Source organism: Escherichia sp. Lx600-2 (assembly GCF_036662595.1).
Lineage (GTDB): Bacteria > Pseudomonadota > Gammaproteobacteria > Enterobacterales > Enterobacteriaceae > Escherichia > Escherichia coli.
Genome location: NZ_JAYQWM010000009.1, coordinates 1 through 104,568, shown reverse-complemented (window position 1 = coordinate 104,568; position 104,568 = coordinate 1). Strand labels below are relative to the sequence as shown.

Here is a 104,568-nt window from a genome sequence, read left to right as displayed (position 1 = left end):
GTCTTATCTGGCCTACTTTAATGTAATCTGTTGAAATAATGGGAATCGTAGGACGGATAAGGCGTTTACGCCGCATCCGGCAATCGGTGCAAATGCCAGATAAGACACTAACGCGTCTTATCTGGCCTACAGATGATTAGTCTTTATCTGCCGGACTTAAGGTCACAGAAGAGAGATAATTCAGCAGGGCGATATCGTTCTCGACACCCAGCTTCATCATCGCAGATTTCTTCTGGCTACTGATGGTTTTAATACTGCGGTTCAGCTTTTTAGCGATCTCGGTCACCAGGAAGCCTTCCGCAAACAGGCGCAGAACTTCACTCTCTTTTGGCGAGAGACGCTTGTCACCGTAACCACCAGCACTGATTTTTTCCAACAGGCGAGAAACGCTTTCCGGGGTAAATTTCTTCCCTTTCTGCAGCGCGGCGAGAGCTTTCGGCAGATCGGTCGGTGCACCTTGTTTTAGCACGATCCCTTCGATATCCAGATCCAATACCGCACTAAGAATCGCCGGGTTGTTGTTCATAGTCAGAACAATGATCGACAGGCTTGGGAAATGGCGCTTGATGTACTTAATTAAGGTAATGCCATCGCCGTACTTATCGCCAGGCATGGAGAGATCGGTAATCAACACATGCGCATCCAGTTTCGGCAGGTTGTTGATCAGTGCTGTAGAGTCTTCAAATTCGCCGACAACATTCACCCACTCAATTTGCTCAAGTGATTTGCGAATACCGAACAAGACTATCGGATGGTCATCGGCAATAATTACGTTCATATTGTTCATGTAATAGGCTACCTTGCTACAGCAAGCTCTTGACATAACTGTCAATGTCGCTGATGTATTTTTCTATTCCTGGAACATCCTTCTCACGAATCAGATGTTCCAGCGTTTCACATAACTGCTTGCCGGGTACCAGATTTAGCATGGCAAATACGCCTTTAAGACGATGAGCCGTTTGGGCTAACGCAGCAAAGTCACTGGTTGCTGCTTCAGTATACAGCCTCTTAACATCATCCGGTACTGTGTCTACAAAGAGCGCATAATAGCCGCTGGCATGGAGTTGCGCATTTTCATCTCCGCCCAGAGGCGATTCTGTCACCTCTTCCTGCGCCAGTTGCACTTCAATTAATTGTAAGACCGCTTCCTGCATAGCGTTGCTCATATTGAAGTTGACGCACAATTGACCAGGCCCAATTTCCCGTACGCCAGACTCATCATCGCTTAAAAGCAAGCCAGAGGCAGTAAGATTAGACGGATTATCCGTTAAAAAGATATCATAATCTTGACTAATTAATCTTTCATCGGGTGTGATACAGGTTGCACCCCAATTTTCTAACTGGCGAGTGACAATATTCCGAATTTCTGCCGAAGTAACATCCACCATTACGCAGACATCATCCAGTAAACGCTCTTCTTCCTCTTCAACTTCCGGGTCAGCTGCGAGCATTTTGATATGCACAGAGTAGCGTGTACCAAGCCCATCCCGCGTTTTGATGTTTAAATGACCGCCCAGTTTACGTGCCAGTTGATCGCTCAGCCAGAATGCCAGCGGGTCCGCCTTGCCATAGCGATCGTTTTGGGTCTGGTTGATAAACGGGAAGTGCAAATTATCCATTTCATGAATGCTTACGCCTTCTCCGGTGTCCAGAATGCGGAACGTCAGGCGGTCTTCGGAGGACTCATCCTGATCAACCTCAAGGGTGATTTTTCCCAATTGCGTTGAGGTCACGGCATATTGCATCAGTAGCAGCAAAATACGTCGTAAGGCATCGCGATCGCCGCGGCGCATATCGTGTGCTTTCAGATGATTGTTAATCAGCAGTTGCAGACCTTTACGCTTGATGGCAGGCAACACTGAAGGCACAACTTCATCAATTAAATCCTGCACGGAGAACAGCACCGTCTCACTTTTCCAGCTATCGTCCGCAAGCATGTTCGCTAACTGTATTTCATCGACCAGCCGCACCAGCACATCTGCCTGATTCGCCAGTTGTTTGCTTTCCGGGGCGTTGAGTTTAGCCGCGCTCTCCGCCAGGGACTGTGCAGGTTCTTTCAGCGCATCGCCAATGTTTTTCATAAAGGTCATCCGCCCCTGCTGGTTTTTCTCATACAGACGCTGCGCCTGCTTGAGTTTCTTGTTTACCAGCACTTCGCGATCCTGATCGCGAATAATGAAAATTTGTGTGCGCGGCGCGACCTGGCTGCGGAACATGCGGATCTCATACAGCTCGTTATTGATCGTCGCCTGAATAATCCCCTGATGCTGTTCCGCCATGGTGGTGATGTTTTGCAGATTCAAATGCGGCAGCAAATGATCGGCAATTTTGTTACTTATGACAGTGCGGTTCGATTCCTGATCGTGAACCAGCAGGCCGAGCGGCAGCAGTGAGACTATCTCTTCATTGATTGCCCGTAAAATGCGCAATTCGTTATTGACCGCCGTGTTGGGTAGACTTTCTGTACTGCGACTGGAGAAATGGCGGAATGTGGTATAGCCAAATAACGCCAGCGCCAGCAAACCGATGTTCAGCAGCAGTGGCAGCAGAATGTTTTGCAACGTATCCAGCAATAAGGTGCCATAAGGAACCTGCCAGACCAGTCGCATATCGGTAGAGTTGAGTGCCGAGGAGATTTCAATCTTCGTACTGTTAAAGTGGATACTGACGCTATCCGTCCCTTCTTTCTCATTATCATTGTCTCCCGTTGCCGTCGCGTCTGGCTCAAGGCGGAAACTGTCCAGCGGCATACCCGGTGGGATCAAATCATTAATCGGCAGATCAAAAGCCACAACCGTTGCCAGATGTCCCGGCTGGTTGAACGTGGTACGCAAGGTAAAGTAATGACCGTTCTGCCAGGCCAGGCGGCGCATGTTAGAAAAACTTTCGCGTTCATCGAGGGCGTTGGCCTGTTGCAACATCTCTGCACGACGTGAATCAACAATGTCACTGACGGTCGATTCTTTAAATCCGGAGGTGAGATCTTTGAGGGGCAGGGTTGAGATCAGCACCAGACTGTTATCCTGACCATTCAGGTAATACATCGACCACGGTACATTTTCTGCGCCCCACAATGTGTCCAGATAGGTGGACATCCGTTGAGTCATCTCAAGCGTTGAGTTGTCGTGAGAGCCAAAGATTAACGCTTCCGTTTTGCGGCGCGGTTTTTCCAGATAGTAGACATCCTGTTTCAGGCGCGTCTCTTGTAAACCTTCGCCGGAGGAGGGGGAGGTCGTCGCGGCAATGTTGTCGTAGATCTGCCAGGTCACGTAACGCCAGGTATCGACGCGCTTTTGGATTGCGTGGGTAATGTCGACAATCTGGTAACTTTTATCTTTCAGCCAGGCGTTAACGGCGCTTTGTACCATTACCCCCATCGTCACCAGTAACACAATGATCAACAGTAAAAAGAAGCGGGTAATGCTCCCCGGTAGGAGTGAAAAGCGGGTCGTGGCCGTTGTCTCTTTCTGACGCATTCGTGTTTATGACCTGTTAAAACTTCGCGAAGTGATAGGGCAGTATAAAGGGTACAGTGTGAAATTCCAGACTCTTACCTGATTGATGATTCTCTATTCTCCCGTGATATTTATCATCCTGCATTGGGGGAAATAGATGTACAAGCGCCATTTTGCTGTACAAATAACCTACAAAAAGCCCAACGAAAATAATTGCAAATAAACAAAGATTGCTGGAAATTATGCTGATGTTAATTATTTGTGAAATAGTTAACAAGCGTTATAGTTTTTCTGTGGTAGCACAGAATAATGAAAAGTGTGTAAAGAAGGGTAAAAAAAACCGGATGCGAGGCATCCGGTTGAAATAGGGGTAAACAGACATTCAGAAATGAATGACGGTAATAAATAAAGTTAATGATGATAGCGGGAGTTATTCTAGTTGCGAGTGAAGGTTTTGTTTTGACATTCAGTGCTGTCAAATACTTAAGAATAAGTTATTGATTTTAACCTTGAATTATTATTGCTTGATGTTAGGTGCTTATTTCGCCATTCCGTAATAATCTTAAAAAGTTCCCTTGCATTTACATTTTGAAACATCTATAGCGATAAATGAAACATCTTAAAAGTTTTAGTATCATATTCGTGTTGGATTATTCTGCATTTTTGGGGAGAATGGACTTGCCGACTGATTAATGAGGGTTAATCAGTATGCAGTGGCATAAAAAAGCAAATAAAGGCATATAACAGAGGGTTAATAACATGAAAGTTAAAGTACTGTCCCTCCTGGTCCCAGCTCTGCTGGTAGCAGGCGCAGCAAACGCTGCTGAAGTTTACAACAAAGACGGCAACAAATTAGATCTGTACGGTAAAGTAGACGGCCTGCACTATTTCTCTGACGACAAGTCTGTAGATGGCGACCAGACCTACATGCGTCTTGGCTTCAAAGGTGAAACTCAGGTTACTGACCAGCTGACCGGTTACGGCCAGTGGGAATATCAGATCCAGGGCAACGCTCCGGAAAGCGAAAACAACTCCTGGACCCGTGTGGCATTTGCTGGTCTTAAATTCCAGGACATCGGTTCTATCGACTATGGTCGTAACTACGGCGTAGTTTACGACGTAACTTCCTGGACCGACGTACTGCCAGAATTCGGTGGCGACACTTACGGTTCTGACAACTTCATGCAACAGCGTGGTAACGGCTTCGCGACCTACCGTAACACTGACTTCTTCGGTCTGGTTGATGGCCTGAACTTTGCTGTTCAGTACCAGGGCCAGAATGGCAGCGTAAGCGGTGAAAATGATCCGGATTTCACTGGTCATGGCATCACCAACAATGGTCGTAAAGCTCTGCGTCAGAACGGCGACGGCGTTGGCGGATCTATCACTTATGATTACGAAGGCTTTGGTATCGGTGGTGCGATCTCCAGCTCCAAACGTACCTGGGATCAGAACAACACTGGTCTGATCGGTACTGGCGACCGTGCTGAAACCTACACTGGTGGTCTGAAATACGACGCTAACAACATCTATCTGGCTGCTCAGTACACCCAGACCTACAACGCAACTCGCGTAGGTTCCCTGGGTTGGGCGAACAAAGCACAGAACTTCGAAGCTGTTGCTCAGTACCAGTTCGACTTCGGTCTGCGTCCGTCCCTGGCTTACCTGCAGTCTAAAGGTAAAAACCTGGGTGTCATCAATGGTCGTAACTACGACGACGAAGATATCCTGAAATATGTTGATGTTGGCGCGACCTACTACTTCAACAAAAACATGTCCACCTATGTTGACTACAAAATCAACCTGCTGGACGACAACCAGTTCACTCGTGACGCTGGCATCAACACTGATAACATCGTAGCTCTGGGTCTGGTTTACCAGTTCTAATCTCGATTGATATCGAACAAAGGGCCTGCGGGCCCTTTTTTCATTGTTTTCAGCGTACAAACTCAGTTTTTTGGTGTACTCTTGCGACCGTTCGCATGAGGATAATCACGTATGGAAATAAGCTTTACCCGTGTGGCACTGCTGGCTGCCGCGCTCTTCTTTGTTGGTTGCGATCAAAAACCACAACCCGCCAAAACCCACGCTACTGAAGTTACCGTTCTTGAAGGCAAAACTATGGGTACCTTCTGGCGTGCCAGCATCCCGGGCATTGACGCCAAACGCAGCGCCGAACTTAAAGAAAAGATTCAGACCCAGCTGGACGCCGACGATCAGCTGCTTTCGACCTATAAAAAAGATTCCGCGCTGATGCGCTTTAACGACTCGCAAAGTTTGTCGCCGTGGCCGGTAAGTGAAGCGATGGCCGATATCGTCACCACCTCGCTGCGCATTGGCGCAAGGACCGATGGTGCGATGGATATAACCGTCGGGCCGCTGGTGAATCTGTGGGGCTTTGGCCCGGAACAACAGCCGGTTCAAATTCCGAGCCAGGAACAGATCGATGCGATGAAAGCCAAAACTGGCTTACAGCACCTGACGGTCATTAATCAGTCGCATCAGCAATATCTGCAAAAAGACCTGCCGGATTTATATGTCGATCTCTCTACCGTCGGCGAAGGTTATGCGGCGGATCACCTGGCACGCTTGATGGAGCAGGAAGGGATTTCCCGCTATCTGGTGTCGGTGGGCGGCGCGCTGAACAGCCGTGGTATGAACGGTGAAGGCCTGCCGTGGCGGGTAGCGATTCAAAAACCAACCGATAAAGAAAACGCGGTTCAGGCTGTGGTGGATATCAACGGTCATGGGATTAGCACCTCTGGCAGCTACCGTAACTATTACGAACTGGACGGCAAACGTCTTTCCCATGTTATCGATCCGCAAACCGGGCGTCCCATCGAACACAATCTGGTATCCGTGACGGTGATTGCTCCGACGGCGCTGGAAGCCGATGCCTGGGATACTGGCTTAATGGTGCTCGGGCCGGAGAAAGCCAAAGAGGTTGTTCGCCGGGAAGGGCTGGCGGTCTACATGATCACCAAAGAAGGTGATAGCTTTAAAACCTGGATGTCGCCGCAGTTTAAAAGCTTCCTTATCAGCGAAAAAAATTAAAGCGCAAGATTGTTGGTTTTTGTGCCATGGTGACCGGGCAGACTAAAGGCTATCCTTAACCAGGGAGCTGATTATGAAAAACGCCACATGCTTAACTGACGATCAACGTTGGCAATCTGTCTTAGCCCGCGACCCGAATGCCGACGGCGAATTCGTTTTCGCCGTGCGCACCACAGGCATCTTTTGCCGTCCGTCTTGCCGCGCCAGACATGCTTTGCGGGAAAACGTCTCCTTCTACGCAAATGCCAGCGAGGCACTCGCCGCCGGATTTCGCCCCTGCAAACGTTGTCAGCCAGACAAAGCCAATCCCCGGCAACATCGGTTGGATAAAATCACCCACGCGTGTCGACTGCTGGAACAGGAAACGCCTGTAACGCTGGAAGTCTTAGCCGACCAGGTGGCGATGAGTCCGTTCCATCTGCATCGGTTGTTTAAAGCGACTACCGGAATGACGCCTAAAGCCTGGCAACAGGCCTGGCGCGTTCGCCGTTTGCGCGAATCGCTGGCGAAAGGGGAGAGCGTGACGACGTCTATTCTTAACGCCGGATTCCCCGACAGCAGCAGTTACTACCGCAAAGCTGACGAAACGCTGGGCATGACGGCTAAACAATTCCGTCACGGTGGCGAAAATCTGGCGGTGCGTTACGCGCTGGCTGATTGTGCGCTGGGTCGTTGCCTGGTGGCAGAAAGCGAGCGGGGGATTTGCGCGATATTGCTGGGCGATGATGACGCGACATTAATCAGCGAGTTGCAGCAGATGTTTCCCGCTGCCGACAACGCGCCTGCCGATCTGACGTTTCAGCAACATGTGCGTGAAGTGATCGCCAGCCTCAATCAACGCGATACGCCGCTGACGTTACCGCTGGATATTCGCGGCACTGCTTTTCAGCAACAAGTCTGGCAGGCACTGCGCACGATACCTTGCGGTGAAACCGTCAGTTATCAGCAACTGGCTAACGCCATCGGCAAACCGAAAGCGGTACGGGCCGTTGCAAGTGCCTGTGCCGCCAACAAGCTGGCTATCGTTATACCCTGTCATCGGGTAGTACGCGGTGATGGATCGCTTTCAGGTTACCGCTGGGGCGCGTCGCGCAAAGCGCAACTGCTGCGCCGCGAAGCTGAAAATGAGGAGAGGTAATGTTGGATCTGTTTGCCGATGCTGAACCGTAGCAAGAGCCACTGGCGGCTGGTGCGGTAATTTTACGGCGTTTTGCTTTTAACGCTGCGGAGCAACTGATCCGCGATATTAATGACGTTGCCAGCCAGTCGCCGTTTCGCCAGATGGTCACCCCCGGGGGATATACCATGTCGGTGGCGATGACCAACTGTGGGCATCTGGGCTGGACGACCCATCGGCAAGGTTATCTCTATTCGCCCATTGATCCGCAAACAAATAAACCGTGGCCCGCCATGCCGCAGAGTTTTCATAATTTATGTCAACGTGCGGCTACGGCGGCGGGCTATCCAGATTTCCAGCCAGATGCTTGTCTTATCAACCGCTACGCTCCTGGCGCGAAACTGTCGCTGCATCAGGATAAAGACGAACCGGATCTGCGCGCGCCAATTGTTTCTGTTTCTCTGGGCTTACCCGCGATTTTTCAATTTGGTGGCCTGAAACGTAATGATCCGCTCAAACGTTTGTTGTTGGAACATGGCGATGTGGTGGTATGGGGCGGTGAATCGCGGCTGTTTTATCACGGTATTCAACCGTTGAAAGCGGGGTTTCATCCACTCACCACCGACTGCCGCTACAACCTGACATTCCGTCAGGCAGGTAAAAAAGAATAAAAATAAGAATTATTATTGCTGTGCGCGCGAAGATGTTTAAACTGCGGGCTGTAATTCATTGTCCGGGTTTTCTGCATGGAACTTCTTGTACTTGTCTGGCGGCAGTATCGCTGGCCATTTATCAGTGTGATGGCGCTAAGCCTCGCCAGTGCGGCTTTAGGCATTGGCTTAATTGCTTTTATCAATCAGCGCCTTATCGAAACGGCGGATACCAGTCTGCTGGTGTTGCCGGAGTTTCTGGGATTATTGCTGCTGTTGATGGCAGTCACTCTCGGATCGCAACTGGCGCTCACCACTTTGGGGCATCACTTCGTTTACCGACTGCGTAGTGAATTTATCAAGCGGATTCTGGATACTCACGTCGAGCGCATTGAACAACTCGGTAGCGCCTCGTTGCTGGCGGGATTAACCAGCGATGTGCGTAATATCACCATTGCTTTTGTGCGTCTGCCGGAACTGGTGCAGGGGATCATTCTCACTATCGGTTCTGCGGCGTATCTGTGGATGCTGTCGGGCAAAATGTTGCTGGTAACGGCTATCTGGATGGCGATCACCATCTGGGGCGGTTTTGTGCTGGTGGCGCGGGTGTACAAACATATGGCGACCCTGCGTGAAACCGAAGACAAGCTGTACACGGATTTTCAAACTGTACTTGAAGGGCGCAAAGAGCTGACTCTGAACCGGGAACGCGCCGAGTATGTGTTTAACAACCTCTACATTCCTGATGCGCAAGAGTATCGCCATCATATTATTCGCGCAGACACCTTCCATCTTAGTGCCGTGAACTGGTCAAACATCATGATGCTGGGCGCAATCGGCCTGGTGTTCTGGATGGCGAACAGCCTCGGTTGGGCTGATACCAACGTTGCCGCGACCTATTCGTTGACGCTTTTATTCCTGCGTACGCCGCTGCTTTCGGCGGTTGGCGCATTGCCGACGCTGCTGACGGCGCAGGTGGCGTTTAACAAGCTGAACAAATTCGCGCTCGCGCCTTTCAAAGCAGAGTTTCCGCGCCCGCAGGCGTTTCCCAACTGGCAAACGCTGGAGCTGCGTAACGTGACGTTTGCTTATCAGGATAACGCGTTTTCCGTTGGTCCGATTAATCTCACCATCAAACGTGGCGAGCTGCTGTTTCTGATTGGCGGCAACGGTAGCGGAAAATCGACGCTGGCGATGTTGTTGACGGGCTTGTATCAGCCACAAAGCGGCGAAATCTTGCTGGATGGCAAACCTGTCAGCGGCGAACAACCGGAAGATTATCGCAAACTGTTTTCGGCAGTGTTTACCGATGTCTGGCTGTTTGATCAACTGCTGGGGCCGGAGGGTAAACCCGCTAACCCGCAACTGGTTGAGAAGTGGCTGGCGCAGCTGAAAATGGCTCATAAGCTTGAGTTAAGCAACGGGCGTATTGTTAACCTGAAGTTATCAAAAGGGCAGAAAAAACGCGTGGCGCTGTTGCTGGCGCTGGCAGAAGAACGCGATATTATCCTGCTGGATGAATGGGCGGCGGATCAGGATCCACACTTCCGTCGTGAGTTTTATCAGGTGTTGCTGCCGCTGATGCAGGAGATGGGTAAAACTATTTTCGCCATCAGTCATGATGATCATTACTTTATCCACGCCGACCGCCTGCTGGAGATGCGCAACGGGCAACTTAGCGAGCTGACGGGCGAAGAGCGCGATGCCGCTTCGCGTGATGCCGTTGCCCGGACGGCATAATATTACGACGCTGACCTGGCGGACTGCTGCCGCCAGGTCAATATGCTAAAAATCCCTTCATTTCTAATAACCCTATAATTAATCAACGAAATTATAATGTTTCTAAAATTAGAATATAATTTATAAACATTATTTAAATGTTGTTACTTAAGTGTTACCGTTGATGCCGCGCAAATCTCACCTGCAATAAAGCGACTAAAAGTAAGGCATTAACAAGATGAAAAAAGTGACTGCCATGCTCTTCTCGATGGCCGTGGGGCTTAATGCCGTTTCGATGGCGGCAAAAGCGAAAGCGTCCGAGGAGCAGGAAACTGATGTACTGTTGATTGGCGGCGGCATTATGAGCGCCACGTTGGGGACCTATTTACGCGAGCTGGAGCCTGAATGGTCGATGACCATGGTGGAGCGCCTGGAGGGTGTCGCGCAGGAGAGTTCGAACGGCTGGAATAACGCCGGAACCGGGCATTCTGCACTGATGGAACTGAACTACACCCCGCAAAACGCCGATGGCAGCATCAGTATTGAAAAAGCAGTCGCCATTAACGAAGCATTTCAGATTTCCCGCCAGTTCTGGGCGCACCAGGTCGAGCGCGGCGTGCTGCGTACTCCGCGTTCATTTATCAATACCGTTCCGCATATGAGCTTTGTCTGGGGCGAGGATAACGTCAATTTCCTGCGCGCCCGTTACGCCGCGTTGCAACAAAGCTCGCTGTTTCGCGGTATGCGTTACTCTGAAGATCACGCGCAGATCAAAGAGTGGGCACCGTTAGTGATGGAAGGGCGCGATCCGCAACAGAAAGTGGCAGCCACGCGTACGGAAATTGGTACCGATGTGAACTACGGCGAGATCACCCGCCAGTTAATTGCTTCCTTGCAGAAGAAATCTAACTTCTCGCTGCAACTCAGCAGCGAAGTCCGCGCCCTAAAGCGTAATGACGATAACACCTGGACCGTTACCGTTGCCGATCTAAAAAATGGCACTGCACAGAACATTCGTGCCAAATTTGTCTTTATCGGCGCGGGCGGTGCGGCGCTGAAGCTGTTACAGGAATCGGGGATTCCGGAAGCGAAAGACTACGCCGGTTTCCCGGTGGGCGGACAGTTCCTTGTTTCGGAAAACCCAGACGTGGTTAATCACCATCTGGCGAAGGTTTACGGTAAAGCATCCGTTGGCGCACCACCGATGTCGGTTCCGCATATCGATACCCGCGTTCTGGACGGTAAACGCGTAGTGCTGTTTGGGCCATTTGCCACCTTCTCAACCAAATTCCTCAAAAACGGTTCATTGTGGGATCTGATGAGTTCCACCACCACCTCTAACGTGATGCCGATGATGCACGTCGGGCTGGATAATTTCGATCTGGTGAAATATCTGGTGAGTCAGGTGATGTTGAGTGAAGAGGATCGTTTTGAAGCATTGAAAGAGTACTATCCGCAAGCGAAAAAAGAGGACTGGCGTTTGTGGCAAGCGGGGCAGCGTGTGCAGATTATCAAGCGTGATGCCGATAAAGGTGGTGTACTGCGTCTGGGTACTGAAGTGGTCAGTGACCAGCAAGGAACCATTGCCGCGCTCCTGGGGGCATCGCCAGGGGCGTCAACCGCCGCGCCGATTATGTTGAATCTGCTGGAAAAAGTATTTGGCGATCGTGTTTCCAGCCCGCAATGGCAGGCTACGTTGAAAGCGATCGTTCCGTCTTATGGACGCAAGCTGAACGGTGATGTAGCCGCAACAGAACGCGAGTTGCAGTACACCAGCGAAGTGCTGGGGCTGAAATACGACAAACCGCAAGCAGCAGATAGTACGCCGAAACCGCAGCTGAAACCGCAACCCGTTCAAAAAGAAGTGGCGGATATTGCGTTGTAATGATGTGCCACATCCGGCATGGTATGCCGGATGTGGCGTATGCTGATAAGACGCGCCAGCGTCGCATCAGGCAACCGGCTCGGGCGTTGGATGTCGGATGCGGCGTAACCGCCTTATCCAACCTATGGGGTGCCGCACTTCACAGCGGTGTAGGCCTGATAAGACGCGTCAGCGTCGCATCAGGCAACCGGCTCGGACGTTGGATGTCGGATGCGGCGTAACCGCCTTATCCGACCTACGGGGTGGAGCACTTCACAGCGGTGTAGGCCTGATAACACGCGTCAGCGTCGCATCAGGCAACCGGCTCGGGCGTTAGATGTCGGATGCGGCGTGACCGCTTTATCCAACCTACGGGGTGCCGCACTTCACGGCAGTTTAGCGAACTACCGCGTTGTCAATTTTCTCTTCCGCCTTCCAGACGCGGTACTTCACATCTACATTGTCTGGCGTATACACCACGATCGGCAGCTTGCTGTTGTAACGCAGCATTCCAGCATCGCCCAGATACGCGGTGACAAATTTCTTCTCTTTCTTGCCATCCGGGCAGGCTATCATCGTGGAAACCGGCGAGCTAACTTTATCAAAGACATAATAATCATAGCCCCAGCCTTCCAGCGTTTTGCTTTCCAGCTTCCCGCCGAGACGATGAAAATTGCAATCGACTTCCAGCGTCTGACCGATTAACAGTTCTACTTTCAGGGTAGATTCATCTTCTTGCGGGGTTAACTGAATCACCTGACGCTTCATGCCTTTTTCAGCTTGTGGATAAGGCGCGATTTTTTCCAGTGGCTGGACGCTCTCTGCCGCCCAGGCGGAAGTGGTGGCGAAAGCGGCAAACAATACTGCAGGTAGAATGGTCTTCATTTTTTGCTTTCCTTCTTCATTTATAGGTTTGCACCGATGATGTCGCTGAAGGTTAACATATTCATCAGATTTATTAATTTGCTTTATGAATAACTTAAAGAATATTCAGACAATTTTACCTGCTCTTTTAGTGTTAAATTCTGATGAGAGAACAAACCAGCAGAAATATCTCTGGTGAATTAATCGCTATATAAATATATTTATAACCATTTGAAATGTGAGCAAAAGCCCGTTTTTGCCACGCTTCCCGCCACTCTTTTGATCCTGCTACAGGTTTTACCTCGATCGGGGTATGCATCTTTGACACATCCTTTAATATCTTAGCGGCTATAAAAATGGCTTATTAATTATGCGGTTTATTTGGTCGCTCTCAATTTTCAGAGCGCGTTAATGATGGAAGGTCAATGTGAAGATTGATGCATCCCGTCGGGGCATACTCACTGGTCGCTGGCGCAAAGCCAGTAACGGTATCCGTCCGCCCTGGTCCGGTGATGAATCTCATTTTCTGACCCATTGCACCCGCTGCGACGCCTGTATTAATGCTTGTGAAAACAACATCCTGCAACGCGGCGCGGGCGGCTATCCGAGCGTTAATTTCAAAAATAACGAGTGCAGCTTCTGTTACGCCTGCGCGCAGGCTTGCCCCGAATCGCTATTTTCTCCGCGCCACACCAGGGCCTGGGATTTGCAGTTCACCATTGGGGACGCGTGCCTGGCGTATCAGTCAGTTGAATGCCGCCGCTGTCAGGATAGCTGTGAGCCAATGGCAATTATCTTTCGCCCGACGCTCTCCGGGATCTACCAGCCGCAACTTAATAGCCAACTTTGCAACGGATGTGGAGCATGTGCAGCCAGCTGTCCGGTATCAGCCATAACTGCGGAGTATCTCCATGCACACTAACTGGCAAGTTTGCAGCCTGGTCGTGCAGGCCAAAAGCGAACGAATTTCAGACATCAGCACCCAACTGAACGCCTTTCCCGGCTGTGAAGTTGCTGTCAGCGACGCGCCGAGCGGTCAGTTGATTGTGGTGGTGGAAGCAGAAGACAGCGAAACGCTGATCCAAACCATTGAGTCAGTACGCAACGTAGAGGGCGTGCTGGCGGTGTCGCTGGTTTATCACCAGCAGGAAGAGCAAGGTGAGGAAACACCATGAAACTCAGTCGTCGTAGCTTTATGAAAGCTAACGCCGTTGCGGCCGCTGCGGCGGCTGCCGGTCTCAGCGTGCCGGGCGTTGCCCACGCCGTTGTTGGTCAGCAGGAAGCCATTAAATGGGATAAAGCGCCGTGCCGTTTCTGCGGTACTGGTTGCGGCGTTCTGGTCGGAACGCAGCAGGGGCGTGTGGTGGCCTGTCAGGGCGACCCGGACGCACCGGTTAACCGTGGCCTGAACTGCATTAAGGGCTATTTCCTGCCCAAGATCATGTACGGTAAAGACCGTTTGACGCAGCCGCTGCTGCGTATGAAAAACGGTAAATATGACAAAGAAGGCGAATTTACCCCAATCACCTGGGATCAGGCCTTCGATGTGATGGAAGAGAAATTCAAAACCGCCCTGAAAGAAAAAGGGCCGGAATCGATCGGTATGTTCGGTTCTGGTCAGTGGACTATCTGGGAAGGTTATGCCGCGTCCAAGCTGTTCAAAGCGGGCTTCCGTTCGAACAACATCGACCCGAACGCGCGTCACTGTATGGCATCGGCAGTAGTTGGCTTTATGCGTACCTTTGGTATGGATGAGCCGATGGGCTGCTATGACGACATCGAGCAGGCTGACGCGTTTGTGCTGTGGGGCGCAAACATGGCGGAGATGCACCCGATCCTCTGGTCACGCATCACTAACCGTCGTCTCTCTAACCAGGACGTCACCGTGGCGGTGCTTTCAACCTACCAGCATCGTAGCTTCGAGCTGGCGGATAACGGCATCATCTTTACGCCGCAATCTGACCTGGTGATCCTGAACTACATCGCCAACTATATCATTCAAAACAATGCGATAAATCAGGACTTCTTCAGCAAGCACGTTAACCTGCGCAAAGGGGCGACGGACATCGGCTACGGTTTACGTCCGACCCATCCGCTGGAAAAAGCAGCGAAGAATCCGGGTTCTGACGCCTCCGAACCGATGAGCTTCGAAGATTACAAAGCCTTCGTTGCTGAGTATACGCTGGAAAAAACCGCTGAAATGACCGGCGTGCCGAAAGACCAGTTAGAACAACTGGCGCAGCTGTATGCCGATCCGAACAAGAAAGTCATCTCCTACTGGACGATGGGCTTCAACCAGCATACTCGTGGCGTGTGGGCCAACAACCTGGTCTACAACCTGCACCTGCTGACCGGCAAAATTTCCCAGCCGGGTTGCGGTCCGTTCTCCCTGACCGGGCAGCCTTCCGCGTGTGGTACTGCGCGTGAAGTGGGCACCTTTGCCCACCGTCTGCCTGCGGACATGGTGGTAACTAACGAGAAACATCGTGATATCTGCGAGAAGAAGTGGAATATCCCGAGCGGCACCATTCCGGCGAAAATCGGTCTGCATGCGGTAGCACAAGACCGTGCGCTGAAAGACGGCAAGCTGAATGTTTACTGGACCATGTGTACCAACAACATGCAGGCCGGGCCGAACATTAATGAAGAGCGTATGCCGGGCTGGCGCGATCCGCGCAACTTCATCATCGTCTCCGATCCGTATCCGACAGTCAGTGCGCTGGCCGCCGACTTGATCCTGCCGACCGCAATGTGGGTAGAGAAAGAGGGCGCTTACGGTAACGCCGAACGCCGTACTCAGTTCTGGCGTCAGCAGGTACAGGCGCCAGGCGAAGCGAAATCGGATCTCTGGCAGTTAGTCCAGTTCTCCCGCCGCTTCAAAACTGAAGAAGTATGGCCGGAAGAGCTGCTGGCGAAGAAACCGGAACTGCGTGGCAAAACGCTGTACGAAGTTCTGTATGCCACCCCCGAAGTGAGCAAATTCCCGGTATCCGAACTGGCGGAAGATCAGCTGAACGATGAATCCCGCGAGCTGGGCTTCTATCTGCAAAAAGGGCTGTTCGAAGAGTACGCATGGTTTGGTCGCGGTCACGGTCACGATCTCGCGCCGTTCGATGACTACCACAAAGCGCGCGGTCTGCGCTGGCCGGTGGTGAACGGTAAAGAAACTCAGTGGCGTTACAGCGAAGGTAACGACCCGTACGTGAAAGCGGGCGAAGGCTACAAGTTCTACGGTAAACCGGATGGCAAAGCGGTGATCTTCGCACTGCCGTTCGAACCAGCGGCGGAAGCACCGGATGAAGAGTACGACCTGTGGCTCTCTACCGGACGCGTCCTGGAGCACTGGCACACCGGCAGTATGACTCGCCGTGTGCCGGAACTGCACCGCGCCTTCCCGGAAGCGGTCCTGTTTATTCACCCGCTGGATGCGAAAGCGCGCGATCTGCGTCGTGGCGACAAAGTGAAAGTGGTTTCTCGCCGTGGCGAAGTGATCTCGATTGTCGAAACGCGCGGTCGTAACCGTCCGCCGCAGGGCCTGGTGTACATGCCGTTCTTCGACGCCGCACAGCTGGTTAACAAACTGACGCTGGATGCGACCGATCCGCTCTCGAAAGAGACGGACTTCAAGAAGTGCGCGGTCAAACTGGAGAAGGTGTAAGCCATTATGTCCCGGTCAGCGAAACCTCAAAATGGTCGCCGCCGCTTTCTGCGCGATGTCGTTCGCACAGCAGGCGGGCTGGCTGCCGTGGGTGTGGCGCTGGGGTTACAACAGCAAACCGCACGCGCATCTGGCGTGCGGTTGCGCCCGCCCGGAGCCATAAACGAGAACGCCTTTGCCAGTGCCTGTGTGCGTTGCGGTCAGTGTGTTCAGGCTTGCCCTTACGACACCTTAAAACTGGCGACGCTGGCTTCTGGCCTGTCGGCGGGCACGCCATATTTTGTCGCACGGGATATTCCTTGCGAAATGTGTGAGGACATTCCGTGCGCCAAAGTGTGCCCGAGCGGTGCGCTGGATCGTGAGATCGAATCGATCGACGAAGCGCGGATGGGGCTGGCGGTACTGGTGGACCAGGAAAACTGTCTCAACTTTCAGGGGCTGCGCTGCGATGTTTGTTATCGCGAATGCCCGAAAATTGATGAGGCCATCACCCTGGAGCTGGAGCGCAATACGCGTACCGGTAAGCACGCCCGCTTTCTGCCGACGGTTCACAGCGACGCCTGTACCGGCTGCGGTAAGTGCGAAAAAGTGTGCGTGCTGGAACAACCGGCAATCAAGGTGTTACCGCTGTCACTGGCGAAAGGGGAGTTAGGTCACCATTACCGCTTCGGCTGGCTGGAGGGGAACAATGGCAAATCGTAAACGTGACGCCGGGCGCGAGGCGCTGGAGAAAAAAGGCTGGTGGCGCAGTCACCGTTGGCTGGTGTTACGTCGCCTTTGTCAGTTCTTCGTGCTGGGGATGTTTTTGAGCGGTCCGTGGTTTGGTGTGTGGATCTTGCACGGCAACTACAGCAGTAGCCTGTTATTCGACACCGTTCCGCTGACCGATCCGCTGATGACGCTGCAAAGTCTTGCCAGTGGTCATCTGCCTGCCACGGTGGCGTTGACCGGTGCGGTGATTATCACCGTGCTCTACGCCCTGGCAGGAAAGCGATTATTTTGCAGCTGGGTCTGCCCGCTGAACCCGATTACCGACTTAGCGAACTGGTTACGCAGGCGCTTTGACCTCAATCAGTCTGCGACGATCCCTCGCCACATTCGCTACGTGCTGTTGGTGGTCATTCTGGTGGGATCAGCCTTAACTGGCACGCTCATCTGGGAATGGATCAACCCCGTTTCCCTGATGGGGCGTAGCCTGGTAATGGGCTTCGGCAGCGGCGCGCTGCTTATTCTCGCGCTGTTTTTATTTGATCTACTGGTCGTTGAACACGGCTGGTGCGGGCACATTTGTCCGGTTGGCGCGCTGTATGGCGTGCTGGGTAGCAAAGGTGTGATTACCGTTGCGGCCAGCGATCGGCAGAAATGTAACCGCTGTATGGATTGTTTTCATGTTTGCCCGGAACCGCATGTGCTACGTGCCCCGGTGCTGGATGAACAAAGCCCGGTGCAGGTCACCAGCCGCGATTGCATGACGTGCGGTCGCTGCGTGGATGTCTGTTCTGAGGATGTATTTACAATAACTACACGATGGAGTTCGGGAGCGAAATCATGAAAAGCCATGACCTGAAGAAAGCGCTGTGTCAATGGACGGCGATGCTGGCCCTGGTGGTAAGCGGCGCGGTTTGGGCGGCTAATGGCGTCGATTTTAGCCAGTCGCCGGAAGTATCCGGGACGCAGGAAGGGGCCATTCGGATGCCAAAAGAGCAGGATCGGATGCCGCTGAACTATGTGAATCAGCCGCCAATGATCCCGCATAGCGTTGAAGGTTATCAGGTAACGACCAATACCAACCGCTGCTTGCAGTGCCACGGTGTCGAAAGCTATCGCACCACTGGCGCGCCGCGTATCAGTCCTACTCACTTTATGGACAGCGACGGCAAAGTGGGCGCGGAAGTGGCTCCGCGTCGTTATTTCTGTCTGCAATGTCACGTACCGCAGGCCGATACCGCGCCAATCGTGGGGAATACCTTTACCCCATCAAAAGGTTACGGGAAATAAGAGGTTATTATGGGAAATTCTGACCGTAAGCCTGGTCTGATTAAGCGCCTGTGGAAATGGTGGCGTACCCCCAGCCGTCTGGCGCTGGGGACGCTGCTGTTGATCGGTTTTGTCGGCGGCATCGTCTTCTGGGGCGGCTTTAACACCGGGATGGAAAAAGCCAATACCGAAGAGTTCTGCATTAGCTGCCACGAAATGCGTAACACGGTGTATCAGGAATACATGGATTCCGTGCACTACAACAACCGTAGCGGCGTCCGTGCGACCTGTCCGGATTGTCACGTTCCGCACGAGTTTGTGCCGAAGATGATACGCAAGCTCAAAGCAAGTAAAGAGCTGTATGGTAAAATTTTTGGCGTTATTGACACGCCGCAGAAATTTGAAGCTCATCGTCTGACGATGGCACAGAATGAGTGGCGGCGCATGAAGGACAATAACTCGCAGGAGTGCCGTAACTGTCACAACTTCGAGTATATGGATACAACCGCCCAGAAATCGGTTGCCGCGAAGATGCATGACCAGGCGGTGAAAGATGGGCAAACCTGTATTGATTGCCATAAAGGGATAGCGCACAAGCTCCCCGATATGCGTGAAGTCGAGCCAGGTTTTTAACAGGGTTATTGCGTGGGTATGCTTGAAGTCAGAGAGTTACTTTGTGAGCGGGATGAACGAACCTTATTTAGTGGCTTGTCATTTACGCTGAACGCAGGAGAGTGGGTACAAATCACCGGTAGCAACGGCGCGGGGAAGACAACGCTTCTCCGTTTGCTGACGGGGTTGTCTCGCCCTGACGCAGGCGAGGTTCTCTGGCAAGGGCAGCCCTTGCATCAGGTACGCGACAGCTACCATCAAAACCTGTTATGGATAGGCCATCAGCCGGGGATCAAAACCCGGCTGACGGCGTTAGAAAATCTGCACTTTTATCATCGCGATGGCGATACCGCACAATGTCTGGAAGCCCTGGCGCAGGCCGGGCTTGCCGGATTCGAAGATATTCCGGTAAATCAACTTTCTGCCGGGCAACAACGCCGCGTCGCTTTAGCGCGTCTGTGGCTGACCCGTGCCACGTTATGGATCCTCGACGAGCCTTTTACCGCGATTGACGTTAACGGCGTCGATCGTCTGACCCAGCGTATGGCGCAGCATACAGAGCAGGGGGGGATTGTGATTCTCACTACCCACCAGCCGCTCAACGTTGCTGAAAGTAAAATTCGCCGCATTTCACTGACGCAAACGAGGGCCGTATGATGTTCTGGCGCATTTTCCGTCTTGAGCTGCGCGTAGCGTTTTGCCATAGCGCTGAAATCGCCAACCCGCTGTGGTTCTTCCTGATTGTAATTACCCTTTTTCCGCTCAGTATCGGTCCGGAGCCGCAACTGCTGGCGCGTATTGCACCGGGCATTATCTGGGTTGCTGCGCTGCTTTCATCCTTGCTGGCGCTGGAACGACTGTTCCGTGACGATTTGCAGGACGGCAGTCTTGAACAATTGATGTTGTTGCCGTTACCCTTGCCCGCCGTTGTGCTGGCGAAGGTGATGGCGCACTGGATGGTAACCGGTCTGCCGTTACTCATCCTTTCGCCCCTGGTAGCAATGCTACTGGGAATGGATGTTTATGGCTGGCAAGTGATGGCGTTAACGCTACTGCTGGGAACGCCTACGCTTGGCTTTCTTGGTGCGCCGGGCGTGGCGCTGACAGTGGGACTTAAGCGCGGTGGTGTGCTGCTCAGCATACTGGTGTTACCGCTGACTATCCCATTACTCATCTTTGCCACCGCCGCGATGGACGCGGCTTCTATGCATTTGCCCGTTGACGGGTATCTGGCAATTTTAGGCGCGTTGCTGGCAGGCACCGCGACATTAAGTCCTTTTGCGACGGCGGCAGCGTTACGAATCAGCATTCAATAACGCTGGATTACTGATTTTTGTTCGAGTCTGGTATCGAAACTATGTGGAAAACACTGCATCAACTGGCGATCCCACCACGGCTGTATCAAATCTGTGGCTGGTTTATACCGTGGCTGGCAATTGCCAGTGTGGTCGTGCTTACCGTCGGCTGGATCTGGGGATTCGGCTTTGCTCCGGCTGATTATCAGCAGGGAAATAGCTACCGCATTATCTACCTGCATGTGCCTGCGGCGATCTGGTCGATGGGCATTTATGCATCAATGGCGGTGGCGGCGTTTATTGGCCTTGTCTGGCAGATGAAAATGGCCAACCTGGCGGTGGCGGCGATGGCCCCCATTGGTGCCGTGTTTACCTTTATTGCCCTGGTTACCGGCTCTGCATGGGGAAAACCGATGTGGGGCACCTGGTGGGTATGGGATGCACGTCTGACTTCTGAACTGGTGCTGCTGTTTTTGTATGTGGGTGTGATTGCCCTGTGGCACGCCTTCGACGACCGCCGTCTGGCGGGCCGTGCGGCAGGTATCCTGGTGCTGATTGGCGTGGTGAATCTGCCGATTATTCATTACTCCGTGGAGTGGTGGAACACCCTGCATCAGGGATCAACGCGGATGCAGCAAAGTATCGATCCGGCGATGCGTTCGCCGCTGCGCTGGTCGATTTTTGGCTTCCTGCTCCTGTCTGCCACGCTGACGCTGATGCGGATGCGTAATTTGATTTTGCTGATGGAAAAACGCCGTCCGTGGGTGAGTGAACTGATACTGAAAAGAGGCCGTAAATGACCCCTGCATTTGCTTCCTGGAATGAATTTTTCGCAATGGGCGGTTACGCCTTTTTTGTCTGGCTGGCGGTGGTGATGACCGTTATTCCGCTGGTGGTTTTGGTCGTGCACTCGGTGATGCAGCATCGCGCAATTCTGCGTAGCGTGGCGCAACAGCGGGCGCGAGAGGCGCGTTTACGTGCTGCACAACAGCAGGAGGCTGCATGAATATTCGCCGTAAAAACCGCTTGTGGATTGCCTGTGCCGTGTTGGCAGGGCTGGCGCTGACTATCGGTCTGGTGCTATATGCGCTGCGCTCGAATATCGATCTCTTTTATACGCCGGGGGAAATTCTCTACGGCAAGCGTGAAACTCAGCAGATGCCGGAAGTCGGTCAGCGTCTGCGCGTTGGCGGGATGGTGATGCCGGGTAGCGTGCAGCGCGATCCCAATTCGCTGAAAGTAACGTTCACCATTTACGACGCTGAAGGCTCAGTGGATGTCTCTTACGAAGGCATTTTGCCGGATCTGTTCCGTGAAGGGCAGGGCGTTGTGGTGCAAGGCGAGCTGGAAAAAGGCAATCATATCCTCGCGAAAGAAGTGCTGGCGAAACACGATGAAAACTATACGCCGCCAGAAGTTGAGAAAGCGATGGAAGCTAACCACCGTCGCCCGGCGAGTGTTTATAAGGACCCAGCATCATGATGCCGGAAATTGGTAACGGGCTGCTGTGCCTGGCGTTAGGGATTGCGCTGCTGCTGTCCGTGTATCCGCTATGGGGCGTGGCGCGCGGAGATGCGCGCATGATGGCGTCTTCCCGCTTGTTTGCCTGGCTGCTGTTTATGTCTGTGGCTGGCGCATTTCTGGTGCTGGTCAATGCTTTCGTGGTCAACGACTTTACCGTCACCTATGTTGCCAGCAACTCCAATACCCAGCTTCCGGTGTGGTATCGCGTGGCGGCTACCTGGGGCGCGCATGAAGGCTCGCTACTGCTGTGGGTGCTGCTGATGAGCGGCTGGACCTTTGCGGTGGCGATTTTTAGTCAGCGTATTCCGCTGGATATTGTGGCCCGCGTACTGGCGATAATGGGGATGGTCAGCGTCGGCTTTTTGCTGTTCATTCTCTTTACCTCTAACCCATTCTCACGCACGCTGCCGAACTTCCCGATTGAAGGGCGCGATCTTAACCCGCTGTTACAGGATCCGGGGCTGATCTTCCATCCGCCTCTGCTTTATATGGGGTACGTGGGTTTCTCGGTGGCGTTTGCTTTTGCCATTGCTTCTTTGCTGAGCGGGCGTTTGGACAGCACTTATGCGCGTTTTACTCGCCCGTGGACGCTGGCGGCGTGGATTTTCCTGACGCTCGGCATTGTGCTCGGTTCCGCATGGGCCTATTACGAACTCGGCTGGGGTGGCTGGTGGTTCTGGGATCCGGTAGAAAACGCCTCGTTTATGCCGTGGCTGGTGGGGACTGCGCTGATGCACTCACTTGCGGTCACTGAACAACGCGCCAGCTTCAAAGCGTGGACATTACTGCTGGCAATCAGTGCCTTCTCGTTGTGTCTGTTGGGGACTTTCCTCGTGCGTTCCGGCGTGCTGGTATCGGTACACGCGTTTGCGTCTGATCCGGCGCGCGGTATGTTTATCCTCGCCTTTATGGTGCTGGTGATTGGCGGTTCGCTGCTGCTGTTTGCCGCGCGTGGACACAAAGTTCGCTCACGCGTAAACAATGCGCTGTGGTCGCGGGAATCTTTGCTGTTAGCGAACAACGTTTTGCTGGTCGCCGCGATGCTGGTGGTGTTGCTGGGGACGCTGCTGCCGCTGGTGCACAAGCAACTGGGACTGGGCAGTATTTCGATTGGCGAACCGTTCTTCAACACCATGTTTACCTGGCTGATGGTGCCGTTTGCGCTACTGCTTGGTGTCGGTCCTCTGGTGCGCTGGGGGCGCGATCGCCCACGTAAGATCCGCAATTTATTGATTTTCGCCTTTATCTCTACGCTGGTGCTGTCTCTGCTGTTGCCGTGGCTGTTCGAAAGCAAAGTGGTGGCGATGACGGTGCTCGGCCTGGCAATGGCCTGCTGGATTGCGGTGCTGGCAATTGCGGAAGCTGTGCTGCGTATTTCACGCGGCACGAAAACCACCTTCAGTTATTGGGGGATGGTGGCGGCTCACCTGGGGCTGGCAGTGACAATTGTTGGCATTGCCTTTAGCCAGAACTATAGCGTTGAGCGTGATGTGCGCATGAAGTCCGGCGATAGCGTCGATATTCATGAATATCGCTTCACCTTCCGTGATGTCAAAGAGGTGACTGGCCCGAACTGGCGTGGCGGTGTGGCGACTATCGGCGTAACGCGAGAGGGTAAACCGGAAACGGTGCTGTATGCGGAAAAACGTTATTACAACACTGCCGGGTCGATGATGACCGAAGCGGCGATTGACGGTGGCATCACGCGTGACCTGTACGCCGCGCTCGGTGAAGAGCTGGAAAACGGCGCGTGGGCTGTGCGTCTTTACTACAAACCGTTTGTTCGCTGGATTTGGGCGGGCGGGCTGATGATGGCGTTGGGCGGACTGCTGTGTCTGTTTGATCCTCGCTATCGTAAGCGCGTGAGTCCGCAAAAAACTGCGCCGGAGGCTGTATGAAGCGCAAAGTATTGTTAATTCCGTTGATTATCTTCCTGGCGATTGCCGCGGCGCTGCTGTGGCAGCTGGCGCGTAATGCCGAAGGGGATGATCCGACCAATCTGGAATCGGCGCTCATTGGCAAGCCAGTGCCGAAGTTTCGTCTCGAATCACTGGACAATCCGGGGCAGTTTTATCAGGCGGATGTGCTGACTCAGGGCAAACCAGTGCTGCTTAACGTCTGGGCGACCTGGTGTCCGACCTGCCGTGCGGAACATCAATATCTGAATCAGCTTTCTGCGCAGGGCATCCGCGTGGTCGGCATGAACTATAAAGACGATCGCCAGAAGGCAATCAGCTGGCTGAAAGAGCTGGGCAATCCTTACGCGCTAAGCCTGTTTGATGGCGACGGCATGTTAGGGCTGGATCTCGGTGTCTATGGCGCGCCAGAAACGTTTCTTATTGACGGCAACGGTATCATTCGCTATCGCCATGCGGGCGATCTGAATCCTCGCGTCTGGGAAGAAGAGATCAAGCCGCTGTGGGAGAAATACAGTAAGGAGGCCGCACAATGAGGTTTTTATTGGGCGTGCTGATGCTGATGATCTCCGGCTCAGCGCTGGCGACCATCGATGTGTTGCAGTTTAAAGATGAAGCACAGGAACAACAGTTCCGTCAGCTCACTGAAGAACTGCGTTGCCCGAAATGCCAGAACAACAGCATTGCCGATTCCAACTCGATGATTGCCACCGACCTGCGCCAGAAAGTGTATGAACTGATGCAGGAAGGCAAAAGTAAGAAAGAGATTGTCGATTATATGGTGGCGCGTTACGGCAACTTCGTCACTTACGATCCGCCGTTAACGCCGCTGACCGTGCTGCTGTGGGTGCTTCCGGTAGTGGCTATTGGTATTGGCGGTTGGGTCATATACGCCCGTTCGCGGCGTCGGGTACGCGTGGTACCGGAAGCGTTTCCTGAACAAAGCGTGCCGGAAGGTAAGCGTGCCGGATATGTTGTTTATCTGCCGGGTATTGTGGTGGCGTTAATTGTGGCTGGCGTCAGCTACTACCAGACTGGCAATTATCAGCAGGTGAAAATCTGGCAGCAGGCCACGGCACAGGCTCCGGCGTTGCTGGACAGGGCGCTGGATCCGAAAGCCGATCCGCTCAACGAAGAAGAGATGTCGCGCCTTGCGCTGGGGATGCGTACTCAACTGCAAAAAAATCCGGGAGATATAGAAGGTTGGATTATGTTGGGTCGCGTTGGCATGGCGCTGGGTAACGCCAGTATCGCCACCGATGCATACGCTACTGCGTATCGCCTCGATCCGAAAAACAGCGATGCCGCACTGGGTTATGCTGAAGCGTTGACACGTTCATCTGATCCCAACGACAACCGCCTCGGCGGCGAACTGCTGCGCCAGTTGGTGAGAACGGACCATAGCAATATTCGTGTGTTAAGCATGTATGCGTTTAATGCCTTTGAGCAGCAGCGATTTGGCGAAGCCGTTGCCGCGTGGGAGATGATGTTGAAACTCTTACCTGCCAACGATACTCGCCGTGCGGTGATTGAACGTAGTATCGCGCAGGCGATGCAACATTTGTCGCCGCAGGAGAGTAAATAAAAAGAGGCCCGATGGTCATGCCATCGGGCTATTTTTATTGTGCCCCGCGTTGTTGCAGGAACAGAATGGTGGCTGCCACGCGTGAGCGGACATTGAGTTTGCGCAGCAGATTGCGAATATGTACTTTTACTGTCTGCTCTGAAATATTCAACACCGAGGCAATCTGTTTATTTGACAGCCCCTGTGCCAGCTCGTGCAGAACATCCAGCTCGCGCTCCGTCAGCACGCTGAAGGGATCTTCTTCCGCGCCAAACATTTCACGTTCATGTAAGTACTGATTGACGCGTTCGCTAAAGACTTTGCTGCCTTTCGCTCCGGCACGAATCGCTTCCAGCAACACTTCCGGGTCGCTGTCTTTCAACAGATAACCGTCTGCGCCTGCGTCTATCAGCGCAAAGACATCGCTGGAGGCATCTGATACGGTCAGGATAATAATTTGCGCGGTAACGCCATCCCTGCGCAAGGCATTGAGGGTATCCAGGCCACTCATACCTTTCATATTGAGATCCAGCAAGATCACGTCGATATCCAGTCTATTCGCCAGATCGATAGCACTCGCGCCGTCGCCCGCTTCGGCGACCACTTCAAAGCCAGGATCAAGCTCCAGTAACTGACGAACACCGCGTCGCATAAGTGGATGATCATCCACAATCATCACCTGAAAAGGCGTTGCTTCAGGCATAGTAGTCTCCTGAGGTTTTATTAGAATCATTATGTTTGAGCGTAGCGTTGGTAACGCTACCAGGCGCGTGAATGTTACCCCATTTTATGTATGGACATGTAGCGAAAACTACAACCTTGTCGTTCGCTTTGGCATCATTTTCATTATAAAGACGGAATTTTGCATCAGCTTCTCATCAAGAAAAACAACTAAAAAATCAATCACAATACTTGTGCATTTCTTTAAACAGTTTTTAAAAACTGACTCCGGGTATGGAGCTATGGGTATTTTCTCTACCCAATGCTTTTAACAGCAATTAATTTCATAGGATGAAAGCTCAATGCATCAATCTGGTTCTGTTTCTCTTTGTCGTTCCGCAATATCTGTTCTGGTGGCTACAGCGTTATATTCACCCATAGCATTGGCATCAACAGTTGAGTATGGTGAGACAGTTGATGGTGTTGTCCTGGAAAAAGATATCCAGCTGGTTTATGGGACCGCCAATAATACGAAAATCAATTCTGGCGGAGAACAGCATATTAAAGAATTTGGTATAAGTAGTAATACTGAAATTAACGGCGGGTATCAGTACATTGAAATGAATGGCACCGCAGAATACTCAGTATTAAATGATGGTTATCAAATTGTTCAAATGGGTGGCGCGGCAAACCAGACTACGCTCAATAATGGTGTGCTACAGGTTTATGGCGCGGCGAATGATCCCACGATTAAAGGCGGGCGCTTAATTGTTGAAAAAGATGGGATTGCCGTCTTTGCCGCTATCGAAAAGGGAGGATTACTGGAGGTTAAAGACGGGGGATTAGCATTTGCGGTAGATCAGAAAGCAGGCGGTGCTATTAAAGCAAGCACGCGGGTCATGGAGGTATTCGGAACAAACCGTCTCGGTCAGTTCGAAATCAAGAATGGTATTGCTAACAATATGCTGTTGGAAAACGGCGGAAGTTTGCGAGTTGAAGAAAATGACTTCGCTTATAATACTACTGTAGATAGTGGCGGCTTACTGGAGGTTATGGATGGCGGGACTGCAACTGGCGTTGATAAAAAAGCAGGCGGAAAATTAATTGTCTCAACGAATGCGCTGGAAGTGAGTGGTACAAACAGTAAAGGCCAATTTAGTATAAAAGATGGTGTGTCAAAAAATTATGAACTGGATGATGGTTCCGGGCTTATTGTTATGGAGGACACGCAGGCCATTGACACTATCCTCGATGAGCATGCCACTATGCAATCGCTGGGAAAGGATACTGGGACGAGAGTGCAGGCAAATGCGGTATATGATCTCGGTCGATCAGATCAGAATGGAAGTATAACGTATTCCTCTAAAGCCATCTCTGAAAATATGGTTATCAACAATGGCCGCGCTAATGTCTGGGCTGGCACAATGGTTAACGTGTCAGTCAGAGGGAATGATGGCATTCTTGAGGTCATGAAGCCGCAAATAAATTATGCACCCGCAATGTTGGTGGGTAAGGTAGTGGTTTCTGAGGGCGCTTCTTTTAGAACGCATGGTGCCGTGGATACCAGCAAAGCGGACGTTTCGCTCGAAAATAGCGTATGGACCATCATTGCCGATATCACTACGACGAACCAAAACACCCTCCTCAACTTAGCCAACCTTGCGATGTCTGACGCAAATGTGATTATGATGGATGAGCCAGTGACTCGTTCATCAGTGACGGCAAGTGCGGAAAATTTCATTACGTTGACCACCAATACCCTGTCGGGAAACGGCAATTTTTATATGCGTACCGATATGGCTAATCATCAGAGCGATCAGCTCAACGTCACCGGTCAGGCAACAGGTGATTTCAAAATATTCGTGACGGACACCGGTGCCAGCCCGGCAGCAGGAGATAGCCTTACACTGGTAACAACGGGCGGCGGTGATGCTGCATTTACGTTGGGCAATGCCGGAGGCGTTGTTGATATCGGTACGTATGAATATACCTTGCTGGATAATGGCAACCATAGCTGGAGTTTGGCAGAGAATCGCGCGCAAATTACCCCTTCAACCACTGATGTGCTGAATATGGCGGCCGCACAACCGCTGGTATTTGATGCAGAACTGGACACCGTGCGTGAGCGTCTTGGTAGCGTAAAAGGCGTTAGTTACGATACGGCGATGTGGAGTTCGGCAATTAACACTCGCAACAACGTGACCACTGATGCGGGAGCTGGTTTTGAGCAAACATTGACGGGCCTGACGCTCGGTATCGATAGCCGTTTCTCCCGTGAAGAAAGCAGTACAATTCGCGGCTTGTTCTTTGGTTACTCTCATTCTGATATTGGTTTTGATCGCGGCGGAAAAGGTAATATCGATAGCTATACCCTGGGGGCTTATGCCGGTTGGGAGCATCAGAACGGTGCCTATGTTGATGGGGTGGTGAAAGTTGACCGTTTTGCCAACACCATCCATGGCAAGATGAGTAATGGGGCAACAGCGTTTGGCGATTACAATAGTAACGGCGCGGGTGCTCATGTCGAGAGCGGGTTCCGTTGGGTTGACGGATTGTGGAGTGTTAGACCCTATCTGGCCTTTACCGGCTTTACCACAGATGGTCAGGACTACACGTTATCAAACGGCATGCGCGCGGACGTGGGAAATACCCGGATATTACGCGCTGAAGCGGGAACGGCGGTAAGCTATCACATGGACCTGCAAAACGGTACGACGCTGGAACCCTGGCTGAAAGCCGCCGTGCGTCAGGAATACGCCGATTCTAACCAGGTGAAAGTTAATGACGATGGCAAATTTAATAATGATGTGGCTGGAACCCGTGGCGTTTATCAGGCTGGGATAAGGTCATCGTTTACCCCGACGTTAAGCGGTCATTTGTCAGTCAGCTATGGCAATGGCGCAGGGGTAGAATCGCCGTGGAATACCCAGGCGGGTGTGGTCTGGACGTTCTGATAACAGACAATAAACAGGCCGTGATGTGTCACGGTCTGTTTATCGAATTAAATGCAGATATAAAAAAACCAACCTTTACGGTTGGTTTTTTTTGGGATTTTTGGTCGGCACGAGAGGATTTGAACCTCCGACCCCCGACACCCCATGACGGTGCGCTACCAGGCTGCGCTACGTGCCGACTCGTGGCTGTTAATACTACCGTTTTCCACACCGATTGCAAGTAAGATATTTCGCTAACTGATTTATAATTAATCAGTTAGCGATAAAACGCTTCTCGTCTGTCAGCACTTGCAATAACAAACTTAACTGTGGTTTTTCATCTTTCACTCTTTCACCACGTAAGTTGTAAGTGCGGTATTTACCGTTATTGTTCAGCACCAGCGTCTTTTTCGGGGTGGTAATTGCCAGCGTATCGTTATCCGCTGCGGTAACCCAGTAATGACGGCGTTGAGGGTTGAACAAATCCTGACCTTGCGAATATTCGCTGGCAGGTGTGCTGACATGTAGCAGGCGTTGCATCAGCGTCGTCATCAGATCGGTATGATCAGTCAGCGCATTAATACGCTGCGCCGGCGTGCCTGGCCAGTGAATCACTAATGGCACCTGCAGATGACCGTGGGACCAGTCAAAGGTTTCTTCCTCTTCGCTCAGTGGAATACCCCGACCGGCAGTGATAATCACCACCGTATTGTCCAGTTTGCCAGAATCACGCAGTGTATTGAGCACGCGGTTGATCTGGTCATCGACATTGCCTGCCGCCCGGCTATATTTCCGTGCAAATGCCTGCTGATTGCTGTCGTCAATGTTAGTACCATTGAAAGAGACCCACGAGAACCAGCGGTTATCTTCTTGTGCGTAGCGTCCCAGCCAGTTGATCCACTGCGTGGCGGTCTGCTCGTCGGATTGGGTGCGTACGCTCGGCATCGAGAAATCTGACAACAATGCCTGGCGATACAGCGGGCTGGTAAAGCCATCTGATGAGAATAACCCCAGCTGATAGCCTTGCTGATTAAGCGCAGTAATTAATGCCGCAGGCGTACGGGTCGACAGAATGCCGTCCATATAGCTTGGCGAGATGCCATAGAACAGGCCAAAGATGCCGTTGTCTGTAGTGTTGCCGGAGCTCATATGGCGCGTGAACGAAATATTTTGCTCAGCAAAACCTGCCAGCGCAGGCATCTGCTTCTCGAAGCGTGAGTAGTTCAGGCCATCGACAGTAATCAACAGCACATTCTGCCCGGTGCCCATATCGCGATAGCGCAGTTCGCTTAACGGATACTGAACGGAAACGGCGTCTGGATTACCTTGCTCAATAAGACGGCGTTGATACTCCTGCGCATCAAGCAGGCCATGCTTCTCAAGAAAACGTCGCGCCGTCATCGGGTACGAAAGCGGCAGGTTAGCGCGCTGCATGGTGATAGGGCGATAGAAGTTGGCATCGGCCCAGATATACACCACATGCGAGGCGATAAAGGCGATAAATAAGAATGCGGCCAGCGGGCGCGCGAAGCGTCGACGACGCGTCAGGCTGCGCAGCTTTTGCCAGCTCCACGTCGCAAACACCAGTTCAAGCAATAAAATAACCGGCACGCTGATGAACATCAGCTGCCAGTCGCGCGCCATCTCATTTTCGTCTGGGTTGATAACCAGTTGCCAGACGATGGGATTAAGATGGAGATGGAAACGAGTAAAGACTTCGCTATCGATCAGTAATAGCGTCATTCCCGCCGTTGCCAGAATGACGGACAAAAACCTCATCAGCCTCTGGGAGCCGACGATAAAGGTCAGCGGGAAGAGGATCAGCAAGTAGGCGGCGAACACCAGGAAGCTGAAATGGCCGATAATGCTTACGTAGGAATAAATGCGACCAGCAAGCGTGGTCGGCCAGTCGGCGATAAACAGGTAACGGCTGCCAATGACGAGCGAAAGCAGAATATTGAACAGTGCAAACCAGTGCCCCCAACTGACCATCTGGGAGACTTTTTCACGGTAGCGCTGACGATGAGTTACCATAACCTGTTATCTGTTTCCCTTAGTGCGCTTTGTCTTCGTTGATAGAGGACTGTAAGGCGCGGGCAAAAGAGTTGGCAATTGCCTGGCGTTGGGCCGGGGCAATGCTGGTATTGATAAGGTTAGTGACCATGTTGCCTAACACCATCAGGGAAAGGTCGGTCGGAGCCTTATGTTTTTCCAGTACGTTGAGCAGCTCTGCGAGCAATTGTTCAACCTGTTCATCACTGTAGCGGGAAATTTGTGGCATAAATCGAAATCAGTTAGTTGATGAAAGGGCAACATATTACCGTAGCAACGGTTTTTTTTCTGCTTTTTTATGCGTTAAATCATTCTCGTTACGCCGCCTTCTGTAAAATGACCGCCATCTTTTATTGCGTCGCTTAACCGGCGGTGGTTGAATACCGCCCGGTCTTAAAGGAGAGTTTATCATGAGTCTGGATATCAACCAGATTGCTCTGCACCAGCTTATCAAGCGTGATGAGCAGAACCTTGAGCTGGTGTTGCGCGATTCATTGCTGGAACCGACAGAAACCGTCGTTGAGATGGTGGCAGAACTGCATCGGGTCTATAGCGCCAAAAATAAAGCTTACGGCTTGTTTAGCGAAGAGAGTGAACTGGCGCAGACGCTGCGCTTACAGCGTCAGGGCGAAGAGGACTTTCTGGCATTTAGCCGCGCGGCAACCGGTCGCCTGCGTGACGAATTAGCGAAATATCCTTTTGCTGACGGTGGATTCGTGCTGTTTTGCCACTACCGTTATCTGGCGGTGGAGTATCTGCTGGTGGCAGTTCTGAGCAACCTGAGCAGTATGCGCGTTAACGAAAATCTCGACATCAACCCAACCCATTATCTTGATATCAATCATGCGGATATTGTTGCGCGTATCGATTTAACCGAATGGGAAACCAATCCAGAGTCCACCCGCTATCTCACTTTCCTGAAAGGGAGAGTAGGGCGCAAAGTGGCGGATTTCTTTATGGATTTCCTCGGGGCCAGCGAAGGTTTAAACGCGAAAGCGCAAAACCGTGGGCTGTTGCAAGCGGTTGATGATTTCACTGCCGAAGCACAACTGGATAAAGCAGAGCGACAGAACGTGCGCCAGCAGGTTTATAGCTACTGTAATGAGCAGCTGCAGGCAGGCGAAGAGATCGAACTGGAGTCGCTGTCGAAAGAGCTGGCAGGCGTCAGCGAAGTGAGCTTCACGGAGTTTGCGGCTGAAAAAGGCTACGAACTGGAAGAGAGCTTCCCGGCAGACCGTAGCACACTGCGTCAGTTGACGAAGTTTGCCGGTAGCGGCGGTGGCTTGACTATTAACTTTGATGCGATGCTGTTAGGTGAACGCATCTTCTGGGATCCAGCAACCGATACCTTGACCATTAAAGGCACGCCGCCGAATTTGCGCGACCAATTGCAGCGCCGGACGTCTGGCGGCAATTAATCGGCTTTGTGTTCTGAATGCCAGATGCGGCGTGAACGCCTTATCTGGCCTGCAAAAAATAGCAATACCGTAATCAGGCATAATCTGCAGATACAAAAAACCCCGCCGGAGCGGAGTTTTTTACAACTTATTCAGCAATTAAGCGCGAACGAAGTCGATGTGCTGCAGCTTCGGTTTGTACGGGTGACGCTGTACGTCCTGAGCTTTAACTTTGATTTCTTTACCGTCAACAACGATGGTCAGAACTTCGCTGTAGAATTCAGCTTTAGCTTGCATGTTCATGACTTTGTCGTGATCCAGCTCGATAGCCAGCGGTGCTTCTTTGCCACCGTAGATGATTGCCGGGAACTTGTTAGCGGCACGCAGGCGGCGGCTCGCACCCTTACCCTGCTCTTTACGTACTTCTGCGTTGATAGTAAACATTTCTTTCTCTCTTAAATTAATCCTGCTACAGGCGACCCAGCAACAGGTAAGTGATCTGCTTTGCGTATGCAAAAGCGGGCGAGATTCTATACTCAATCGCCTTATACATCAATCAAAACTACCATTAACCGCGTAATTCGTGCGCCCGACGAAAACGACCTTCGTAATCGAACACTTTTTCACGCACTTGCCAGTACTGACCTTTCATGCGGGCAACGACAAAATCCGGGTGTCGCAATAAGGCTTGCTGGGCGAGGATATCGGCGGCGGTGATCCAGCGCAGAGGGATGCCCGGTGTGCGCGTATGCGGGCGGATAAAAAGCTGCTCGAAGGCGGTACGCTGGGCGGGCGTTTGCAGACGGAAACGCTCACTCACATCCGCGCCGTCTTCATCGTAATAGGTGATTTTCAACCATTCGCCTTTCTCGTCGTGCCCATGCTGTAAAGACATGCCGCTACAGCGTAATACCAGCGCGTCTTTCAGTCGTAGCGCCGCTTTTAACATATCATCCGGATCAACCAGTACGGTGTCACATTCGCGGCAGCGGCGGGCGGCAATATCGTTTTCCGCGTTACATTGCGGGCAATTTTTAAAACGGAAACGGAAGTCACACTGTTCGCGATGACCGTCGTCATCTTCAAACCATCCCTGGCAGCGACGACCAAAGTGTTCAATCAATGTCCCGTCGGCGGTCGTTTTCCCCCAAAAGGTGTTGGCAAAACCACAGGCAGGGCAGAAAACCTGTACCGGGACGTTGTCACTTTTGCCTTTAGGTGTACCAACTTCCGGCGCGTAGAGATCGTGAGGATTACCCGCATAATCAAGGATTAAACAATCAGTCTTGCCCGGAGCGAGACGCAGACCGCGCCCGACAATTTGTTGGTAAAGACTCACTGATTCGGTAGGGCGCAGAATGGCGATAAGATCGACGTGCGGGGCGTCAAATCCGGTGGTCAGTACTGCGACGTTGACCAGATAGCGAAAACGCTGGGCTTTAAAATCTTCAATTAACACATCGCGCTCAGCGCCGGGGGTGTCGCCAGTAATCAGTGCAGCATCTTCGGCGGGTAGTAATCCCACAATCTCTTTTGCGTGTTCAACGGTGGCGGCGAAAATCATCACCCCTTTGCGTGTTGCAGCAAACTCCATAATCTGGCTGATGATGTGCGGGGTAATACGTTGTTGTTTTTTCAGCTCACGGTTGAGATCGGCTTCGCTGAACAGCCCGTTACTCTGTGCCTGCAAGCGGCTGAAATCGTATTGCACTACTGGCATATCCAGTCGTTCTGGCGGCGTCAGATAGCCGTGTTTAATCATATAACGCAGCGGCAGCTCATAAATGCAGTCACGGAAAAGGGCTTTCTCATCGCCGCGTACCATGCCGTGATAATGGAACTGGTAGATCCAGCCTTTGCCCAATCGAAAAGGCGTGGCGGTCAGCCCCAGCAGGCGTAAGTGGGGATTCACTTTTGTCAGGTGAGTAAGGATTTGCTGATACTGGCTCTCTTCATCGTCACCAATACGGTGGCATTCATCGACAATCAACAGCGAAAATTCACCCTGAAAGGCATCAAGATTACGGGCGACTGATTGCACGCTGCCAAATACCACTTTACCGTGGCTCTCTTTGCGCTTTAGCCCGGCGGCAAAAATATCGGCTTCCAGCCCCAGCGCCTGATACTTTGCATGGTTTTGCGCCACCAGTTCTTTAACGTGTGCCAGCACCAGCACGCGACCACGAGCCAGCCGCGCAAGTTCCGCTATCACCAGGCTTTTACCTGCACCGGTGGGCAGCACGATAACGGCAGGGGTTTTATGACGACGAAAATGGTTGAGCGTGGCATCCACGGCTTCTTGCTGATATGGGCGAAGTGTAAAAATCATGGTCTCGCGTAGGTAGATTATTCTGCTAATAGTATGCCACGGATCTTTTTCCCTTGAGGGAAGTTATTAGACCGCTATACTGGGCAGACAACAGTTCAGATTTTCGGGTCAATGCCCGACCTCCGTTTTTACAGGCAAAATCACACACATGCGACTTGATAAATTTATCGCACAGCAACTCGGCGTTAGCCGTGCTATTGCCGGGCGTGAAATCCGCGGCAATCGTGTCACCGTCGATGGCGAAATCGTCCGTAATGCAGCGTTCAAACTGCTTCCTGAACATGATGTCGCTTACGATGGCAACCCGCTGGCGCAGCAACACGGTCCACGTTACTTCATGCTCAATAAGCCTCAGGGCTATGTTTGCTCCACGGACGACCCTGATCACCCAACGGTGCTCTATTTTCTTGATGAACCAGTGGCGTGGAAACTGCACGCCGCAGGGCGGCTGGATATCGATACCACCGGTCTGGTGCTAATGACTGATGATGGTCAGTGGTCGCACCGCATTACTTCTCCGCGCCATCATTGCGAGAAGACCTATCTGGTGACGCTGGAATCACCCGTAGCTGACGATACGGCAGAGCAATTTGCTAAAGGCGTGCAGCTGCATAACGAAAAAGATCTCACTAAGCCGGCGGTGCTGGAAGTGATTACCCCAACGCAGGTTCGTCTGACCATCAGCGAAGGGCGTTATCATCAGGTGAAACGCATGTTCGCCGCCGTGGGTAACCATGTGGTTGAGCTGCATCGTGAACGTATTGGCGGCATTACGCTGGATGCTGATTTAGCCCCCGGTGAATATCGTCCGTTAACTGAAGAAGAAATTGCCAGCGTCGTCTAACTTTTCAATGACTTTCAGGAGCCCGTTGTGACCACCCGACAGCATTCGTCGTTTGCTATTGTTTTTATCCTTGGCCTGCTGGCCATGTTGATGCCGCTGTCGATTGATATGTATCTGCCCGCGCTACCGGTAATTTCAGCGCAGTTTGGCGTACCGGCGGGCAGTACGCAGATGACCCTCAGTACTTATATTCTGGGCTTTGCGTTGGGGCAGTTAATCTACGGGCCGATGGCAGACAGCTTCGGGCGTAAGCCGGTGGTTCTTGGCGGTACGCTGGTGTTTGCCGCCGCCGCGGTGGCGTGTGCGTTGGCACAAACCATCGATCAGCTGATTGTGATGCGTTTCTTCCACGGGCTGGCGGCGGCTGCGGCCAGCGTGGTTATCAACGCTTTGATGCGTGATATCTACCCGAAAGAAGAGTTCTCGCGGATGATGTCGTTTGTCATGCTGGTGACAACCATTGCACCGCTGATGGCACCGATAGTTGGCGGCTGGGTGCTGGTGTGGCTGAGCTGGCATTACATCTTCTGGATCCTCGCCGTGGCGGCGATTCTGGCTTCGGCAATGATCTTCTTTCTGATCAAAGAAACCTTACCACCGGAGCGTCGCCAGCCTTTTCACATTCGTACCACTATTGGTAACTTTGCGGCGCTGTTCCGTCATAAGCGTGTCCTGAGTTATATGCTGGCCAGTGGTTTCAGCTTTGCCGGGATGTTCTCGTTCTTAAGCGCCGGACCGTTTGTCTACATTGAAATTAACCACGTCGCGCCGGAAAACTTTGGTTATTACTTTGCACTAAACATTGTTTTCCTGTTCGTGATGACCATCTTTAACAGCCGCTTCGTTCGCCGCATTGGCGCGTTAAATATGTTCCGCTCGGGGTTGTGGATACAGTTTATTATGGCAGCGTGGATGGTCATCAGTGCGCTACTGGGGCTGGGATTCTGGTCGCTGGTGGTTGGCGTTGCGGCGTTTGTGGGCTGCGTGTCGATGGTGTCATCCAATGCGATGGCGGTCATTCTTGATGAGTTTCCCCATATGGCGGGAACGGCATCTTCGCTGGCAGGAACCTTCCGTTTTGGCATAGGGGCAATTGTTGGCGCATTGCTTTCTCTTGCGACCTTTAACTCTGCATGGCCGATGATTTGGTCAATTGCATTCTGCGCAACCAGCTCCATTCTCTTCTGTCTGTACGCCAGTCGGCCGAAAAAACGGTGATCTATTGCACAACGAGGAAGCTAAAAAGGCTTCCTTTGTTGATGCATGTCAACCACAAATCTATCATTCCCCCGATATATGTTTATTTTATGTAAAATCAATTTATGTAAAAAGTCACATCATTGTAGTTAAAAAGGTTGAGTTAGATCGCAGAAACGGGTACATATAGCCCCGCAAACGTGACCACGCCCGCAGATATTACTTAAATCAGAGCCATAGAGGCCACGCAGGCGAGGCATCAATCTTTACGATCTGTATAAAGACGGATTGTTGATGATATGTTAAAATTGATGTAAATAAATTGTGAAGTAAATGTGCTTCCGGGGAAAATAAGTGACTTCATTACAACTCTCAATCGTCCATCGACTGCCGCAGAACTATCGCTGGTCTGCTGGTTTCGCAGGTTCGAAGGTTGAACCGATTCCGCAAAATGGACCGTGCGGTGACAACAGCCTGGTGGCGCTTAAATTGCTTAGCCCGGATGGTGATAATGCATGGTCGGTGATGTATAAACTAAGCCAGGAGTTAAGCGACATCGAAGTTCCATGTTCGGTGCTGGAGTGTGAAGGTGAGCCGTGCCTGTTTGTAAATCGCCAGGACGAGTTTGCTGCAACATGCCGATTGAAAAATTTTGGTGTGGCAATTGCCGAACCCTTTTCAAACTACAATCCTTTTTAAGCGTCAGCTCAACGCCAGTAGCTGACGCGTATACTCCTGCTGCGGTGTGGCAAACACGCGCGCGCACGGTCCTTGTTCCACTACTTCCCCTTGTCGCAGTACGATAACCTGATGACATAACGCGCGGACAACGTGCAAATCATGGCTGATAAACAAATAGGCCAGTTGATGCTTTTGTTGCAATGATTTCAATAGCGTCAATATTTGCGCCTGTACCGTTTTGTCGAGTGATGATGTCGGTTCATCAAGTATGATCAGCGAGGGCTTAAGAATTAATGCCCTGGCAATCGCAATACGTTGTCGCTGACCACCAGAGAACTCCGCCGGATAACGGTGGCGTGTTTCAGGATCTAATCCCACTTCATGCATCACGGCTATCACTTGTTGTTCGCGTTGTGCGGCAGAAAGCGTCGGCTGGTGAACCCGTAAGCCTTCCTCAATAATCTGCAAAACGTTGAGTCGTGGGTTGAGCGAGGAGTTTGGATCCTGAAATACCACCTGAATGCGATGACGAATAGGTAACAGCTGGCGGCGATTTAAATTTTGCAGTGGCTGACCGTCAAAGATGATGCTGCCCTGAGAATTAATCAGTCGCAGCAGCGCCAGTCCCGTCGTGCTTTTCCCGGAACCGGACTCGCCCACTAAACCCAGTGTTTCACCCGCTCGTAGCGTAAAACTGATGTTTTTCACCACCACATTATGATCCACAATGCGCTTCAAAATCCCTTTGCGAATGGGGAAGGCAACCTGAAGCTGTTCAACATCCAGCAACGTTGAGGCAGGTTCTGGCAATGGCACCGGGTCGCCTGACGGTTCACTGTTGAGTAGCTTTTGTGTGTAAGGATGAGTGGGTGAGGCAAATAGCGTAGCGGCGTTATTTTGCTCGACACAGCGACCGTTTTGCATTACCGCCACGCGGTGGGCCAGTTTTCTGACAATGCTGAGGTTATGAGTAATAAACAGCATGCTCATATTCAGCTCGCCTTGCAGTTCGCGCAACAGCTGTAAAATCTGCGCCTGGACAGAGACGTCCAGTGCGGTGGTCGGTTCATCGGCAATTAATAATTCCGGTCGCGTTAACAGTGCCATCGCAATCATCACCCGCTGGCGTTCGCCGCCGGAGAGCTGATGCGGATAATCTGTCAGCCGTTTTGCCGCCTGGCGGATACCGACGCGATCAAGGCAGTTAAGAATTTCGCCACGAGCCGCTTCCCGACGCATCCCGCGGTGGAGTGAAAGCACTTCATAAAGCTGTTTTTCCAGGGTATGCAATGGATTTAACGACACCATCGGCTCCTGAAAAATCATGGCGATCTTATTACCGCGTACACCGCGCAACGTTTGATCGCTGGCATGAAGCAGCGATTCGCCATGAAAACGAATATCGCCGGAGAGATATTCAACCGGCGGGGATGGGAGCAGGCGTAAAATTGACAGCGCGGTAACGCTTTTGCCTGAACCTGACTCACCCACCAGCGCCAGCGTTTCGCCAGCCTCAATCTGTAGTGAAACATCATTGACTACTGTACGTACGGTTTGCTGATGGCGAAAACCCACCGACAAATCTTCAATCGCTAACAGAGTTTGCGTCATGCTACACCGCCTTATTAGGATCAAATGCGTCGCGGACGGCTTCACCAATAAAGATCAGCAAAGACAATAATATCGCCACCGACAAGAAGGCGGTGATCCCAAGCCACGGAGCCTGAAGGTTATTTTTCCCTTGTAACAGCAGTTCACCGAGTGACGGTGAACCGAGCGGCAGACCAAAGCCGAGGAAATCGAGTGAGGTCAGGGTGGTGATCGAACTACATAAAATAAACGGTAAAAAGGTGAGGGTCGCGACCATGGCATTAGGCAACATATGACGCAGGATGATACTGCGATCGCTGACGCCAAGCGCCTGCGCCGCACGAATGTAGTCGAAATTACGGGTACGTAAAAACTCCGCCCGCACCACGCCGACCAGACTCATCCAGCCAAACAAGACAGTAATTGCCAGCAGCCACCAGAAGTTAGGCTGTACGACGCTGGAAAGTAAAATAATCAAAAACAGCGTCGGCATCCCCGACCATACTTCAATAAAGCGTTGTCCCCAGAGGTCGACTTTACCGCCGTAATAGCCTTGTAGCGCCCCCGCCAGCACGCCCATCACGCTGGAACAGAGAGTCAGCATCAGGCCAAACAGAACCGAGATCCGCGTGCCATAGAGAATACGTGCCAGCACATCGCCGCCGTTGGCATCCGTTCCCAGCCAGTTTTGCCGGGAGGGTGGAGAAGGGAAGGGCTTATCGGTAGCAAAGTTGATACTGGTAGCACCAAAGCGAATCGGTGCCCACAGTACCCAGCCGTTATTTTCCAGCCGTTGTTTCAGCCACGGGTCCTGATAATCAGCCTGACTTGCCAGAGGGCCGCCAAAATCGCTTTCACTGTAATTTTTCAACAACGGGAAATACCAACTGCCGTCATAACGCACCAGCAACGGTTTATCGTTGGCGATAAGTTCAGAACACAAACTCAAACCAAACAAAACGAGGAAAATCCATAACGACCAGTAGCCGCGACGGTTATGGCGAAAACGCGCCCAACGGGCCTGATTGACGGGGCTGAGTCGCGACATTAACGTCCCTCAAAATCTATACGCGGATCGACCAGCGTATAGCTGATATCACTGACAATATTCAGCAGCAGGCCAATCAGGGTGAAAATATACAAGGTACCAAACATTACAGGATAATCGCGCGAGACGGTCGCTTCGTAGCCCAGTAAGCCAAGGCCATTGAGTGAAAACATCACTTCAATCAGCAGCGAGCCGGTGAAGAACATGCTGATAAACGTCGCCGGAAAACCGGCAATCACCAGCAGCATGGCGTTGCGGAACACATGTTTCCAGAGAATATTTTTTTCACTTACCCCTTTCGCACGCGCGGTCACCACGTATTGCTTGCGCACTTCATCAAGGAATGAGTTTTTGGTCAGCATGGTCAGCGCCGCAAAGCCACCAATCACTGTCGCCAGCACCGGCAGCGTGATATGCCACAGATAATCGGTGATTTTCTGATACCACGGCAGCGAATCAAAGTTAGCGGAAACCAGGCCGCGTAGAGGGAACAGGTCGAAATAACTGCCGCCCGCGAAGAAGACAATCAGCAGGATGGCAAACAAAAAGGCCGGAATAGCGTAGCCGATGATGATAAATGCGCTACTCCAGACGTCAAAGCGGCTCCCATTATAAACAGCTTTGCGAATGCCTAACGGAATCGACACCAGATAGATAATCAGCGTGCTCCACAATCCGAGGGTGATGGAAACCGGCAGACTGTCTTTAATCAGCGTCAGCACCGAGGCGCTGCGAAACAGGCTATCGCCAAAATCAAAGCGGATGTAGTCCCAGAGCATTTTGAAGTAACGTTCGTGGATCGGCTTATCGAAACCGTAGCGATGAGTGATCTCGGCGATCACTTCTGGATCTAATCCGCGTCCGCCACGGTAATTACTGTCGCTGATATTACCGACGCCCGTTTGCGCATGGCTGGCGCGAACGCCTTCACCGCCTGCGCCGGGTAATACTCCGGCATTACCAAACTCAATGGCGGCGATGGCCTGGTCGACCGGACCGCCAGGCGCAATTTGCACGATGAAAAAGTTGATAGTGATAATCGCCCATAACGTTGGGATCACCAGCAACAGACGGCGAATCAGATAAGCGCCCATCTACTCTCCCTGTTGTCTGGCTGACGGCAGTTTGGCCGCTTTATTAACGTCATACCACCAGGTATCGATACCCAGGCTGTAAACAGGGCGTACAGCGGGTTGGGAGAATTTATCCCACCAGGCGAGACGGTCTTCCGCCATGTACCACATTGGCAGCATGTAATAATTCCACGTTAATACGCGATCCAGTGCTCGCCCCAACGGCAGTAATTTTTCTTTATTTCCCTGCGCGGCAATAATTTGGTTGATCAGCGAGTCGATAACCGGGCTTTGCACGCCGGGGGCATTATAAGTGGAATTGATATATTCCGATGACCAGGAAATCTGTAAATCGGAACTGGGCCACGGCATCGCCCGCCATAGGCGCGGCATCATGTCATAGTCGCGACTGCGCATGCGGTTGGTGATTTGCGAGTTATCCACCTTGCGAATGTCCATGTTGATACCCAGCCGTTGCAGGCTGTGCTGGAACGGCAATACCCACTGACTATTGCTGCTTGCGGGAAGCAATAATTCAAAGCTGAGCGGCTGACCCGTTGTGGCATTAACGCGTTGCTGACCCTTCAGCACCCAGCCCGCTTCGTTGAGAAGTTTGTCGGCTTTTAACAGGTTGTCACGATCGTAGCCATCGCCTTTGGATACCGGCGGCTGGTAGATTTGTGTGAAGACTTCTGGCGGTAGATCTTTTTTCATTGGTGCCAGAAGCACCAGCTCCGCGGCGTCGGGGTAATTTCTGGCCGCGTATTCGGTATTCTGAAAATAACTGTTCGTGCGACTCCAGGCATTGTAAAACAACGCCTTGTTCATCCATTCAAAGTCAAAGGCGAGGGTGATTGCTTCCCGGACCCGGCGATCGCTGAATACCGGACGTTGGATATTAAACGCCAGCCAGCGCGTATCCTGGGCTGATTCGTTCTTTTGCTCATCTTTGATGATGTATTTTTTATCGAAATTTTTACCGGTATAACGCGTGGCCCAGTTTTTAGCGTCGTTTTCCATACGCAAATCAAAGGCACCTGCTTTAAACGCTTCAAAGGCGACATTATCATCGAGGTAATAATCGTAGCGAATGGTGTCGAAATTCCAGCGTCCACGGTTTACCGGTAAGTTTGCTGCCCAGTAATCTTTCACGCGGGAATAGACAATATTTTGCCCCATTTTCCAGGACGTAATTCGGTACGGACCACTGGCAAGCGGAGGCGTGGCGAGCGGATCGCTAAGTTTGTGATCCTTCCAGTACTTTTCTGGAAATACCGGCAGCGAAAACAGACTCAACATATCTTCTTTGCCGGGTTTAGCTAACTCAATGCGCACGGTTAACGGCGCAATGGCTTTGACGGTGGTGCCTTTGTAGACCAGACGAAATTGCGGCACGCCTTCGGTCATAAATTTTTGAAAAGTAAACTCTACATCGCGGGCAGTAATGGGCGAACCATCATGAAAACGGGCGCGCGGATTAATAGCGACCTCCACCCAGGAATAATCGTCAGCATAGCGTGCGCTTTCAGCAATCAGCGGGTAATAACTGCCTGGTTCGTCATCGGAAGTCGTAAATAGCGTGTCGTACAGCTGCTCGGTGCGTGCGCCCGGGTTGCCGCGCAGTGCATAGCGGTTGAAATTATCGAAGGTGCCGAGGGCTGACAACGTTATCTGCCCACCTTTTGGCGCGGCGGGGTTCACATAATCAAAATGGTTGAAATTAAACGCGTACCGGGGTTCGCCCAGCACGGCAAAGGCATAGCTTTCCTTGATAGCCTGCGCCTGCGCACCAAAGGTGAACAGAGCGATAAACAGCAGCAGTATGCGCACAATCATCTGCAACGGATTTCCTTTTACTCATCATTAGCCGCAATCCGGCATGCTTTCACTATGAATAATAAGGGACGTAAGCACACCTTACCACTGCGGCGTATACGGTTTCTTCAGCCAGCGGACAAAATCGTCCAGCGGTAACGGGCGACTAATCCAATAGCCTTGCATGAAATTAACGCCGCGTTCGCTTAGCCATCGCGCCTGTTCCGGCGTTTCGACCCCTTCAGCAACCGTCAGCATATTGAGGCGTTTCGCCAGCGTCAGCACCGCGTCAAGTACGGGTGAAGTGATCGTTTCCGTACCGATGGCGTTGATAAATCCACGGTCAATTTTCAGATAATCGAGCGTAAAACGCTCAAGATAGATAAGCGCGCTGTGCCCGGTGCCGAAGTCATCAATAGCAATTTCTACGCCGACCGAGTGCAGCCAGGCGAAGAGTTGTGTGGCTTCTTGCTCTTTCAGCATATCGCGCTCGGTAATTTCCAGCACAATCTGGAAATGGTGTGCGGGTAGGGAAGTGAGCAGTTTCTGGATATCTGCTTTAAAGCTTTCGCTGTGCAGATGGTCCGGCGCAATGTTAATGCCAAATTTGACGCCTACCGGCAGCACTTTTTCTAATTCTGCGGCATCGCGGGCAATTAACTCAAACAGGTGCTGAGTCAGCGGCACAATCATCTTTTGCGATTCGGCAAAGTTAATGAAGGCATCCGGGGGAATTTCTCCCGCGACAGGATGCCGCCAGCGTAGCAGTACTTCCAGGCCCGTTACTCGCAAAGCTTGTGTATCCACCACCGGTTGATACGCCACGTAAAATTGTTCGCGCTTGATGGCGGTCATGATTTCTCTGCCGGGGCGCATACGTACGCTCATCAGGTAATAGCAGAGCAGGCCAACGACAGTTCCACTCATGCCGCCCAGTAAAAATGCGTACCACACATCGTTCCATGTCCAGTCATCTGCATAAAGCCGAACGGTCAGAGGAATGCCCGCAATTTTAGTTTCACGGACTGGCATGTCGGTTAACTCATTAACGTTCATCAAACGTGAAGAAAAGGTAGATAGCGCAGTATTACCAATAATGAGGGCGACGCCATCGTAATCTTCCTGCCTTGAACTATAAAAGAGAGAAGGCGTCAGGTTGAGATTCAGAGCGGCAAAGACGCCGCTATTTTTCAGCAAAGGGTTGCGATACCAGATGACGATTGCGGGTTTGTTCGGCACCATCGGCGTGCCGGGTAAGATCGCCATATCGACATTTTTATTAATGTCGAGCGCCGGAATCAATTCATTGAGTGGAATGTCCATCTCACCGGTCGCAGATGAACAGAATGTTTTTTTATCTTTCACCAGCACAAACGTACGGACATTCATGCTAAACGCCGCGCGGGCGGTCAGTTCGGGGTTAGCCTGCTGGCAGGTATCTAAGGTCAGCGGCTGGAGCCGGTCAGTAGTGGATTTCAGGTCGGCAAAATAGGTATCGAGATACTTTTGTACGTCGGTAATCAGTGTGTCGTATTTGACTTCGTGCTTATGCCAGGCCACTAAAAACTGAAGGCAACTCACCAGTATCGCAATCATTACGCCTGCAACAATGCAGGTAAGCAGGAGCTTACGTCCAGAATTGGGAGCGCGTATGAACATGATTCCGTTAATTTCCTGAAATTACGACAACATTTAAAAGATAACAATGACCGGACTATAGCCTGGATCAAGACGCGGAAACATCATTTTCTCTGATGAATGAAAACAAAAAAGCACTGCCTAAGCAGTGCTTTCAGTTAACTCGTCAGGATAGCCAAGGGATTGCATCCAAACGGTTTATTAGCTGCGGCTGAGAACCCGGCGTGCTTCGTTGTAACGCTTCTTCCAGTACGGTTCATTCATGCTAGAAATAATAACACCACTGCTGGTGGAAGCATGGACAAACTGATTGTTGCCGATATAAATACCGACATGGCGTCCCGTTGAACCGGCACGGAACAGAACTAAATCACCCGTACGCAAATTACTGCGGGAAACAGATTTACCCATTTCCTGCTGTTCGTAAGTCGAACGCGGAAGTTCTAAGCCAAATTGCTCACGGAATGTACGCTGTACGAAACCAGAACAATCGATACCTTTTTTAGTGCTGCCGCCCAGACGATAACGTACGCCTTTCCAGTCAGCATACTGATCCATAATTCGCGATTTTACGTCGACATTACGAACCAGGTTTTCAAATTCATCCTGAGAAGCTTGCAGTGATGATGTTTCACTACCCACTGCACGTGTCTCAGGATGCATATTCTTTGCGGTGTTATTTGCACTACATGCAGAAAGCAGAACCGCTACTGCAATCGCGGGGATCCCGCGCAAGATATATCTCAAAATCGGTTGAGATTTGACCATGTTGTTTGTTTTCCCTTGAAGTCCTTAACGACAAATATCGTTATAAAAAAATGCCAAGCGACACGAGACTAATTACCTGGGCATGTTGAAACAATTCCTTAAGGCCAAATCTGTGGACTAACGCACAAAATTATATGCTGTGAGGATAATCTACCGCCGAGGCAAAACGAGTTCGAGATTACCCGATTGGTGCGGTCTTGGCGAGCGGTTTTACATGATTTTTTATAAGAAAAAGTGATACAGAAAGTTAATAAGCGGGATTGGTCAATTAAAGTACGATTGAGTGAAACGCATGCAATCCATTCATTTACTTAGAGAATGATTTTTGCATTCGATAGATGAAAGCACGGTGCGCATCATCAGGATTATCCTCACTATAAAAATAAACCTGATGATGTTAATTACTGTGAGTTATTTGTTTTGGAAATGTTTGTTTTTTCCCGGTAGTGATTTGTCAAAAAAGGTGATTAATCGATCACTTAATGGCGTCAGCAACACCCAGGGCAAACCGATCAATATCACGGTCATCGAACCGACAATGATGTCAGTAAACCAGTGTGCGCCAATCATTACTCTGGGAAACGCAAAAACCACAAAAATAATAAGGGCGATAAGACCTGCAACTTTGCCGAAATAACGCCACATGAATGCCGAAAAAATAAGCAGCATCATGCCGTGATCGCCGGGAAAGCTATCTCGTGAGGCATCTTTCGTGGGAACAGAGAGCAGTTCGCTGACGCGGTTAATATCGGTAAAAGTCAATGTTGGGCTGGCCCGTTTTACAGGAATTAATGCCTGACCCAGCTGGTTTAATACCACTGCAGTTAATAGCATGACCAGACCAATAATCACGATACGTCGTCTGCCTGGGGCGTTTTCTTTCAGCCAGAAACTCAGCATCAACATTCCCATCGCCAGCAGTGAACAACCGTCGAAAGCGCGATTGTTGGTCAATGCAACCAGCCACAAAAAGGCCTTACTTTCGACCAGTTTCTGATTAAAGAAATAAAAAATATCCGCATCAATCGGCAACCAGAATCCATGATTAACGGGAATATACCAGGAAAGAAACAGCGCGAGGCCGACAATATTCAACAACACTATTTGCGGCAAATTTTTAATCATATTTTCTCTAATTATCTTACTGAAAAACGCAGGCAACCTTACGCGGTAGTCGCTAAACGAAGCTTCAACAGCGCGCTCTGCAAGGCATTCCAGTCAGCTTCGCTGCTGGAAATCAGCTCAATACGGCTGTCCGGTGGCGCAACGTTTTGCGTTTCAATGTGCAGATCATCGCCCTGACGGTTGATTCGCACCAGCCCTTCGGGAATACGCAGCACGCCTTTGACGCGTTCCACCGGTGCAAGTCGCGCCCATTCCAGAATGCCAATGGTGTCGAATACCGTATCAGCGTCGAATATCCAGCCGCAGGCCTGATATCCTTGTCCGCTGTTCAGACTGCGACGCCAGCGTTGATGCTCTGGCAGGCTTAACGCTGCTAACCCTTTTTTCACGCCATGCTGATGAGAATGCGCGGCGCTGGCGGGCAACTCGGCTAAATTGCGACGCGGCAAATCCAGAAGATGACCGTCAACTTTCCCATGCTCACTGTGAATTAATTGCCGATCGCCACCATTTTGCTGCCACCAGCGCAGTAGCGCTTGCTCACTTTCAGGCGTCGCACGGTCGGATTTATTGGCGACAATGATGTCTGCGGCAGCCAGCTGGTCACGGAAGTTTTCATTGCTGGCGCTTTTTTCGTCCAGCAGCAGGCGTGGATCGAGAATGCACAACGTGGCGCGCAGATCTATCCACGGTTCATAGACTGGTGCGGTTAACAGATCGAGGATCTGTTTCGGATGGCCCAGCCCGGTCGGCTCTATCAACAAGCGGTCTGGTTTTCCCTGACGCAGTAAGGTATTCAACCCTACCTGCATGGGTAAACCATTAACGCAGCACATGCAGCCGCCGGGGATCTCTTTCAGCAATGCGCCGCTATCGGCGAGCAAAGCACCATCAATTCCGACTTCCCCAAATTCATTAACCAGTACCGCCCATTTTTCGTTGGGATCTTTATGGGCTAACAGATGAAGAATCGACGTAGTTTTCCCGCTGCCGAGAAAACCGGTGATGAGGTTGGTCCTGGTCACAACGGCTCCGCAATACTCTGATAAGTTAACTGAGCGTTAATCCTGGCTAAAAACGGCAGAAAAGAGAAGGGGAGAGCGGACGAAGGCGAGCTTCATCCGCTTTAACCGCAGAAATCGTTAAATTTTGAGGGTGTTTAATAGCGCCTGATGCGCGCCGAATTGTGCGATTTGTTGCCAGGCTTGTTCGATGGCCTGCACAAAATGCGGGTTATCTGGCAGATCATCACCGAAAACTTCACGCAGGGAAAGCAGGGCGGTGACGCGTTGCTCACTGCTGCTGCCCGCAACAAGATCGCGAATTTTATCGCTAAGCGGATCGCGAACATCAATGGCATTTCCGGCATCATCAACGCCGCTGACGTAACGCATCCAGCCTGCAACGCCTAATGCCAGCAACGACCAGTCCGTTTCGCGCCCCAGATGTATGCGAATACCTGCCAGCATGCGTTGCGGTAATTTCTGGCTGCCATCCATCGCGATTTGCCAGGTCTTATGTTTCAGCGCCGGATTAGCAAAACGTGCAATTAACTTATCCGCATATTGTGTTAAATCGACATCTTTAATCCGCAGTGTCGGCGCTTGCTCATCCAGCATTAATGTTCTGGCGGCATGGCGAAATGCGCGATCCTGCATGCAATCACTGATATGGGCGAATCCTGAGAGGTAACCCAGATAAGCGAGAAAAGAGTGGCTGCCATTAAGCATCCGCAGTTTCATCTCTTCCCATGGCAGGACATCATTCACCATTTGTACACCTGCGACTTCCCAGGCAGGACGCCCAGCGACGAAGTTATCTTCCACCACCCACTGGATAAACGGTTCGCAGCTAATCGCGCAGGGATCATTCACCCCCAGATGCTGGCTGATTTCCGCCAGTGATTCGTTGGTTGCTGCCGGAACAATGCGGTCGACCATAGTTCCCGGAAAACTGACGTGCTCTTTTATCCACCCGGCGAGTTCTGGCGAACGTTTTTCTGCCATTCCCAGCACCGCGTTTTTCACCACATGGCCATTGTCGGGAATATTGTCACAGGAGAGCACGGTAAACGGTGTAAGGCCGCGCTCACGGCGGCGTTTCAGTGCTTCGACGAGAATACCCGGTGCGGAGTGAGGTTCTTCAGGGGTTTGTAGATCGTGAATAATCCGCGGATTGCTGGTGTCGAGTGCACCGGTGGCCGGGTCAATACAATAGCCTTTTTCGGTAATCGTCAGGGAAACAATTGCCACCTGTGGCTCGCAAAACTTCTCAATAATTGCCGCTAAGGAATCCAGTTTTGCATTCAGGCATTCGTGAACGGCACCGACAATTATCGCCTGATTGCCGTCCGTCCCTTTCTCCAGCACGGTATATAAATGGTTCTGTGCGCGGAGCTGGCTCATCAGTTGATCACCGCTGAACAAGCTGATTTCACAGATCCCCCAGTCGCCGCCCTGGGCATTCAGCACACGATCGGTCAGTAACGCCTGATGAGCGCGGTGAAAGGCTCCAAAGCCAAAATGAACGATACGTGATTGCAACTGCTGGCGATCGTAGCGTGGAGCGTGTACATGATGCGGGAGCGTAACGGAGGCAATTGTATTCATAGGAGTCACGTCTTAGTAACGATTAATTAACAACGACAGTGTAAAGTTATATGACAGCAATTGAAATTGGTCTGGATTGTTAATGCGATGAAGTGTGAGGGCGATCAATCAACGAGTGAATATTGCGGGCGTAAGGTGTTCAGGAAGCGCAAAATAGAAGATTGGTATAATAAATTAAAAAAGGGACAGCCTGAGCTATCCCTTTTCTGCCTGCGGCTGAAGTTAGTCAGCACGCCCCATATAACGGCGTTCTTCGATATGGATACGAATTTTTTCGCCCGGGCTTAAGTATTCTGGTACCTGAATCACCAGACCAGTGCTCAATGTCGCCGGTTTGTTACGGGCGCTGGCAGATGCCCCTTTGATGCCTGGTGCGGTTTCAACGATTTCCAGATCAACGGTCTGCGGCAGCTCAAGCGCCAGCAGTTGACCGTCCCAGGTCAGCACCTGCATGTCCGGCATGCCGCCTTCTGGCATAAACAGCAACTCTTCTTCAATCTGATCTTTGGTGAAGGTATACGGGGTATAGTCTTCTTTATCCATAAAGACATATTCGTTACCATCGACATAGGAGAAGTCAACGTAACGGCGGGTCAGCGTCACGGTGTCAACGATATCATCACCTTTGAAACGCTCTTCTACTTTCAGCCCGGTACGGACATCAGAAAAACGCATTTTGTACAGCGTAGCGGCACCGCGGGCAGTGGGCGACTGAATATCAATGTCCTTAACCAGCAGCAGTTTGCCGTTGTAATTCAGTACCATACCTTTTTTAATTTCGTTCGCTCTTGGCATCGAAAAATTCCTGTAGTCGAAAATGTCAAAAATATCGCGACAAAGTACTCGCGACGGGCCTTTCGGGCAAGTGGTATTCGCACTTTTGCTGGTGCAAAAAAGGTGGTACTGTGCGCGCTCATCAATCCGGTGGTTAACCTTAAGAGAACAACGTATGGAATGCCGTCCGGGTTGCGGGGCGTGTTGCACTGCCCCTTCAATTTCCAGCCCTATTCCCGGTATGCCAGATGGCAAGCCCGCCAATACGCCCTGCATTCAGCTTGATGAACAGCAACGCTGTAAAATTTTCACCTCGCCACTGCGGCCGAAAGTCTGTGCAGGCTTACAAGCCAGCGCTGAAATGTGCGGTAACTCGCGTCAGCAGGCAATGACCTGGCTTATCGATCTGGAAATGCTGACCGCGCCTTAAACATCTTTAATCCGCAGTAAGCAAAACAGAGTGGCGATAATCATCACCATCGCAAACCAGAACACAGCGTGATAATTCCAGATCTCGGCGACGATGCCCGCCACAGATCCTGCGATGATCCAGCCCACGCGCGACGTGTTGGTATAGAGCGTGGTGGCTGAACCTGCCTGACCGGGCATCAAATCCTGAAAATAGAGCATCCCGATACCGCCCAGAATGCCAATAAAAATAGCATTTAGCAGCTGCAAGCCCAACAGAATGACAGGAGAATGCGCCATCAGCATTCCTGCGTAAAAACAGACGCCACCCACGGCAGCAACGCGCATTAAGAAACTCTTACCCAGACGTTTGGCAAAATATCCGGCAATCAACATGGTCGGGATTTCCAGCCCGGCGGCGGTCCCCATCATCACACCGGCCAGTTTCTCGGGAAGATGCAGTTCGTTGATTATAAATAGCGGCATGTTGATGATGTACAGACTGTTCGAGCCCCACATCAATGTACAAATGACAAACAGCAGCAGCGTATCGCGACGGTTACGGCGCGGCGCTTCAACCGTGCCGGTCGCCAGCGGAAGCTCTTTTTGCATCGACGGTAAAAACAGCCACACCATCACGCCGCAAACAATAAACGCTACCGCTGCGCTCAGATACATTACCGTAAAGCTGAAACCCATCGCTAAGGCATAAGCCAGCGGTGGGCCAATGACCCATGCCAGTGAAACCTGAGCGCGTAAAAAAGAGCTGAACATCACCGCCTCACGTCCGGTTTTGTCGGCATGTTCACGGGCAAGGGCAAACATTTGCGGGTTAGCGGTCGAGCCAAAGCTGCTAAGAAAGACGCCAACGAATAGCAAAACAAAGTAGTTGCGATTCCAGGCAAAAAGGGTGCAGGCCAGCACGCCTAACAGGCAGCAAAAGACAATCAGCGATTTGCGATCGCCGCGCTTATCAGAGCGCCCGGCGAGAAACTGACTCACCAGAATCCCAATGACAGCGCTGCCGGTAAAGAAGAATCCCACCATCGCCGGACGGGCATGTACTTCATCGGTAAGAAAAATACTGAGTGTCGGGGTTTGCAGAGCGCCCGCAATACCGGTGAGAAAGGCAACGATTAAAAACGCCGTCGAGGTCAGGTCAAACGATTTCGCGCTGGAGACTGCGGGGGAGTTATGCATGCTGGTCGATCACTGGAAGAGGAAGACGCGGAGTTTACGCTGCTTGTCAGAAAATAAACAGACAGCGAAATCAAAAGCGCCACGAATAATCAAAATGCCATTTCACTGTTGCTGATTGGCTGCTGACGCTGCTGAAATGAAATTGCTGATAACGGATTTTCCCATCAGCAATTAGGAAAAATGACAAAAAATTGTGCAGCACATCAAACTTTTGCTCATAACTTTACGGCTTTCCTTGCGTGCTGAAACAGAAGTATTATGCTTTCTTGAAACGTTTCAGCGCGATCTTGTCTTTAACCCTAAGCCAGGTTGGCGCTTTTTTTCTCATAGAAGCTGAATCGTTTCAATTCAGCAAGAGAGGAGAACTATGTTCCAGTTATCCGTACAGGACATCCATCCGGGCGAAAAGGCCGGAGACAAAGAAGAGGCGATTCGCCAGGTCGCTGCGGCGCTGGTGCAGGCCGGTAATGTAGCAGAAGGCTACGTCAATGGCATGCTGGCGCGCGAACAGCAAACCTCAACGTTCCTCGGCAATGGTATTGCTATTCCACACGGCACTACCGACACCCGCGATCAGGTGCTGAAAACCGGCGTTCAGGTATTTCAGTTCCCGGAAGGCGTCACTTGGGGTGACGGTCAGGTAGCGTACGTAGCGATCGGTATTGCTGCCAGCTCGGATGAGCATCTGGGCCTGCTACGCCAGCTGACCCACGTACTGAGCGATGATTCCGTTGCTGAACAACTGAAGTCAGCAACAACAGCAGAAGAACTTCGCGCATTGCTGATGGGCGAAAAGCAGAGTGAGCAGTTGAAGCTCGACAACGAAATGCTGACGCTGGATATCGTCGCCAGCGATCTGCTGACTCTTCAGGCGCTGAACGCTGCGCGTCTGAAAGAGGCGGGGGCAGTTGACGCCTCTTTCGTCACCAAAGCCATCAATGAACAACCGCTGAATCTCGGACAGGGTATCTGGCTGAGCGATAGCGCCGAAGGCAATCTGCGTAGCGCGATTGCGGTAAGCCGTGCGGCAAATGCTTTTGATGTGGACGGCGAAACGGCAGCCATGCTGGTGAGTGTGGCGATGAATGACGATCAGCCCATTGCGGTTCTTAAGCGTCTCGCTGATTTGTTGCTCGACAATAAAGCTGACCGCTTGCTGAAAGCGGATGCGGCAACGTTGCTGGCGCTGCTGACCAGCGATGATGCGCCGACCGACGACGTGTTAAGCGCGGAGTTTGTGGTGCGCAATGAACACGGCCTGCATGCTCGTCCAGGTACCATGCTGGTCAACACCATTAAACAATTTAACAGTGATATTACCGTGACAAACCTTGATGGCACCGGCAAACCGGCAAACGGACGTAGTCTGATGAAAGTTGTGGCACTTGGCGTTAAGAAAGGTCATCGCCTACGCTTTACCGCCCAGGGTGCAGATGCTGAACAGGCGCTGAAAGCAATCGGCGACGCTATCGCTGCTGGTCTTGGGGAGGGCGCATAATGAGCAGACGTGTTGCTACTATCACCCTTAATCCGGCTTATGACCTTGTTGGTTTCTGCCCGGAAATTGAACGCGGCGAAGTGAACCTGGTGAAAACCACCGGTCTGCATGCGGCGGGTAAAGGCATCAACGTGGCCAAAGTATTGAAAGACCTGGGAATTGATGTCACCGTTGGCGGCTTCCTCGGTAAAGACAATCAGGATGGTTTTCAGCAACTGTTCAGCGAGCTGGGCATTGCCAACCGTTTCCAGGTTGTACAGGGGCGCACCCGAATTAACGTTAAGCTGACGGAAAAAGACGGCGAAGTGACCGACTTCAACTTCTCGGGTTTTGAAGTCACTCCCGCCGACTGGGAACGCTTTGTGACTGATTCTCTGAGCTGGCTCGGTCAGTTCGATATGGTCTGTGTCAGCGGAAGCTTACCGTCAGGCGTCAGCCCGGAAGCGTTCACCGACTGGATGACTCGCCTGCGTAGTCAGTGCCCTTGCATTATCTTTGATAGTAGCCGTGAAGCGTTAGTAGCAGGTTTGAAAGCGGCACCGTGGCTGGTGAAACCTAACCGCCGCGAGCTGGAAATCTGGGCAGGCCGTAAACTGCCTGAAATGAAAGATGTGATTGAAGCTGCGCATGCGCTGCGTGAACAAGGTATTGCGCATGTCGTTATTTCACTGGGTGCCGAAGGCGCGCTTTGGGTTAATGCCTCCGGCGAATGGATCGCCAAACCACCGTCAGTCGATGTCGTAAGCACCGTTGGCGCAGGGGATTCTATGGTTGGTGGCCTGATTTATGGCTTGCTAATGCGTGAATCCAGTGAACACACACTGCGTCTGGCGACTGCTGTTGCAGCCCTGGCGGTAAGTCAAAGCAATGTGGGTATTACCGATCGTCCGCAGTTGGCCGCAATGATGGCGCGCGTCGACTTACAACCTTTTAACTGACAGCAGGAGAGGCATAATGAAAACGCTGCTGATTATTGACGCTAATCTCGGTCAGGCACGCGCCTATATGGCGAAGACCCTGCTGGGCGCGGCGGCGCGAAAAGCAAAACTGGAAATCATCGACAATCCGAACGACGCAGAAATGGCGATTGTTCTCGGTGATTCCATCCCGAATGACAGCGCGCTGAACGGTAAAAATGTCTGGCTGGGCGATATTTCCCGGGCAGTTGCGCACCCTGAGCTGTTCCTGAGTGAAGCCAAAGGCCATGCGAAACCTTACACTGCGCCGGTCGCTGCGACAGCACCGGTTGCCGCCAGCGGTCCGAAACGCGTAGTTGCGGTGACTGCTTGCCCGACTGGCGTAGCACACACCTTTATGGCGGCTGAAGCCATTGAAACCGAAGCGAAAAAACGTGGCTGGTGGGTGAAAGTTGAAACCCGTGGTTCTGTTGGTGCGGGTAATGCAATCACCCCCGAAGAAGTAGCCGCAGCGGATCTGGTGATTGTGGCGGCAGATATCGAAGTGGATCTGGCGAAATTTGCTGGTAAACCGATGTATCGTACCTCTACCGGTCTGGCGCTGAAGAAAACCGCGCAGGAACTGGATAAAGCGGTTGCTGAAGCAACGCCGTATGAACCGGCGGGCAAAGCTCAAACGGCGACCTCTGAAGGTAAGAAAGAGAGTGCAGGCGCATACCGTCACTTGCTGACGGGCGTCTCTTACATGCTGCCGATGGTCGTTGCAGGTGGTCTGTGTATCGCGCTTTCTTTTGCTTTTGGTATCGAAGCGTTTAAAGAGCCGGGTACGTTGGCAGCGGCGCTGATGCAGATTGGTGGTGGTTCAGCCTTTGCGCTGATGGTGCCGGTACTGGCAGGTTACATTGCCTTCTCCATTGCCGATCGTCCGGGTCTCACGCCGGGTCTGATTGGCGGTATGCTGGCGGTCAGCACCGGTTCTGGCTTCATTGGCGGTATTATTGCGGGCTTCCTGGCTGGTTACATTGCGAAGTTAATCAGTACGCAACTGAAACTGCCACAGAGTATGGAGGCGCTGAAACCGATCCTGATCATTCCGCTAATTTCCAGTCTGGTGGTCGGTCTGGCGATGATCTACCTGATCGGTAAACCGGTTGCTGGCATTCTCGAAGGGTTGACTCACTGGCTGCAGACCATGGGGACTGCGAATGCGGTTCTGCTGGGGGCGATCCTCGGTGGCATGATGTGTACTGACATGGGCGGTCCGGTAAATAAAGCAGCGTACGCATTCGGTGTGGGTCTGCTGAGTACTCAAACCTATGGCCCGATGGCGGCGATTATGGCGGCAGGTATGGTGCCACCGCTGGCAATGGGTCTGGCAACAATGGTGGCGCGTCGCAAATTTGACAAAGCGCAGCAGGAAGGTGGCAAAGCCGCTCTGGTTCTTGGTCTGTGCTTTATTTCGGAAGGTGCAATTCCGTTTGCTGCTCGTGATCCGATGCGTGTGCTGCCGTGTTGTATCGTTGGTGGGGCGCTGACTGGCGCAATCTCAATGGCGATTGGTGCGAAACTGATGGCACCGCACGGTGGTCTGTTTGTTCTGCTGATCCCTGGCGCTATTACGCCGGTACTGGGTTACCTGGTAGCAATTATTGCCGGTACGCTGGTGGCGGGTTTGGCCTATGCCTTCCTGAAACGTCCGGAAGTGGACGCAGTAGCGAAAGCAGCGTAATAAAAGGTGTGTTACAGGGCAGAAATTTCCTGCCCTGTATCATTGGATGAGCGCAAAGGGAATGACCGGTTTGTGAATGTAATTTTATGAATTTAAATGGTTTTATCTTTCAGTAGAAACCTGAAACGTTCATCAAACACTAAGGTTATTTCCTCAAGGGCAGATTATTTTCTGCCCTTTTTTATTGTTCCTGTTCTGTGCATCCCGTCACAAATTCCTCGCTTTTGTAATTCAGGCATTTAATCGCATTTTGTGAGCCTGCTCAAATCTGCCCGCTTTGCCTCTCTGGCGGCAATTTACTTTACGTAAAACATGCATACTATGAGCACATGTTTAAATATGAACACATGTTTAAACCGTCTTTGCAGTATCTATATTCTTGTGGATTGACAGGGTTGGTAATTTTTTACCAGAGGACGTGCTATGCGCGAAAAGGATTATGTCGTAATTATAGGTTCGGCGAATATTGATGTCGCCGGATATTCACATGAATCATTAAATTATGCGGATTCAAATCCAGATAAAATAAAATTTACGCCTGGTGGAGTAGGGCGAAATATTGCACAAAACCTGGCGTTGCTGGGTAACAAAGCCTGGCTACTGAGCGCAGTAGGTAGTGATTTTTATGGTCAATCGCTGCTAACGCAAACCAATCAATCTGGCGTTTATGTCGATAAATGCCTGATTGTGCCGGGAGAAAATACGTCGAGTTATTTATCATTACTCGATAATACCGGTGAAATGCTGGTTGCTATAAATGACATGAATATTAGCAACGCTATTACAGCTGAATATCTCGCACAGCACCGTGAATTTATTCAGAGGGCAAAGGTCATTGTCGCGGACTGTAATATCAGTGAAGAGGCACTGGCATGGATTCTGGATAATGCTGCCAACGTACCCGTATTTGTCGATCCGGTTTCAGCGTGGAAATGTGTCAAAGTGCGCGACCGTCTAAATCAGATCCACACTCTGAAGCCAAACCGCCTTGAAGCGGAAACACTGAGTGGGATTGCGCTGTCAGGGCGTGAAGATGTGGCAAAAGTTGCTGCCTGGTTCCATCAACATGGCCTGAACCGACTGGTATTGAGCATGGGCGGCGATGGCGTTTATTACAGTGAAATCAGCGGTGAAAGTGGCTGGTCTGCCTCGATCAAAACCAATGTTATTAATGTTACCGGAGCGGGCGATGCCATGATGGCGGGACTTGCTTCGTGTTGGGTAGACGGAATGCCGTTTGCCGAATCTGTTCGTTTCGCACAGGGATGTTCGTCAATGGCGCTCTCCTGTGAATACACCAATAACCCCGATTTATCGATTGCCAACGTTATATCGTTAGTGGAGAACGCAGAATGTCTGAATTAAAAATTTCCCCTGAATTATTACAAATTTCCCCGGAAGTGCAGGACGCTTTAAAAAACAAAAAACCGGTTGTGGCGCTGGAATCGACCATTATTTCTCACGGGATGCCGTTCCCACAAAATGCCCAGACCGCAATTGAAGTAGAAGAAACTATTCGTAAACAGGGCGCAGTACCTGCCACTATCGCCATTATTGGCGGCGTGATGAAAGTGGGTTTAAGCAAAGAAGAAATTGAATTACTGGGTCGTGAAGGGCATAACGTGACCAAAGTTAGTCGTCGCGATTTACCTTTTGTTGTTGCCGCCGGAAAAAATGGCGCAACCACTGTGGCTTCAACGATGATTATTGCGGCGCTTGCCGGAATTAAAGTATTTGCCACCGGGGGAATTGGTGGTGTGCATCGCGGGGCGGAACATACCTTCGATATTTCTGCCGATTTGCAAGAACTGGCAAATACTAATGTCACCGTTGTTTGTGCCGGGGCGAAATCTATTCTCGATTTAGGATTAACCACTGAGTATTTAGAAACCTTCGGTGTGCCGTTAATTGGCTATCAGACTAAAGCGCTGCCTGCGTTTTTCTGCCGCACCAGCCCGTTTGACGTCAGCATTCGTCTCGACAGCGCCAGCGAAATTGCCCGTGCAATGGCGGTGAAATGGCAAAGCGGGCTGAACGGTGGCCTCGTGGTAGCGAACCCGATCCCGGAACAGTTTGCGATGCCGGAACACACTATCAATGCGGCGATCGATCAGGCGGTAGCTGAAGCTGAAGCGCAGGGTGTTATTGGTAAAGAAAGTACGCCATTCCTGCTGGCGCGCGTTGCTGAACTGACCGGCGGTGACAGCCTGAAATCCAACATCCAACTGGTGTTCAACAACGCCATTCTGGCGAGTGAAATTGCCAAAGAATACCAGCGTCTCGCGGGTTAATTTCTGACGGGCAGAAAGCCGTCGCCCGTACTCATCAAACATACCAAAACCTGGCGCTGACGCCGGGTTTACTGGCATGAAGGGAAAATCATTATGGACATAATGAGAAGTGTTGTGGGGATGGTGGTGTTACTGGCAATAGCATTTCTGTTGTCAGTGAATAAAAAGAGCATCAGTTTGCGTACGGTTGGAGCCGCACTACTGCTGCAAATTGCTATTGGTGGCATCATGCTCTATTTTCCGCCGGGAAAGTGGGCTGTAGAACAGGCGGCATTAGGCGTTCATAAAGTGATGTCTTACAGTGATGCCGGTAGCGCCTTCATTTTTGGTTCGCTGGTCGGGCCGAAAATGGATGTCCTCTTTGACGGTGCGGGTTTTATCTTCGCCTTTCGCGTACTCCCGGCGATTATCTTCGTCACTGCGCTCATTAGTCTGCTGTACTACATTGGCGTGATGGGGCTGCTGATTCGCATCCTTGGTAGCATTTTCCAGAAAGCCCTCAACATCAGCAAAATCGAATCTTTTGTTGCGGTTACCACTATTTTCCTCGGGCAAAATGAGATCCCGGCGATCGTTAAACCGTTTATCGATCGCATGAATCGCAACGAGTTGTTTACCGCAATTTGTAGCGGGATGGCGTCCATTGCGGGTTCGATGATGATTGGTTATGCCGGAATGGGCGTACCAATTGACTACCTGTTAGCGGCATCGCTGATGGCGATCCCTGGCGGGATTTTGTTTGCACGTATTCTTAGCCCGGCAACCGAGCCTTCGCAGGTCACATTTGAAAATCTGTCGTTCAGCGAAACGCCGCCAAAAAGCTTTATCGAAGCGGCGGCGAGCGGTGCGATGACCGGGCTGAAAATCGCCGCTGGTGTGGCGACGGTGGTAATGGCATTTGTGGCAATTATTGCGCTGATCAATGGCATTATCGGCGGAATTGGCGGCTGGTTTGGCTTCGCCAATGCTTCTCTGGAAAGTATTTTTGGCTATGTGCTGGCACCGCTGGCGTGGATCATGGGTGTGGACTGGAGTGATGCCAACCTTGCGGGTAGCCTGATTGGGCAGAAACTGGCGATTAACGAATTCGTCGCTTACCTGAGTTTCTCCCCATACCTGCAAACGGGCGGCACGCTGGAAGTGAAAACCATTGCGATTATCTCCTTTGCGCTTTGTGGTTTTGCTAACTTTGGTTCTATCGGTGTTGTCGTTGGGGCATTTTCGGCTATTTCGCCAAAACGTGCTCCGGAAATCGCCCAGCTTGGTTTACGGGCGCTGGCAGCAGCAACGCTTTCCAACCTGATGAGCGCGACCATTGCCGGGTTCTTTATTGGTTTAGCTTGAGTTTCATTGCCGGATGTACTCGCTTATTAAGCGTTGCATCCGGCAATCGCGCTATTGCAAATAATTTTTACTGCATCATCCCGGAGAATTTATTCTCCGGGTCCATCTCCAGCGCCAGTCCTGACAACTGCTTTCTGTTTTTAATGAGATACCCTTTCTTGCTTTTAATTAATAAACCGTCGTGAATGAATTGCGCGAGAACATATAAAAGATGTCGATAAGAAACGCCTAAATACTCTGCTGCCTGGGTATGTTTTTCGTGATAAAGATCACCTTCCTGCGAGAGTAATATAAAAGCTGCCAGGCGGTTCACTAACGGAAATGATTGATTCTGAGTTAAAGAAACAATATTGCGATAATTTTTATGGCTTAAAGAAACGCAGAGCTTTCGTAAAAATAGGGTATCGTTTAATAACAGCGGACGGTAATGTTTCATAGGGAGCGCAAGGTACCAACACTCTTCAATCGCCTGTACTGCACGTGGTTCATGGTCTTTATCGATTAACTCAATCTCGCCAATAAAACAGGGGGCGGCAAAGAAATCGATCAGCGACACGCGACCATTAGCTAGCGTGGCGTAAAGCCTGGCGCGGCCTCGCGTCAGGTAAAACAGCCAGGACGGCTGTTGCCCTTCCTGCACAATGTAGTCACGCGCTAAAAAATGAAACAGCCGCGTATCGGCTGAAACATCCGTTAAAAAGCAATCCTTAAACGCGGATTCACTCATCAATTGCAGCTTAAGATCATTATTGTGGATTTCTTTCACGATGTTTATCCGCTATGAGATTTCTCATATTTAGCATACGTACGCTGTTGTTAAGATTCAATCATCGGCCCGATCGAAATTTCTTTGCTGTAGAAAAAATAACGCAACTGGAAACAGAGGAAATAAACAATGGAAAAGAGAAAAATTATTCTGGATTGTGATCCGGGTCATGATGATGCTATTGCTATAATGATGGCGGCGAAACATCCGGCGATTGATTTATTAGGTATCACCATTGTTGCGGGTAATCAGACGCTTGATAAAACATTAATTAATGGCCTGAATGTTTGCCAGAAACTGGAGATTAATGTTCCGGTTTATGCGGGGATGCCGCAACCCATTATGCGTCAACAAATCGTTGCCGATAATATTCACGGTGAAACCGGACTGGATGGCCCGGTATTCGAGCCGCTGACCCGCCAGGCAGAAAGTACCCACGCGGTGAAATACATCATTGATACCCTGATGGCAAGCGATGGCGATATCACTCTGGTGCCGGTTGGTCCGTTGTCAAATATCGCGGTGGCAATGCGTATGCAACCCGCAATCCTGCCGAAAATCCGTGAAATTGTGCTAATGGGCGGCGCTTACGGTACTGGCAACTTCACCCCATCTGCCGAGTTCAACATCTTTGCTGACCCGGAAGCGGCGCGTGTGGTGTTCACCTCCGGCGTTCCATTAGTAATGATGGGCCTCGATCTCACCAACCAGACCGTTTGCACCCCGGATGTGATTGCTCGGATGGAAAGGGCAGGCGGCCCTGCCGGAGAACTGTTCAGCGACATCATGAACTTCACTCTCAAAACCCAGTTCGAAAACTACGGGCTGGCTGGCGGCCCGGTGCACGACGCCACCTGCATCGGTTATCTGATTAACCCTGATGGCATTAAAACCCAGGAGATGTACGTCGAAGTGGACGTCAACAGTGGCCCTTGCTATGGGCGTACCATCTGCGACGAGCTGGGCGTTCTTGGCAAGCCCGCTAATACCAAAGTCGGCATCACTATTGATACCGACTGGTTCTGGGGCTTAGTCGAAGAGTGCGTGCGCGGCTACATCAAAACCCATTAAGTGTTGATAACAAGCCGGGTCAGTATCGCAAGATGCAGGCCCGGCTATTTCTGAGGGGCAGAAAGCCGTCGCCCAATATGACATGAAGAGATAATAACTATGGATGTCATGAGAAGTGTTCTGGGAATGGTGGTATTGCTGACGATTGCGTTTTTACTGTCAGTAAACAAGAAGAAGATCAGCCTGCGTACCGTTGGCGCGGCGTTAGTGTTACAGGTTGTGATTGGCGGGATTATGCTTTGGTTACCGCCAGGGCGTTGGGTCGCTGAAAAAGTCGCTTTTGGCGTGCATAAAGTGATGGCGTACAGCGATGCAGGTAGCGCATTTATCTTCGGTTCGCTGGTCGGGCCGAAAATGGACACGCTGTTTGATGGCGCAGGATTTATCTTTGGTTTCAGGGTGTTACCGGCAATTATCTTCGTCACCGCGCTGGTGAGTATTCTCTATTACATCGGTGTGATGGGGATCTTAATTCGCATTCTCGGCGGTATCTTCCAGAAAGCGTTAAATATCAGCAAGATCGAGTCATTCGTCGCGGTCACTACCATTTTCCTCGGGCAAAACGAAATTCCGGCAATCGTCAAACCCTTTATCGATCGGCTGAATCGCAATGAGTTATTTACAGCGATTTGTAGTGGCATGGCCTCAATTGCTGGTTCGACGATGATTGGTTACGCCGCACTGGGCGTGCCTGTGGAATATTTGCTGGCGGCATCGTTAATGGCGATCCCCGGCGGGATCTTGTTTGCCCGCATGCTAAGCCCGGCTACGGAATCTTCGCAGGTTTCTTTTAATAACCTCTCTTTCACCGAAACACCGCCAAAAAGCATTATTGAAGCCGCCGCGACAGGGGCGATGACCGGGCTGAAAATCGCTGCGGGTGTGGCAACAGTGGTGATGGCATTTGTTGCCATCATTGCGTTAATTAACGGTATTATCGGCGGCGTTGGCGGCTGGTTTGGTTTTGAACATGCCTCGCTGGAGTCCATTTTAGGTTACCTGCTGGCCCCACTGGCGTGGGTAATGGGTGTTGACTGGACTGATGCGAATCTTGCCGGGAGTTTGATTGGACAGAAACTGGCAATAAATGAATTTGTCGCTTATCTCAATTTCTCACCCTATCTGCAAACAGCTGGCACTCTCGATGCAAAAACCGTGGCGATTATTTCCTTCGCGTTGTGCGGTTTCGCTAACTTTGGTTCTATCGGGGTGGTGGTGGGGGCGTTTTCTGCGGTTGCGCCACACCGTGCGCCGGAAATCGCCCAGCTTGGTTTACGCGCGCTGGCGGCGGCGACACTTTCTAATCTGATGAGTGCCACCATTGCCGGGTTCTTTATTGGTTTAGCGTAGTGTGCGATTTATGAGCCGGATAAGATGCGGTCAAGCGTCGAATCCGGCAACATTGTTACACCATTGACACTAATGAAAGCGCGTTATCGGCAGACAGGGTAGGGTTGTTTAAGCTGCCGCTGGCGCGCGAAATTGCCGCGCAGGCCATCGCAAAACGGGCGCTATCAAGGAAACTGCTTCCTTCCAGAAAGCTATACACCAGGCCCGCCATAAAACCATCGTCAGCACCAAAACTGTCTACTGTCGTATGCGCTGGTGCGGTCAGCAAAAATTGTTCTCCATCCTTTTCGCTGCAATAAACTGACTCATCGGGCAAATAAACAAACAGTTGCTGAACACCTTGCTGATGCAACGCATTCACTGCAGCATTACGGTCAGCATCGCTGGTGATCGCCTGTCCCCATAAAATTTCCAGCTCCGGTAAAGTGGGTTTCAGGGTGTGAATATGCGCCAGCCAGTGTTTGATTTTGCCCGCTTTGAATTCTGAAACGGTATCGACAAACACCGGGATCTCACCAGCGAGGGTAAAGACCCATTCCAGCGCCTCGGCTGTCAGGTTGCAATCAGCCAGTACCACGCCCGCATGACGAAGTAAATCGCGCGACCCGTTCAGTAGTTGCGGTGTCAACTGTTCCAGCAGATGGGTATCGTTAATCGCCAGCACGGTTTCATCGTCTCGATTGGCAATTGCCAGATACGTCGATGTGCTTTGACCATGTAAACGAACGCAGCCGGAGACATTCACGCCGGCGCGGCGCGTTTCTTCCAGGAGCATTTCGCCATAAAAGTCATCGCCAATCACTGAAAGCAAATGGACGTCACGGCCTAACAGCGCCAGATTGTGGGCGATGTTGCGTCCCACGCCGCCCGCTGAGCAATGAATTGTACCGGGATGAGAAGCCGATTGCGGGTAACGGATATCCGCCATCCCGCGAATATCCATATTGATTGTCCCCACCACTACGCAGTATTCCTGCTCGGTGAGAATGTAACCTTTGCCTTTAATCCGGCCTTTGCGCATTAAATCCATAATATGCGCCGCAACGCGCGAACGGCTGATTTGCAGCATGTCCGCAATTTCGTTCTGCTGAATCAGCGGGTTACGCCGTAAAATTGCAAGGATCTCCTTTTCCCGGTTATTCATCTTCAGGCTACCGCTTTTTCAGTTTGTTGCGCTTTCAGCCAGGCGATCTCTTCTGCCCAGATATCCGGGTTGATGGTTTCAAGGATCAGCGGAATGCCGTCGAAACGGTCGTCCTGCATGATCCAGCGGAACGCATCATGACCGATATTGCCTTCACCGAGGCTATGATGGCGGTCAACGCGGCTGCCAAAGGTGCTTTTCGCATCGTTAAGGTGCATCCCGCGCAGATATTTAAAGCCGACAGTACGGGCAAAATCCGCGAATGTTTTCTCGCATTCGGCTGGAGTACGCAAATCATACCCGGCAGCGAAAGCATGGCAGGTATCAATGCAGACGCCGACGCGGGATTTATCTTCCACGCCGTCGATAATCGCCGCGAGATGTTCGAATTTAAACCCTAAGTTACTGCCCTGACCGGCGGTGTTTTCTATCACCGCTGTCACACCTTGAGTTTTATCCAGCGCAATGTTGATGGATTCGGCAATACGCGCAAGGCAATCCTCTTCTGAAATCTGCATCAGATGGCTGCCAGGGTGGAAGTTGAGCAAAGAAAGCCCCAACTGTTCGCAACGCTGCATTTCATCTATAAAGGCATCGCGCGATTTTTCCAGAGCTTCAGTGACCGGATGTCCGAGGTTAATCAGATAACTGTCGTGGGGAAGAATTTGCGCCGATGTGTAGTGATATTTTTCACAGGCGGCTTTGAATTCATCGATGGTTTGCGTCGTGAGCGGTGCGGCACGCCACTGACGTTGGTTTTTGGTGAACAAGGCAAACGCGGTTGCGTCGATTTCGGCGGCGCGAATTGCGGCATTTGCCAGACCGCCAGCAGCACTAACGTGCGCTCCAATGTATTTCATGCGAGGACTCCTGTTAAACCCGCTGGAGGAAAACGGTAATGATAGCGGGTTAACAGGAGCAAGATGTAGTGGTTTATGCGATGACGCTTTGAATCACATAGTTAATCGCACCACCACCAACAATCAGCCAGGCAAACAGTACCAGTGCCATCAGCAGAGGTTTCGCCCCAGCTTTTTTCAGCGCGCTGACGTGAGTGGTCAGACCCAGCGCCGCCATCGCCATTGCCAGCAGGAAGGTATCCAGCGTTACCAGCATGTTCACCACGCTCTGCGGTAACAGGTGGAACGAGTTAAAGATGGCAACTACGATGAACAAGATAGCAAACCACGGAATAGTGATTTTGCTTTTCTCGCCGCTGTTCGCCCCAGACAGCTGTTTAACACGCGCCGCCAGCAGGATGAGGAACGGAGCCAGCATCATCACGCGCAGCATTTTGGAAATAACTGCTGCGTTTTCCGCATCCGGGCTGATGGCATGACCTGCCGCCACCACCTGCGCCACTTCGTGCACAGTAGAACCAATGTAGATACCGAAAGTTTCCGGACTAAACCATTGAGACATCAGCGGATATATCGCCGGGTAGAGGAAAATCGCGACGGTCCCGAAGATAACAACGGTTGCAACAGCCACGGTTACTTTACTGGCTTCCGCTTTCACTACCGGCTCAGTCGCCAGTACCGCGGCAGCACCACAGATACTGCTACCGGCACCGATCAACCAGCTGGTGTGCTTATCCAGACCAAACACTTTCTGCCCCAGGAAGCAAGCCAGCAGGAAGGTACTGGACAGCGTCAACACGTCAATGATGATCCCACTGATACCGACATCGGCAATTTGCGAGAACGTCAGACGGAAGCCATAAAGAATGATACCCAGACGTAATAAATATTGCTTGGCAAACAGCACACCACCGTCACAGCTTTTCCAGATGTGCGGATAGATGGTGTTGCCTAAAACCATCCCCAACAAGATTGCGAGGGTGAGGGCACTAAACCCGGCACCCGCAACCGCGGGAATGGAACCACCCCACAGGGCGACCCCGGTGATAACTGCACTCAGGGCTAACCCCGGAATAAAATGCCACAGTGTACGATGTTGTTTCTGTAAGGTGATATTCGTCATAACCCTCTCCTTTAACCGGGCATAAGGTTACGACTAACTGGTTTAAAAATAAAATTGATTATATATTTATAATTAATCTTTATAAGTGGTAAGCGACTATGCACATCACCCTCCGGCAGTTGGAAGTTTTTGCAGAAGTATTGAAAAGTGGATCAACCACCCAGGCGTCGGTGATGCTGGCGTTGTCGCAATCAGCAGTGAGCGCAGCCTTGACCGACCTGGAAGGGCAGCTTGGCGTGCAACTGTTTGATCGCGTGGGGAAAAGACTGGTTGTTAATGAACACGGGCGGCTGCTCTATCCGCGTGCGTTGGCATTGCTTGAACAGGCGGTTGAAATCGAACAACTGTTTCGCGAAGACAACGGCGCGATTCGTATCTATGCCAGTAGTACCATCGGTAACTACATTCTGCCTGCAGTTATCGCCCGTTATCGCCATGATTATCCACAGTTGCCGATTGAACTTAGCGTTGGGAACAGCCAGGACGTGATGCAAGCGGTGCTGGATTTCCGCGTTGATATTGGCTTTATTGAAGGACCGTGCCACAGCACTGAAATCATTTCTGAACCGTGGCTGGAAGACGAGCTGGTGGTTTTCGCCGCGCCGACTTCGCCGTTGGCCCGTGGTCCGGTCACCTTAGAACAGCTGGCCGCTGCGCCGTGGATCCTGCGTGAACGCGGTTCCGGCACGCGGGAGATTGTCGATTATCTGTTGCTGTCACATTTACCGAAGTTTGAGATGGCGATGGAATTAGGTAACTCCGAGGCAATCAAACATGCGGTGCGTCATGGGTTGGGAATTAGTTGCCTGTCGCGACGGGTGATTGAAGACCAATTGCAGGCAGGCACATTAAGTGAAGTTGCGGTCCCTCTGCCGCGCCTGATGCGTACGTTGTGGCGTATACATCATCGGCAAAAACACCTTTCCAACGCGCTACGGCGCTTTCTGGACTATTGCGATCCCGCAAATGTGCCGCGTTAAGTTGCTGTACAAGAACATGCTGGTGCTGTGTCGATTTCGTGACGCAGCGCCTTCAGCATGCATTCGCCAGAAAAGAGATTGGCTGCTTTACTTATAATCCCTGGGCGATCATGAAGGTGTCTTATAACCGTGTATTTCTGCCGGAAGGATTGCCAATCGTCTGCTACAATCGCGCCTCATTTTTTAGATGGATAGCATTTTTGTATGGTTTCCGAAACTAAAACCACAGAAGCGCCGGGCTTACGCCGTGAATTAAAGGCGCGTCACCTGACGATGATTGCCATTGGCGGTTCCATCGGTACAGGTCTTTTTGTTGCCTCTGGCGCAACGATTTCTCAGGCAGGTCCGGGCGGGGCATTGCTCTCGTATATGCTGATTGGCCTGATGGTTTACTTCCTGATGACCAGTCTCGGTGAACTGGCTGCATATATGCCGGTTTCCGGTTCGTTTGCCACTTACGGTCAGAACTATGTTGAAGAGGGCTTTGGCTTCGCGCTGGGCTGGAACTACTGGTACAACTGGGCGGTGACTATTGCCGTTGATCTGGTTGCAGCTCAGCTGGTCATGAGCTGGTGGTTCCCGGATACACCGGGCTGGATCTGGAGTGCGTTGTTCCTCGGCGTTATCTTCCTGCTGAACTACATCTCTGTTCGCGGCTTTGGTGAAGCGGAATACTGGTTCTCACTGATCAAAGTCACGACAGTTATTGTCTTTATCATCGTTGGCGTGCTGATGATTATCGGTATCTTCAAAGGCGCGCAGCCTGCGGGCTGGAGCAACTGGACAATCGGCGAAGCGCCGTTTGCTGGTGGTTTTGCGGCGATGATCGGCGTAGCTATGATTGTCGGCTTCTCTTTCCAGGGAACCGAGCTGATCGGTATTGCTGCAGGCGAGTCCGAAGATCCGGCGAAAAACATTCCACGCGCGGTACGTCAGGTGTTCTGGCGAATCCTGTTGTTCTATGTGTTCGCGATCCTGATTATCAGCCTGATTATTCCGTACACCGATCCGAGCCTGCTGCGTAACGATGTTAAAGACATCAGCGTTAGTCCGTTCACCCTGGTGTTCCAGCACGCGGGTCTGCTCTCTGCGGCGGCGGTGATGAACGCAGTTATTCTGACGGCGGTGCTGTCAGCGGGTAACTCCGGTATGTATGCGTCTACTCGTATGCTGTACACCCTGGCGTGTGACGGTAAAGCGCCGCGCATTTTCGCTAAACTGTCGCGTGGTGGCGTGCCGCGTAATGCGCTGTATGCGACGACGGCGATTGCCGGTCTGTGCTTCCTGACCTCCATGTTTGGCAACCAGACGGTATACCTGTGGCTGCTGAACACCTCCGGGATGACCGGTTTTATCGCCTGGCTGGGGATTGCCATTAGCCACTATCGCTTCCGTCGCGGTTACGTATTGCAGGGACACGACATTAACGATCTGCCGTACCGTTCAGGTTTCTTCCCACTGGGTCCGATCTTCGCATTCATTCTGTGTCTGATTATCACTTTGGGCCAGAACTACGAAGCATTCCTGAAAGATACCATTGACTGGGGCGGCGTAGCGGCAACGTATATTGGTATCCCGCTGTTCCTGATTATTTGGTTCGGCTACAAGCTGATTAAAGGAACCCACTTCGTACGCTACAGCGAAATGAAGTTCCCGCAGAACGATAAGAAATAAGTTTCTCCCTTCCTTGCTAAGCCCTCTCAACCGAGAGGGCTTTTTCAATTCCATTTCCCTGACAAATCATGCGGATATAAAATTTAACATTTGGATTGATAATTGTTATTGTTTGCATTATCGTTACGCCGCAATCAAAAAAGGCTGACAAATCAGAGGCTGGTCCGGCTTGCTGGGGTGATCACCTGCATACAAATAAGTCCACCGCGATGCTGCCGTACGCAAGGGGACGTGAAGAAGATGTGAGCGATAACCCATTTTATTTTCGTAGTTACCTCATGGAGATATGGAATGTTTAGGTTGAACCCTTTCGTACGGGTCGGGCTGTGTTTGTCCGCTATTTCTTGTGCATGGCCTGTGTTAGCGGTCGATGATGATGGCGAAACGATGGTTGTCACTGCATCTTCCGTTGAACAAAACCTTAAAGATGCACCCGCCAGTATCAGCGTCATTACCCAGGAAGACCTGCAGCGAAAACCGGTACAGAATCTGAAGGATGTCCTCAAAGAAGTGCCTGGCGTACAACTGACGAACGAAGGGGATAACCGTAAGGGCGTTAGTATTCGTGGTCTGGACAGCAGCTACACCCTGATTCTTGTCGACGGTAAACGCGTTAACTCCCGCAATGCCGTCTTCCGCCACAATGATTTCGATCTGAACTGGATCCCGGTCGATTCCATCGAACGTATTGAAGTGGTCCGTGGCCCGATGTCGTCGCTGTACGGTTCCGATGCGCTCGGCGGTGTAGTGAATATCATCACCAAAAAAATCGGTCAGAAATGGTCGAGTACCGTTACCGTCGATACCACCATTCAGGAACATCGCGATCGCGGTGATACCTATAACGGTCAGTTCTTTACCAGTGGACCATTAATTGATGGTGTGCTGGGAATGAAAGCTTACGGCAGCCTGGCAAAACGTGAAAAGGATGACCCGCAAAACTCAACGACCACCGATACCGGAGAAACGCCGCGTATTGAAGGATTCTCCAGCCGCGACGGCAATGTCGAATTTGCCTGGACACCGAATCAAAATCACGATTTTACTGCCGGATACGGTTTCGACCGTCAGGATCGTGATTCCGACTCGCTGGACAAAAACCGCCTGGAACGCCAGAACTACTCCGTCAGCCATAATGGGCGTTGGGATTACGGCACCAGCGAACTGAAATACTACGGTGAGAAAGTCGAGAACAAAAACCCTGGCAACAGCAGCCCGATAACTTCCGAAAGCAATACGGTCGACGGCAAATACACGTTGCCGCTGACGGCGATTAATCAGTTTCTCACGGTTGGCGGTGAATGGCGTTACGACAAACTTAGCGATGCGGTGAACCTGACCGGGGGAACCAGCTCCAAAACGTCTGCCAGCCAGTACGCGCTGTTTGTGGAAGATGAATGGCGGATCTTCGAGCCGCTGGCGCTGACGACCGGCGTGCGTATGGACGATCATGAAACCTACGGTGAACACTGGAGTCCGCGTGCCTACCTGGTTTATAACGCCACCGACACCGTAACGGTGAAAGGGGGCTGGGCGACGGCATTTAAAGCACCTTCTCTGTTGCAACTTAGCCCTGACTGGACGAGCAATTCCTGCCGTGGCGCATGTAAGATTGTGGGTAGCCCGGATCTGAAACCAGAAACCAGCGAAAGTTGGGAGCTGGGGCTTTACTACATGGGTGAAGAAGGCTGGCTGGAAGGGGTTGAATCCAGCGTTACCGTTTTCCGTAACGATGTGAAAGATCGTATCAGCATCAGCCGTACGTCTGACGTCAATGCTGCACCGGGCTACCAAAACTTTGTTGGTTTTACAGCGAACGGTGTGCCGGTATTTAGCTACTACAACGTTAACAAAGCACGTATTCAGGGCGTGGAAACCGAGCTGAAAATTCCGTTCAACGATGAATGGAAACTGTCACTCAACTACACCTACAACGATGGTCGTGATGTCAGCAACGGCGAAAACAAACCGCTATCCGATCTGCCGTTCCATACCGCTAACGGTACGCTGGACTGGAAACCGCTGGCGCTGGAAGACTGGTCATTCTATGTTTCTGGTCACTATACCGGGCAGAAACGAGCCGACAGCGCGAAGGCTAAAACACCGGGCGGTTATACCATCTGGAATACCGGCGCGGCCTGGCAGGTGACTAAAGACGTCAAACTGCGCGCAGGCGTGCTGAACCTTGGCGACAAGGATCTCAGTCGTGACGACTACAGCTATAACGAAGACGGACGTCGTTACTTTATGGCAGTGGATTATCGCTTCTGATGAGAAGATGCCCGGCGAACCGGGCGGACTTTCACTTCAGTAAATACTGCGCATGGAAGCGCAGGTGATCCTCTATAAAAGAGGCGATGAAGTAGTAACTGTGATCATATCCCGGCTGAATACGCAGCGTCATCGGCCATGCTTTCTGGCGCGCGGCTTCTGCAAGTACTGCAGGTTGCAGTTGGTCAGCAAGAAACTGATCGTTATCACCCTGATCGATAAGCGTCGGGATCGCATCCTGCGCGTTACTGGCATACATCAGCGCGCAACTGTCCCATTCCAGCCATGCATTTTTGTCCTCACCTAAATAGCGGCTAAACGCTTTGATACCCCACGGGACGCTGCACGGATTCACAATTGGCGCAAAGGCGGAAACGCTGGTGTATTTGCCCGGGTTTTTCAGCGCCATAATCAGCGCACCGTGACCACCCATTGAATGACCGCTAATAGCGCAGCGGTCGCTGACATTAAATTGCGACTGAACCAGCGCCGGTAATTCATCGCGCAGATAATCATACATCCGGTAATGCGTCGCCCACGGCGGTTGCGTGGCATTAAGATAAAAGCCTGCGCCCTGGCCTAAATCGTAGCCATCGTCGTTGGCAACCTTTTCGCCGCGCGGGCTGGTGTCTGGCATCACCAGTACAATCCCCAGTTCCGCCGCCACGCGCTGGGCACCCGCCTTGGTGGTGAAGTTCTCGTCATTGCAGGTTAATCCGGAAAGCCAGTACAGCACTGGTGGCGGGGTGTGATCACGAGGTGGAGGGAGAAAGATACTGAACGTCATCGGGCAGTTTAAGGTACTGGAGTCGTGTCGCCAGCGTTGCTGCCAGCCTTCAAAACAGCGGTGCTCTTCGAGCATTTCCATGCGTGGCTCCTTGTTGTGTTGTTTGCAATTTCTTCATCATACCGTTTATTCAATGTGCAGTGAGTAACTTTCACTTCCGTATTTGCATAACGATGTTTTAACATCTGCTGATGAAAGGCAGCGGCAATTACAATAATTATCGCTGTGAATACTGGATTATGTGCGCCGCCTCACGCACAATAATCAGGCTGTAAATCAGCTTAATAACTTTGCCCCCACGCAGGGCGGAGGCGTCACACCTGCAGGAGAAATCATAAATGCCATCACTCAGTAAAGAAGCGGCCCTGGTTCATGAAGCGTTAGTTGCGCGAGGACTGGAAACACCGCTGCGCCCGCCCGTGCATGAAATGGATAACGAAACGCGCAAAAGCCTTATTGCTGGTCATATGACCGAAATTATGCAGCTGCTGAATCTCGACCTGGCTGATGACAGTTTGATGGAAACGCCGCATCGCATCGCTAAAATGTATGTCGATGAAATTTTCTCCGGTCTGGATTACGCCAACTTCCCGAAAATCACCCTCATTGAAAACAAAATGAAGGTCGATGAAATGGTCACCGTGCGCGATATCACTCTGACCAGTACCTGTGAACACCATTTTGTTACCATCGATGGCAAAGCGACGGTGGCTTATATCCCGAAAGATTCGGTGATCGGTCTGTCAAAAATTAACCGTATCGTGCAGTTCTTTGCCCAGCGTCCGCAGGTGCAGGAACGTCTGACGCAGCAAATTCTTATTGCGCTACAAACGCTGCTGGGCACCAATAACGTGGCTGTCTCTATCGACGCGGTGCATTACTGCGTGAAGGCGCGTGGCATCCGCGATGCAACCAGTGCCACGACAACGACCTCTCTTGGTGGATTGTTCAAATCCAGTCAGAATACGCGCCACGAGTTTCTGCGCGCTGTGCGTCATCACAACTGATTAAAAGGCAGGAACCATGGAGCGCAACGTCACGCTCGATTTTGTTCGCGGCGTCGCCATTCTGGGGATCCTGCTATTAAACATCAGCGCCTTTGGGCTACCAAAGGCGGCTTATCTTAATCCCGCCTGGTACGGCGCTATTACGCCGCAGGATGCATGGACCTGGGCATTTCTCGATCTCATCGGCCAGGTGAAATTCCTCACGCTTTTTGCGCTGCTGTTTGGTGCTGGCCTGCAAATGTTGCTGCCCCGTGGCAGACGCTGGATCCAGTCGCGTTTAACGCTGTTAGTCTTGCTGGGCTTTATTCACGGTTTATTGTTCTGGGACGGCGATATTCTGCTGGCTTACGGGCTGGTGGGCTTAATCTGCTGGCGGCTGGTGCGCGATGCGCCATCGGTAAAAAGCCTGTTTAATACCGGCGTCATGCTTTATCTGGTGGGGCTTGGCGTTTTGCTGTTATTGGGGTTGATTTCCGACAGCCAGACCAGCCGCGCCTGGACGCCGGATGCATCGGCTATTTTGTATGAAAAATACTGGAAGCTTCACGGCGGCGTTGAAGCGATCAGTAATCGTGCCGATGGTGTTGGCAACAGTTTACTGGCACTGGGCGCACAGTATGGCTGGCAACTGGCAGGGATGATGCTCATTGGTGCGGCGCTGATACGCAGCGGCTGGCTGAAAGGGCAGTTCAGCTTACGTCACTATCGTCGTACTGGTTTTGTGCTGGTGGCGATTGGGGTGACCATTAACCTTCCTGCCATCGCCCTGCAATGGCAGCTGGACTGGGCGTATCGCTGGTGTGCCTTCTTACTTCAAATGCCGCGGGAACTGAGTGCGCCGTTTCAGGCGATTGGCTATGCGTCGCTGTTTTATGGCTTCTGGCCGCAATTGAGCCGCTTTAAGCTGGTGCTTGCGATCGCCTGCGTCGGACGGATGGCGCTGACCAACTATCTATTGCAAACGCTGATTTGTACCACGCTTTTTTACCACCTCGGTTTGTTTATGCATTTTGACCGCCTGGAGCTGCTGGCGTTTGTTATTCCGGTATGGCTGGCGAATATCCTCTTCTCTGTTATCTGGCTGCGTTACTTCCGCCAGGGGCCGGTGGAATGGCTCTGGCGTCAGTTAACTTTGCGTGCTGCCGGACCGGCAATATCTAAAACATCAAGATAACGATCTGGATCACATTCGTTAACAAAACGGCTGTAACCGTTTCCATTGCTGTGACTCGATTCACGAAGTCCTGTATTCAGTGCTGACAAAATAGCCGCCAGCAAGCAGTCATTTACTGCAATCTCATAACAGGTAGTGAATATGATCACCATTCGTGATGTAGCGCGTCAGGCTGGCGTCTCTGTGGCAACGGTTTCCCGGGTGCTCAATAACAGCACGCTGGTCAGTGCCGATACGCGTGAAGCAGTAATGAAAGCCGTGAGTGAGCTGGATTATCGGCCAAACGCCAATGCCCAGGCGCTGGCAACTCAGGTTAGCGACACCATTGGCGTGGTGGTGATGGACGTTTCTGATGCGTTTTTCGGCGCGCTGGTAAAAGCGGTGGATCTGGTCGCTCAGCAGCATCAGAAATACGTGCTAATCGGCAATAGCTATCATGAAGCGGAAAAAGAGCGTCACGCCATTGAGGTGTTAATTCGCCAGCGTTGTAATGCGTTGATTGTTCATTCAAAAGCATTGAGTGACGATGAACTGGCGCAATTTATGGATAACATTCCCGGTATGGTGTTAATCAACCGCGTTGTGCCGGGGTACGCCCATCGTTGCGTTTGCCTGGATAATCTCAGCGGTGCCCGAATGGCGACGCGCATGTTGCTGAATAACGGTCATCAACGTATTGGTTATCTTTCTTCCAGCCACGGCATTGAAGATGACGCCATGCGTAAAGCAGGTTGGATGAGTGCGTTGAAAGAGCAGGATATTATTCCGCCGGAAAGCTGGATTGGCACTGGCACGCCGGACATGCCGGGCGGTGAGGCGGCGATGGTTGAACTGCTGGGGCGCAATCTACAACTTACCGCTGTATTTGCTTATAACGACAATATGGCCGCTGGCGCACTGACAGCATTAAAAGATAATGGCATTGCGATTCCGTTACATCTCTCAATCATCGGTTTCGATGATATTCCCATCGCCCGTTACACCGACCCGCAATTAACGACCGTGCGTTATCCCATTGCTTCAATGGCGAAATTAGCCACCGAACTGGCCTTGCAGGGGGCAGCAGGCAATATTGATCCTCGTGCCAGCCACTGTTTTATGCCGACGTTAGTGCGTCGCCATTCTGTCGCAACACGCCAGAATGCGGCGGCGATCACTAACTCAACAAATCAGGCGATGTAACCGCTTTCAATCTGTGAGTGATTTCACAGTATCTTAACAATGTGATAGCTATGATCGCACCGTTTTAACGTTGTAACCCGTATGTAACAGTGAATAATCACTTTCACCGAGGTAATAGCGTCATAACAACAATTAAAGCCGTTTTCTGGAGCGTTACCGGGCATGGAAGAACGAATTTTAAAAAGTGAGCTTCGGCGTTCAGTAACACTTCATTAACTCTACTGCCCCGCCGAGCATTTATCTCAAGCACTACCCTGCATAAGAAAAACCGGAGATACCATGAATAAGAAGGTGTTAACCCTGTCTGCTGTGATGGCCAGCATGTTATTCGGTGCCGCTGCACACGCTGCTGATACTCGCATTGGTGTAACAATCTATAAGTACGACGATAACTTTATGTCTGTAGTGCGCAAGGCTATTGAGCAAGATGCGAAAGCCGCGCCAGATGTTCAGCTGCTGATGAATGATTCACAGAATGACCAGTCCAAGCAGAACGATCAGATCGACGTATTGCTGGCGAAAGGGGTGAAGGCACTGGCAATCAACCTGGTTGACCCGGCAGCTGCGGGTACGGTGATTGAGAAAGCGCGTGGGCAAAATGTGCCGGTGGTTTTCTTCAACAAAGAACCGTCTCGTAAGGCGCTGGATAGCTACGACAAAGCCTACTACGTTGGCACTGACTCCAAAGAGTCCGGCATTATTCAGGGCGATTTGATTGCTAAACACTGGGCGGCGAATCAGGGTTGGGATCTGAACAAAGACGGTCAGATTCAGTTCGTACTGCTGAAAGGTGAACCGGGTCATCCGGATGCAGAAGCACGTACCACTTACGTGATTAAAGAATTGAACGATAAAGGCATCAAAACTGAACAGTTACAGTTAGATACCGCTATGTGGGATACCGCTCAGGCGAAAGATAAGATGGACGCCTGGCTGTCTGGCCCGAACGCCAACAAAATCGAAGTGGTTATCGCCAACAACGATGCGATGGCAATGGGCGCGGTTGAAGCGCTGAAAGCACACAACAAGTCCAGCATTCCGGTGTTTGGCGTCGATGCTCTGCCAGAAGCGCTGGCGCTGGTGAAATCCGGTGCACTGGCGGGCACCGTACTGAACGATGCTAACAACCAGGCGAAAGCGACCTTTGATCTGGCGAAAAACCTGGCCGATGGTAAAGGTGCGGCTGATGGCACCAACTGGAAAATCGACAACAAAGTGGTCCGCGTACCTTATGTTGGCGTAGATAAAGACAACCTGGCTGAATTCAGCAAGAAATAAGACTGATTGGGCGCAGTCTATTACTGCGCCCTTATTGTATGGCCAACAAGGTAAAATTATATGGTCAGCTCAACGACTCCGTCTTCCGGGGAATACTTGTTGGAAATGAGCGGTATCAACAAGTCTTTTCCTGGTGTTAAGGCACTTGATAACGTTAATTTAAAAGTCCGGCCACATTCTATCCATGCATTAATGGGGGAAAACGGCGCAGGAAAATCAACATTATTAAAATGCCTGTTTGGAATTTATCAAAAAGACTCCGGCACCATTTTATTCCAGGGTAAAGAGATCGATTTCCATTCGGCCAAAGAAGCACTGGAAAATGGTATTTCGATGGTACACCAGGAGTTAAACCTGGTATTACAACGTTCGGTGATGGACAACATGTGGCTTGGGCGATACCCCACCAAAGGCATGTTTGTCGATCAGGACAAAATGTACCGCGAAACCAAAGCGATTTTTGATGAACTGGATATTGATATCGATCCGCGTGCGCGCGTCGGCACATTATCTGTTTCGCAAATGCAGATGATCGAAATCGCCAAAGCGTTTTCCTATAACGCGAAAATTGTGATTATGGATGAACCGACTTCTTCGTTAACCGAAAAAGAGGTCAATCATCTGTTCACTATTATTCGTAAATTAAAAGAGCGCGGCTGCGGTATTGTTTATATCTCGCATAAAATGGAAGAAATCTTCCAGTTATGTGATGAAGTTACCGTATTGCGCGACGGTCAGTGGATCGCCACCGAACCGCTGGCAGGGCTGACGATGGACAAGATTATCGCCATGATGGTTGGGCGTTCTCTTAACCAGCGTTTCCCTGACAAAGAAAACAAGCCGGGCGAAGTCATCCTCGAGGTGCGTAACCTGACGTCACTGCGCCAGCCGTCGATCCGTGATGTCTCGTTTGATCTGCATAAAGGGGAGATCCTCGGTATTGCCGGGCTGGTGGGGGCGAAACGTACCGATATTGTTGAGACGTTATTTGGTATTCGCGAGAAATCGGCTGGCACCATTACGTTGCACGGCAAAAAGATCAATAACCATAATGCCAATGAAGCCATAAACCACGGATTTGCTCTGGTAACTGAGGAGCGCCGCTCAACGGGAATTTATGCCTATCTGGATATCGGTTTTAACTCGTTAATTTCCAATATTCGCAACTACAAAAATAAAGTTGGTTTACTGGATAACTCGCGGATGAAAAGCGATACCCAGTGGGTGATTGATTCGATGCGGGTAAAAACACCGGGGCATCGGACGCAAATTGGTTCGCTCTCAGGTGGTAATCAGCAAAAGGTGATTATTGGGCGCTGGCTACTAACGCAACCGGAAATATTAATGCTCGATGAACCGACGCGCGGTATTGATGTCGGGGCGAAGTTTGAGATCTATCAGTTAATTGCCGAACTGGCGAAGAAAGGCAAAGGGATTATTATTATCTCCTCTGAAATGCCTGAGTTGTTAGGGATAACAGACCGTATTCTGGTCATGAGCAACGGTCTCGTTTCCGGAATTGTCGACACAAAAACAACAACGCAAAACGAAATTCTGCGTCTTGCGTCTTTGCACCTTTAAGATTAGGGGCTTCCCATGAGTGCGTTAAATAAGAAAAGTTTTCTTACTTACCTGAAAGAGGGCGGTATTTACGTCGTTCTTTTAGTTTTGCTGGCGATTATTATTTTCCAGGACCCAACATTTTTAACTCTGTTGAACTTAAGTAATATTCTCACCCAGTCATCGGTGCGTATTATTATCGCGCTCGGTGTGGCAGGGTTAATTGTCACCCAGGGGACCGACCTTTCTGCGGGGCGTCAAGTAGGGCTGGCGGCAGTGGTGGCAGCGACATTATTGCAGTCCATGGATAACGCCAACAAAGTGTTCCCGGAAATGGCGACGATGCCGATTGCGCTGGTTATTCTGATTGTCTGTGCCATTGGTGCGGTGATCGGTTTGATCAACGGTCTGATTATCGCTTATCTCAACGTGACGCCGTTCATTACCACGCTCGGCACGATGATCATCGTCTATGGCATCAACTCGCTCTATTACGACTTTGTCGGGGCGTCGCCAATTTCTGGTTTTGACAGTGGCTTCTCTACCTTTGCTCAGGGCTTTGTCGCACTGGGGAGTTTCCGTCTCTCTTACATCACCTTCTACGCGTTGATTGCGGTGGCGTTCGTCTGGGTGTTGTGGAACAAAACCCGCTTCGGTAAGAACATTTTTGCCATTGGCGGTAACCCGGAAGCGGCAAAAGTATCTGGTGTCAACGTCGGCCTGAACCTGCTGATGATCTACGCGTTGTCTGGTGTGTTCTATGCCTTCGGCGGGATGTTAGAAGCCGGACGTATCGGCTCTGCCACCAACAACCTCGGCTTTATGTATGAACTGGATGCTATCGCGGCGTGCGTGGTAGGCGGTGTATCGTTCAGCGGCGGTGTGGGGACGGTGATTGGCGTGGTGACCGGGGTAATTATTTTTACCGTCATCAACTATGGCCTGACGTATATCGGCGTAAACCCATACTGGCAGTACATCATCAAAGGGGCGATTATTATCTTCGCCGTAGCGCTGGATTCACTGAAATACGCGCGTAAGAAGTGATGTGATTGCGGATATTGCCGGATGCGCTGCATCCGGCAATCGGTGCCAAATGCCGGATGCGTCTCTGGTTTTACAACGTTACCGGGTGTTCTTTCTCTCCCTTCTTAAACTTCACTTCCCCGAGCTCAATACAACCCACCGGGCAGACGTGACCACAAAGCAGACAACCCACACATTTCTCGGTATTACAATGCGGTGTGCGGGTTTTCTCGCTCCATTCCATCGCCTGGTGACCGCCGTCGTAACAGGAAATATAACAGCGTCCACAGCCAACACATTTATCAAGATTGATACGGGGATAGACAATATAACTGCGGTCTAAATCTTCCGCCGGGACAATATTGTTATTCGCCAGACCTACCATCTCCTGCAACGAATCAAATCCCTGATCGGCGAGATAATGCGATAACCCGCTCGCCATATCTTCTACGATGCGATAGCCGTACTGCATAATGCCGGTGGTGACCTGTAACGTTGCTGCGCCGAGCAATAAAAACTCCGCCGCATCCTCCCAGGTTTCAATGCCGCCGATACCGCTGATTGGGAAATCGCGCAGTTCTGGATGGGTGCGCATTTGCTGAATGAAGCGCAGGGCGATCGGTTTTACCGCTTTACCGGAATATCCGGAAATACTCGATTTTCCGTTAACGATCGGCATACCGATTTTCTGATTAAGATCGATATTGGTGATGGATTTAACGGTGTTAATCGCCGCAATGCCATCTGCGCCGCCGCGCTTCGCCGCCAGCGCCACTTCGCACATATCACCGATATTCGGCGTCATCTTCGCCAGCATTGGCAGCGTGGAACCCCATTTCACTGCCCGACAATATTTTTCTACCAGCTCCGGGCTTTGCCCGACATCGCTACCCATCGCATGAGAAGTCATTTGCGGACAGGAGAAGTTACACTCGATCATATCCGCGCCAGCTTCTTGCACCAGGCGCGCCAGCTCCTCCCATTGCTGCTCATTTTCCCCCATGATCGAAGCGATCAATACTTTGTCCGGATAATCTTCCTTCAGCCGACGCAGGGCGGCCAGATTCTCTTCCAACGGATGTTCAGCAATCTGCTCCATATTTTTGAAGCCGATAAAACCGGTATCTTCTTTCACCAGATGATCAAAACGCGGCGAGACTTCGTTGGCGATAAAAAAGCCGATCGTTTTAAACACCACACCGCCCCAACCTGTGTCGTAGGCTTTGGCACACATCTCATAGCAGTTGCCTACCGGCGAAGAAGAGAGGCAGAACGGGTTGGGAAACTTCACGCCGCAAAAAGTAATCGAAAGATCTTTCGTTAACATGAGCAAGCTCCCTCTAAATAGTAATGAATCGCCTCGGCGGCTTCTTTCCCGGTTTTCACGGCATAGACCACGGTTTTGTCACCCTCAACAATATCGCCAGCAGCAAAGACTTGCGGATCGCGGGTCTGATAATTTTGTGTTTTGATGGTGTTACGCTGCGGCTCTAACTCCGCAAAGGCATCCAGTCTGGCATGCTGACCGACGGCGAGAATAATTTTATCTGCCACCATCGTCAGTTCGCCCGATAACCGTACATGCTTAAACGTGACTTTATTGCCTTCCACGGCTACTGGCGTGAATCCATCGATGATCGAAACGCCCAGCTCCCGGGCGCAGGCAAACTCTTTTTCGCTTGCCGGAAACTCATCTAACTCTTCACGCGCTACGCAAGTTACCGCCTGACAGCCGAGAACTTTCAGCGTGCTGGCTACGTCCATCGCGACATCACCGCCGCCGATAATTAATGCGCTTTGTGGAATGCTGATATCGCCTTGCGCCTGTCGTGCGCGTTGCAGGAAGTCGACGGCAATCTCAACGTCGCTATGCTCAAACAGCGGTAGCCCGGAACCGCTTGATAACCCCACGGTGACCAGTACCGCGCGGTTTTCCGCTTTCAGTTGCTCCAGGGTGAGTGTTTTACCGATTTCGTTATTGCACTTAATGGTCACGCCCATTTTTTCAATACGGGCGATCTCTGCATCCAGCACTGATTGCGGTAACCGGAATTGCGGAATACCGTTACGCAACCAGCCACCGGGGTGCGCTTCTTTCTCATAAATCGTGACGTCATAACCCTGGTTTGTCAGTGTCACACTGGCCTGCAATCCGGCAGGACCTGCGCCAATAATCGCGACTTTGCCGAGCGTTTTAGTACCGGGCTGATAAATTTCCATCCCGGTTTGTTGTTCAAAATCAGTAACAAAACGCTGTAAGCGGCCGATATCAATGGGAGCATCAACACCGGCACGGGTACAACCGCTTTGGCATAATTTCTCCGTCGGGCACACTCTGGCACAAACGGCACCGAGGGCATTATTTTCGCGAATTGTCTCGGCAGCGCCTTTAAAATTACGAAAGTAGATTGAGCGAATAAATTTCCCCGGATCGGTCTGTGCCGGGCAAGCCTGACTACAGGGAGCGTCGTGACATAATAAACAGCGAGAGGCTTCTTTAATCGCCAGTAACGGCGTAAAAGCCGGAGTGAGTTCATCCAGATAATTTTGTTGCGACATGTGATCTTCCTTAATGCTATGAGTAATTAAGGCGAACGCTAAATAAATATTGCGTGCTGATATTAAGGCTATGCGCGTGGGGAAATTTAAACTGTGAAAGGATTCACAAATAGCTGCGGTTCAGAATGTTATATCCGCAGCTTATTGAGTGAAGTAATAATTATTCTCAATAATTAACAGAAAAGAGAAAATATTAACGATAGAAAATAAGATAAACAATCATGCCGATAGATAAAATTCCGAAGCCGATATATGCCACCATATAAGCGAAAAAGAGTCCGGGATTTTTTGCTCGCCAGACATACACCGGTTCCGGTGCATTTTTAACCCGTTTATCAATCGCGCCTGCGCGCCAGCCTTTCCATGCTTCGCGGAAACAAAATATCGGGATAAGGAAAAAAACGGCAACGACAAAAAACTGCTGTACATCCATAACTACTTTCCTTGTTTCTTTTGTAATTCAAGTAACTGTTCGGGTGTGACGGCGGGATACCCCTGCGCATCTTCCGGCACCTGGTGCATAGCCGGAATAGGGACCAGCGGCCCTAAAAAACGCGGTTCACGTTTAAAAATATAAAGGTCAGCCAGCGCACCGAAACGGGCGGCAAATTCGCGAATACGTACTGACAGCATATCTTTCGGTGACGGTACGGCATAACACTGAGCCTGAATCCCCATATGCAGCGCAATAAATAATGCCCGCTCACAGTGGAAACGTTGGGTGATAATAATGAAATCATTAGTATCGAACACTTTGCGTGTACGCACGATGGAATCCAGCGTACGAAAGCCTGCGTAATCGAGAACAATATCTGATGGGTCGACACCAGCAGCGATTAAATCTTTGCGCATGGTCATCGGCTCATTATAACTTTGCAATGCGTTATCGCCGCTCAGTAATAGATAATTTACCTTACCGCTGTTATAGGCATTAATCGCTCCTTGAATGCGGTAGCGATAATACTGATTAATTACGCCAGTACGATAATATTTTGCTGTTCCGAGCACCACACCGACCTGGCGGTAGGGGAGATCCTGCAATTCGTCGTAGATATAAGGCGCGGTTTTCCAGCTCATCCAGCGATCGAGGCCGAGCACAGTCAACAGCAGCAAGCCGATAAGGACTAACAGGCTGAGGAACACGCGCTTTAACATGCAGGAGACTCGATCTAAGGAAAATTTCCATCAGGCTACTTTACCCGCTGGTTTTGCGCAAGAAACGGCAAACTGTTTGCCGGGATTTTCGACACCAGGAGAGGGCTGGCAAGCCGGACAAGGCGTTCACGCCGCATCCGGCACCAGGCTTAAGCGAGAAGCACGCGGTCGATACTGTGACAGCCGAGCGCTTTCAGCGTTGCGGAGGTGGCATCCCACTGAATCAACGGCGCATCGGCTTTTTCTGCCAGAACCGCGCGCTGGATATCCGGGTAATCATAACCCTTGAGATTCAACAGAATTAACGCTCCCTGCAACGGCGGCAGAGTCGGGTTGAATGCGGCGTTTTCAGCGTAGCTGCCGCTGAAAATACGACCGTCTTTACATTCCAGCGCGACACCGCTTGGCGACTTACTGTAAGGCATGTGCGAACGGTTTGCCGCCGCAATCGCTGCCTGAGAAAGCGCATCACCAGTCAGCGCATAGCCGTGATCCTGCTCGTCCATCAGCAGCGTTTTAATCTCCAGATCTTTCGGCCCAAAGGCATCCGGCAGATAGTCACGCAGCGCGTGTGCCTCGCGGCCCGGCAGATGAATACGCAGATCCAGACCGCTGTTCAGTTCATTCATAAACTGACGGCAGTGACCACAAGGCGTGTAGTTAACGGTGATGGCTGCAAGCGCTTTTTCACCACTCAACCAGGCGTGGCTGATCGCGCTTTGTTCGGCATGAACGGTTTGCTGCATTGTCGCACCAATAAATTCCATATTGGCACCAAAATACCAGGTTCCGCTCACACCGCGCGCAATTGCGCCAACATTAAAATTCGACAATGGCGTACGCGCACAGGCCGCCGCCAGCGGAAGTAGTGCGAATGCCAGCGCGTCTTCGTCCAGCCCCGTTGCGCTCTTCAGCGATGAGACTTGCTCCCCGGTCAACAAAGCGGGGAAGTACTTGTCTGCCAGAATAGGTTCCAGTGCAGATTGCAAGTTATCCGCAAGTTGGGCAAAAGCGGTTTGAAAACGTGGATGCATGGCGTTGCCTCATAATCATGTAATGTGATAACAGTTTACGAACCCGTTATGGCTTTATATGTGATCTGAATCTCATTAATTATGCAACGCGTGAAACTCACATCAAAAATGCGCGACGCATCGCAAATTTTAGCCCATTACTGCCAGAATAATCGGGAAAAGGAACGGTGCGATCAGCGAAGTAATTATCCCGCATAACACCAGCGCCAGCGAACTAAATGCACCTTCCTGATAATCCAGCTCGGCGCAGCGCGCCGTACCGAGGGCGTGCGAGGCAGTCCCCATTGCCAGACCGCGCGCAGCTTTGGTACGAATACGCATCGCATTAAGCAATGTATGGCCAAATACCGCGCCGAGGATGCCGACGAAAATCACGCAAACTGCGCTGATTGCCGGAATACCGCCAATACTGCCGCCAACCGCCATTGCAATAGGCGTGGTGACTGATTTCGGCAGGATTGACGCGGCGATTTCCGGTGAAGCGCCCATCAACAATGCCACGGAAGTCCCCGTCACCATCGCAACCACGCTGCCGATAAAACAGATGGTGATGATCGATTTCCAGCGCGCGCGGATCTGGTGTAGCTGCTCATATAAAGGATAGGCCAGCGCGACGACCGCCGGTTGCAGCAGATCGTTTAGCACTTCGCTACCTTTAAAGTAACTGTCGTAAGAGATGCCAGTCAGCATTAAAAAAGGAATGATCACCACCATTGCTACCAGCAACGGGTTAAGCAGGGGAAACTTATACCGTGCCGCCAGTTTGCGGGCGGCAAAAAAGACAATCAACGTCAGCGGTAATGACCACCAGATATTCACCATCATTCTTCTGATCCTTTCTGACCTACGACTTTACGTTCACCGTGTACCAGTTGCGAACTCCAGCTCACCACCAGAAAAACCACCAGCGTACTGATTGCACAGGAAACCACTACCGGGCCAAACTGTGCGCGGAGCAAATCAAAATATTGCATGACGCCTACGCCAATCGGCACAAACAATAGCGCCATATAGCGAATCAGTACGTAGCACCCCGGATTGACCCATTTCGCCGGAAGAATTTGCAAGGCCAGCAGGACAAACAGGATCAGCATCCCGATGATGCTGCCCGGAATGGTTACCGGTAGCAGGGAAGCAATGAAAATGCCTGCATACAGGCAGGCATAAATCAGGACGAAAGCGCGTAAATATTGCCAGATAATGTTCAGTGTCTTACTCATAATCAACACCCCAGATGAGATGGATTCATCATACAATTAATTCGTAAAACGTGCTACCGATCACATTAAGAAATCAGCGCTTATTTTTTCGCTCCCCGGTATTACGCAATGAGCAGCGAACTCAGGCATACATCAAGCATAGAGAGGGATTGCAGTTTGCAGCAATCCCTCTTTGCAGACCTTTAATCCGCTGACCATAGGCGCTAACATAGCGCCTCATTTTTTTGCGGGTGATGATATGCGTGTGTTACTGGCACCGATGGAGGGAGTGCTTGACTCTCTGGTGCGTGAATTGCTGACCGAAGTTAACGACTACGATCTGTGCATCTCCGAGTTCGTCCGCGTGGTGGATCAACTGCTGCCGGTAAAAGTCTTTCATCGCATTTGCCCTGAGCTACAAAACGCCAGCCGGACACCATCCGGTACGCTGGTGCGCGTGCAGTTGTTAGGCCAGTTCCCGCAATGGTTGGCAGAGAACGCCGCCCGTGCGGTGGAGTTAGGTTCCTGGGGCGTGGATCTCAATTGCGGCTGCCCGTCAAAAACGGTTAACGGTAGCGGCGGCGGCGCGACGTTACTCAAAGATCCTGAACTCATCTACCAGGGGGCAAAAGCGATGCGTGAAGCTGTACCGGCGCATTTGCCCGTCAGCGTGAAAGTGCGTCTGGGCTGGGACAGCGGTGAGAAGAAATTTGAAATCGCCGATGCGGTTCAACAGGCTGGCGCTACGGAGCTGGTGGTGCATGGGCGGACAAAAGAGCAGGGTTACCGCGCGGAGCATATTGACTGGCAGGCGATTGGCGATATTCGCCAGCGGCTGAATATTCCGGTGATTGCCAATGGTGAAATCTGGGACTGGCAGAGTGCGCAACAATGCATGGCGATCAGCGGCTGCGACGCAGTGATGATTGGTCGCGGGGCGCTCAATATTCCCAACCTGAGCCGGGTGGTAAAATATAACGAACCGCGAATGCCGTGGCCGGAGGTGGTTGCTTTGCTGCAAAAATATACCCGTCTGGAAAAGCAGGGCGATACCGGGTTATATCACGTAGCGCGGATTAAACAGTGGTTGGGTTATTTGCGTAAAGAATACGATGAAGCAACGGAATTATTTCAGCATGTTCGGGTGTTGAATAATTCCCATGATATTGCAAGGGCTATTCAGGCAATTGATATCGATAAGCTGCGATAATAGTGGAATCGCAGTTTATCAGAGACAATGAATCGCTTATTCAGCTTCATCATCTTGTTGCGCTCCTTTCATGAGCTAAGCCACATATTGCCACTGGCGCAAGGAGCGCGCAGGGGGAGGACAATCGCCTCCTCCCCCTGCACCCCCGGGCTCTGGCGAACAAAATCGCCGCTGCGCGGTACCTTCAGCTTATCCCCTTCGGCTACCGGGTCGGGCGCGAGGAAACGTCCTTGTAAGACGCGCCCTCAGCCCACATCCATGTGGGCTGCCCCGGCCTTCGGGGAACGCTTCAGCGATTTTGACGCCACCAACACCGGAGCTGTTTGCAAATCAAGTACACAAAATATCTAGTTCCTGACCTGACAACTTATATGTCATATCTGATTTTTAAAATATCATCTTAAATACGCCAGTCACCACCAGTAGCCCAATCAGGAAAATAATCAATACAGCCCAGAGTATAATTTTCATTGGCGTTCCTTTATTTGTGAGTGCTGAATAAGTATAGGAAAAAACGAAGCCCTTTGCCGTTATCCATAAACGATTAAGATAAATCGGAAGATATCATTCACTTAGTGTATATTTTTCTGGATATGTCGTTTTATTGCTACTGATGTATTGCCACGCGAAACTAAAAAATATATCGCAACACACGGTAATCTCCGCGCACCTTTTCTTACCTGATTATTCCCCCATGAATCGTGATTCCTTTTATCCAGCCATCGCCTGTTTTCCGCTGTTACTGATGCTGACCGGGTGTGCGCCTATGCATGAAACCCGCCAGGCGTTAAGCCAGCAAACGCCCGCTGCACAAGTTGACACCGCATTACCCACGGCGCTGAAAAATGGTTGGCCAGACAGCCAATGGTGGCTGGAGTATCACGATAATCAACTCACTTCATTAATTAACAATGCACTACAGAACGCACCGGATATGCAGGTGGCTGAACAGCGCATTCAGCTAGCTGAAGCCCAGGCGAAGGCAATTGCCACTCAGGATGGTCCGCAGATCGACTTTTCTGCGGATATGGAGCGGCAAAAAATGTCGGCAGAAGGGCTAATGGGGCCGTTTGCTCTGAACGATCCGGCCGCAGGTACGACCGGTCCGTGGTACACCAACGGAACTTTTGGCTTAACGGCGGGCTGGCATCTCGATATCTGGGGAAAGAATCGGGCGGAGGTTACTGCCCGCCTGGGTACGGTTAAAGCACGGGCGGCGGAACGCGAGCAAACCCGCCAATTGCTGGCTGGCAGCGTAGCCCGCCTGTACTGGGAGTGGCAAACCCAGGCGGCGTTAAACACGGTCTTGCAGCAAATAGAAAAAGAGCAGAACACCATTATCGCGACCGATCGTCAGCTATATCAGAACGGGATTACTTCTTCAGTTGAAGGTGTGGAAACCGATATTAATGCCAGCAAAACCCGGCAGCAGCTCAACGATGTCGCGGGGAAAATGAAAATTATTGAGGCACGGTTAAGCGCACTTACAAATCACCAGACAAAGTCATTGAAGCTTAAACCGGTCGCGTTGCCGAAAGTGGCAAGCCAGCTTCCTGATGAACTGGGGTACTCCTTACTGGCCCGGCGGGCAGATTTGCAGGCGGCGCACTGGTACGTTGAGTCATCGCTAAGCACCATTGATGCGGCAAAAGCGGCATTTTATCCTGACATCAACCTGATGGCCTTCCTGCAACAGGATGCGTTGCACTTAAGCGATCTGTTCCGTCATTCCGCGCAGCAAATGGGCGTTACGGCAGGCCTGACGCTACCCATTTTCGATAGTGGTCGTCTTAACGCCAACCTCGATATCGCAAAAGCCGAAAGCAACTTGTCTATCGCCAGCTACAACAAAGCGGTGGTTGAAGCGGTGAATGACGTGGCGCGGGCAGCCAGTCAGGTTCAGACACTGGCGGAGAAAAACCAGCATCAGGCGCAAATTGAGCGCGATGCCTTGCGTGTGGTAGGTCTTGCGCAGGCCCGCTTTAACGCGGGCATCATTGCTGGTTCCCGCGTCAGCGAAGCCAGAATCCCCGCGCTGCGTGAGCGGGCCAATGGCCTGTTATTGCAAGGGCAGTGGCTGGATGCCTCCATTCAACTCACTGGTGCGTTGGGCGGGGGTTACAAACGCTGATGATATGTGACTTCTATACTTAACGTTTATTCAGCGTTAAGTGGAGAACTCGATGGCACAGGTAGCGATTATTACCGCCTCCGATTCGGGGATCGGCAAAGAGTGCGCGTTATTACTGGCGCAGCAAGGGTTTGATATTGGCATTACCTGGCACTCAGATGAAGAAGGGGCAAAAGATACCGCGCGTGAGGTAGTTAGCCACGGCGTACGTGCGGAGATTGTGCAGCTGGATCTCGGTAAACTGCCAGAAGGTGCGCAGGCGCTGGAGAAACTCATTCAACGGCTGGGGCGTATTGATGTGCTGGTGAATAATGCGGGCGCAATGACCAAAGCGCCGTTTCTTGATATGGCTTTCGATGAGTGGCGCAAGATTTTTACCGTTGATGTCGATGGTGCATTTTTATGCTCACAAATTGCGGCCCGCCAGATGGTGAAACAAGGGCAGGGCGGTCGCATCATCAACATTACGTCGGTACATGAACATACGCCGCTGCCGGATGCCAGCGCCTACACAGCCGCTAAACATGCGCTCGGTGGGTTAACCAAAGCGATGGCGCTGGAGCTGGTCAGGCATAAGATTTTGGTGAACGCAGTCGCGCCTGGGGCGATCGCCACGCCAATGAATGGCATGGATGACAGCGACGTGAAGCCCGACGCGGAGCCTTCGATTCCTCTGCGGCGTTTTGGCGCAACGCATGAGATTGCCAGCCTGGTAGCGTGGCTGTGCTCAGAGGGCGCAAATTACACCACCGGGCAGTCGTTGATAGTGGATGGCGGCTTTATGTTGGCGAATCCGCAGTTCAACCCAGAATAGCGCAGTGAGGTGCGTGGTTATTTCAATGGGTAAAATTTTGGTAGGCATGATAAGACGCACAAGCGTCGCATCAGGCATGGTGCCCCGGATGTCGGATGCGGCGCGAACGCCTTATCCAGGGCAATGGTTTTACGCCTGATTATCCGGCTTTTTCTTCCCGCGTCGTTTCAGCCACCAGCGCACGCCTACCACCAGAACCACGACCAGAATCAACCAGACCCAGTGCTTCAAATGCTGATCGAGATTGTGCAACCACGGCGCAATCACCTGACCACCAGCGTAACCGATAGTGGTAAAAATCAACGCCCAGGCAAATGCGCCGAGAATATTAAGCGGCAGAAAGATTTTCGGCGGCAGCTGGCTGGCACCAATCAGCGTCGGGCCAATCACCCGAAAGCCATACATAAAGCGCGTACCAATGACAAACAGATACGGATGGCGTTGGATAAGTTTCTGCGCCCGCTCAATTTTATCCTGATGTTTCGAGAAACGGCGTAACAGCTTGCCGCCAAACCGCCGCCCGCACAGATAAAGCACCTGGTCGCCAATCATGCCGCCAAGCGCCACAGAAAGTACCACCAGCGGGAACTTTAATAGCCCCTGATGCGCCGCAACGCCTCCCAGCAAAGTCACGGTTTCACCTTCCGCCAGGCTACCGATCACCAGCGCGGCATAACCATATTGTGAGATGAGTGTATTGAGATCCATAGGCCAGTCTGTCTCCCTTTGGTTGCCTGTAAGCATACACCCTGTGAATCATTCACGCTGAAAAAGGACGTACATCAGACGGTGCAAATTACATGGGCGAACAAAAAATAATCACAAGCTGACTTATACTTGAACTGTCAGGTTCATGAACTCACAACAAGGGGGCGGTATGAGCCATGTCTGGGGACTGTTTTCCCATCCCGATCGTGAAATGCAGGTGATTAATCGCGAAAACGAAACGATTTCTCACCATTACACCCACCACGTTTTGCTGATGGCGGCGATTCCGGTGATTTGCGCCTTCATTGGCACTACACAGATTGGCTGGAATTTTGGCGATGGCACTATCCTGAAGTTATCCTGGTTTACCGGACTGGCGCTGGCTGTCTTGTTTTACGGCGTTATGCTGGCTGGGGTTGCGGTGATGGGGCGGGTCATCTGGTGGATGGCGCGCAATTACCCGCAGCGTCCGTCACTTGCGCACTGCATGGTCTTCGCGGGCTACGTTGCAACTCCGCTGTTTTTAAGCGGTCTGGTGGCGCTTTATCCGCTGGTCTGGTTGTGTGCGCTGGTCGGCACGGTGGCACTGTTTTACACCGGTTACCTGCTTTACCTTGGTATTCCGAGCTTCCTGAATATCAACAAAGAGGAAGGCCTTAGCTTCTCCAGTTCGACGCTGGCGATTGGCGTGCTGGTACTGGAAGTGCTGCTCGCCCTTACCGTTATACTATGGGGCTACGGTTATCGTTTGTTCTAGAAAGTTCTTTGACGTTGCATTGCTGGCGTAAATGTCAGCAATGCAGCATTTCCTCACGATTCTCCTTTGACGATCGCACTTTTTGCTCGTTATGATGGCGTCGCTAGCCTCAGTAAATCCTTACTCCGGCGGTGCGCAACCCGTGCGCGTGAACCACTATCTGAATGCTCATCATGCCGAAATTTCGAGTTTCTTTATTTAGCCTGACCCTGATGCTGGCTGTGCCTTTTGCACCGCAGGCCGTTGCGAAAACGGCAGCCGCTACCACCGCTTCACAACCGGAAATTGCCTCCGGTAGCGCGATGATTGTTGATCTGAATACCAACAAAGTGATCTATTCGAACCACCCGGATCTGGTGCGTCCGATTGCGTCTATCAGCAAATTAATGACTGCGATGGTCGTGCTGGATGCACGACTGCCGCTGGATGAAAAACTAAAAGTGGATATCAGCCAGACGCCGGAGATGAAAGGGGTCTATTCGCGCGTACGACTGAACAGCGAAATCAGCCGTAAAGATATGCTGTTGCTGGCGTTGATGTCTTCAGAAAACCGCGCGGCGGCAAGCCTTGCGCACCATTATCCCGGTGGTTACAAAGCCTTTATTAAGGCGATGAATGCGAAAGCGAAATCGCTCGGAATGAACAACACGCGCTTTGTTGAACCGACCGGATTGTCGGTGCATAACGTTTCAACCGCCCGTGACTTAACCAAACTGCTCATTGCCAGCAAACAATATCCGTTGATCGGGCAGTTAAGTACCACCCGGGAAGATATGGCAACCTTCTCTAACCCGACGTATACGCTGCCGTTCCGCAATACTAATCATCTGGTGTATCGCGATAACTGGAATATCCAGCTAACCAAAACCGGCTTTACCAATGCGGCGGGCCATTGTCTGGTGATGCGTACGGTTATCAATAATAAACCGGTGGCGCTGGTAGTGATGGATGCGTTTGGCAAATATACCCATTTTGCCGATGCCAGCCGCCTGCGAACCTGGATTGAAACCGGTAAAGTGATGCCTGTTCCGGCAGCAGCGTTGAGCTATAAAAAACAAAAAGCCGCCCAAATGGCGGCGGCGGGGCAGACGGCACAGAACGATTAAGTGAATTACGGATGGCGATACTCTGCCATCCGTAATTTTTACTCCACTTCCTGCCAGTTTTTCCGCTTACTGGTTTTACCGATCCCCGGATTCATACTGTTGGTCGGATCGTTCTCGCGATAAAACTTCTGCAACGTCTCCGGTGCTTTATACAAATGACCGACGTTATGTTCGGCAGGGTATTGCGCGCCGCGCTGCTGTAGCAGCTCCAGCATCTGTTCTTTCAACGCATGCACATCCACGCCTTTTTTAACGATGTAATCCTGATGGAAGACATAGCACATAAAATGGCCGTAATAGAGCTTGTGCACCAGCTGGCTGTCGATCTCCGGCGGTAAATGCTCATACCACTCGGTGTCGTTACGCCGCAGAGCGATATCCAGCGCCAGAATGTCTTCGACTTCATCGGAATGCACCGCCTGATAACGAATTGCTGCGCCCGCAGCGGCGAAACGGTGTAAAAACGCTTTGCTGCCTTCCTCCGGCGTACAGACAAAGAAATCGCCTTCGGCCTGTTTGAAATAATCCACCAGCCACGATTTGGCTTCGCCCACGCCATCGCCCGCCATTTTTAACAGCAGATGATGCTCGTATTTATCGCGCCATTTTTTCATGCGCGGCGGTAAATGGCTGGGGAACAGGTGACCGAATTTTTGCATCGCACGGTCAGTAAAATGCGGACGGAAGAATTTCACTTTCTCCAGCATCGCATCGGTGCGTCCCTTGAGATTAAAGAAGAACGGCATCTTATCGGTGCCTAACTTATCAATCATCAGGAAGGTGTCTTTGCCGTATTTTTCCGCAATATCGTAGATATCCCGGTGCATATATTCCCCGGCAACCGGCAGATTTTCGAAGTTAGCCAGAATATGACGGCGGATTTCGGTCAGCACTTCCGGCTGGTTGGTGCCGATATAAAACACCTGCTGATTTTTTTCCGCTTCGAAGGTATCAAGACGTACTGCAAAGACGGCCAGCTTCCCGGCGCAACCAGAAGATTCAAATAACCGATCCGGATCGGCGTTATAACGTGCGGGCGTGTCGGCTTCAATATCACGAACGCGGTGGACATAGTCATAATCGTGGGCGTGACGACCATCGTGACGCACATCGTCATCTTTGATGCGATCGTCATCCAGCTTGCTAAGGATCTGCTCCGGCGTTTCGCCCAGATCAATCCCCAGATGGTTCACCAGCGTCAGTTTGCCATCTTCATTTATACGCGCGAATAACGACATTTCGGTATACGCCGGGCCACGCTGCACCAGCGAACCACCAGAGTTATTACAGATACCGCCGATAACCGATGCGCCAATGCACGATGATCCAATCACCGAGTGCGGTTCGCGTCCCAGCGGTTTGAGGGCTTTTTCCAGCGAATAAAGCGTGGTGCCCGGATAGGCCAGCACCTGTTCGCCCTTGCCGAGAACGTGCAGCTTGTCGAGACGCAGGGTGCTGATGATCACGATATCGCGATCATAATCGTTACCGTTTGGCGTCGATCCTTCGGTCAGGCCTGTATTGGCAGCCTGCATCAGAATAATTTTGTCGGCGGTGACGCAGGCTTTCAGCACCCGCCACAATTCCAGTAGTGAGCCAGGGAAAACGACAGCCAGCGCGTCGCCCTGACCAGAACGGAAGCCCTTGCGATAGCGGGCCGTTTTTGCGGGATCGGTGAGCAGGTGTGAATGACCGACCAGACGGGCAAGTTCATTCAAAAAGGCTTTATTATCAGTTGTTGTCATGGAAGACATTTTCCACTCCTTGTGGTGGCGAAAAAATATCACAAACTAGAATAGCGCCTTGTATGACAATTCAGCGAGTGAATATTTTGAAAATTCAGACAATAAACTGAGCATTCTTTTTCTCTCTCCATCATGCTTATGGCAAACTACGGTTTTTGCACCATTTTCGCTGCCACGTCGGGCAACAAAGGAAGAAAAATCCATATGAAATGGCTATGTTCAGTAGGAATCGCGGTGAGTCTGGCCCTGCAGCCAGCACTGGCGGATGATTTATTCGGTAACCATCCATTAACGCCTGAAGCGCGGGATGCGTTCGTCACCGAACTGCTTAAGAAAATGACAGTTGATGAGAAAATTGGTCAGCTGCGCTTAATCAGCGTCGGCCCGGATAACCCGAAAGAGGCGATCCGCGAGATGATCAAAGACGGTCAGGTTGGGGCGATTTTCAACACCGTAACCCGTCAGGATATCCGCGCCATGCAGGATCAGGTGATGGAATTAAGCCGCCTGAAAATTCCTCTTTTCTTTGCTTACGACGTGCTGCACGGTCAGCGCACGGTGTTCCCGATTAGCCTCGGTCTGGCCTCGTCTTTTAACCTCGATGCAGTGAAAACGGTCGGACGTGTCTCTGCTTATGAAGCGGCAGATGATGGCCTGAATATGACCTGGGCACCGATGGTCGATGTCTCGCGCGATCCGCGCTGGGGACGTGCTTCCGAAGGTTTTGGCGAAGATACGTATCTCACCTCAATAATGGGTAAAACCATGGTGGAAGCGATGCAGGGTAAAAGCCCGGCAGATCGCTACTCGGTGATGACCAGCGTCAAACACTTTGCCGCATACGGTGCGGTAGAAGGCGGTAAAGAGTACAACACCGTCGATATGAGTCCGCAGCGCCTGTTTAATGATTATATGCCGCCGTACAAAGCGGGGCTGGACGCAGGCAGCGGTGCGGTAATGGTGGCGCTGAACTCACTCAACGGCACGCCAGCCACCTCCGACTCCTGGCTGCTGAAAGATGTTCTGCGCGACCAGTGGGGCTTTAAAGGCATCACCGTTTCCGATCATGGTGCAATCAAAGAACTGATTAAACATGGCACGGCGGCAGACCCGGAAGATGCGGTGCGCGTGGCGCTGAAATCCGGAATCAACATGAGCATGAGCGACGAGTACTACTCGAAGTATCTGCCTGGGTTGATCAAATCCGGCAAAGTGACGATGGCAGAGCTGGACGATGCTGCCCGCCATGTACTGAACGTTAAATATGATATGGGGTTGTTTAACGACCCATACAGCCATCTCGGTCCGAAAGAGTCTGACCCGATGGATACCAATGCCGAAAGCCGCCTGCACCGTAAAGAAGCGCGTGAAGTGGCGCGTGAAAGCCTGGTGTTGCTGAAAAACCGTCTCGAAACGTTACCGCTGAAAAAATCGGCCACCATTGCGGTGGTTGGGCCACTGGCGGACAGTAAACGTGACGTGATGGGCAGCTGGTCCGCAGCCGGTGTCGCCGATCAATCTGTTACTGTGCTAACAGGGATTAAAAATGCCGTCGGTGAAAACGGTAAAGTGCTGTATGCCAAAGGGGCGAACGTTACCAGTGACAAAGGCATTATCGATTTCCTGAATCAGTATGAAGAAGCGGTCAAAGTCGATCCGCGCTCGCCGCAAGAGATGATTGATGAAGCGGTGCAGACGGCGAAACAGTCTGATGTGGTGGTGGCTGTGGTCGGTGAAGCCCAGGGGATGGCGCACGAAGCCTCCAGCCGTACCGATATCACTATTCCGCAAAGCCAGCGTGATTTGATTGCCGCCCTGAAAGCCACCGGCAAACCGCTGGTGCTGGTGCTGATGAACGGGCGTCCGCTGGCGCTGGTGAAAGAAGATCAGCAAGCTGATGCGATTCTGGAAACCTGGTTTGCCGGGACTGAAGGCGGTAATGCGATTGCCGATGTATTGTTTGGCGATTACAACCCGTCCGGCAAGCTGCCGATGTCCTTTCCGCGTTCTGTCGGGCAGATCCCGGTGTACTACAGCCATCTGAATACCGGGCGTCCGTATAATGCCGATAAGCCGAACAAATACACTTCGCGTTATTTTGATGAAGCTAACGGGGCGCTTTATCCGTTCGGCTATGGGCTGAGCTATACCACTTTCACCGTCTCTGATGTGAAACTTTCTGCGCCGACCATGAAGCGTGACGGCAAAGTGACCGCCAGCGTGCAGGTGACGAACACCGGTAAGCGCGAGGGGGCCACGGTGATTCAGATGTATTTGCAGGATGTGACGGCTTCCATGAGTCGTCCGGTGAAGCAGCTTAAAGGCTTTGAGAAAATCACGCTGAAGCCGGGCGAAACTCAGACCGTCAGCTTCCCGATTGATATCGAGGCGCTGAAGTTCTGGAATCAACAGATGAAATATGACGCCGAGCCTGGCAAGTTCAATGTCTTTATCGGCACTGATTCCGCACGCGTTAAGAAAGGCGAGTTTGAGTTGCTGTAATGCTTTAGTAAGGGCGCGACGTTTGCGCCCTTTGCCTGATGTTCATATCTTAACTTGCTGAATTTTCGCCCTTTGTAGGCCGGATAAGGCGCTCGCGCCGCATCCGGCAGGAAACGCCGGACCGAATATGCCTCTTAAGTATTTATCTGATTCTGCAACTGAATCCGTCCGCTCAGGCTAACCCCGCCATTATCAACTATGCTTTTCTCTTAATTCGCTGAAAACAACAGTAAAAGAATGAGGAAAGCATCATGCCACTCTCAAAGGTCTGGGCAGGTTCACTGGTTATGTTGGCAGCCGTGAGCCTGCCGCTACAGGCAGCTTCTCCCGTTAAAGTCGGTTCAAAAATCGATACTGAAGGCGCGCTGCTCGGCAATATCATTTTGCAGGTACTGGAAAGCCACGGCGTACCGACGGTCAATAAAGTGCAACTCGGAACGACTCCTGTGGTGCGCGGGGCGATTACTTCCGGTGAACTGGATATCTATCCGGAATATACCGGCAATGGCGCGTTTTTCTTTAAAGATGAAAACGATGCAGCGTGGAAAAACGCGCAGCAAGGTTACGAGAAAGTCAAAAAACTCGATGCAGAGCAAAACAAGTTAATCTGGCTGACGCCCGCACCTGCAAATAACACCTGGACCATCGCCGTGCGTCAGGATGTGGCAGAGAAAAACAAACTCACTTCGCTTGCTGACCTGAGTCGTTATCTGAAAGAGGGCGGCACCTTCAAACTGGCAGCCTCGGCAGAGTTTATCGAACGCGCCGATGCCTTACCCGTGTTTGAAAAAGCCTATGGCTTTAAGCTCGGTCAGGATCAGTTGCTGTCACTGGCTGGTGGCGACACGGCGGTGACGATTAAAGCCGCTGCCCAGCAAACTTCTGGCGTTAATGCCGCAATGGCTTACGGCACTGACGGTCCAGTCGCGGCGCTGGGGCTGCAAACCTTAAGCGATCCGCAAGGCGTGCAACCTATCTACGCGCCAGCACCAGTGGTGCGTGAGTCGGTGCTGAAAGAGTATCCGCAAATGGCACAGTGGCTACAGCCAGTCTTCGCCAGCCTCGATGCAAAAACATTGCAGCAACTGAATGCCAGCATTGCAGTGGAAGGACTGGATGCCAAAAAAGTGGCTGCCGACTACCTGAAACAAAAAGGGTGGACGAAGTAATTTCCCGTGACTTATCTACGTATTAATCCTGTTCTGGCGCTGCTGCTGTTGCTGACGGCAATCGCAGCAGCGCTGCCGTTTATCAGCTACGCGCCTAATCGTTTAGTCTCGGGTGAAGGGCGACATCTCTGGCAGCTGTGGCCGCAAACGATCTGGATGCTGGTGGGCGTTGGTTGCGCCTGGCTGACAGCCTGTTTTATTCCCGCTAAAAAAGGCAGCATTTTTGCACTCATTCTGGCGCAATTCGTCTTCGTATTGCTGGTGTGGGGAGCTGGAAAGGCGGCGACCCAACTGGCGCAAAATGGCAGTTCGCTGGCGCGTACCAGCCTCGGCAGTGGTTTCTGGCTGTCTGCGGCGCTGGCATTGCTGGCCTGTAGCGATGCCATCCGCCGAATCTCCACGCATCCGCTGTGGCGCTGGTTGTTGCATATGCAGATTGCCATTATTCCGCTGTGGTTGCTGTACTCCGGCACGCTTAACGATCTCTCACTAATGAAAGAATACGCCAACCGTCAGGATGTGTTTGACGACGCGCTGGCACAACATCTGACGTTGCTGTTTGGTGCGGTGCTGCCTGCGTTAGTGATTGGTGTGCCGTTGGGCATCTGGTGCTACTTTTCCACCGCGCGGCAGGGGGCGATTTTTTCTCTGCTCAATGTCATTCAGACCGTGCCTTCGGTGGCGCTCTTTGGCCTGCTGATTGCGCCGCTTGCCGGACTGGTTACGGCCTTTCCGTGGCTGGGGAAGCTTGGCATAGCAGGAACCGGAATGACACCCGCACTGATTGCGCTGGTGCTCTATGCCTTGCTGCCGCTGGTGCGTGGCGTGGTAGTCGGCTTGAACCAGATCCCGCGCGATGTGCTGGAGAGCGCCAGAGCGATGGGCATGAGCGGGGCGCAGCGATTCCTGCATGTTCAGTTACCGCTGGCGTTACCGGTATTTCTGCGCAGCCTGCGGGTGGTGATGGTGCAAACTGTAGGCATGGCGGTGATTGCGGCGTTAATCGGCGCAGGCGGTTTTGGTGCGCTGGTTTTCCAGGGGCTGCTAAGCAGCGCCATTGATTTAGTGTTGCTGGGGGTGATCCCGGTAATTGTTCTGGCGGTGCTGATCGATGCGCTGTTCGATTTACTTATCGCACTGTTGAAGGTGAAACGTAATGATTGAATTTAGCCATGTCAGCAAACTGTTTGGCGCACAAAAAGCCGTTAACGATCTCAATCTCAATTTTCAGGAAGGGAGTTTTTCGGTGCTGATTGGCACATCTGGCTCCGGTAAATCCACCACCCTGAAAATGATTAACCGCCTGGTGGAGCATGACAGCGGAGAGATCCGCTTTGCCGGAGAAGAAATTCGCTCGCTGCCAGTACTGGAGTTGCGCCGCCGGATGGGCTATGCCATTCAATCTATTGGCCTGTTCCCCCACTGGAGCGTGGCGCAAAACATCGCTACCGTGCCGCAATTACAAAAATGGTCGCGGGCACGGATTGACGATCGTATCGACGAATTAATGGCGCTACTGGGGCTGGAGTCAAATTTGCGTGAGCGTTATCCGCATCAGCTTTCCGGTGGTCAGCAGCAACGTGTGGGAGTGGCCCGTGCACTGGCTGCCGATCCGCAAGTCTTACTGATGGATGAACCTTTTGGCGCACTGGACCCGGTAACGCGCGGCGCGTTGCAACAAGAGATGACGCGCATTCACCGTTTGCTGGGGCGCACTATTGTGCTGGTCACTCATGATATTGATGAGGCGCTACGGCTGGCAGAACATCTGGTATTGATGGATCACGGTGAAGTGGTGCAGCAGGGCAATCCGCTGACGATGCTGACTCGTCCGGCGAATGATTTTGTCCGCCATTTTTTTGGACGTAGTGAACTGGGTGTGCGCCTGCTTTCGTTACGTAGTGTGGCGGATTACGTGCGTCGCGAAGAACGAGCAGAAGGTGAGGCACTGGCAGAAGAGATGACGCTACGCGATGCGCTCTCTCTGTTTGTCGCGCGGGGATGCGAGGTGCTGCCGGTGGTGAACACGCAGGGCCAGCCTTGCGGCACGCTGCATTTTCAGGATCTGCTGGTGGAGGCGTAAGCGTATGAAGATGTTGCGCGATCCGCTGTTCTGGCTCATTGCTTTGTTTGCGGCACTGATTTTCTGGCTGCCTTACAGCCAGCCGCTGTTTGCTGCCTTGTTCCCACAACTGCCACGACCCGTTTATCAGCAAGAAAGTTTTGCAGCTCTGGCACTGGCTCATTTCTGGCTGGTGGGAATTTCGAGTCTGTTTGCGGTGATCATTGGTACTGGTGCCGGAATTGCAGTCACTCGCCCGTGGGGCGCGGAATTTCGCCCACTGGTGGAAACTATTGCCGCCGTTGGGCAGACTTTTCCGCCCGTTGCGGTGCTGGCGATTGCTGTTCCGGTGATCGGCTTTGGTCTGCAACCAGCGATTATCGCCTTGATCCTATACGGCGTGCTGCCCGTCCTGCAGGCGACACTTGCCGGGCTGGGAGCGATTGATGCCAGCGTGACAGAAGTTGCGAAGGGTATGGGAATGAGTCGTGGTCAGCGACTGCGTAAGGTCGAGCTACCGCTGGCGGCTCCGGTGATTCTGGCGGGCGTGCGAACTTCGGTGATTATCAACATTGGTACGGCGACGATCGCCTCAACGGTAGGGGCCAGCACGCTGGGTACGCCCATCATCATCGGGCTTAGCGGATTTAATACCGCGTATGTGATCCAGGGAGCGTTACTGGTGGCACTGGCGGCGATCATCGCAGACCGCCTGTTTGAAAGGCTGGTGCAGGCGCTTAGCCAGCACGCAAAATAAAGGTATAACCTGCGAGCATGACGCCACCAATTCCGCCTAACGCCATAAACAGGAACAGGGCGATGACCCCAATTTTAGCTATGCGCATAATGCACTCCTTATGTTAACGAAAGGATTGTACAGTAAAGCGCATTTGTTAACGAATCATTAAATGCCGAGTGGGAAAATATCATGGACTTGTTCCTGCCAACTGGTGAGTTGCTGCTGTTGGGCGGAGGTTCGATTTTCACCGCACCACACCAGCAATGTACGGCCTTCGAACAGTTCAGGGCGTAGTTGATTGAGCGAGTGGGCGAGGACATCAATGCGCCATCCTTGTTGACTGGCAATCCAGCCCTCCAGCCACAGACGGGTGGTATCCTGAATATTCCAGCCAACCACCAGCGCATCTTTACCCTGTTTTTTACGTGCCGAAGCCAGACAAATGGCGATGTAGTTGATCAGTACGCCGTCGAGGATCGCCAGCAGCGCCTGGAGAGTCGGTTGTTGGCACTGAAGCCGTCGGCGCAGAGGAATAAACAGATGTGTGGTGAGTGTCTGGGCGGGGTAATCCTGACCGCGCTCTTTGATCCACGTTCGCAGGCTATGCAGATTGCCGCTTTGCAGGTAGGTCAGTAATGTTTCTTGCTGATCGCGCCAGCCGTTCTGCACATCAACATTTTCATTACTGAGCAGCATTTTAACTTTGCTGACCTGCACGCCGTTGTCGATCCAGCGTTTGATCTCGCGGATCCGGTCAATATCGGCATCGTTGAACAGCCGATGACCGCCGTCTGTCCGTTGCGGTTTCAGCAATCCGTAACGCCTCTGCCACGCGCGTAACGTGACAGGGTTAATATCACAAAGCAACGCCACTTCACCAATTGTGTAAAGCGCCATCGTCTCACCCTTGCTCGCGAGGTCCCGGTTTAACTTTAGACGCAGTTTTGCGAACCAGGTAGTTTTGCCCGTTTTTTGTGCATTTATAGGGTGATTTTATTTTTGCCAGGCGATTTTGAGTGATCGTACTCACGAATTCTCATTTTTCTGCAAGAGTTCAAAGAAAGTTAAACGCAGGCAATGTATGTTACGCGTTTTAAAGGGAAGTGTGGTTTGCGGGTATGTACGATTTTAATCTGGTGTTGCTGCTGCTTCAGCAGATGTGCGTTTTTTTAGTCATTGCGTGGTTAATGAGTAAAACGCCATTATTCATACCGTTAATGCAGGTCACGGTTCGTCTGCCGCATAAATTTCTCTGCTACATCGTCTTTTCCATCTTCTGCATCATGGGCACCTGGTTTGGGTTGCACATTGACGATTCTATTGCCAATACCCGTGCGATAGGCGCGGTAATGGGCGGCTTACTCGGCGGTCCGGTCGTCGGTGGGCTGGTTGGCCTGACCGGCGGGTTACATCGATATTCGATGGGGGGCATGACCGCGCTAAGTTGCATGATCTCGACCATCGTTGAAGGATTGCTCGGCGGCCTGGTACACAGCATCCTGATCCGTCGCGGGCGCACTGATAAAGTCTTTAACCCCATTACCGCCGGTGCCGTCACGTTCGTCGCTGAAATGGTGCAAATGTTGATCATCCTGGCGATCGCCCGACCTTATGAAGATGCGGTGCGTCTGGTGAGTAATATTGCTGCGCCAATGATGGTCACCAATACCGTCGGCGCGGCGCTGTTTATGCGTATATTGCTCGATAAACGCGCGATGTTTGAAAAATACACTTCGGCTTTTTCTGCCACTGCGCTGAAAGTGGCAGCCTCGACGGAAGGCATTTTGCGCCAGGGGTTTAACGAAGTGAACAGCATGAAAGTGGCACAGGTGCTGTATCAGGAGCTGGATATTGGTGCAGTCGCGATTACCGATCGAGAGAAATTGCTGGCCTTTACTGGAATTGGTGACGACCACCATTTACCCGGCAAACCGATTTCTTCGACTTACACCTTAAAAGCGATTGAAACCGGTGAAGTGGTCTACGCTGATGGCAACGAAGTACCTTATCGTTGCTCTTTGCATCCGCAATGCAAACTGGGGTCGACGCTGGTAATTCCGTTGCGTGGTGAAAATCAGCGGGTGATGGGCACCATCAAATTGTATGAAGCCAAAAACCGTTTATTCAGTTCAATAAACCGCACGCTGGGCGAGGGGATTGCGCAACTGCTTTCGGCGCAGATTCTTGCCGGGCAATATGAGCGGCAAAAAGCGATGCTCACCCAGTCAGAAATCAAACTGCTTCACGCCCAGGTGAATCCTCATTTTTTGTTTAATGCGCTTAACACCATTAAAGCGGTGATCCGCCGCGACAGCGAACAGGCCAGCCAGCTGGTGCAGTATCTTTCCACTTTTTTCCGCAAAAACTTAAAGCGGCCTTCGGAGTTTGTTACTCTCGCCGACGAAATTGAACATGTGAACGCTTATCTGCAAATTGAAAAGGCGCGCTTCCAGTCGCGGTTGCAGGTCAACATTGCTATTCCGCAAGAATTATCCCAGCAGCAATTGCCCGCGTTTACCCTGCAACCGATAGTGGAAAACGCCATTAAACATGGGACATCACAACTGCTGGATACAGGGCGAGTGGCAATCAGCGCCCGACGTGAGGGGCAACATTTGATGCTGGAGATCGAAGACAATGCCGGTTTGTATCAACCGGTAACCAATGCCAGTGGGCTGGGGATGAATCTGGTGGATAAGCGTTTACGTGAACGGTTTGGCGATGACTATGGAACAAGCGTCGCCTGTGAGCCTGATAGTTACACCCGAATAACGTTACGACTACCATGGAGGGACGAGGCATGATTAAAGTCTTAATTGTCGATGATGAACCGTTAGCACGGGAGAACCTGCGTGTATTTTTGCAGGAGCAGAGCGATATTGAAATCGTTGGAGAGTGTTCAAACGCCGTGGAAGGGATCGGCGCGGTGCATAAACTGCGCCCGGATGTGCTGTTTCTCGATATCCAGATGCCGCGCATCAGTGGTCTGGAAATGGTGGGGATGCTTGACCCGGAACATCGGCCGTATATTGTTTTTCTCACTGCGTTTGACGAATACGCTATTAAAGCCTTTGAAGAACATGCCTTTGATTATCTGCTGAAGCCAATTGATGAAGCGCGGCTGGAGAAAACGCTGGCGCGATTGCGTCAGGAGCGCAGCAAGCAGGATGTTTCGCTGTTACCGGAAAATCAACAGGCGCTGAAATTTATCCCTTGTACGGGGCATAGTCGGATTTATTTGCTGCAAATGAAAGATGTGGCATTTGTCAGCAGTCGAATGAGCGGTGTCTACGTTACCAGCCACGAAGGGAAAGAGGGCTTTACCGAATTGACATTACGTACCCTGGAAAGTCGTACACCACTACTGCGCTGCCATCGTCAGTATCTGGTTAACCTCGCGCATTTACAGGAGATTCGTCTGGAAGATAACGGCCAGGCCGAGTTGATTTTGCGTAATGGCTTAACCGTGCCGGTCAGCCGCCGTTATCTGAAAAGCTTAAAAGAGGCGATTGGCCTGTAAAAGACTGCTAAAATGGCTTTTTGCCTCATCAACACCTGAAGGCCTCATGCTAAGTAACGATATTCTGCGTAGCGTGCGCTACATTTTGAAAGCCAATAATAATGACCTGGTGCGTATTCTGGCGCTGGGTAATGTCGAAGCCACCGCGGAACAGATCGCCGTCTGGCTACGTAAAGAAGACGAAGAGGGTTTTCAGCGTTGTCCGGACATTGTTTTGTCGTCATTCCTCAATGGCCTGATTTATGAAAAACGCGGCAAGGATGAGTCTGCTCCGGCACTGGAGCCGGAACGTCGCATTAATAACAACATCGTGCTGAAAAAATTACGCATCGCGTTTTCGCTGAAAACCGATGACATTCTGGCTATCCTCACCGAACAGCAGTTCCGCGTTTCGATGCCGGAAATTACAGCGATGATGCGCGCACCGGATCATAAAAACTTCCGCGAATGCGGCGATCAATTTTTACGTTATTTTCTGCGTGGACTGGCAGCGCGCCAGCATGTGAAGAAAAGCTAAGACGGGTATGGCGGCCATGCGAAACATGGCCGCCGACAGATTATTTCACTTCTTTAAAACCAGCGGCTTTCATCACCAGTTCCATTTGCGCCATAGTGATACCTTTTTTGGCATCTTCAGCAGAAACGTTGATTCCTGAAATACCCTGCAGGGCTTTAAAATCCACTTTTTCCATATCGATAGTCACGTTTTCCTGCGCGTAGGTATCGGTATAGGTTAATTTTTCTTCAACACCCGCGATGTTTTTGTATTTGGCGCTTAACGGCTCAAGTGTCTTGGCAGCATCTTCTTTGGTGGTTGCACCAATGGAGGCAAATTGAATTTTGGTTTCAGAAGATTGCTTAAGCACCTTGTCACCTTTGTAGACATAGGTAATGGCAATTTCAGTGCCGTTCAGATTGGCGCTGAATTTCTTCGATTCTTCTTTGTCACCGCAGCCAGCAAGAGAGAAAACCAGAACAGATGCAACAACGAGGGAAAACAGCTTATTGAAAGCCTTCATGTAAAACTCCATTTTATTTAATCAAGAAACTGGTGACTCTCACCAGGGGCTATATAGGATATGCCTAATACCGTGGTGTGAGCAGTCCGGAACTGGAGTAGAACTCTTAGTAAAAAGCACTATTTCATCCTTGTTGCTGAAGCATGGGGAATAATTGTTCGCAAAGCAAAACACCGTTATTCATTGCTTCTACCCGTGCCTCGCTTTCTGTATTACGAAATTGTGCCAACACATGTGCCAGCCGATAAAAACCCACCGCGGTGAGGTCATTCGCCAGCAACTCTGCCTGACTAATAGCGCTCTGTTCCTGATAGCGCCAGCCGTTATGGAGCAGTTGAATAAGTAACGCCTGGCAGCGCATCAGCAACTGATGAGCGGTAGACGGCACAGGCAAAACGCTGGCAGAAGGTAGCGGTGCCACAGGCGCAGTTTCCGCGTCCAGCGCCCAGGCACGGGTTTTTGTCATCATCACCCGTGGTTCCAGTGTCAATTGCCCCTCTACAAAGCTGACAAAGCCAGAAACCAGACTCACGGGGTCGTCTGTTTGTTGCAAAAGCGCCGCCATGCGTTCAACGGCAAAAGGAGAACAGGCAGATGCCGGAAGGGATAACGTCAGCAGGGTGATGCTGCCAACTTACTGATTTAGTGTATGATGGTGTTTTTGAGGTGCTCCAGTGGCTTCTGTTTCTATCAGCTG

General features: G+C 51.5%; 95 protein-coding genes, 1 tRNA gene and 1 pseudogene. 57 read left to right on the top strand and 40 right to left on the bottom strand.

Features of this window, described 5'->3' with window-relative positions; all coding sequences use genetic code 11:
* Window positions 1-136: 136 nt before the first annotated feature.
* Both rcsB and rcsD read right to left on the bottom strand, forming a co-directional pair.
* The gene (rcsB, locus tag OQV04_RS05590) at window positions 137-787 is read right to left on the bottom strand and encodes a response regulator transcription factor RcsB (protein ID WP_001061917.1); all 651 of its coding nucleotides are present in this window, start codon (window positions 785-787) and stop codon (window positions 137-139) included.
* 16 nt (window positions 788-803) lie between these two features.
* Window positions 804-3,476, bottom strand: a complete 2,673-nt coding sequence (gene rcsD, locus OQV04_RS05585) for a phosphotransferase RcsD (RefSeq protein WP_001249109.1) — start codon at window positions 3,474-3,476, stop codon at window positions 804-806.
* A 738-nt stretch (window positions 3,477-4,214) separates the two neighbouring features.
* Here rcsD and ompC point away from each other — a divergent pair.
* From ompC to mqo, 6 genes are all read left to right on the top strand, one after another.
* Complete coding sequence (gene ompC / locus OQV04_RS05580) at window positions 4,215-5,342, top strand: porin OmpC (RefSeq protein ID WP_000865544.1); 1,128 nt, start codon at window positions 4,215-4,217, stop codon at window positions 5,340-5,342.
* 111 nt (window positions 5,343-5,453) lie between these two features.
* Window positions 5,454-6,509 carry an FAD:protein FMN transferase ApbE gene (gene apbE, locus OQV04_RS05575; RefSeq protein ID WP_032281236.1) on the top strand — a complete coding sequence of 352 codons (1,056 nt, stop codon included), beginning with the start codon at window positions 5,454-5,456 and terminating at the stop codon, window positions 6,507-6,509.
* A gap of 73 nt (window positions 6,510-6,582) precedes the next feature.
* The gene (gene ada / locus OQV04_RS05570; RefSeq protein ID WP_032281235.1) at window positions 6,583-7,647 is read left to right on the top strand and encodes a bifunctional DNA-binding transcriptional regulator/O6-methylguanine-DNA methyltransferase Ada; all 1,065 of its coding nucleotides are present in this window, start codon (window positions 6,583-6,585) and stop codon (window positions 7,645-7,647) included.
* A 41-nt stretch (window positions 7,648-7,688) separates the two neighbouring features.
* On the top strand, window positions 7,689-8,297 hold the full coding sequence (gene alkB / locus OQV04_RS05565; RefSeq protein WP_274446465.1) for a DNA oxidative demethylase AlkB: 609 nt from the start codon (window positions 7,689-7,691) through the stop codon (window positions 8,295-8,297).
* Between the two features lie 75 nt (window positions 8,298-8,372).
* Window positions 8,373-10,016, top strand: a complete 1,644-nt coding sequence (gene yojI / locus OQV04_RS05560; protein WP_000422182.1) for a microcin J25 efflux ABC transporter YojI — start codon at window positions 8,373-8,375, stop codon at window positions 10,014-10,016.
* A 217-nt stretch (window positions 10,017-10,233) separates the two neighbouring features.
* A complete protein-coding gene (gene mqo / locus OQV04_RS05555; RefSeq protein WP_000758066.1) occupies window positions 10,234-11,880 on the top strand; it encodes a malate dehydrogenase (quinone) in 1,647 nt (548 codons plus the stop codon).
* A gap of 375 nt (window positions 11,881-12,255) precedes the next feature.
* Here mqo and eco read toward each other — a convergent pair whose 3' ends face one another.
* Together eco and yojO are read right to left on the bottom strand one after the other, a co-directional pair.
* Window positions 12,256-12,744 (bottom strand): serine protease inhibitor ecotin, encoded by a 489-nt coding sequence (eco, locus tag OQV04_RS05550; RefSeq protein ID WP_332641601.1) that lies wholly within the window; start codon window positions 12,742-12,744, stop codon window positions 12,256-12,258.
* Between the two features lie 133 nt (window positions 12,745-12,877).
* The gene (yojO, locus tag OQV04_RS05545) at window positions 12,878-13,042 is read right to left on the bottom strand and encodes a protein YojO (protein ID WP_001301465.1); all 165 of its coding nucleotides are present in this window, start codon (window positions 13,040-13,042) and stop codon (window positions 12,878-12,880) included.
* A gap of 108 nt (window positions 13,043-13,150) precedes the next feature.
* Here yojO and napF point away from each other — a divergent pair, with 108 nt between their 5' ends.
* The 15 genes from napF to ccmH are packed head-to-tail and all read left to right on the top strand — an operon-like array spanning window position 13,151 to window position 25,290.
* Window positions 13,151-13,645 carry a ferredoxin-type protein NapF gene (napF, locus tag OQV04_RS05540; protein ID WP_000686723.1) on the top strand — a complete coding sequence of 165 codons (495 nt, stop codon included), beginning with the start codon at window positions 13,151-13,153 and terminating at the stop codon, window positions 13,643-13,645.
* A complete protein-coding gene (gene napD / locus OQV04_RS05535) occupies window positions 13,635-13,898 on the top strand; it encodes a chaperone NapD (protein ID WP_000557378.1) in 264 nt (87 codons plus the stop codon). Before napF ends, napD begins: the two co-directional genes overlap by 11 nt.
* On the top strand, window positions 13,895-16,381 hold the full coding sequence (gene napA / locus OQV04_RS05530; RefSeq protein ID WP_032281233.1) for a periplasmic nitrate reductase subunit alpha: 2,487 nt from the start codon (window positions 13,895-13,897) through the stop codon (window positions 16,379-16,381). The genes napD and napA overlap by 4 nt, the downstream gene beginning before the upstream one ends.
* A gap of 6 nt (window positions 16,382-16,387) precedes the next feature.
* A complete protein-coding gene (napG, locus tag OQV04_RS05525) occupies window positions 16,388-17,083 on the top strand; it encodes a ferredoxin-type protein NapG (RefSeq protein WP_023154625.1) in 696 nt (231 codons plus the stop codon).
* Window positions 17,070-17,933 (top strand): quinol dehydrogenase ferredoxin subunit NapH, encoded by an 864-nt coding sequence (gene napH / locus OQV04_RS05520; RefSeq protein ID WP_000013513.1) that lies wholly within the window; start codon window positions 17,070-17,072, stop codon window positions 17,931-17,933. Before napG ends, napH begins: the two co-directional genes overlap by 14 nt.
* Window positions 17,930-18,379 carry a nitrate reductase cytochrome c-type subunit gene (gene napB, locus OQV04_RS05515; RefSeq protein ID WP_000835174.1) on the top strand — a complete coding sequence of 150 codons (450 nt, stop codon included), beginning with the start codon at window positions 17,930-17,932 and terminating at the stop codon, window positions 18,377-18,379. Before napH ends, napB begins: the two co-directional genes overlap by 4 nt.
* 9 nt (window positions 18,380-18,388) lie before the next feature.
* Window positions 18,389-18,991: a cytochrome c-type protein NapC gene (napC, locus tag OQV04_RS05510; protein WP_000528376.1), complete on the top strand. Its 603-nt coding sequence runs from the start codon at window positions 18,389-18,391 to the stop codon at window positions 18,989-18,991.
* A 12-nt stretch (window positions 18,992-19,003) separates the two neighbouring features.
* A complete protein-coding gene (gene ccmA / locus OQV04_RS05505; protein WP_000525610.1) occupies window positions 19,004-19,627 on the top strand; it encodes a cytochrome c biogenesis heme-transporting ATPase CcmA in 624 nt (207 codons plus the stop codon).
* Window positions 19,624-20,286 (top strand): heme exporter protein CcmB, encoded by a 663-nt coding sequence (gene ccmB / locus OQV04_RS05500; protein ID WP_077757399.1) that lies wholly within the window; start codon window positions 19,624-19,626, stop codon window positions 20,284-20,286. The genes ccmA and ccmB overlap by 4 nt, the downstream gene beginning before the upstream one ends.
* A gap of 41 nt (window positions 20,287-20,327) precedes the next feature.
* Entirely contained in the window at window positions 20,328-21,065 is a 738-nt protein-coding gene (gene ccmC, locus OQV04_RS05495) for a heme exporter protein CcmC (RefSeq protein ID WP_001295447.1), read from the top strand.
* The gene (gene ccmD, locus OQV04_RS05490) at window positions 21,062-21,271 is read left to right on the top strand and encodes a heme exporter protein CcmD (protein ID WP_032224485.1); all 210 of its coding nucleotides are present in this window, start codon (window positions 21,062-21,064) and stop codon (window positions 21,269-21,271) included. The genes ccmC and ccmD overlap by 4 nt, the downstream gene beginning before the upstream one ends.
* The gene (gene ccmE, locus OQV04_RS05485; protein ID WP_001026418.1) at window positions 21,268-21,747 is read left to right on the top strand and encodes a cytochrome c maturation protein CcmE; all 480 of its coding nucleotides are present in this window, start codon (window positions 21,268-21,270) and stop codon (window positions 21,745-21,747) included. The genes ccmD and ccmE overlap by 4 nt, the downstream gene beginning before the upstream one ends.
* Window positions 21,744-23,687 (top strand): cytochrome c-type biogenesis heme lyase CcmF, encoded by a 1,944-nt coding sequence (gene ccmF, locus OQV04_RS05480; protein ID WP_032281231.1) that lies wholly within the window; start codon window positions 21,744-21,746, stop codon window positions 23,685-23,687. Before ccmE ends, ccmF begins: the two co-directional genes overlap by 4 nt.
* Window positions 23,684-24,241, top strand: a complete 558-nt coding sequence (gene dsbE / locus OQV04_RS05475) for a thiol:disulfide interchange protein DsbE (protein ID WP_000824439.1) — start codon at window positions 23,684-23,686, stop codon at window positions 24,239-24,241. Before ccmF ends, dsbE begins: the two co-directional genes overlap by 4 nt.
* Entirely contained in the window at window positions 24,238-25,290 is a 1,053-nt protein-coding gene (gene ccmH / locus OQV04_RS05470) for a cytochrome c-type biogenesis thiol:disulfide oxidoreductase CcmH (RefSeq protein ID WP_001211575.1), read from the top strand. The genes dsbE and ccmH overlap by 4 nt, the downstream gene beginning before the upstream one ends.
* Window positions 25,291-25,324: 34 nt before the next feature.
* Here ccmH and narP read toward each other — a convergent pair whose 3' ends face one another.
* Complete coding sequence (gene narP, locus OQV04_RS05465; protein WP_001301754.1) at window positions 25,325-25,972, bottom strand: nitrate/nitrite response regulator protein NarP; 648 nt, start codon at window positions 25,970-25,972, stop codon at window positions 25,325-25,327.
* Between the two features lie 319 nt (window positions 25,973-26,291).
* Between narP and yejO the strand changes: the two genes are divergently transcribed.
* A complete protein-coding gene (gene yejO / locus OQV04_RS05460; RefSeq protein WP_050438650.1) occupies window positions 26,292-28,883 on the top strand; it encodes an autotransporter YejO in 2,592 nt (863 codons plus the stop codon).
* A 101-nt stretch (window positions 28,884-28,984) separates the two neighbouring features.
* On the opposite strand, the gene OQV04_RS05455 is transcribed toward yejO, so the two are convergent.
* The 3 genes from OQV04_RS05455 to OQV04_RS05445 form a co-directional block, all read right to left on the bottom strand.
* Window positions 28,985-29,061: transfer RNA gene (locus OQV04_RS05455), tRNA-Pro, on the bottom strand.
* 74 nt (window positions 29,062-29,135) lie between these two features.
* Window positions 29,136-30,896 (bottom strand): LPS biosynthesis-modulating metalloenzyme YejM, encoded by a 1,761-nt coding sequence (gene yejM, locus OQV04_RS05450; protein WP_032281229.1) that lies wholly within the window; start codon window positions 30,894-30,896, stop codon window positions 29,136-29,138.
* Window positions 30,897-30,915: 19 nt separating this feature from the next.
* A complete protein-coding gene (locus tag OQV04_RS05445) occupies window positions 30,916-31,143 on the bottom strand; it encodes a YejL family protein (protein WP_001135667.1) in 228 nt (75 codons plus the stop codon).
* 181 nt (window positions 31,144-31,324) lie between these two features.
* Here OQV04_RS05445 and yejK point away from each other — a divergent pair, with 181 nt between their 5' ends.
* Window positions 31,325-32,332 (top strand): nucleoid-associated protein YejK, encoded by a 1,008-nt coding sequence (yejK, locus tag OQV04_RS05440; RefSeq protein ID WP_000050789.1) that lies wholly within the window; start codon window positions 31,325-31,327, stop codon window positions 32,330-32,332.
* Between the two features lie 138 nt (window positions 32,333-32,470).
* Here yejK and rplY read toward each other — a convergent pair whose 3' ends face one another.
* Both rplY and OQV04_RS05430 read right to left on the bottom strand, forming a co-directional pair.
* Window positions 32,471-32,755, bottom strand: coding sequence for a 50S ribosomal protein L25 (gene rplY, locus OQV04_RS05435; protein WP_000494183.1), 285 nt, complete (start codon window positions 32,753-32,755; stop codon window positions 32,471-32,473).
* Between the two features lie 124 nt (window positions 32,756-32,879).
* On the bottom strand, window positions 32,880-34,640 hold the full coding sequence (locus tag OQV04_RS05430; protein WP_000578056.1) for a DEAD/DEAH box helicase: 1,761 nt from the start codon (window positions 34,638-34,640) through the stop codon (window positions 32,880-32,882).
* 148 nt (window positions 34,641-34,788) lie between these two features.
* Here OQV04_RS05430 and rsuA point away from each other — a divergent pair, with 148 nt between their 5' ends.
* The 3 genes from rsuA (at window position 34,789) to OQV04_RS05415 (ending at window position 37,380) form a co-directional block, all read left to right on the top strand.
* Entirely contained in the window at window positions 34,789-35,484 is a 696-nt protein-coding gene (gene rsuA, locus OQV04_RS05425) for a 16S rRNA pseudouridine(516) synthase RsuA (RefSeq protein ID WP_001234850.1), read from the top strand.
* A 27-nt stretch (window positions 35,485-35,511) separates the two neighbouring features.
* On the top strand, window positions 35,512-36,702 hold the full coding sequence (bcr, locus tag OQV04_RS05420) for a multidrug efflux MFS transporter Bcr (RefSeq protein WP_000213385.1): 1,191 nt from the start codon (window positions 35,512-35,514) through the stop codon (window positions 36,700-36,702).
* Window positions 36,703-37,035: 333 nt separating this feature from the next.
* On the top strand, window positions 37,036-37,380 hold the full coding sequence (locus OQV04_RS05415; protein ID WP_032281228.1) for a YejG family protein: 345 nt from the start codon (window positions 37,036-37,038) through the stop codon (window positions 37,378-37,380).
* Between the two features lie 3 nt (window positions 37,381-37,383).
* On the opposite strand, the gene yejF is transcribed toward OQV04_RS05415, so the two are convergent.
* The 10 genes from yejF to yeiP form a co-directional block, all read right to left on the bottom strand.
* Window positions 37,384-38,973, bottom strand: a complete 1,590-nt coding sequence (gene yejF, locus OQV04_RS05410; protein ID WP_045177184.1) for a microcin C ABC transporter ATP-binding protein YejF — start codon at window positions 38,971-38,973, stop codon at window positions 37,384-37,386.
* Between the two features lies 1 nt (window position 38,974).
* Complete coding sequence (locus OQV04_RS05405) at window positions 38,975-40,000, bottom strand: ABC transporter permease (RefSeq protein WP_000088916.1); 1,026 nt, start codon at window positions 39,998-40,000, stop codon at window positions 38,975-38,977.
* A complete protein-coding gene (locus OQV04_RS05400) occupies window positions 40,000-41,094 on the bottom strand; it encodes a microcin C ABC transporter permease YejB (RefSeq protein ID WP_000501604.1) in 1,095 nt (364 codons plus the stop codon). Before OQV04_RS05400 ends, OQV04_RS05405 begins: the two co-directional genes overlap by 1 nt.
* A complete protein-coding gene (locus tag OQV04_RS05395) occupies window positions 41,095-42,909 on the bottom strand; it encodes an extracellular solute-binding protein (RefSeq protein ID WP_042003105.1) in 1,815 nt (604 codons plus the stop codon).
* An 81-nt stretch (window positions 42,910-42,990) separates the two neighbouring features.
* A complete protein-coding gene (locus OQV04_RS05390) occupies window positions 42,991-44,547 on the bottom strand; it encodes a cyclic di-GMP phosphodiesterase (protein WP_000470594.1) in 1,557 nt (518 codons plus the stop codon).
* A 180-nt stretch (window positions 44,548-44,727) separates the two neighbouring features.
* Window positions 44,728-45,294, bottom strand: a complete 567-nt coding sequence (gene mepS / locus OQV04_RS05385; protein ID WP_000241011.1) for a bifunctional murein DD-endopeptidase/murein LD-carboxypeptidase — start codon at window positions 45,292-45,294, stop codon at window positions 44,728-44,730.
* Window positions 45,295-45,705: 411 nt separating this feature from the next.
* Window positions 45,706-46,419, bottom strand: coding sequence for a Kdo(2)-lipid A phosphotransferase (gene lpxT, locus OQV04_RS05380; protein ID WP_000594599.1), 714 nt, complete (start codon window positions 46,417-46,419; stop codon window positions 45,706-45,708).
* Window positions 46,420-46,457: 38 nt separating this feature from the next.
* The gene (gene yeiR, locus OQV04_RS05375; RefSeq protein ID WP_274446462.1) at window positions 46,458-47,444 is read right to left on the bottom strand and encodes a zinc-binding GTPase YeiR; all 987 of its coding nucleotides are present in this window, start codon (window positions 47,442-47,444) and stop codon (window positions 46,458-46,460) included.
* Between the two features lie 117 nt (window positions 47,445-47,561).
* Window positions 47,562-49,028, bottom strand: a complete 1,467-nt coding sequence (locus OQV04_RS05370) for a mannitol dehydrogenase family protein (protein WP_045177180.1) — start codon at window positions 49,026-49,028, stop codon at window positions 47,562-47,564.
* Window positions 49,029-49,250: 222 nt separating this feature from the next.
* Window positions 49,251-49,823, bottom strand: coding sequence for an elongation factor P-like protein YeiP (gene yeiP / locus OQV04_RS05365; protein ID WP_001136827.1), 573 nt, complete (start codon window positions 49,821-49,823; stop codon window positions 49,251-49,253).
* Between the two features lie 154 nt (window positions 49,824-49,977).
* Here yeiP and OQV04_RS05360 point away from each other — a divergent pair, with 154 nt between their 5' ends.
* Window positions 49,978-50,232: a YkgJ family cysteine cluster protein gene (locus OQV04_RS05360; protein ID WP_000389030.1), complete on the top strand. Its 255-nt coding sequence runs from the start codon at window positions 49,978-49,980 to the stop codon at window positions 50,230-50,232.
* Here OQV04_RS05360 and setB read toward each other — a convergent pair.
* The gene (setB, locus tag OQV04_RS05355; RefSeq protein WP_032281222.1) at window positions 50,229-51,410 is read right to left on the bottom strand and encodes a sugar efflux transporter SetB; all 1,182 of its coding nucleotides are present in this window, start codon (window positions 51,408-51,410) and stop codon (window positions 50,229-50,231) included. The two genes, OQV04_RS05360 and setB, sit on opposite strands and share 4 nt — an antisense overlap.
* A gap of 367 nt (window positions 51,411-51,777) precedes the next feature.
* Here setB and fruB point away from each other — a divergent pair, with 367 nt between their 5' ends.
* The 6 genes from fruB (at window position 51,778) to OQV04_RS05325 (ending at window position 59,189) form a co-directional block, all read left to right on the top strand.
* Entirely contained in the window at window positions 51,778-52,908 is a 1,131-nt protein-coding gene (gene fruB / locus OQV04_RS05350) for a fused PTS fructose transporter subunit IIA/HPr protein (RefSeq protein WP_000487240.1), read from the top strand.
* Window positions 52,908-53,846 carry a 1-phosphofructokinase gene (gene fruK, locus OQV04_RS05345; protein ID WP_000091263.1) on the top strand — a complete coding sequence of 313 codons (939 nt, stop codon included), beginning with the start codon at window positions 52,908-52,910 and terminating at the stop codon, window positions 53,844-53,846. Before fruB ends, fruK begins: the two co-directional genes overlap by 1 nt.
* A 16-nt stretch (window positions 53,847-53,862) precedes the next feature.
* On the top strand, window positions 53,863-55,554 hold the full coding sequence (gene fruA / locus OQV04_RS05340) for a PTS fructose transporter subunit IIBC (RefSeq protein WP_000854439.1): 1,692 nt from the start codon (window positions 53,863-53,865) through the stop codon (window positions 55,552-55,554).
* A 423-nt stretch (window positions 55,555-55,977) separates the two neighbouring features.
* Window positions 55,978-56,919 carry a pseudouridine kinase gene (locus OQV04_RS05335; RefSeq protein ID WP_032281220.1) on the top strand — a complete coding sequence of 314 codons (942 nt, stop codon included), beginning with the start codon at window positions 55,978-55,980 and terminating at the stop codon, window positions 56,917-56,919.
* Window positions 56,907-57,845 (top strand): pseudouridine-5'-phosphate glycosidase, encoded by a 939-nt coding sequence (gene psuG / locus OQV04_RS05330; protein ID WP_001292454.1) that lies wholly within the window; start codon window positions 56,907-56,909, stop codon window positions 57,843-57,845. The genes OQV04_RS05335 and psuG overlap by 13 nt, the downstream gene beginning before the upstream one ends.
* Before the next feature lie 93 nt (window positions 57,846-57,938).
* The gene (locus tag OQV04_RS05325; protein WP_000353878.1) at window positions 57,939-59,189 is read left to right on the top strand and encodes a NupC/NupG family nucleoside CNT transporter; all 1,251 of its coding nucleotides are present in this window, start codon (window positions 57,939-57,941) and stop codon (window positions 59,187-59,189) included.
* Between the two features lie 67 nt (window positions 59,190-59,256).
* Here the strand turns inward: OQV04_RS05325 and OQV04_RS05320 are convergent, their stop codons facing one another.
* Window positions 59,257-59,955, bottom strand: a complete 699-nt coding sequence (locus tag OQV04_RS05320) for a transcriptional regulator YeiL (RefSeq protein ID WP_032281219.1) — start codon at window positions 59,953-59,955, stop codon at window positions 59,257-59,259.
* 129 nt (window positions 59,956-60,084) lie between these two features.
* On the opposite strand from OQV04_RS05320, the gene rihB reads away from it, so the two are divergent.
* Entirely contained in the window at window positions 60,085-61,026 is a 942-nt protein-coding gene (gene rihB / locus OQV04_RS05315; protein ID WP_032281218.1) for a ribosylpyrimidine nucleosidase, read from the top strand.
* A gap of 99 nt (window positions 61,027-61,125) precedes the next feature.
* On the top strand, window positions 61,126-62,376 hold the full coding sequence (locus OQV04_RS05310; RefSeq protein ID WP_000382973.1) for a NupC/NupG family nucleoside CNT transporter: 1,251 nt from the start codon (window positions 61,126-61,128) through the stop codon (window positions 62,374-62,376).
* Between the two features lie 55 nt (window positions 62,377-62,431).
* On the opposite strand, the gene OQV04_RS05305 is transcribed toward OQV04_RS05310, so the two are convergent.
* The 3 genes from OQV04_RS05305 to OQV04_RS05295 all read right to left on the bottom strand — a co-directional run bounded on the left by OQV04_RS05305 (window position 62,432) and on the right by OQV04_RS05295 (window position 65,503).
* Window positions 62,432-63,520: a sugar kinase gene (locus tag OQV04_RS05305; RefSeq protein WP_032281217.1), complete on the bottom strand. Its 1,089-nt coding sequence runs from the start codon at window positions 63,518-63,520 to the stop codon at window positions 62,432-62,434.
* 2 nt (window positions 63,521-63,522) lie between these two features.
* Complete coding sequence (nfo, locus tag OQV04_RS05300) at window positions 63,523-64,380, bottom strand: deoxyribonuclease IV (protein ID WP_000873894.1); 858 nt, start codon at window positions 64,378-64,380, stop codon at window positions 63,523-63,525.
* Between the two features lie 73 nt (window positions 64,381-64,453).
* A complete protein-coding gene (locus OQV04_RS05295) occupies window positions 64,454-65,503 on the bottom strand; it encodes a YeiH family protein (RefSeq protein WP_000182053.1) in 1,050 nt (349 codons plus the stop codon).
* A 98-nt stretch (window positions 65,504-65,601) separates the two neighbouring features.
* On the opposite strand from OQV04_RS05295, the gene yieE reads away from it, so the two are divergent.
* The 3 genes from yieE to cirA all read left to right on the top strand — a co-directional run bounded on the left by yieE (window position 65,602) and on the right by cirA (window position 70,428).
* On the top strand, window positions 65,602-66,483 hold the full coding sequence (gene yieE / locus OQV04_RS05290; RefSeq protein ID WP_000548294.1) for a DNA-binding transcriptional regulator YeiE: 882 nt from the start codon (window positions 65,602-65,604) through the stop codon (window positions 66,481-66,483).
* Between the two features lie 204 nt (window positions 66,484-66,687).
* Window positions 66,688-68,157, top strand: a complete 1,470-nt coding sequence (gene lysP / locus OQV04_RS05285) for a lysine-specific permease (RefSeq protein ID WP_032281216.1) — start codon at window positions 66,688-66,690, stop codon at window positions 68,155-68,157.
* Window positions 68,158-68,448: 291 nt separating this feature from the next.
* The gene (gene cirA, locus OQV04_RS05280; RefSeq protein WP_332641600.1) at window positions 68,449-70,428 is read left to right on the top strand and encodes a catecholate siderophore receptor CirA; all 1,980 of its coding nucleotides are present in this window, start codon (window positions 68,449-68,451) and stop codon (window positions 70,426-70,428) included.
* A 31-nt stretch (window positions 70,429-70,459) separates the two neighbouring features.
* On the opposite strand, the gene yeiG is transcribed toward cirA, so the two are convergent.
* A complete protein-coding gene (gene yeiG, locus OQV04_RS05275; RefSeq protein WP_000425434.1) occupies window positions 70,460-71,296 on the bottom strand; it encodes an S-formylglutathione hydrolase in 837 nt (278 codons plus the stop codon).
* A gap of 257 nt (window positions 71,297-71,553) precedes the next feature.
* On the opposite strand from yeiG, the gene folE reads away from it, so the two are divergent.
* The 6 genes from folE (at window position 71,554) to mglC (ending at window position 78,463) form a co-directional block, all read left to right on the top strand.
* Window positions 71,554-72,222 carry a GTP cyclohydrolase I FolE gene (gene folE / locus OQV04_RS05270; RefSeq protein ID WP_001139613.1) on the top strand — a complete coding sequence of 223 codons (669 nt, stop codon included), beginning with the start codon at window positions 71,554-71,556 and terminating at the stop codon, window positions 72,220-72,222.
* Window positions 72,223-72,238: 16 nt separating this feature from the next.
* Window positions 72,239-73,396: a DUF418 domain-containing protein YeiB gene (gene yeiB, locus OQV04_RS05265; protein WP_032288234.1), complete on the top strand. Its 1,158-nt coding sequence runs from the start codon at window positions 72,239-72,241 to the stop codon at window positions 73,394-73,396.
* A 141-nt stretch (window positions 73,397-73,537) separates the two neighbouring features.
* Window positions 73,538-74,578, top strand: a complete 1,041-nt coding sequence (gene galS, locus OQV04_RS05260; protein ID WP_000628659.1) for an HTH-type transcriptional regulator GalS — start codon at window positions 73,538-73,540, stop codon at window positions 74,576-74,578.
* A 279-nt stretch (window positions 74,579-74,857) separates the two neighbouring features.
* On the top strand, window positions 74,858-75,856 hold the full coding sequence (gene mglB, locus OQV04_RS05255) for a galactose/glucose ABC transporter substrate-binding protein MglB (RefSeq protein ID WP_001036964.1): 999 nt from the start codon (window positions 74,858-74,860) through the stop codon (window positions 75,854-75,856).
* Between the two features lie 60 nt (window positions 75,857-75,916).
* Window positions 75,917-77,437, top strand: a complete 1,521-nt coding sequence (gene mglA / locus OQV04_RS05250) for a galactose/methyl galactoside ABC transporter ATP-binding protein MglA (RefSeq protein ID WP_000255032.1) — start codon at window positions 75,917-75,919, stop codon at window positions 77,435-77,437.
* Between the two features lie 15 nt (window positions 77,438-77,452).
* Entirely contained in the window at window positions 77,453-78,463 is a 1,011-nt protein-coding gene (mglC, locus tag OQV04_RS05245) for a galactose/methyl galactoside ABC transporter permease MglC (RefSeq protein WP_032281209.1), read from the top strand.
* A gap of 70 nt (window positions 78,464-78,533) precedes the next feature.
* Here mglC and preA read toward each other — a convergent pair whose 3' ends face one another.
* The 7 genes from preA to OQV04_RS05210 all read right to left on the bottom strand — a co-directional run bounded on the left by preA (window position 78,534) and on the right by OQV04_RS05210 (window position 84,410).
* Entirely contained in the window at window positions 78,534-79,769 is a 1,236-nt protein-coding gene (preA, locus tag OQV04_RS05240) for an NAD-dependent dihydropyrimidine dehydrogenase subunit PreA (RefSeq protein ID WP_032281208.1), read from the bottom strand.
* Window positions 79,763-81,001 carry an NAD-dependent dihydropyrimidine dehydrogenase subunit PreT gene (gene preT, locus OQV04_RS05235; RefSeq protein WP_032281207.1) on the bottom strand — a complete coding sequence of 413 codons (1,239 nt, stop codon included), beginning with the start codon at window positions 80,999-81,001 and terminating at the stop codon, window positions 79,763-79,765. The genes preA and preT overlap by 7 nt, the downstream gene beginning before the upstream one ends.
* Before the next feature lie 193 nt (window positions 81,002-81,194).
* On the bottom strand, window positions 81,195-81,434 hold the full coding sequence (locus OQV04_RS05230; protein WP_000383096.1) for a DUF2542 family protein: 240 nt from the start codon (window positions 81,432-81,434) through the stop codon (window positions 81,195-81,197).
* Between the two features lie 2 nt (window positions 81,435-81,436).
* Window positions 81,437-82,156 (bottom strand): outer membrane permeability protein SanA, encoded by a 720-nt coding sequence (gene sanA, locus OQV04_RS05225; protein WP_000920064.1) that lies wholly within the window; start codon window positions 82,154-82,156, stop codon window positions 81,437-81,439.
* A 149-nt stretch (window positions 82,157-82,305) separates the two neighbouring features.
* Window positions 82,306-83,190 (bottom strand): cytidine deaminase, encoded by an 885-nt coding sequence (cdd, locus tag OQV04_RS05220; RefSeq protein WP_000553555.1) that lies wholly within the window; start codon window positions 83,188-83,190, stop codon window positions 82,306-82,308.
* A gap of 129 nt (window positions 83,191-83,319) precedes the next feature.
* The gene (locus OQV04_RS05215; RefSeq protein ID WP_032281206.1) at window positions 83,320-84,015 is read right to left on the bottom strand and encodes a CidB/LrgB family autolysis modulator; all 696 of its coding nucleotides are present in this window, start codon (window positions 84,013-84,015) and stop codon (window positions 83,320-83,322) included.
* Window positions 84,012-84,410 (bottom strand): CidA/LrgA family protein, encoded by a 399-nt coding sequence (locus OQV04_RS05210; RefSeq protein ID WP_001299855.1) that lies wholly within the window; start codon window positions 84,408-84,410, stop codon window positions 84,012-84,014. The genes OQV04_RS05215 and OQV04_RS05210 overlap by 4 nt, the downstream gene beginning before the upstream one ends.
* A gap of 238 nt (window positions 84,411-84,648) precedes the next feature.
* Between OQV04_RS05210 and dusC the strand changes: the two genes are divergently transcribed.
* Window positions 84,649-85,599: a tRNA dihydrouridine(16) synthase DusC gene (gene dusC / locus OQV04_RS05205; RefSeq protein WP_032281263.1), complete on the top strand. Its 951-nt coding sequence runs from the start codon at window positions 84,649-84,651 to the stop codon at window positions 85,597-85,599.
* Window positions 85,600-85,986: 387 nt separating this feature from the next.
* Here dusC and yohP read toward each other — a convergent pair whose 3' ends face one another.
* Window positions 85,987-86,070, bottom strand: coding sequence for a small membrane protein YohP (gene yohP, locus OQV04_RS05200; protein ID WP_000691708.1), 84 nt, complete (start codon window positions 86,068-86,070; stop codon window positions 85,987-85,989).
* A 223-nt stretch (window positions 86,071-86,293) separates the two neighbouring features.
* Between yohP and mdtQ the strand changes: the two genes are divergently transcribed.
* Both mdtQ and OQV04_RS05190 read left to right on the top strand, forming a co-directional pair.
* Complete coding sequence (mdtQ, locus tag OQV04_RS05195) at window positions 86,294-87,730, top strand: multidrug resistance outer membrane protein MdtQ (RefSeq protein WP_001078171.1); 1,437 nt, start codon at window positions 86,294-86,296, stop codon at window positions 87,728-87,730.
* 52 nt (window positions 87,731-87,782) lie between these two features.
* Window positions 87,783-88,544, top strand: a complete 762-nt coding sequence (locus tag OQV04_RS05190) for an SDR family oxidoreductase (RefSeq protein WP_000079520.1) — start codon at window positions 87,783-87,785, stop codon at window positions 88,542-88,544.
* Between the two features lie 129 nt (window positions 88,545-88,673).
* Here OQV04_RS05190 and OQV04_RS05185 read toward each other — a convergent pair whose 3' ends face one another.
* Window positions 88,674-89,252, bottom strand: coding sequence for a DedA family protein (locus OQV04_RS05185; protein WP_000365433.1), 579 nt, complete (start codon window positions 89,250-89,252; stop codon window positions 88,674-88,676).
* A gap of 169 nt (window positions 89,253-89,421) precedes the next feature.
* On the opposite strand from OQV04_RS05185, the gene OQV04_RS05180 reads away from it, so the two are divergent.
* Window positions 89,422-90,009 carry a Yip1 family protein gene (locus OQV04_RS05180; RefSeq protein ID WP_001295454.1) on the top strand — a complete coding sequence of 196 codons (588 nt, stop codon included), beginning with the start codon at window positions 89,422-89,424 and terminating at the stop codon, window positions 90,007-90,009.
* A gap of 173 nt (window positions 90,010-90,182) precedes the next feature.
* Window positions 90,183-91,115 (top strand): D-alanyl-D-alanine endopeptidase, encoded by a 933-nt coding sequence (pbpG, locus tag OQV04_RS05175; RefSeq protein WP_021525687.1) that lies wholly within the window; start codon window positions 90,183-90,185, stop codon window positions 91,113-91,115.
* Between the two features lie 38 nt (window positions 91,116-91,153).
* Here the strand turns inward: pbpG and dld are convergent, their stop codons facing one another.
* The gene (gene dld / locus OQV04_RS05170; protein WP_032281205.1) at window positions 91,154-92,869 is read right to left on the bottom strand and encodes a D-lactate dehydrogenase; all 1,716 of its coding nucleotides are present in this window, start codon (window positions 92,867-92,869) and stop codon (window positions 91,154-91,156) included.
* A gap of 195 nt (window positions 92,870-93,064) precedes the next feature.
* Between dld and bglX the strand changes: the two genes are divergently transcribed.
* The 5 genes from bglX to yehW all read left to right on the top strand — a co-directional run bounded on the left by bglX (window position 93,065) and on the right by yehW (window position 99,350).
* Window positions 93,065-95,362 (top strand): beta-glucosidase BglX, encoded by a 2,298-nt coding sequence (gene bglX, locus OQV04_RS05165; RefSeq protein WP_032281204.1) that lies wholly within the window; start codon window positions 93,065-93,067, stop codon window positions 95,360-95,362.
* Window positions 95,363-95,613: 251 nt separating this feature from the next.
* Window positions 95,614-96,531 carry a glycine betaine ABC transporter substrate-binding protein OsmF gene (osmF, locus tag OQV04_RS05160; protein ID WP_032281203.1) on the top strand — a complete coding sequence of 306 codons (918 nt, stop codon included), beginning with the start codon at window positions 95,614-95,616 and terminating at the stop codon, window positions 96,529-96,531.
* A 6-nt stretch (window positions 96,532-96,537) separates the two neighbouring features.
* Complete coding sequence (gene yehY, locus OQV04_RS05155; protein ID WP_247806616.1) at window positions 96,538-97,695, top strand: glycine betaine ABC transporter permease YehY; 1,158 nt, start codon at window positions 96,538-96,540, stop codon at window positions 97,693-97,695.
* Complete coding sequence (yehX, locus tag OQV04_RS05150) at window positions 97,688-98,614, top strand: glycine betaine ABC transporter ATP binding protein YehX (protein ID WP_032281201.1); 927 nt, start codon at window positions 97,688-97,690, stop codon at window positions 98,612-98,614. The genes yehY and yehX overlap by 8 nt, the downstream gene beginning before the upstream one ends.
* Before the next feature lie 4 nt (window positions 98,615-98,618).
* Window positions 98,619-99,350 carry a glycine betaine ABC transporter permease YehW gene (yehW, locus tag OQV04_RS05145; RefSeq protein WP_032281200.1) on the top strand — a complete coding sequence of 244 codons (732 nt, stop codon included), beginning with the start codon at window positions 98,619-98,621 and terminating at the stop codon, window positions 99,348-99,350.
* Here the strand turns inward: yehW and OQV04_RS05140 are convergent.
* Window positions 99,331-99,438 carry a protein YohO gene (locus OQV04_RS05140; protein WP_001216963.1) on the bottom strand — a complete coding sequence of 36 codons (108 nt, stop codon included), beginning with the start codon at window positions 99,436-99,438 and terminating at the stop codon, window positions 99,331-99,333. The genes yehW and OQV04_RS05140 overlap by 20 nt on opposite strands.
* Window positions 99,439-99,497: 59 nt before the next feature.
* Window positions 99,498-100,229 carry an HTH-type transcriptional regulator MlrA gene (mlrA, locus tag OQV04_RS05135; RefSeq protein ID WP_032281199.1) on the bottom strand — a complete coding sequence of 244 codons (732 nt, stop codon included), beginning with the start codon at window positions 100,227-100,229 and terminating at the stop codon, window positions 99,498-99,500.
* A gap of 221 nt (window positions 100,230-100,450) precedes the next feature.
* Between mlrA and btsS the strand changes: the two genes are divergently transcribed.
* The 3 genes from btsS to OQV04_RS05120 are packed head-to-tail and all read left to right on the top strand — an operon-like array spanning window position 100,451 to window position 103,369.
* Entirely contained in the window at window positions 100,451-102,136 is a 1,686-nt protein-coding gene (btsS, locus tag OQV04_RS05130; RefSeq protein ID WP_032288231.1) for a two-component regulatory system sensor histidine kinase BtsS, read from the top strand.
* A complete protein-coding gene (gene btsR / locus OQV04_RS05125) occupies window positions 102,133-102,852 on the top strand; it encodes a two-component system response regulator BtsR (protein ID WP_000598641.1) in 720 nt (239 codons plus the stop codon). The genes btsS and btsR overlap by 4 nt, the downstream gene beginning before the upstream one ends.
* 46 nt (window positions 102,853-102,898) lie before the next feature.
* Window positions 102,899-103,369, top strand: coding sequence for a DUF1456 family protein (locus OQV04_RS05120; protein WP_001295430.1), 471 nt, complete (start codon window positions 102,899-102,901; stop codon window positions 103,367-103,369).
* A 40-nt stretch (window positions 103,370-103,409) separates the two neighbouring features.
* On the opposite strand, the gene OQV04_RS05115 is transcribed toward OQV04_RS05120, so the two are convergent.
* Together OQV04_RS05115 and OQV04_RS05110 are read right to left on the bottom strand one after the other, a co-directional pair.
* A complete protein-coding gene (locus OQV04_RS05115) occupies window positions 103,410-103,871 on the bottom strand; it encodes a YehR family lipoprotein (protein ID WP_001295429.1) in 462 nt (153 codons plus the stop codon).
* A 124-nt stretch (window positions 103,872-103,995) separates the two neighbouring features.
* A pseudogene (locus OQV04_RS05110) lies at window positions 103,996-104,502 on the bottom strand (SWIM zinc finger family protein); the annotation flags it as partial.
* Between the last annotated feature and the right edge of the window lie 66 nt (window positions 104,503-104,568).

Excerpts from the sequence above, each read along its gene's own strand:
- rcsB (WP_001061917.1), bottom strand. The coding sequence starts at position 787 with ATGAACAATATGAACGTAATTATTGCCGATGACCATCCGATAGTCTTG.
- rcsD (WP_001249109.1), bottom strand. The coding sequence starts at position 3,476 with ATGCGTCAGAAAGAGACAACGGCCACGACCCGCTTTTCACTCCTACCG.
- ompC (WP_000865544.1), top strand. The coding sequence starts at position 4,215 with ATGAAAGTTAAAGTACTGTCCCTCCTGGTCCCAGCTCTGCTGGTAGCA.
- apbE (WP_032281236.1), top strand. The coding sequence starts at position 5,454 with ATGGAAATAAGCTTTACCCGTGTGGCACTGCTGGCTGCCGCGCTCTTC.
- ada (WP_032281235.1), top strand. The coding sequence starts at position 6,583 with ATGAAAAACGCCACATGCTTAACTGACGATCAACGTTGGCAATCTGTC.
- yojI (WP_000422182.1), top strand. The coding sequence starts at position 8,373 with ATGGAACTTCTTGTACTTGTCTGGCGGCAGTATCGCTGGCCATTTATC.
- mqo (WP_000758066.1), top strand. The coding sequence starts at position 10,234 with ATGAAAAAAGTGACTGCCATGCTCTTCTCGATGGCCGTGGGGCTTAAT.
- eco (WP_332641601.1), bottom strand. The coding sequence starts at position 12,744 with ATGAAGACCATTCTACCTGCAGTATTGTTTGCCGCTTTCGCCACCACT.
- yojO (WP_001301465.1), bottom strand. The coding sequence starts at position 13,042 with ATGCATACCCCGATCGAGGTAAAACCTGTAGCAGGATCAAAAGAGTGG.
- napD (WP_000557378.1), top strand. The coding sequence starts at position 13,635 with ATGCACACTAACTGGCAAGTTTGCAGCCTGGTCGTGCAGGCCAAAAGC.
- napA (WP_032281233.1), top strand. The coding sequence starts at position 13,895 with ATGAAACTCAGTCGTCGTAGCTTTATGAAAGCTAACGCCGTTGCGGCC.
- napG (WP_023154625.1), top strand. The coding sequence starts at position 16,388 with ATGTCCCGGTCAGCGAAACCTCAAAATGGTCGCCGCCGCTTTCTGCGC.
- napH (WP_000013513.1), top strand. The coding sequence starts at position 17,070 with ATGGCAAATCGTAAACGTGACGCCGGGCGCGAGGCGCTGGAGAAAAAA.
- napB (WP_000835174.1), top strand. The coding sequence starts at position 17,930 with ATGAAAAGCCATGACCTGAAGAAAGCGCTGTGTCAATGGACGGCGATG.
- napC (WP_000528376.1), top strand. The coding sequence starts at position 18,389 with ATGGGAAATTCTGACCGTAAGCCTGGTCTGATTAAGCGCCTGTGGAAA.
- ccmB (WP_077757399.1), top strand. The coding sequence starts at position 19,624 with ATGATGTTCTGGCGCATTTTCCGTCTTGAGCTGCGCGTAGCGTTTTGC.
- ccmC (WP_001295447.1), top strand. The coding sequence starts at position 20,328 with ATGTGGAAAACACTGCATCAACTGGCGATCCCACCACGGCTGTATCAA.
- ccmD (WP_032224485.1), top strand. The coding sequence starts at position 21,062 with ATGACCCCTGCATTTGCTTCCTGGAATGAATTTTTCGCAATGGGCGGT.
- ccmE (WP_001026418.1), top strand. The coding sequence starts at position 21,268 with ATGAATATTCGCCGTAAAAACCGCTTGTGGATTGCCTGTGCCGTGTTG.
- ccmF (WP_032281231.1), top strand. The coding sequence starts at position 21,744 with ATGATGCCGGAAATTGGTAACGGGCTGCTGTGCCTGGCGTTAGGGATT.
- dsbE (WP_000824439.1), top strand. The coding sequence starts at position 23,684 with ATGAAGCGCAAAGTATTGTTAATTCCGTTGATTATCTTCCTGGCGATT.
- ccmH (WP_001211575.1), top strand. The coding sequence starts at position 24,238 with ATGAGGTTTTTATTGGGCGTGCTGATGCTGATGATCTCCGGCTCAGCG.
- narP (WP_001301754.1), bottom strand. The coding sequence starts at position 25,972 with ATGCCTGAAGCAACGCCTTTTCAGGTGATGATTGTGGATGATCATCCA.
- yejO (WP_050438650.1), top strand. The coding sequence starts at position 26,292 with ATGCATCAATCTGGTTCTGTTTCTCTTTGTCGTTCCGCAATATCTGTT.
- yejM (WP_032281229.1), bottom strand. The coding sequence starts at position 30,896 with ATGGTAACTCATCGTCAGCGCTACCGTGAAAAAGTCTCCCAGATGGTC.
- OQV04_RS05445 (WP_001135667.1), bottom strand. The coding sequence starts at position 31,143 with ATGCCACAAATTTCCCGCTACAGTGATGAACAGGTTGAACAATTGCTC.
- yejK (WP_000050789.1), top strand. The coding sequence starts at position 31,325 with ATGAGTCTGGATATCAACCAGATTGCTCTGCACCAGCTTATCAAGCGT.
- rplY (WP_000494183.1), bottom strand. The coding sequence starts at position 32,755 with ATGTTTACTATCAACGCAGAAGTACGTAAAGAGCAGGGTAAGGGTGCG.
- OQV04_RS05430 (WP_000578056.1), bottom strand. The coding sequence starts at position 34,640 with ATGATTTTTACACTTCGCCCATATCAGCAAGAAGCCGTGGATGCCACG.
- rsuA (WP_001234850.1), top strand. The coding sequence starts at position 34,789 with ATGCGACTTGATAAATTTATCGCACAGCAACTCGGCGTTAGCCGTGCT.
- yejF (WP_045177184.1), bottom strand. The coding sequence starts at position 38,973 with ATGACGCAAACTCTGTTAGCGATTGAAGATTTGTCGGTGGGTTTTCGC.
- OQV04_RS05405 (WP_000088916.1), bottom strand. The coding sequence starts at position 40,000 with ATGTCGCGACTCAGCCCCGTCAATCAGGCCCGTTGGGCGCGTTTTCGC.
- OQV04_RS05400 (WP_000501604.1), bottom strand. The coding sequence starts at position 41,094 with ATGGGCGCTTATCTGATTCGCCGTCTGTTGCTGGTGATCCCAACGTTA.
- OQV04_RS05395 (WP_042003105.1), bottom strand. The coding sequence starts at position 42,909 with ATGATTGTGCGCATACTGCTGCTGTTTATCGCTCTGTTCACCTTTGGT.
- OQV04_RS05390 (WP_000470594.1), bottom strand. The coding sequence starts at position 44,547 with ATGTTCATACGCGCTCCCAATTCTGGACGTAAGCTCCTGCTTACCTGC.
- mepS (WP_000241011.1), bottom strand. The coding sequence starts at position 45,294 with ATGGTCAAATCTCAACCGATTTTGAGATATATCTTGCGCGGGATCCCC.
- lpxT (WP_000594599.1), bottom strand. The coding sequence starts at position 46,419 with ATGATTAAAAATTTGCCGCAAATAGTGTTGTTGAATATTGTCGGCCTC.
- OQV04_RS05370 (WP_045177180.1), bottom strand. The coding sequence starts at position 49,028 with ATGAATACAATTGCCTCCGTTACGCTCCCGCATCATGTACACGCTCCA.
- yeiP (WP_001136827.1), bottom strand. The coding sequence starts at position 49,823 with ATGCCAAGAGCGAACGAAATTAAAAAAGGTATGGTACTGAATTACAAC.
- OQV04_RS05360 (WP_000389030.1), top strand. The coding sequence starts at position 49,978 with ATGGAATGCCGTCCGGGTTGCGGGGCGTGTTGCACTGCCCCTTCAATT.
- setB (WP_032281222.1), bottom strand. The coding sequence starts at position 51,410 with ATGCATAACTCCCCCGCAGTCTCCAGCGCGAAATCGTTTGACCTGACC.
- fruB (WP_000487240.1), top strand. The coding sequence starts at position 51,778 with ATGTTCCAGTTATCCGTACAGGACATCCATCCGGGCGAAAAGGCCGGA.
- fruK (WP_000091263.1), top strand. The coding sequence starts at position 52,908 with ATGAGCAGACGTGTTGCTACTATCACCCTTAATCCGGCTTATGACCTT.
- fruA (WP_000854439.1), top strand. The coding sequence starts at position 53,863 with ATGAAAACGCTGCTGATTATTGACGCTAATCTCGGTCAGGCACGCGCC.
- OQV04_RS05335 (WP_032281220.1), top strand. The coding sequence starts at position 55,978 with ATGCGCGAAAAGGATTATGTCGTAATTATAGGTTCGGCGAATATTGAT.
- psuG (WP_001292454.1), top strand. The coding sequence starts at position 56,907 with ATGTCTGAATTAAAAATTTCCCCTGAATTATTACAAATTTCCCCGGAA.
- OQV04_RS05325 (WP_000353878.1), top strand. The coding sequence starts at position 57,939 with ATGGACATAATGAGAAGTGTTGTGGGGATGGTGGTGTTACTGGCAATA.
- rihB (WP_032281218.1), top strand. The coding sequence starts at position 60,085 with ATGGAAAAGAGAAAAATTATTCTGGATTGTGATCCGGGTCATGATGAT.
- OQV04_RS05310 (WP_000382973.1), top strand. The coding sequence starts at position 61,126 with ATGGATGTCATGAGAAGTGTTCTGGGAATGGTGGTATTGCTGACGATT.
- OQV04_RS05305 (WP_032281217.1), bottom strand. The coding sequence starts at position 63,520 with ATGAATAACCGGGAAAAGGAGATCCTTGCAATTTTACGGCGTAACCCG.
- nfo (WP_000873894.1), bottom strand. The coding sequence starts at position 64,380 with ATGAAATACATTGGAGCGCACGTTAGTGCTGCTGGCGGTCTGGCAAAT.
- OQV04_RS05295 (WP_000182053.1), bottom strand. The coding sequence starts at position 65,503 with ATGACGAATATCACCTTACAGAAACAACATCGTACACTGTGGCATTTT.
- yieE (WP_000548294.1), top strand. The coding sequence starts at position 65,602 with ATGCACATCACCCTCCGGCAGTTGGAAGTTTTTGCAGAAGTATTGAAA.
- lysP (WP_032281216.1), top strand. The coding sequence starts at position 66,688 with ATGGTTTCCGAAACTAAAACCACAGAAGCGCCGGGCTTACGCCGTGAA.
- cirA (WP_332641600.1), top strand. The coding sequence starts at position 68,449 with ATGTTTAGGTTGAACCCTTTCGTACGGGTCGGGCTGTGTTTGTCCGCT.
- yeiG (WP_000425434.1), bottom strand. The coding sequence starts at position 71,296 with ATGGAAATGCTCGAAGAGCACCGCTGTTTTGAAGGCTGGCAGCAACGC.
- folE (WP_001139613.1), top strand. The coding sequence starts at position 71,554 with ATGCCATCACTCAGTAAAGAAGCGGCCCTGGTTCATGAAGCGTTAGTT.
- yeiB (WP_032288234.1), top strand. The coding sequence starts at position 72,239 with ATGGAGCGCAACGTCACGCTCGATTTTGTTCGCGGCGTCGCCATTCTG.
- galS (WP_000628659.1), top strand. The coding sequence starts at position 73,538 with ATGATCACCATTCGTGATGTAGCGCGTCAGGCTGGCGTCTCTGTGGCA.
- mglB (WP_001036964.1), top strand. The coding sequence starts at position 74,858 with ATGAATAAGAAGGTGTTAACCCTGTCTGCTGTGATGGCCAGCATGTTA.
- mglA (WP_000255032.1), top strand. The coding sequence starts at position 75,917 with ATGGTCAGCTCAACGACTCCGTCTTCCGGGGAATACTTGTTGGAAATG.
- mglC (WP_032281209.1), top strand. The coding sequence starts at position 77,453 with ATGAGTGCGTTAAATAAGAAAAGTTTTCTTACTTACCTGAAAGAGGGC.
- preA (WP_032281208.1), bottom strand. The coding sequence starts at position 79,769 with ATGTTAACGAAAGATCTTTCGATTACTTTTTGCGGCGTGAAGTTTCCC.
- preT (WP_032281207.1), bottom strand. The coding sequence starts at position 81,001 with ATGTCGCAACAAAATTATCTGGATGAACTCACTCCGGCTTTTACGCCG.
- OQV04_RS05230 (WP_000383096.1), bottom strand. The coding sequence starts at position 81,434 with ATGGATGTACAGCAGTTTTTTGTCGTTGCCGTTTTTTTCCTTATCCCG.
- sanA (WP_000920064.1), bottom strand. The coding sequence starts at position 82,156 with ATGTTAAAGCGCGTGTTCCTCAGCCTGTTAGTCCTTATCGGCTTGCTG.
- cdd (WP_000553555.1), bottom strand. The coding sequence starts at position 83,190 with ATGCATCCACGTTTTCAAACCGCTTTTGCCCAACTTGCGGATAACTTG.
- OQV04_RS05215 (WP_032281206.1), bottom strand. The coding sequence starts at position 84,015 with ATGATGGTGAATATCTGGTGGTCATTACCGCTGACGTTGATTGTCTTT.
- OQV04_RS05210 (WP_001299855.1), bottom strand. The coding sequence starts at position 84,410 with ATGAGTAAGACACTGAACATTATCTGGCAATATTTACGCGCTTTCGTC.
- dusC (WP_032281263.1), top strand. The coding sequence starts at position 84,649 with ATGCGTGTGTTACTGGCACCGATGGAGGGAGTGCTTGACTCTCTGGTG.
- yohP (WP_000691708.1), bottom strand. The coding sequence starts at position 86,070 with ATGAAAATTATACTCTGGGCTGTATTGATTATTTTCCTGATTGGGCTA.
- mdtQ (WP_001078171.1), top strand. The coding sequence starts at position 86,294 with ATGAATCGTGATTCCTTTTATCCAGCCATCGCCTGTTTTCCGCTGTTA.
- OQV04_RS05190 (WP_000079520.1), top strand. The coding sequence starts at position 87,783 with ATGGCACAGGTAGCGATTATTACCGCCTCCGATTCGGGGATCGGCAAA.
- OQV04_RS05185 (WP_000365433.1), bottom strand. The coding sequence starts at position 89,252 with ATGGATCTCAATACACTCATCTCACAATATGGTTATGCCGCGCTGGTG.
- OQV04_RS05180 (WP_001295454.1), top strand. The coding sequence starts at position 89,422 with ATGAGCCATGTCTGGGGACTGTTTTCCCATCCCGATCGTGAAATGCAG.
- pbpG (WP_021525687.1), top strand. The coding sequence starts at position 90,183 with ATGCCGAAATTTCGAGTTTCTTTATTTAGCCTGACCCTGATGCTGGCT.
- dld (WP_032281205.1), bottom strand. The coding sequence starts at position 92,869 with ATGTCTTCCATGACAACAACTGATAATAAAGCCTTTTTGAATGAACTT.
- bglX (WP_032281204.1), top strand. The coding sequence starts at position 93,065 with ATGAAATGGCTATGTTCAGTAGGAATCGCGGTGAGTCTGGCCCTGCAG.
- osmF (WP_032281203.1), top strand. The coding sequence starts at position 95,614 with ATGCCACTCTCAAAGGTCTGGGCAGGTTCACTGGTTATGTTGGCAGCC.
- yehX (WP_032281201.1), top strand. The coding sequence starts at position 97,688 with ATGATTGAATTTAGCCATGTCAGCAAACTGTTTGGCGCACAAAAAGCC.
- yehW (WP_032281200.1), top strand. The coding sequence starts at position 98,619 with ATGAAGATGTTGCGCGATCCGCTGTTCTGGCTCATTGCTTTGTTTGCG.
- OQV04_RS05140 (WP_001216963.1), bottom strand. The coding sequence starts at position 99,438 with ATGCGCATAGCTAAAATTGGGGTCATCGCCCTGTTCCTGTTTATGGCG.
- mlrA (WP_032281199.1), bottom strand. The coding sequence starts at position 100,229 with ATGGCGCTTTACACAATTGGTGAAGTGGCGTTGCTTTGTGATATTAAC.
- btsS (WP_032288231.1), top strand. The coding sequence starts at position 100,451 with ATGTACGATTTTAATCTGGTGTTGCTGCTGCTTCAGCAGATGTGCGTT.
- btsR (WP_000598641.1), top strand. The coding sequence starts at position 102,133 with ATGATTAAAGTCTTAATTGTCGATGATGAACCGTTAGCACGGGAGAAC.
- OQV04_RS05120 (WP_001295430.1), top strand. The coding sequence starts at position 102,899 with ATGCTAAGTAACGATATTCTGCGTAGCGTGCGCTACATTTTGAAAGCC.
- OQV04_RS05115 (WP_001295429.1), bottom strand. The coding sequence starts at position 103,871 with ATGAAGGCTTTCAATAAGCTGTTTTCCCTCGTTGTTGCATCTGTTCTG.